The organism is Sporolactobacillus sp. THM19-2 (genome assembly GCF_004153195.1).
GTDB lineage: Bacteria > Bacillota > Bacilli > Bacillales > Sporolactobacillaceae > Sporolactobacillus.
In genome coordinates this window covers 1-115343 of sequence record NZ_SEMC01000003.1, presented here as the reverse complement: position 1 = coordinate 115343, position 115343 = coordinate 1, and the positions used below count along the sequence as shown (strand labels likewise).

Sequence of the window (115343 nt, the reverse complement as noted above, 5' to 3'; positions counted from 1 at the left end):
ACACCTGTTGACACCGTAATTGCTGATGAGTTCAAGGAAACTGCTAACGTTGATACGGTTGATATCGACAAGATTCCTGACGGATGGCTCGGCGTTGATATCGGACCGAAGACGGTTGCCCTCTATGCGGACGCCATCAAAAAATCGAAACTCGTGGTCTGGAACGGACCGATGGGCGTCTTTGAAATGGATCCGTTCGCAAAAGGTACCGAAGCAGTGGCCAAGGCCCTCGCTGAAGCTACCGACGCAACGACGATCATCGGCGGCGGAGATTCTGCTGCAGCTGTTGAAAAGTTCCATCTCGCCGATAAGATGAGCCATATCTCGACAGGCGGCGGGGCATCCCTTGAGCTGATGGAAGGCAAAGTACTTCCTGGCGTTGCTGCTCTGGATGACGCTGAATAATACGATAACCGCAAGAAAGGATGAGTGTCTGTTATGTCACGGAAACCGATTATTGCCGGCAACTGGAAGATGAACAAGACAGTAAAAGAAGCACATGCATTTGTTGAAGCGGTCAAGGATAAGGTTCCATCACCGGACCTCGTTGATTCCGTTGTTGCTGCGCCTTTTATTGCACTTGACCGGATCGTTGCCGATGCGAAAGGCTCTGATCTGAAGATCGGAGCAGAGAATGTACACTTTGAAAATTCCGGTGCCTTTACCGGAGAAGTCAGCCCGGTTATGCTGGAAGATCTGGGTGTTGACTACGTGATCATCGGTCACTCTGAACGCAGAGCTTACTTTGCTGAAACCGATGAAACAGTAAATAAAAAGGTGCTTGCCTCACTGGCTCATCATCTTCTCCCTATCTTCTGTGTCGGTGAATCGCTCGACGAACGCGAAGGCGGAAGATGGCAGGCTGTGATTAAAAAGCAGGTAACAAAGGCATTCGAAGGCGTGCCTGCCGACCAGGCACCGAGTGTTGTTGTTGCTTACGAACCGATCTGGGCAATCGGCACCGGAAAATCCGCGTCTGCAGAAGACGCTAATGAAGTTTGTCACTTCATCCGTGCCACGATTGCCGGATTGTACGGCGAAGCCACTGCTGAGGAAGTACGGATCCAGTACGGCGGCAGTGTAAAACCGGCGAACATCGCCAGTTTCCTGAATCAGTCGGATATCGACGGGGCACTGGTCGGCGGTGCCAGCCTGCAGCCTGAATCATTCCTTGCTCTGCTTGAAGGAGCAAAGGGCTGATTCTGCAAAATTGAAAGTGAATGGAACATAAGCTGTATATCTGAATCTGTGCTTTGTCCGGACATTGTGCGGATTCGGACAGCGGCTGATGATTATAGAAATATGAGGAGAGATGAACAGATGTCTCAGATTACTGATGTTTATGCCCGTGAAGTCCTCGACTCTCGTGGCAATCCGACGGTTGAAGTAGAACTTTACACGGACCTCGGCGGTTTTGGCCGCGCACTCGTGCCGAGCGGTGCCTCAACCGGCGAACACGAAGCCGTTGAACTTCGCGACGGAGACAAAAACCGTTTTGGCGGTAAAGGTGTCCTGAAGGCTGTAAAAAATGTTAACGACGTTATTGCTCCTAAGGTTGTCGGTATGGAAGTTTCCGAACAGGTAGCCCTCGACCAGGCGATGATTGATCTCGATGGTACGGAAAATAAGGGTAAACTGGGTGCCAATGCGATTCTTGGTGTTTCTCTTGCCGCAGCAAATGCAGCTGCCGATGAACTCGGTATTCCGCTGTATCGCTATCTTGGCGGTGTCAATGCGAAAGTGTTGCCGACCCCGATGATGAACATCCTCAATGGTGGCAAGCACGCAGACAACAGTGTTGACTTCCAGGAATTTATGATTATGCCTGTTGGTGCTGAGACGCTGAAAGAAGCTGTTCGGATTGGTGCAGAAGTTTACCACGCACTGAAATCCGTTCTGGCTGCTAAGGGCCACATGACCGCTGTCGGTGATGAAGGCGGTTTTGCTCCGAACCTGAAGAACAATGAAGAAGTGCTTGAAACGATCGTCGAAGCTATTAGAAAAGCCGGCTACAAACCGGGCGATGATGTGAAACTTGCCATTGACCCGGCTTCGTCCGAACTGTATGAAAATGGCAAGTACAACTTCAAGGGTGAAGGCGTCGTCAGAACAACTGATGAAATGATTCAATACTACGCTGACCTCGTTGAGAAATTCCCGATCGTCTCAATCGAAGACGGCCTGGATGAAAACGACTGGGAAGGCTGGCAGAAACTGACCAAAGCACTCGGTCACAAGGTACAGCTTGTCGGCGATGATCTGTTCGTCACCAACACCGACTACCTGAAGAAAGGTATCGACCTTGGTGTGGCTAACTCGATCCTGATTAAAGTCAACCAGATTGGTACATTGACGGAAACACTGAATGCGATCGAAATGGCTCAGAAGGCCGGTTACACGGCTGTTGTTTCACACCGGTCAGGTGAAACGGAAGACACTTCGATAGCCGATATCGTTGTGGCTACAAACGCCGGTGAAATTAAAACCGGTTCTCTCGCCAGAACAGACCGTATTGCGAAATACAACCAGCTCATCAGAATTGAGGACGGACTCAACGGTGCCGCTCAGTATCTCGGCAACGATTCCTTCTACAATATCAAATAAGGATGAGCAGAATTTGTAAAAAACGGGCTTCGCATATTGCGGAGTCCGTTTTTTTGCGAAAAAAGGTTCAGAAAGACTGCGTCTCTGGTGGCTCCTGTAGCCCAACAGTCGGCAGGTTTTTCTTTACAGAATGGTTGTTCACCTGTCTCTTTCATGTTATTCTCACAATATAGATCGGAAAACAGAGGATGATTTTATTGGCCGAGAATAAAAAGGCAAATATGCGGCATTTACATATTGAAGACTTTAAATTTCCCTTTCAAATCAGCATTGAAAATCTTCATCAGACGGAAATGATTCATCCTCATACTCATGCTTTTTCCGAAGTCATTTATTTTGCGGAAGGCAGAGGCATACATAATTACAACGGTTCCATTTCAGACGTTGCACGGGGAGATGTCTTCATTATCCAGCCCGGGAAAGTGCATGCGTATCGTGTTCAATCTCAAGGTTTCCTTCGCGTCTGCCGGATCATGTTTCATCAGAAGCTGCTTAGCCGGGAATGGTCGTCACTGAATCATGCGACACCATTTATTGACCCTTATTTCATCGATCCTCATTACAGCAGCAACGAGTCATTTCCATCTCATATTTCTTTAAATCCCGAGGAACAGATAGAATTTACTGTACTCATAGACCGGATGATGGCCGAGTACAACCAGAAACCCTGGGCTTATCATTGTATGGTTCGCATGCTGTTGACGGAAATGTTTCTATATTTGGGCAGGTGGTCAGAAAAAAAAGGGAAGGAAAATCACTCTGCCGGAAACACGAAGAACATCATCAAAGATCTAACACTCTTTATCAGACAGCATTATAAACTGAATCTGACTCTGGGGCAGATCGCTGAAATGTGTGGGATGAGTCAGTCTGCATTCACAGCCCGGTTTAAGAAGGTAACCGGACGGACGTTTATCGACTATCGAAATAGAATCAGAATTAATGCGGCAAAGGATATACTGGGTACTTCTGACAAAAAAATTATTGAGGTGGCCCATGATGTCGGGTTCGATGACATCAGCCATTTTAACCGGACATTTAAAAAATGTGCAGGAATTACCCCGAAAGCATACCGAAACAGAATAACTCCCGGTTGCAGATGACGGGCAGCCAAACGATGCTCTCCTCATTACCTTGAGGTGGGAGTCTACCTGCAGGATGAATGAGAACTATTATCATCATCCACACTATTGACCACGAATGCCTGATTTGTGGCAAATGCGCAAAAAAAAGCGTCAGATATGCAAAGTCACAGCGCCTGAGAAAAACTATGATTATCCCTGCAAGACAGATAAAAAATAAAAAAGCTATTCTGTTTATCTGAGGGGGAGAGATCATGAGTCCTAATTTGTTTAATACGTTGCATTTCCTTGTTTTGCATTTTCCTATTGCTCTGCTGATTCTCAGTTTTGTCCTTGATCTGATCGCAGCAATCTGGAAGAGAAGTAAAGCGCACGACCTGTTGCACAAAGCAGGATTCCTCACTTTGCTGTTTGGTACATTTATGTCGATCATTACTGTACTGTCCGGATTTATTGCTGCACAGATGCTTGGCGTCGGTGCACCAATCATTGTCCACGCATCAAAAGCCGTTTTCGTGACCAGCTATGCCATTTTTCTCAGTTTTATCCGCTGCTATTTTGTTTGGAAACTGAAGAAAGACATTAGTGATCATATTTTCTATCTTGTCGCTGCTTTTGCCGGGATTCTGCTGGTATTCACACAATTCAAGGTTTATCGCTTCTCGCATTTTGCTCTGCTCCAGTTTACGGTGCCATTGATCATTTCCGGATTTATTGCCGATATAATTGCCATGGTCGGAAGAAATAAGAACTATGCGGAGGATTTCAAAAGAATGGGGTATTACTTCCTGATTCTCGGCACGGTGGCCATCATCGGTACGGTCATTTCGGGTTACATGCGTGCAGCTGCCATGCCAACACTGAATCCGCCAAGAGTTTATGACGAGACGGCATTACAGGCACATGAACTGTTTGGCCTGATCACGATGGGTTTCTTTATTCTGCTCAGTGCGGTCCGTTCCGTTTTCTTTTTCAAAGCTGACCGGGCAAAAATTATTCTGAAAGGGCAGGGCATCTATGTAGTTGCCCTCATTGCCGGCATCGCCATCATTTCCTGGGCATCGCACCTGGGTGGGGAGGTTCATCTTTTCCCGGCGCTTTTCAAATAATTTTGTGAAACCTGGCTGTGAGAAAGTCTGTATCATGGACTTTCTTTTTTTCATTCCTGTGGCCCAACAGTCGGCAGGTTTTTCCATAGCTTCTCTCCACAATTCTGTCACTTATCTGAGGCTATATAAAAAAGAAAAACAAAATGTCTGTGATATAAGTCATAGATATTTGAATTATATTTGTCTATTATTAATCCGATCAGTAACATTGATCACATACTTTGAAAAAGATTTTTAAAATTTCTGACAGGAATATGTATTAAAAACGGGACAGGGGGAGGCAGCGGTATGACGTCAGGGGAACCAACCATTTATGAAAGCGTTTTACAAAAAGGCTATTCACGACGTACCTTTTTAAAAATATGCGCAGCTCTTGCAGCGACGATGGGACTGGAATTCTCGAAAACCGATAAAGTCGTACATGCTTTGGAGAACAAGAAACGTATTCCGGTGATCTGGCTGCAGATGCAGGATTGCACCGGTTGTTCGGAATCATTTATCAGGTCATCTTATCCAAAAGTTGAGAGTGTTATATTCAACATGATTTCTCTGGAATATATGGAACTGCTGACCGCAGCAGCCGGGTTTCAGACTGAGGCGGCAGAACAGAACGTATTGAAAAAAAACAAGGGTGAATATGTGCTGGTCGTTGAAGGAAGTGTACCGGAACAGGCCGGTTATCTGACTATCGGCGGCCGATCGGGTGAAGATCTGCTCCGGGAAGCGGCGGAAAATGCAAAAGCCGTACTGGCATTTGGTACGTGTGCATCCTGGGGCGGCATTGCCAAAGCCAAACCGAATCCGACAGGTGCCCGGCCGATTTCTGCCGTTCTCAGCGGCATTCCGATTATTCGTGTCCCCGGGTGCCCGCCGATTGCAGAAGTCATGACCGGTGTGCTGGCACATATCGTGACGTTTGATCAATTGCCGGAAACGGATTCACTCGGTCGTCCGAAAGCCTTTTACCGTCATCGGATCCATGATAAATGCAACCGCAGGGCTTACTTTGACGCCGGACTGTTTGCCGAGTCGTTTGACGATCCGAATCTCAAAGCCGGATATTGTCTGTATAAATTAGGGTGCAAGGGTCCGACGACATATAATGCCTGCGCGGAACTGCGCTGGAACGGCGGCGTCAGTTATCCGATTCAGTCAGGCAACCCATGTATCGGCTGTTCCGAAGCTGATTTCTGGGATAATGGACCGTTTTACACGCGTCACGCCAAAATACCGCTGACTCAAACGACAATCAATCCGGAAAAATGGGGTGCTGCGCTGACCGGTGCTGCTGTTGTCGGCGTGGGTGCTCATGCGGGCATTACGGCCGCAGTAAAGCACCATCAGAAGAAGTCAGAAAATAAAGGTGATCAGAATGAGTAAACGAGTCGTTGTCGATCCGGTCACCCGGATCGAAGGACATCTGAGGATTGAAGCAGATGTTCAGAATGGAAAGATCACCGATGCATTCAGTTCCGGAACAGCCATTCGCGGGATTGAACTGGTGGTCCGAAACAGGGATCCGCGCGATGTCTGGGGCTATGTCCAGCGAATCTGCGGTGTCTGTACGTCGTCACACGCACTGGCAAGCATTCGCGCTGTGGAAGATGCACTGGACATCCGCGTGCCGAAGAATGCCAGCCTGATCAGAAATATCATGAACGGCACCCTCAACCTGCATGATCACGTGGTCCATTTCTACCACCTGCACGCTTTTGACTGGGTGGATGCGCTAAGCATTCTGAAAGCAGATCCGAAAGAGACAAGCCGGATTGCTCAGTCCATTTCCGCCTGGCCGAATTCCTCACCCGGCTATTTTAAGAGTGTTCAGGATAAAATCAAAAAAGTGGCTGACAGCGGACAACTGGGTGTTTTCGCCAATGGCTACTGGGGGCACCCCGCCTATAAGTTGCCTCCGGAGGTCAATCTGCTGGCTGTCGCTCACTATCTGGAAGCTCTGGACTGGCAGAAGGAGATCGTGAAGATCCAGACGATTCTGGGCGGGAAGAACCCGCACCCGCACTATCTGGTCGGCGGTATGGCGACGCCGCTTGACATCAATATGGATAACGGAATTCATTCAGAACGTCTGCAGCAGATCGATCAGCTGATCACGCAGGCCGATCAGTTCATTCATCAGGTTTACCTGCCTGATCTTTTGGCTATCGGTTCTTATTATAAAGACTGGGGCAGTGCTGAAATCGGCGGCGGGCTGCGGAACTATCTGTGCTACGGTGATTTTTCAACAGGGGACATCCGTGATACCCGGCTGTACCGCGTGCCGAGAGGAATCATCATGAACGGAAACATGAACGACATTCAGGATGTCGATCTGCACGATCCGAAGCAGATTACCGAAGGAATCGATCATGCCTGGTACACCTACGGCGGATCGCAAACCGGAAGCCGGCATCCGTGGAAAGGGTCGACCGAGCTGAATTATACAGGCCCGAAGCCGCCGTATGAGCACCTGAACACGAATGAGAAGTACAGCTGGATCAAGGCGCCGCGCTGGAGAGGGCAGCCGATGGAAACCGGTCCGCTTGCCCGGATGATCGTCGGCTATGCGGCAGATAAAGGGGATTACAGACCGATTGTTGATGACACGTTAAAAAAACTGGGCCTTCCGCTTACTGCCCTGCACTCCGCACTTGGACGCACGGTGGCCAGAGGTCTCGACGCCGGCATGATCGTCGGATGGATGCGTGAGGATTTCAACAGTTTGATTCAGAATATTAAAAATGGAGACCAGACCACGTTCGATAAGACGAAGTGGGAACCGAAGTCCTGGCCGAAGCATGCTTTTGGTGCCGGGACCAGCGAGGCACCGCGTGGCGCGCTCGGTCACTGGATTGAGATTGAAAATGGTAAAACGAAAAATTATCAGGCCGTTGTCCCAACGACATGGAACGCCTCACCCCGGGACAGTCAGGGGAATATCGGCGCCTATGAATCATCGCTTAAAGGCGTGCCGGTTGCTGATCTGAAACAGCCGCTGGAGATCCTGCGCGTCGTTCATTCCTTCGATCCCTGTCTCGCCTGCGCCGTTCATCTGACCGATACGGAAAGCCGGACGTTGACTTCCGTCCATGTGGAGTAAGGGGGTAGCGTGATGAGAACACTTACGGAGACAAAACCGGCGCTCCGCCGCAAACATGCCGAAGAAAATCTGAGAGCAAAGATCAGTGAACGCCGCTCTGCGCAGCTGCGTGAACAACATTCTGTTTATGTATGGGAACTTCCGATCCGGATCTTTCACTGGGTCAATGCAGCGTCAATCATGATTCTGATGCTTACCGGCATTTACATTGGTCACCCGTTCATCACGCCGGCTTCAAACGGCGAAGCCTATTATGATTATCTGATGGGCTGGGTGCGGATCATTCATTTTATCACAGCTTTTGTTTTCACGGCTAACCTGATTTTCCGCGCGTACTGGACCTTTAAGGGCAATCATTATGCCAAATCGCAGATTCTGCAGAAAAGTTTCTGGACCGGTCTGATTGAAACGCTCAAGGGATACCTTTTTCTGCCGAACCACAAGAAGCACTACATCGGCCATAATCCGCTTGCTCAGCTCAGTTACTGGATTTTTATCGGGCTTGGTTCCGTGATCATGGTTTTTACCGGCTACTATATGCTGTTTCAGCCGCAGCCGGATGCGTGGTATGCGAAAGCGTTTGACTGGGTGGTTTTCCTCTTCGGAGGGTCCGATTTCACGGTCCGTTCATGGCACCATCTGGTCGCCTGGGCCTTTATGATTTTTATTGTCATCCATGTCTATATGGCGTTCCGTGAGGACTGGCTGAGTAAAAACGGGACGATGTCTTCGATTTTTTCCGGGTATAAATTTGAACCGGCCCGCAGAGCGGAAGAACGTCAGAAAGGCGCGGCCGACGCAGCTCCATCATCTCTGGATGGGGTAAAAAAAATCACCGTGCTCGGTATTGGCAACACGCTGCACTCAGATGAAGGGACAGGGATTCATGTGCTGAACAGACTCCGGACGGCGCTTCAGGATGTGCCGAATCTGGAACTGGTCGACGGGTCAACGGAAGGCATGCAGCTGCTCGGACCGGTTGAAGACACCGATCAGCTGATTATCATTGATGCCATTAATGCCGGGGAAGAGCCGGGGACCCTGATTACCCTGAATAAAAATCAGATTCCCTCCTTTTCCGGAATCAAGATGTCCGTTCATCAGATCGGTTTTCAGGAAGTGGTATCGGCGGCTCAGCTCCGTGACCGACTGCCGGAGAAAATGGTTATGTTCGGTATTCAGCCCGCGTCATTAAAATTGGGAACAGAGTTGAGCAAAACGGTGGAACAGCTGCTTCCGGAACTGATTGAAAGAATAAAAAAACAGATCAGAGACTGGCGTGAGGGCCAATGAATCGCCGTTCATTTCTAAAAGAACTCGCCGGCAGCCTGACAGAGACGGCGAAGCAAATCGCCTCCCCGTTTATTGATGAAGATGTAAGGAAAATCACTCAGGCTGCCGATCTGCTTCAGGACATGCACTGGTATCGGCTCGACAGGGTGCCGGACGGGTACAGCGAGTCATTTCGTGCCGGGCAGGCTGTCTGTCTGTATAAAGCAGGTGAAAAAATCACGGCCTGCCGGAAGATCTGTCCGGATTGCCGGGGTATGCTGCAATGGATCGCCCCGCTTCAGCGGCTGACCTGCCTGTCCTGCGACCAATTTTATACGTTTGCGAAACAGGAAGGTTCCCTTCACCCTGAATTTATTCAATTGAAGCATGAAGGGGATCAGGTATGGGCGGCACTTCCCAATAAAGGGGCGGGGGACCATGCATGAAATGGGTCTGATGGCCGACGCTCTGGAAGCTGTTGCCGCGGATGCTGAAAAACGGGGCATGTCCTCAGTTGAGAAAATTTCCCTGATTGTCGGTGATCTGAGCAATGTACTTCCCGACGCCCTGCGTTTTGCTTTTGACGCGTTCCGCAGAACGGGAGAGGTCCCGCTGCTGGATCCGTCGGCGTCCCTGACCATTATCCGCGAGCGGGGGCGGGCACGCTGCGCCGTCTGCCATACGGAATATGAACCGGATGAGCTGATTGCCACCTGTCCGAAATGCGGCATGCCTTTCGGTGTCCTGCTTGAAGGAGAAACGTTTAAAATTCAATCATACGAGGGGAGCTGAGGTTATGAAAATCACGTTGGACAAGAATGTCATGGACAGCAATGATCATGCAGCGTCCTATAACCGGGATTTGTTCCGGAGGACAGGGACGCTTGTGATCAATATGATGAGTTCGCCGGGTGCCGGGAAGACAGCCATACTGGAAAAAACGGTGTCCGCTCTTGCAGGTGAATTTCGGATTGCAGTAATTGAGGGCGATATCGCGACAGAGCGTGATGCAGAACGGATCCGCAGAAACGGGGTGAAGGCCGTTCAGATTGCAACAGAAGGAGAATGTCACCTTGATCCGAGAATGGTGGCAAAAGTCCTTCCTGAGATCGATCTGGATACGACCGACATTCTCTTCATCGAAAACGTCGGAAATCTGGTCTGCCCCTCTGAATTCGATCTCGGTCAGAACTACCGGATTGTCGTGCTCAGTACCCCGGAGGGCAATGATAAAATGACAAAATATCCCCTGATGTTTCATGTCACTGATCTGGCATTGATTAACAAGATCGACCTGTTACCCTATCTGTCCTTTGATCTGGATCAGGCAAAAAAGGATCTGAGAGGCATTAATCCCCATTCCCGTCTGATGCCGCTCTCAGCCAGAAGCGGAGAAGGTTTTGATGTATGGCTCAACTGGATCAGAAAAGCTTATCAGGATGGCGTGAAGGACTGAGCATCACCGTCCGCGGACGTGTACAGGGAGTCGGATTCCGTCCGTTTGTTTATCGCCTGTCACAGGCGCTTGATCTAAAAGGGACGGTTCAGAATAATATGGACGGTGTTCATATTCTCTGGGAGGGGAAAGAGGAGGCGATTCGGACCGGTCTGGACCGGCTGATTGATGAAAAACCGGCAATGGCGCGGATTGATCACGTGGAAACAGTGAAGACCGCCCTTTCCGGTGCGTCCTGTTTTACGATCATTCCGAGTGACCGCAGTGGCTGTTCGTCGCTGATCATTCCGGTCGACTCGGCGGTGTGCGATGACTGTCTGCGTGAGATGCGCGATCCGGCAAACCGGCGTTACCACTATCCGTTTATTAACTGCACGCAATGTGGTCCGCGGTACACCATTATTGATGCGCTCCCTTACGACCGGACATATACCTCGATGAAAAACTTCATCATGTGCCGGCCCTGCGCCGATGAATATCATCATCCGGCCGACAGGAGATATCATGCACAGCCCATTGCCTGCGCCTCCTGCGGACCGCATCTATCCCTGCTGGATCCGGATGGGCGCGCGATCAGCGAACGGGAGCAGGCGCTTCGCGTGGCTGTTCGCCAGCTCGAAGAGGGAAAGATCGTTGCCATCAAGGGGATTGGCGGTTATCACCTGGCCTGTGATGCAGCGAATGAAACGGCTGTTGCCCGGCTGAGAAAGCGCAAGGGAAGGCCGGACAAACCGCTGGCGGTTATGGTTCCCACGGTTGAGGCGGCCGGGAAGATGGCCGCAGTATCCGATACAGAAGCCGCAGTCCTGCGCTCGCCGGAAGCGCCGATCGTCCTGCTCGGGAAAAAGGACAGTCCGTCACTTCCGATTGCGCGTGGCATCGCTCCAGGCATCCGGACTGTGGGCATCATGCTGCCGTACACGCCGCTTCATCACCTGCTGTTTGACATGGGCCGGTATTCCTGTCTGGTGATGACGAGTGCGAATCATTCGGGCCTTCCGATCCTGTACGAGGACGGGCAGGTGCTCTCCGGACTGAAAGGGATCGCCGAGGCCATTCTGACGCATAACCGTCCGATACAGAACGCCATTGACGACTCGGTGGTCCGGGCAGACGGAAAAGCCCCTTTCTTTTTACGACGGGCGAGAGGGTATGCCCCGGAGCCTGTCGCTGCCCCAGGCGATGTGAGCGGGATCGTTGCGCTTGGCAGTCAGCTGAATAATACATTCGCTCTTGGCTGCGGCCATCAGATTTTTATCAGCCCGCATCTGGGAGACTTATCGTCTGATCAAAGTATCAGACATTATGAACGGACGCTCAGACGATTTATCGCATGGACAGGGAGCCGAATCGAGACGGTTGCTGCAGATCTCCATCCTCTCTACAGCACCAGAGAAACAGCTGCCGGACTGGGTCAGCCGGTCACCGAAGTCCAGCATCATCATGCGCATCTTGTTTCGTGTATGGCAGACAATCATCTGGATGGCTCCTGCCTCGGGATTATCCTTGACGGGACGGGATACGGAGAAGATGGTGCGATATGGGGCTTTGAAGTGCTGTATGGCGGGGCAGCCGGGTTCCGGCGGCTCGCTCACTTGCGCTATACGCCGCTTCCGGGTGGTGACAGGGCGGTCATTGAGCCCTGGCGCAACGCTGCCGCGATGCTGATCAGCCTGCATGGCGATGAAGGCATGCAGCTGGCGGAACGCCTGTTTCCCGAGAAAAAGCAGCTGCTTCCGGTCATTCAGCGTATGACAGAAAGGAAAGTGAACAGCCCGTCAGCCGGTACCTGCGGCCGATTATTTGATGCCGTGAGCGCAATACTCGGCGTCTGCCGGCGATCCACATATGAAGGAGAGGCGGCTGTTCTACTTTCAGAGCTCGCGGAAAGCGGGAAGAGGGCGCAATCTTATCCGTTTACAATCAGAGAGCAGGATCACATGCTGGTGATTGATCCGGCCGAGATGCTGCAGGAAATTGCCGTAGATCATCTCAGGGGCGCAGCTTCCGAAGCGATCAGTCAGCGCTTCCATGAAACGGTAAAAGTGGCCTGCTGCACGGTTCTGAATCAGATCCACCGCGCTCACCCGGAATATGGCCGGCGTGTCGTTTTGTCCGGAGGGAGTTTTAACAATCCGTATCTGTCAGAACAGATGGATCAGACGCTGTGCCGGTTCGGTTTCACTGTATTCAGGCATCAGCATGTCCCCTGCGGAGATGGAGGCCTGAGCCTCGGGCAACTGATGATTGCGAGGGCGCGCAGATCGTCCGCTGTCAGGTGAAAAATAATTTTGCAGAATCATGATGACCGTAAGAGAGATGAAATTAAGAGAGATTAAATGAGGAGAGTGATTCCGGTGTGTGTAGGCGTTCCGGCAAAAGTTATTGAAAAGAAAGATTATACGGCGCTTGTTGATGTGATGGGCACGCGAATGGAAGTCGGTATTCTGTTTGTCCCTGAAGTTCAGACAGGTGAATATGTGATTGTTCACGCCGGTCAGGGGATGTCCATCGTTGATCGTGATTTTGCCAGGGCAAGCATCAATGAGTGGGAGAAGATGGCCCATGCAAACGTTATTTGAACCGGCGGATCCGCAAGTTGCAAAAGAACTGGCGGAAAAAGTCAACCGTCTGGCAGATCGATGCCGGGAAAAGACCGGTGAGCTGCCGGCCTTTATGGAAGTCTGCGGGTCACACACGATGGCGCTCGCGCGAACAGGGGTTAAACTGATTTTAAAGGGACATGTCCGGATGATCTCAGGGCCGGGCTGTCCGGTCTGCGTCACTGACCAGAAGCAAATTGATGCGATGATTGAACTCGCCGAGTCTGAGGAGCGGATTGTCTGTACGTTTGGCGATATGATGCGCGTCCCCGGATCGAAACGAAGTCTTCTCAGTGCAAAAACCGAAGGGCGCGACGTCCGCATTGTTTATTCACCACTGGATGCGGTGCGGATCGCTGAAGAAAACCCGGATAAGGAAGTTGTTTTTCTCGGTGTCGGATTTGAAACCACCGTACCTGTCCTGGCGGCTGCCCTGCAGCTGGCAAACGAGAAACAGGTCGCAAATTTCTCGATGTGGACTCAGGCAAAGCTTGTCCAGCCGGTACTGCGTACGCTGCTTTCTGTAAAGAAGGTCAAAATCAATGGCTTTTTGCTGCCCGGCCATGTATCGATCGTGCTCGGCGCGAAAGCCTATCAGTTCCTTGTGGATGACTATCGGATGCCCGGGGTCATCAGCGGTTTTGAGCCTGTTGAGATGCTGAGCGCCATTTATCAGCTGCTTCAGATGACGCTGGAGGGGCGACCGGCTATTCTGAACAATTATAAAAGTGTCGTTCGTACTGACGGGAATGAAGCGGCCCGGAATATGATGTTCAGATATTTTGAACCGGCAGACGCGGCGTGGCGCGGAATGGGGATCATTCCGCAAAGCGGACTGGCTATTCGCCGGGAATACAGCCGGTTTGATGCGAAAAAGAAATTTCATATCCATGTCGGTCAGCCGAAGAAAACGCGCTGCCGGTGCGGGGACATGATCTGCGGACTCGCCGCGCCCGATGAATGCATCCTGTTTGGTAAAGCCTGTACGCCCCTTCATCCTGTCGGCCCCTGCATGGTATCGACAGAAGGCAGCTGCGCGGCACATTACGCCTATTTGAGAGAGGAAGGATGACTCCTTATGGATCGTAAAGTTACTTTAGCTCACGGAGATGGCGGGGAACTGGCTCATAAACTGATCCAGCAGATTTTTGTCTCCGCCTTTGGTAATGAGACGGCTTCACATTTTGATTCTGCCTTTCTCTCAGTCGGGAGCGGGGAAATCGCCGTGACCACAGACAGCTTTGTTGTTCATCCCCTGTTCTTTCCCGGCGGGGATATCGGGAAACTCGCCGTATCAGGAACGGTTAATGACCTGAGTGTCGCGGGGGCGAGCCCCCTCTTTCTGACAGCCGGATTTATTATTGAGGAAGGCTTCCCGCTGTCTGATCTGCGTACCATCGTCCGTTCACTGGCGCGCGAAGCGGAACAGGCCGGTGTGCATGTCGTTGCGGGGGATACCAAGGTTGTTGAAAAAGGAGGAACTGACGGCCTCTATATTAATACAACGGGTATCGGTCTGAAGAGAAAAGAGACCGGGATCGCCCCTGAACGCATGGAGGCAGGTGATGCGGTGATTCTCAGCGGTACCGCGGGAGATCACGGCATCGCGATCCTTGCCGCCAGAGGCGAGCTGGGTCTGATCACCGATCTCAAAAGTGACTGCGCACCGCTCAACCAGATGATTGACCGCCTGTTTCAGGACGGTATTGATATCAAAATGATGCGGGATCCGACGCGCGGTGGTGTGGCCACCACACTCGTTGAGATTGCCGAAGACTTCGGTGCGCAGATTGAACTTACCGAATCCCGGATTCCGATCAGAAATGAAGTAAAAGGCGCGTGTGATATTCTCGGTTTTGATCCACTGTACCTGGCTAACGAAGGAAAAGTCCTCCTGATTGTTGCAGATAAGGACCGGGGTCGTGCACTCGAGGTCCTGCATGCCACTCCGGAAGGGTCACAGGCAACGCTCATCGGGAAAGTAACCGGCAGGGGTCATGGTCAATTAGTTCTTGAAACGCCGCTCGGGAGTAAACGGCGGTTGCATCGCTTGTCCGGCATGATGCTGCCGCGGATCTGCTAAATTAGAAAAGAGGTGCCTGCTATGTTTCAATCAATCGGTATTCCCGGTCTGATCCTGATTTTAGTGATTGCTCTTGTCATTTTCGGTCCGTCCAAGCTCCCTGAAATTGGGAAAGCATTCGGTAAAACGCTCAGGGAATTCAAGAAGGAAACCAACAATCTCGTTGATGATGAATCCCATGAATCCCCGCAGAAAGTTCGCAAGGAAAAGAACCATACAGATGACGGTAAAAATGCGTGAAGAATCCAGGTGCGGGTATGACGGGAAAAAATATGAGTCTGCTGAATCATCTAAATGAACTGCGCAGAAGGCTGATCGCCGTTTTCGTCGTCTTCATCCTCAGTGCTGCCGTCATGCTTTTTTTCACGAAACGGCTGTACCTGTGGCTGATTCGTGACCTGCATGTCGACGGCCAGCTGGCCGTGCTCAGTCCGGCAGATATTGTCACGGTGTATTTCATGATTGCCGGCGTTGCGGCAATTGCTGTGACCATCCCTTTTGCCGCCTGGCAGCTCTGGCTTTTCGTTGCGCCTGCACTGACCCGGAAAGAACGGCGGATTGCGCTCTCTTACATTCCGGCCCTTTTTCTGCTTTTCCTGGGTGGGATTGCATTTGGCTATTTCATTGTGTTCCCAAACATTTTTCACTTTCTGATGTCAATGAATGATGGCATGTTCCAGCTGGTCTTTACGGCTGAACGCTATTTTCGCTTCATGATGCAGGTCGTCCTGCCGTTTGGGCTGATTTTTGAACTTCCGGTGATCGTCGTTTTCCTGACGAATCTCGGGATTCTGAATCCGGTCCGAATGAGAAAAATGAGAAAAATCTCCTATTTTGTCCTGATTATTCTGGGGGTTGCTCTGTCCCCACCGGATTTTGTTTCGGATACGGTGATGTCTGTACCGCTTCTTCTCCTTTATGAAATATGTGTGACCCTGTCCGCGATCACCTGGCGCAGGAAGCTGAAAAGAAGAGCGCAATCAGAAGGGGAGCTTTCGGCAGCTGCGGAACAGACTCATGAACATAACCTCTGAAAAAGTTGCGATGCCCCGTCCCGTATGGTACATTAAATCTATTGAGAAGGGTACGTTTATTTGAAGATAGGAGCGTTATTTCATGCATACATTTTTAATGATCGTGATGCTTGTTTCCGCATTGATTATGGTTGTCCTGATTCTGATGCAGAGAAGTCGTGGCGACGGATTATCAGAGGCGATTACAGGCGGAGCAGAACAATTATTCAGTAAACAGAAAGCAAGAGGCATTGAAGTTGGCCTGAGCCGCCTGACCATCTTTTTTTCTGTTCTCTTTTTTCTCTGCGCGTTCCTGCTTGGTTACTATTTTTGAATTTCATGCTGAGTGACGAACCGGAAGGGTGGCTGAACAACAGCAGCTGTCGCTCCGGTTTTTTATACCTCTGTTCCGGGAATACCCGATCTCTTAGACCAAACAGTGAATATAGCGTATAATAAATGAATAGAAAAGGGAAGAACTGCCAGTTATCTGATTCAACAATTGATGACTGTTTAACGGGGGGATGACGGAAACATGAAGGTGAGGCCGCCAAAACCGTTTCTGTTTGAAGGCGGTGCCCGTGCCGTTTTACTTCTGCATGCATTTACAGGCAACTCGGCAGATGTCCGGCAGCTGGGCAGATATCTCAATAAACGGGGATACACCTGTTACGGGCCGCACTATTCAGGACATGCCGTACCTCCTGAGGAACTCGTTCGGACAACTGCTGCGGACTGGTGGCATGATGTGCAGGAAGCTTACCGGTACATGATGCGGCTCGGATATCAGGAACTTGCGGTATGCGGTTTGTCCCTGGGAGGGGTATTTTCTCTGAGATGTGGATACACTTTTCCAGTAAAGGGACTGATTCCGATGTGCGCTCCGATCCGGTCCGGTGCACAGGAACGGATTCATGCAGGTGTTCTTCGCTATGCTGAGAATTATATGGCCATGCAGGGGAAAAATAAGCAGGAAATTGCCGCGGATATGGCGGATATTCGGAAGAAAATTCCGGCCATGCTTACAGGACTCAGCCGGATGATTGACGAGACACGGCATCATCTGCCACAGATCCGGGTGCCCGTTTTTATTGTTCAGGCACGGCAGGATGAAATGATTAATACGGATGATGCACAGAAGATGTATGACGCACTGCAATCGGAAAGAAAAACATTGAAATGGTATGAACAGGCAACACACGTAATAACGCTGGGAGCAGAAAAAATGCAGTTAAACCAGGATGTCTATGCGTTTCTCGAAAGCCTGGACTGGTCTGTTTCCTGAGGACAGGGAGGTTTATTTATGGCAGAAGAACGCATTCAGAAAATCCTTGATTACATGAGGGATAAAACGTACCGTCCAATGACCCTTCAGGAGCTTGAAACAGCTTTTGGAGAGGATCAGGCGGATCAATTGCCGGAGTTTGTCAGGACACTGACTGAGATGGAAAAACAGGGGCTGGTCATCCGAACACGTTCGGAACGGTACGGGCTTCCTGAAAAAATGAATCTGATGAAAGGCCGCGTACAGGCCCATGCCAAAGGGTTTGCATTTATTATCCCTGAGGATGACAGAATGGATGACGTATTTGTCAGCCCGAACGATATGGGCGGCGCGATGAACGGAGATACTGTCATCGTTCGTGTATCATACAAGCAGTCAGATCGTGGTGACCGGGCAGAAGGGACAATCATCCGTGTTCTTGAGCGTGCCGTGAAGCAGGTTGTCGGAACGTTTAATGCCGGCAGACACTTCGGCTTTGTGATTCCGGATGATAACCGCATTACAAGTGATATATTCATCCCTGAACATGCGGAACATGGGGCGATGGAAGGGCACAAAGTGGTTGCCGAGATTACGAAATATCCTGAAGGCAGGAAAAATGCTGAAGGCATGATTACCCAGATCCTGGGACATAAAAATGATCCGGGCGTCGATATTCTCTCCATTATCTATAAGCACGGCCTTCCGCTTGAATATCCTCCCGAAGTGCTTGCCCAGGCAGAAGCGATACCGGATGAAATCACGGATCAGGATCGCAGGGGCCGCCGAGATCTGCGCAATAAAACGATTGTGACGATTGATGGTGAGGACTCCAAGGACCTTGACGATGCGGTCAATGTCATCAGACTGGATAATGGCAATTATCAGCTGGGTGTACATATCGCCGATGTCAGCTACTATGTAACGGAAGGATCACCAATGGATGCAGAAGCCTATGAACGCGGAACAAGTGTGTACCTTGTCGACCGGGTGATCCCGATGATTCCGCACCGGCTCTCGAACGGGATATGCAGTCTGAATCCTCATGTGGACAGACTGGCCATCAGTTGTGTCATGGAAATCACGCCAAAGGGCGAGGTTGTCGGACATGAGATTTTCCCGAGTGTAATTCGCTCCACAGAACGGATGACCTATACCAATGTCCGCAAGATCCTGAGAAGAGAAGACGATGCGGTCCTTGAACGTTATCATAATCTGATCCCGTTTTTTGACCTGATGGAAGAACTGGCTGAGATTCTCGAGAAACACCGCAAGGAACGTGGTGCTATTGACTTTGACTTTACAGAGGCAAAAATTATTGTTGATGAGCAGGGCAAACCGACTGATGTCGTGGTTCGTGAACGCACGGAAGCGGAGCGCCTGATTGAATCCTTTATGCTCGCTGCCAATGAGACAGTGGCGGAGCATTTTGAAAAGCTGCATCTTCCCTTTTTATATCGGGTACACGAAGAACCGAGCCCGGATAAGCTCGAGAAGTTTTTCGATTTCGTTGTAAACTTCGGTTATGTGGTCAAAGGCTCGAAAGATCATGTTCATCCTCGTACGCTTCAGTCCCTGCTGGAAAAAGTCAAGGGACAGCCTGAAGAAACGTTGATCAGTACGGTGATGCTGCGATCAATGGCAAAAGCAAAATATGATGATAAATGTCTCGGACATTTCGGCCTGTCGACGGAGTATTATACCCATTTTACTTCTCCAATCCGCCGCTATCCCGACCTCACCGTGCACAGACTGATTCGCAAATATCTGTTTGAAGGGCATACCGATGGAAAGACGCAGGCAGTCTGGAAAGAGCAGCTTCCGGACATCGCTCAGCGCACATCCGCCTGCGAACAGCGTGCAGTTGAGGCGGAACGCGATACCGATGATCTGAAAAAGGCTGAATTCATGCAGGATAAGGTCGGGCAGACCTTTGACGGCGTGGTCAGCGGGGTCACCAACTTCGGTCTTTTTGTTGAACTGCCGAATACGATTGAAGGTCTGGTTCATATCAGCTACCTGACGGATGATTACTACCGTTACAGTGAAGAAAATATGGCTTTGATCGGTGAACGGACAGGTCATCTGTATCGAATTGGCGACGAGATCCGGGTCCGCGTGCTTGATGTGAATCTTGACGAGAGTGCTGTGGACTTTGAAGTTGAGGGTATGAAACCGCAGAAACCACGTGTGCGTAAATCCCGCCCAACGATCATTCAGGGAAATCGCAATGGCAAAGATGACAAAGGGAAGAGACGCTTCGGAGGAAAACCGGGCGGCAAAGCTTCAGATCATCGCGGATCCGGACACAGAGGCGGGTACGACAGTAAAAATCGACCCTATGCAAAAAATAAAGGAAGAAGTAAATGACAGAACGAGACAAGAGAACTCCGGGCGGGGTTCTTTTTTCAATTTTTCGGGTTAATGTAAAAAAATACAGCCTGAGAATCTGATATAATGAGGACGCCGGTTCCCTGAACAGAAAAGGGGAGTCCGGCCGCCAGTCTGCTCCACACCACAATACACAGCAGGCAAATTGGGAGGCATTTATGATTAAACTTATTGCGATGGATATGGACGGAACTCTGCTCAACAGTCACAACGAGATCGGCTGGGAGAATCTGAAGGCCATGCGCTATGCCCGGTCAAAAGGTGTATCGCTAACCATTGCATCAGGAAGAGCACCCTTCGATGTGATGAATCTCCTGAAAGAAGCGGATATCGAAGCGCATGTCATTGGTGGTAACGGTTCCACGCTCCATACGCTCGACGGAAAATTGTTAGGTGCCGATTTTCTGGACACAAAAGAAGCGCTTGAGATTGTCGGCGATCTGACAGCGAAGAAGTATTTTGTCAGTGTCAGTACGGAACATGGTATTTACCATCCGGAAAACGGGGAGCTGTGGCTTCGTCAGGAACTTGAACGGCTTCATAAGCCTGATGAGCGTGGAGAAGGCTATCAGCGTTCCGCAAAGCAGACCTATCACAGAAATTACAGCAGCCCGAAAGATATTGAGGCGAGCGGAGAGGGGATCTATAAACTACTTGTTTTTTCATTTGATGATCAGAAACTGAGCAGGGCCCGGGAAAAATATGAAGCAAAACATAAATACGCCATCGTTTCAAGTGGCAGCGGGAACTTTGAAATCATGGCCCGTAACGTATCCAAAGGAAATGCCCTGTATCATCTGGCGTCCTATCTTGATATACCTCTGAGCGAGGTCATGGCGATTGGCGACAACTATAATGATCTGTCGATGTTTGCCGTCGCCGGTATCTCCGTTGCCATGGGGAATGCAGATCAGGAAATTAAGGATCGATGTAATCGCGTGACACTGACCTGTGCGGAAGATGGCGTGGCCCACGCTATCTATCATGAACTGGGAAAAAAGTAAGGGCACAGGGACAGGGAGGACACGTATGAAAAAGTTTATCAGCTATGCCGGCCTGTTTGCTGCCAGCCTGATCATACAATGGCTTTGGTTTACCTATATGATGCCGCGTCCGGATAAAAGCCTGATGGATATGCTCCTTGCTTCCATCGTTTTCATTGTCATCCTGATGCTTCTTGATCTGGCTCAGCACAGACGGATGAAATAAGCAGGAAGACAGTCCGGCTTGCCGGCTGCTGCCCGCGTAGCTTATAATGAAATGATGGATAAGTCAGGCAGGTGTTCACAGTGACAAAAAAGGAAAGCCGTGTACTCGCTCAGAATCGCCGGGCAAGACATGATTATTTTATTGAGCAGACGGTCGAAGCAGGGATCGTCCTGCAGGGAACGGAAATTAAATCCATTCGTCGGGGAAAGGTCAGTATTCAGGATGCCTTTGCCAGAGTTGAAGGCGAAGAAGCCTATCTTTACAATATGAATATCAGCATGTATGAACAGGGAAACAGATATAACCATGATCCGCTGAGAACACGTAAACTGCTGATGCATCGAAAAGAAATTGCCAGGTTTGGTGCAGAAGCGGATAAGACAGGTTATGCCCTGATCCCACTTAAAATTTATGTAAAGAACGGATTTGCCAAAGTACTGATTGGATTAGGACGAGGCAAAAAGATGTATGATAAACGTGAAACCATGAAGAAAAAAACGGCTGAGCGTGAAATGGCCAGAGCTTTCAGAGGCAGGCAGAAAATGTAATTTGATTTTTTGCAGTTTTACTGATATACTATGTCCTGTCATCAAAGTTATGGCTGATTTATTCGCACGCCCGTTTTACCAAACGGGGACGTTACGGATTCGACAGGGGCAGGTTGAGTTTAAGCGGCGAGCCGAGGGGGTCGGCCTCGTAAAAACGCCAAAGCCATAACTGGCAAAAAGAACGAAAACCTCGCTTTAGCTGCGTAAGTAGCTTTTGCGGTTCCTCCCTCCATCGCCCACGTGGTAGGGTCAGGGACTCACTCTAGTGGGATACGCCGGACGCCCGCATCCTGAGGGCCAGGGAAGAGATTAATCGGGATAGTTCCGCGAAAGCCTGTCGGTGGGCCGACGCGCGGGCGAATTGCTAATATACCGACTACGCTCGTAGAAACTTAAATGGCGATGTTTCTGGACGTGGGTTCGACTCCCACCGTCTCCATATTTACAATTATATGGAATCTGGAAAGAGCCCGAAAACGTTGATTTATCAACGCTTTCGGGCTCTTTCTTTTGGCCATTTCGATCGTTTAATGAAAACATCCCAGAACTTCCCAAATTCGTAAACCATTTTTGCCCCGTGTGTATATTTTTACAGTGCGGAAGCATAATAAGCCCCTCCTTTCAGAGAGTAGATTTTAAAAAATGACGGTTAGTTATCCTCTGTCTGATTCCACTCAGGACAGAGTCAGTTGCGTCAGTTGTAAAATTATTGGAATATTAAATATATTGCGAATATCGAATGGATGTTAAAAAGTTTCTTTTCTTGACTGCTGTCAATTTTATATCCTTCGTTTCCGCTTATCCTTGAATTATAAAAGGAGGGAGAGGCAATATGAAATTCCAGAAATGGTTACAGAAACATAATACACACATCACCTGGTTGACCGGTGCTTTGATTGTACTTGGCTTTTTAAGTAAAGGACTTTTCCATTGGGAAACAGGTTATAATGTGACATTTATCGCGGCTACAATTATCGGCTTCTTACCAGTTTTGATTCATGCCTGGCAGGCCCTGAAAGTGAAGGTCATCAGTATCGAATTGTTAGTCAGTATCGCTGTGATCGGTGCCCTTTTTATTGGTGAATATAACGAATCAGCGATCGTTGTCTTTCTGTTTCTGTTCGGGAGTTATCTGGAGCAGAAAACCTTGCAGAAAACGCGCAACTCAATTAAAACCCTGACCGAAATGGCCCCGACGAAAGCCTGGGTTTACCAAAAGAATGGTCAGGCGCAGGAAACGGATATTGATGAAGTGAATGAGGGTGATGAGCTCTTAGTGAAGACGGGAGCCCAGGTTCCGGTGGATGGGGTGATCACCTCAGGTCACGGCTATCTGAATGAAGCCAGTGTCACGGGCGAATCCAAGGTTGTTGATAAGCCGGTGGGCGCGACCGTTTTTGCCGGGACGATCTTAGACAACGGAACACTGCGAATGAAGGCAACCCGTGTGGGTGAGGATACCACATTCGGTAAGATCATTGAATTGGTTGAAGAAGCTCAGGATACAAAATCACATGCAGAAAAGTTTATTGATCATTTTTCCCGTTATTATACGCCGGCCGTTCTATTATTGGGACTGATTGTCTGGGCGTTCACGCAGGACATCCGGCTGGCCATCACAATCTTAGTCCTGGGCTGCCCGGGAGCCTTAGTGATTGGTGCTCCGGTGTCCAATGTCGCCGGTATCGGTAATGGCGCAAAAAGCGGCGTTCTGATCAAAGGCGGCGAGATCATGAATACGTTCAGTAAGGTGGATACGTTAGTCTTTGACAAAACGGGCACGCTGACGAAGGGGCAGACTGAGCTCGTTGAAATGCATGCCGTGCCTGGTCAGCAACATGGATTAGCCTATACAGCTGCTATTGAAAAGGAATCCGATCACCCACTTGGCAAGGCGATCCTGGCCTATGCCAAGGCGCATGACATGGATTACAGTCATCTGAAGGTGACTCAGACCCAGGTGGTCAAGGGTAAAGGAATCAGGGCGGTTGTAGAGAATCAGAACGTTCTGGTTGGTAATCGTAACCTGCTGACTGAAGCCGGGGTGCAACTGCACCCTGAGCAGGAACGAAAATTAGCTGAGATGGAAGAGAAAGGAATATCCACTGTTTTAGTTGCGATCGATCAAGAGCCCGCGCTTATGCTGGGTATTGCCGATACGCCAAGAGACGGCGTTAAATCCGCTTTAGCCGCTTTAAAAACAATGGGCATCAAAAAAATGGTGATGCTGACGGGTGACAATGCGCGGACCGCCCAGGCGATTGGCCAGCAACTGGGTATTGATGAAGTTCATGCAGAGTTATTGCCGGAAGATAAAGTGGGTTATGTAGAAAAGCTGAAGCAGGCGGGCCATCATGTCGCTTTCATCGGGGATGGCGTCAATGACAGCCCGTCCCTTGCCTCGGCACATATCGGCATTGCCATGGGCAGCGGGACCGATGTTGCAGTGGAAACCTCAGATATTGTTTTAATGAAATCCAGATTTTCTGAGCTTGTCCATGCTTATGGATTAACGAAGAAAACAGTAAGAAATATGAAAGAAAATATTGTGATTGCCATTGCTACCGTTGCGTTCTTATTAGTCGGTCTGATTCTTGGTTACATTTATATGGCGAGCGGCATGTTCGTCCATGAACTCAGCATTTTAGTAGTCATCATGAACGGGATGCGTTTGTTAAGATACCACACGAAGCAGGCTGCATAACACTTTGCTCTTTATTTCTAAAAGTTGATAACTGTCAATTTATTAATGAACGAGCCGCATTAAACTGAACATGTAAACAAAAGAAAGGGGAATTCAAGATGAAAAAAGTGATTTTACAATTAGAGGGACTGACTTGTCCGTCATGTCTGCAAAAAATTGAATCAGGCCTTGCACATCAGGAAGGCATTCTAAAGTCGAAAGTCCTGTTTAATTCCAGCAAGGTGAAGACAGAGATCGATCCAGATAAGATCTCAGCCAAAGAAGTGGCGCAGATCGTGTCGAAACTTGGCTATGAAGTCAAATCGGTCAAAGAAAAAGAAGCTTAAGGATTTACAAATTCAGAGGAGGAACGCGTATGTCAATCGATACATTATATGAAGCAGAAGTAGCCCAGACGGAGAAAGATCACCATATCCCGACTGCCGGAGCGATGACCGGCCATATTTTAGCCAATCTGAAGATTCATCAGGAGAAGCTGGCTCAGGCTGTTTATTATGCCAGAGGACCCGAAAGGCCCTTTTTAAAAAAGTCCTTCAGCCAGGCCATTCAAACTGAAAACAGGTTATTTGATGGACTTGCACAATTGTTGTTAGATGAAGACGAAGTGATTCCGACAACAACTGAGGAATTCAGCCGTTACAGCATGTTGGAGGAACATGGGAAATTCAAGTATCTCTCGGCTAAAGAATGGCTTTCATCTGCAGTCAAAGACTTTGATACGCAAAATCTGTTTATCACGCGTGCTATAAAATTAGCTGAGAAAGAGGATAAACCGGCCCTTCAGGCGTTTCTGGTGCAGCAATTAAGCTGGAATAATCGTCAGATCCGTGAATTACAGGCTTACCTGGGTCATGCGCCTCGAGAGGGCTTAGAAGAAGAAGAAGAGGATGACGACTAAGAAATGGAGGTCTGAAAATAAAGAAGCGCGGCCGTTTGATTCCGGTGCCCGTGTTCTATTTTAAGAAAATAAAAAAGAGAGCGCCTCTCTGGAAGAACTAAAAATTGTTTTGTCAGATCGTCCCATCAGCCTTTCCCTGATGGGATTTTTTTGTTACCTGCGACTTGTCAGAAGGCAATTTTTGCTTTATGCTTTTTAGGCATTTAAAAAAATACACGCTAATCGACGCGAACAGGCAGGATGATCCGGTCTGTCACGTAATTGTCATTTTTTAAGCAGCAAAACGGGTGAGGAGCCTGCGGCAGGAAGGTTAAGGATTTGTATGCTGCTGCCGGTTGTCTGGTAAAATTGAGATGTAAACATGATGTTGAAATTGATAATCGTTATCAATAGAATGAATAGAGAGCAGAATGTGAATTAGCTGAGGATACAATGAATGGCTCCTGAATCTTTAAAAAGAAAGAAGGAATTAATGTGATTCTTTATACGCGAACCGGTGACGAGGGGAAAACCGCGATTATCGGCGGTCGAGTAGATAAAGACGATCTGCACGTCGAAACCATTGGTACAATTGATGAAGCCAATTGTTTTGTGGGTCAGGCTGTCGCACAACTTGATCCCGGGCGTTTTCATGATTTACTTACCGATTTGAAGAAAATTCAAAATGAGCTGTTTGATTGCGGTGGCGATCTGGCATCGGTCACGAAACATCGTAAAAAACATGTGAATCAGGAAATGATTGATTATCTGGAGAAACGGATCGATCGGCTGATTGATGAAGCTCCGGATATTGAACAGTTCATTTTACCGGGAGGTTCAGTGCCAGCCGCCTCGCTGCACCTGGCGCGCGCGGTAACCAGACGGGCAGAGCGCTGTGCGGTTAAACTGGTGAAGGTGGATCAGAAACAATCCTTATTACCCTTACACTATTTGAACCGGCTTTCCGATTACTTTTTTGCTGCTGCCCGTGTTGTTAATTATCGGCTGAATAAACAAGAGGATTTGTATGGACGCAGTGCGCCGGTTTTTCGCGGGGGCAGAAGAAAGCAAAATCGAATGCCGGGAGAGCAGGAGGGCAGATGAGAAACCGTGGATTGGGCTTTGAACGGAAATTTGTGAACGAAACACACAGCCAGGGGAGAAAAGGAAACATCTGTCACATGGGTCAGGCCCGACCAGATCAAGGAAAAACAGGCTATTAAGGCACGCCGGGTATGGGCAATATTCTGTCGGTGCCATCTCTGAGCGGGTCGCAGGGACAGATCTTATTCTTGAAAACAGGACGTATTACCCATAGAATGTTTAGAGGAGAGAGTGAATCCATTCAGGAGCCGGGACGTCCTGTTCCATCGATAAATTGTCCTGCTTTTCGGGTCTTTCTAAATTTATTTCCGATAGAGTCGATACAGAATATAGAAGAAGCTGGTATACGATGATGACAAAATACAGAACTGGTATTGGAGAAAGCAGCAGTAAAATTATTCTGATTGGTGAACATTCGGTGGTCTACGGGCAACCGGCAATCGCCATGCCCGTACCCGTCGTGCGTGCAGTGACCCGGACCATGCACTGCCCCGGACCGCTGAGGCTGGAGTGTGCCTTCCATCATGGGATTTTGAGCAACGGTGATGACAACATTGCCGGACTCAAAAAGATGATTCCGGCCGTTCTGCGTGCTTTAAAACAACCTGAAGGGGGTCTTATGATTTCCATCAAAAGCCGCATACCGGAAGAGCGGGGCATGGGTTCGAGTGCAGCTGTGGCCATATCGGTTGTCCGCAGCCTGTTTCATTATTTTAATACGCCGCTTGACCGGCACAGACTCCTCAGTCTCGTCGAAATTTCTGAAAAATGCTGTCATGGAAATCCGAGCGGTATTGATGCGGCTGCAGCCAGTAGTGCACATCCGATTTTCTTTATGAAGGAAAAGGGAACAGAATGGATCCACAATACGCTGCATGCCACTCTGGTGATTGCCGATACCGGTTTAAAGGGGCAGACCCTTCACGCGGTTGCCAGCCTGAAAAAGCGATTGAAGCAAAGCGTACATCTCCAGGGAAAAATAGAACAGTTAGGTGTGCTGACTTCACTGGCAAGAAAAACACTGGAAACAGCTAAAGAGGAAGCGCTGGGACCAATCCTGCTCGATGCCCATCTGATTCTCAGAGAACTTGGCGTCAGCCATGCCACTCTGGATCATCTGGTTGATACTGCCATGGCTAATGGAGCGATGGGAGCAAAGCTGACCGGCGGCGGCTGCGGCGGCTGCATCATCGCACTGGTTAAAGATGCAGAAAGGGCGTCGCATCTGGCGAAAAAGTTAGTGAGTGCAGGCGCGCACAATACATGGATTCAGCCGTTTCAGGATGGATATATTCCAGTCAGAACCTGAATCCATGCCCGGCGTGGCATGGGAAGGGGAGTGAATGCTGTGGATGCTGCACGAGCCTATACGAATATTGCTTTGATCAAGTATTGGGGAAAGAGGGATGAGCAGCTGATTTTACCGATGAACAGCAGCTTATCGCTGACTCTTGATACGTTTTACACGGAAACAGGCGTTGAACCGCTAAAAGCGCTGCACGAAGATGAAGTTGTCATGGATGGCGTGCTTCTGAGCGGCGCTTCTGCTGAAAAAGTCAGACGTTTTATGCATCTGATTCGTGAAAAATCGGGAAGTCACCTGTTCGCACGCATTGTCACCAGAAATCATGTTCCGGTTGCTGCCGGCTTTGCTTCTTCAGCTTCCGGTTTTGCAGCGCTTGCGGCCGCAGCCGCCCGCGCGTATGGGATGGACTGCTCCCCCGCCGCCCTGTCACGGCTTGCCCGCCGCGGTTCGGGATCAGCTTCGCGTTCGATTTACGGCGGTTTTGTGAAATGGCTGAAGGGAACGGATGATGCAAGTTCTTATGCACTGCCGGTGGATCCGGCCAGATGGCCCATTCGCGTCCTGTCGGTTGTTGTGAATGGAAAAGCGAAAAGGATCTCCAGTCGTGCGGGGATGAAGCGAACAGTTGAGACCTCACCTTTTTATCCTGTCTGGGTTCGGCAGTCTGAAAAGGACCTTGCCGGAATAGAGCCGGCGATTCGGGCACATGATTTTGAATCTCTTGGCAAAATAGCGGAAGCCAATGCGCTCAGGATGCATGCGGCCATGCTGGCGGCCGATCCGCCTTTTACGTACTGGGAAGAAGGCACCCTGACCGTGATGCGGCGCGCCGCATATCTGCGCAGCCAGGGGGTGCCGTGCTATTTCACGATTGATGCCGGACCGAATGTCAAACTGTTTTGCCTGCAGCCCGATGTTAACCGGATTCGCGAAGATCTGTCCAGGTTCTTCCCCTCTGAGGCGCTCATCGTGACCAGACCGGGTCCAGGTGTTGCGTATCTGGATCATCCGGTTCAGTAAAGGAGACAGATTTAATTGCCCTTCATACAATGTGCACCTGGAAAACTTTATATAGCAGGAGAATATGCGGTCGTTGAACCGGGTTATCCTGCGATCATTGTTGCCGTCGATAAGTACGTGACGGTACAAATTGAACATAACGAAACAACCGGGCGGATCCAATGGGCTGACGCAGCGCTGGTTCTGAGACGCAATGGCGCCAGTCACTGGATTACTGAAGGAGACGCCCGTCCCTTTCGCTTTGTATTATCGGCGATTGAATGGACGGAGCAATACATACAGTCGCTGGGGAAAATGCCTGATACCTATCAAATAACGATCAGCAGTGATTTGACAAGAAAAGATGGGAAAAAATATGGACTGGGTTCCAGCGCTGCCGTAACAGTCGCCTGTGTGAAGGCCATCCTTGCTTTTTATGAAGTAAAAATGGACCGGGAAACCGTCTTTAAACTGTCGGCCATCGCCCATCTTCACATTCAGGGGAACGGGTCCTGCGGAGATATTGCTGCCAGTGTTTACGGCGGCTGGATTGCGTATACATCATTTGATCACCGATGGCTGGCGCAGATGATTCGTTCAGGAGCAGACTGGCTTGGATTGCTTCATACAGACTGGCCCATGTTATCGATACGCTCACTCGCGCTTCCGCCGGATCTGCGATTGCTGGTCGGCTGGACGGGGAAACCGGCATCAACATTCAAACTCGTTGATCGGGTGGAAAAAGCAAGGCGGACGAGGGAGCAGGGTTACCGGCACTTTTTAAATCAAAGCAAGGCCTGTGTAGAAAAGATGATTGGCGGTTTTCTCAAACAGCATGCGCCGGCCATATTAGAGGGGATCCGGGAAAATCGAAGGATTCTGGCCCAATTATCGAGGCTTTGCGGCGTGTTAATTGAAACCGACAGACTGCACCAGCTCTGCAGGATTGCTGAAAACCATCAGGGCGCAGCGAAAACGTCCGGTGCCGGCGGAGGAGATTGCGGCATCGCGCTTGCTCATCGAAAAGTCGATAAAGAAGCGCTCTTTGCCGAATGGAAAAAGCATGGCATCCTGCCGTTAGATCTGCATGTAGCGAAGAAAGTATTCTAAAAGGGAAAAGGGTAATGTGATGGAGTCACGTAAAGATCAGCATGTCCGACTATTTCAGGAAACCTACCGGAAACACGAGAACGATTTTGATTCTGTAAAATTTATTCATGATGCTTTGCCGGAAATGAGCCTTAATCAGATTGACTGTACCACGGAACTGCCGTTTACTTCATGGCCGCATGCCTTTTTTATCAATGGGATGACCGGAGGAAGCGAGAAAACTAAAAAAATCAATGAAAGCCTGTCACGGGCAGCCGCAGCAACAGGGATAGCAGTTGCCTCCGGCTCACAGAAGGCGGCTTTAAAGGATCCGGAATTACGCGGTACATTTCGCGTGCTGCGCCGCGTCAATCCGGATGGATTTATCTTTGCCAATATAGGTGCTGAGCTGGATGCAGAACAGGCGAAAAGAGCCGTCGATATGCTGGAAGCAAACGCGCTGCAGATCCACTTAAATGCACCTCAGGAAATTGTCATGCCGGAAGGAGACCGGGATTTTTCATCATGGCTGAAAAATCTGGAGAAAATCGTCCGTTCGGTTGATGTACCGGTTGTCGTCAAAGAGGTTGGATTCGGGATGAGCAGGGCAACGTTTCGGAAATTGGTGAATGCAGGCGTGGATGTGATCGATGTTGCCGGCAGAGGCGGTGTTAATTTTATTTCCATTGAGAATCGCCGCCGGAACCGGGCGCGATACGATTATCTGGAGAATTGGGGTCAGTCGACAGTCATTTCCATGCTTGAAGCGCAGTCTTATCTTGATCAGACTACTTTTTTTGCATCAGGCGGGGTGCGTCATCCTCTTGACATCCTTAAAGCGCTCGCACTGGGCGCCCGTGCAGTTGGCATCTCAGGTACGTTTCTCCATACCGCTCTGGCGGAGGGAGCGGATGGACTGATCAGACAGATTGAAGAATGGAAAGAACAGCTGACTCAAATGATGCTGCTGCTCGGCTGCCCGGATGTGGCCTCTCTTCGCAGAAAAGACCTGATCCTGAGTGGTTCTCCACTGGAGTGGGCACGGCTTCGGGGACCAAATCCGGAAAAGCTTGCCAGACGTTCATCCGTAAGTGATTAGTCGGACAGCCATCCATGACGGTTCTAAGTATATAGTGAGTATACCACCGCGCCCTGAAAAGACGTGGCCTGTGAGTCAAAGCCGGACGCTAATTTTCTTTAATAATCTTATTCAGCATAGCAAGTACACTCCCGGCATAACCCAGACCAAATTTATTCAGATGAACCATCAGATAATACAGCTGATAAAACGCCAGACGTTTTTCATATCCTTCATCAAACGGACAGGACGCCGCATAAGCCCGGTAAAATTCAGAAGTAAAACCGCCAAAGACCGTTGTCACGCCAATATCCAGCTCTCGATCGCCGTAAAGGGCTGCCGGATCAATTAATGCAGGGGACCCGTCTGCTGTAAACATATAGTTCCCGCCCCATAAATCACCATGCAGCAAGACGGGCTGACTCGGATGTCGTGCCAGTTCGGAGACGATGCGAGCACGACTTTCTTTATATAATCTTTCTTCCTGTCCGGTCCACAGGCCTTTCTTTTGCAGCGCTGAAGCAAGTACGTCCAGACGCCGGGTGACGAACAGCTCCGTCCATGAATCTGTCCAATCATTATTGAATGAAATGCTTGTACCCGAATAGGGGTAATCAAAGCCAAATTTGCCGTTCGGGCTTCTATGTTGGTGAAGATGGGCAACCAGTTTTCCTAAATCAGACTGGCTTCCGGTTCCACGCTCAAGGTAATTGAGCAGGAGATAGGCATCACCGTGGATCTGTCCGCTCTTAATGACCTGTGGAGCCTGAACACCTGCTTCTTTAAATGCTTTTAATCCGGCAATCTCACTATCGTAAAAGCTTTGCGGATGATTTGGCTGAACCAGAAGAAAATAGCTTTCCCTGCCGGTATCGACACGGTAAGCCTGATTCACATCACCACCGCCAATACGTGTTACCGACCGGATATCCTTAAGCAGCAACTTGCTTATCCAGTTAGGGTCCATTTTACATCCTCCTCGTCATGAAAAGGTCTATCCCTATATTATAAACCTTAGTGATGCATCCGGGTCTGTTCACCTGCTTTTTTCCAACCAAATGAGTGGTCATTCACTTCACTTTTCTTTATGCCAGACACATATGGGTTGCCTTTGACAAAGAAACGGAATGGCCAGCAGGTGCCACTTCCCCGGCGGCTGATCCCTTTACGGGCGGAAACGCCGATTTCTTCCGGTTCCCTTTCTGCAGACAGATCTATGTACAGAGGGGCGTCCCCCATATGTTTCCTGTTTAACGATTTGTCGTGGATGCCCAGTGCTTCCATGAATTTACCCGGACCATTTGTGAGCTCAAAGCCATGCTTTTTTCGGTTCTTTTCCATCAGATCCCTGCCGTCCAATGGCTCAATGGCACGAATCAGTATCCCCTGGGGAACTTCTTTCTTCTGCACGGCAATGTCCAGCATGGCCCGTCCGTGCAGCAAATAAATATAAATCGTACCGGGCGGCCCGTACAGTGCTTCGTTCGCCGGTGTACGTCGTCCTTTATAGGCGTGCGCTGCTGAATCTTTTTGCCCCAGATAGGCTTCTGCTTCAACGATATATCCGCTCATGATCCCCCCAGGGTGCTCATAAACGAGCCGTTTTCCCAGAACGGAGCGGGCAATATCGGGAGTCGACTGCTGACTGAAAAAATCGCTGAGTTGTCGCTTCCTGTTCATCCTGTATCACCTGCCGCTGTGTTTTTAACGTTTATATGGCCCGAGGAATACTGCACAGCTGATCCTTATCTTTTTAAAAGATGCCGAATGGAGAAAATGGGATGATACAGCAGCATCCAAGGTCCGGAGAAACGCATGACTTCTTTGATTTTTTTTCGATAAACCGGACTGTAGCAATGGACTTTACAATTGGAGCAGGCACTTTTATTTTCTCCAAAGCGGCAATAGGAAAGTCGTTTTAATGCATAATTATTTAAATCGCGACACGAATCACACAGTTCTTTCTGATGGTGTTTTTTTCTGCAGAAAATCTCGATCATTTTGGTAACGGTTTCTTTTTCTTTGCGGATTACGGGGCCGTTATTTAATGCTCTTTTTCCCATTTCTTTAGCCTTCCTTCTCAAACGTCGATCAGGGTTCTGCCAAGCCCTATTTTACAAGTTATATCACGCTATGGGTATGACAGGGATCAAGGCGCAGGAAAAAACCGGGAATTTCTCTTTGCTCAGGGCATCCCGGTTTTTTACTGCTTTACTGTCAAATCATTGTCATCAGGACAGGAATTTCAACCAGGCTGAGAAGCGTGGTTTCTGTCACCATCACTGCTGCGTAGTCCGAATCGGCATGGTAAAGTTCGGAGACGACCGGCGCATTGGTCATCACCGGCATCGCTGACTGCAGGATAAAGACCTGTTTCATCAATAGCGGCATCGGTGCCGGCAGGACGAGCAGGGTCATCAAGACAGGTGCAGCAATGAATCGTCCGACCAGGACACCAATATTATCCCTGTTCAGGCTTAATTTGTTCAGTCCGGCCTGATGAATGGCGAAACCGATGAAGAGCATCGACAGAGGAATGGTCAGACCTCCGATATAATTCAGATCCGACATAAGGAATTTCGGCAGCCGAATATTCAGCAGGATCAGGATCACGCCGACAATAAAACCCATCAGAGGCGGTGAGAAGATTTTACTTAACGTTTGTTTCAGACTCAGGCGTGAAGAGCTGTCCCCGTCTCTTTGAATCAGATAAACACCCAGAGTCCAGAAAAAAGTAGTATTGGCCATATAATAAACAAGGACATAGGGCAGACTATCATCACCAAACAGCGCCATATTAACCGGCAAACCGATGAAAACGGTATTCGAATTACAGAACATCGATTTAAACAGACCGCTGTGACTATTCGGGACGGCAAACAGTTTGACGGCTAAAAAAGAAAGGGCAAACAGGATAAACATGGACAAAAACGGAAAAAACAGGTCAGGCAGCAATACCATTAATTCCTTACTGGTAAAATCGGCGGTAATGGTACTGATCATATAAGCCGGCAGGGCGATCTGAGTGACCAGTCGCGCCATTAATTTACCGGTTTTCCGATCAAACCAGCCACGGTCGGTTAATACGTAGCCGATACTGATCATGACAAGGATCACAAGAACCCCCTGGATCCCCTGAAAAAACGTTCCCAAGATAAAGGCCTCCATCACTGTGCGACAAGTCATAAATCGTCATAAAATTTACTTATTAATTAGTATCAACGAGCATACAACAATGCTAGAATTATAGTCAAATGTTCATAGGGTCATAAAAAATATTTATATCAGTGAGGACAGATGAATTTACAGGATTTGAGATATTTCCAGCGGCTGGTCCAGGAACGGAGTTTTACCAAGGTAGCGGAATTTTATCATGTCAGTCAGCCGACCATCACTCTATCCCTTAAAAGGATGGAGAAAGAATTTCAGACCAGACTGGTCGAGCGGAACCATAACCATAATGAACTGCAGATTACGGAAAGCGGAAGGCAGCTTTACCATCATGTTGAGCCCATGCTGAATGAGTGGCGGCTCGCCCATCAGGAGATTTACGCGCTTAACCGGCAGATCATTCGATTTGGGATGTCGCCGACGATCAGTGCCCGTTTTTTTCCAGGTATGACTAATCAGTTATTAAAGTCCGGGCTGCTGAATCACCTGTACACGTACGAAGCCGGTTCCCGGGAACTTCTGCACGCCGTCCTGGAAGGGAAAATTGACATTGGGCTGATTGGCAGTGTCACACCGCCAGTGGATGAGCAGTTAATAGAGGAAAGTCTGAAAGTGGTTCCATTTAAAATCGTCGCGGGTCCGGGCAGCCCGCTCGCGGCCTGCCGTTCGGTCAGTTTTCGTGAAGTCGGTGATTTCCCGTTTGTTGTTCTGGACAACCATTATGCCAATCCGGTCGCTTTTACGCATATTTCCCGCCAGGCGGGTGTTTCACCGAAAATCATCTATCGCACCAGCAATATCGACACACTGAAAAGGATCGTCAGCGGTGGCATGGCCATCAGTTATATTGCAGATTTGTCCATTCTGCCCGGGGATCCGATTGTCAGCATCCCCCTGACAGATCAGGACCAGCCGGTTCTGACCGTGATGATGGTTTACCGGAAAACGCTGGAGCTGACCGAACGTGTGAATAAATTTATGGATATTGTCCGAAAATACGAATAACCGGCACATTCACCTGTTTCCGGGCAGAACCGGAATTTTTTTCCGCTTGTGCCCATTCGTGTTATGATAGGGATAGATTCTATAAAAATCAGGTGATAACAGTGAAACAGGGGACAACGATTATTACGCTTGACAATGGCTACCATCTCTGGACACATACGCGGGGAACCGGCAATATACACCTGCTGTGCCTGCACGGTGGGCCGGGGGGCACCCATGAATACTACGAGAACTTTGCGGAGAAACTTGCCGGGCAGGGGCTGGATATTCAGGTCCATATGTATGATCAGCTTGGTTCTTTTTATTCTGATCAGCCGGATTACTCTGATCCGGAGACGGCCGGGAAATATCTGACGTATGATTATTTTCTGGGAGAAGTTGATGAGGTCCGCAGAAAACTGGGGCTTGATCATTTCTATCTGATTGGTCAGAGCTGGGGCGGACTGCTGGTTCAGCTGTACGCTTTGAAATACGGGCAGCACCTGAAAGGCGCTATTATTTCTTCCATGACCGATAATATTGATGAGTATGTCGCACATATTAATCAGATCCGGGAAAAAGAATTGTCCCCTGATGCGGTGGCCTTTATGAAAAAGTGTGAGGCTGAGAATCATTACGATAATGACCGCTACCAGGGATATGTTGATCAATTAAATAAAGGCTATGTCGACCGGAAACACCCGAAGGCCATTTCCCATTTGATCAGTACGATGGCGACTCCGGTCTATAATGACTTCCAGGGAGATAACGAATTTGTTGTGACAGGAAAGCTGAAAGAATGGGACGTGCGGGATCAGCTGAAAAACATCCAGGTGCCGACGCTCCTTACATTCGGTGAACACGAGACGATGCCACTTGCGGCAGCCAGGCGTATGGCTGAAAGCATCCCTCACGCACGGCTGGCCACAACTCCGGAAGGCGGTCATCACCATATGATCGACAACGCCCCGGTCTATTTTGATCATCTGGCTACTTTTATCAGGGATGTCGAGAGCGGGAATTTTAAAGATTGAAAAGAGGAGAAGCATCCGGCGCAGGTTCGGATGCTTCGATTTCGTATTTATTGACGGAAGAATCCGTCAGATTATTTTCGCAGACTGATTAATAGCAGAATGCGGTGCCGACGATAATCAGCAGAATGAAGAGAACAACGAGCAGCGCAAAACCATTGCCGTGTCCAATACCTCCGACATTATCATAAGGAGCTCCCACACAGAACACCTCCTCATCCATCAGATAGTCCATTGTATGAAAGAGGGCCCGCTCCGGCATGGGCAAAAGTCGTAGGGACAAAAGCAAAAAAGAAGGAGGATTTCCTCCTTCTTTTTCATGGTGACCGGTTAACGGGAAGATGAAATACCGGAAAGGGCAGCTTCGGCTTCATCCCGGTAGTGATCCCTGTCAGCCAGATCGCCAAGTGCGACATAACCAATCAATTTTCCCTGATCGACCACAGGAAGCCGGCGAATCTGATGCTCAGACATCAGGCGCGATGCCTCGTGGATATCCATATCAGGTGTTCCTGAAATCAGATGATCACGCGTCATGCACTTTTCCACATGGACCTGATCGCCATCTTTTCCACGTGCTGTGGAGCGAAGCGTCATATCGCGGTCTGTAATCACTCCCAAAAGAGTGTGATCGTTATCGACAACCGGAATCGAACCGATATGGTGATGGCTCATCAGTTCAGCAGCTTCTTTCAGTGTCTGACCCGGTCGACAGCAGATGACGTCATGAGACATAATATCCTTCAGTGTGTGTGTCAATCTCATCAATCCCCTTTCGCTAAATAATTTGCCCTAATAACGGGAATACATGACTGCGAAAAAGAGGGATTTTTTGCTATAGAGCTTCCCCGGATCTTCAGACCAGGTTTAAAAAAAGGCCGGCGCAGAAGGCGATGAGAAACAGGATCAATGCCAGAATGTCGTTTCTGTTCAGCTTCAGAACGGTCAGACGCGTCCGCTGACTGCCTCCGTGATAGCATCTGCTCTCGATGGCATTGGTCAGCTCGAAAGCGCGGCGGAAGGAAGACATAAACAGCGGCAGGATGATCGGAGCATACGATTGAATCCGGTGGATAAGGTGGCCGCTTCCGATTTCGGCACCCCGGGCTTTCTGCGCATCGGTAATCCGTTCGATTTCATCAGCCAGTGTCGGAATAAAGCGCAGCGAAAGCGTGACGATCATAGCCAGATCATCGACTCTGAGATGCAGTTTCCTTAAAGGACGCAGCATTTGCTCCAGGCCCGCTGCCAGGGCATTCAGCGAAGTGGTATAGGTGATCAGTGAACTGCCGGCAATCATGGCGGTCAGCCGGATCATGAGCGACAGGCCGACAAACAGCCCCTCACGTGAAATGTGTATAAAATAAAAAGATAAAAGCGGTTCGCCCCTGACATAAAACAGGTTCATCAGTGCTGTAAAAATGATGACAGGAATCAATGGACGGATGCCTGTGAAAACCTGCCTGATCGATACGCCTGAGAGGCCGATCAGGACGGCAAGAACAGTGACCATGAAACCCAGGCTTGCCGGGCTTCGCGAAATGAAGACCATAATAATGAAAAGAAAGGTCAGGGTTATTTTCACTCTGGGATCCAGGCGGTGCATCAGTGAATGACCCGGAATATACTGCCCTGCAGTGATGTCACGCGTCACAGGCTGTCACTCCCTCTGAACAGCTTAAGAATTTCAGCTTCCGCCTGACTGACGGTCAATGCTGCCGTATTCACAGGATAACCGGCTTGATTCAAGAGATGCAGGAGTTTTGTTACCGGGGGAATATCCAGTCCCAGTGATTCGAGGCGATCAGCCTGTGAAAAAATAACAGCTGGCGCGCCGGACATGACCAGACTTCCCTGATCGATAACGATGACTTGATCTACGCGTTCAGCGATATCTTCCATACTGTGCGAGACCAGAATGACGGCACTTCCGGTTTGCTTCCTGTAGGACTCAAGGCGATCCAGAATTTCTTTCCTTCCTGCAGGATCAAGCCCGGCCGTCGGTTCATCCAGAATAAGAACCTGCGGGCGCATGGCGATCACACCGGCAATGGCGATTCGCCGCATTTCACCACCGGATAACCGGAACGGATTTCGTTCAAGATAAGAGGCATCCAGGCCGACAAAGTTCAGGGCATTCAGCACTCGGCTTTGCGTTTCCCGATCGCTGAGACCCATGTTTTTCGGACCGTACATGATCTCTTTCTGGACGGTGTCCTCAAAGATCTGTGTTTCCGGATATTGGAAAACAAGGCCGATACGGAACCGGACAGAGCGGATTTGATGAGGGGTACGCCAGATATCTTCGCCGTCTACCCGTACCTGTCCGCTCTCCGGACGTAAAAGTCCGTTCATCTGTTTGATCAAGGTTGATTTTCCAGAGCCTGTGTGGCCGATGATACCTATGTATGCGCCGGCAGAAACCGACAGGGAAATATCCGACAGTGCCTGTTTTTCAAAAGGCGTGCCGGATCCATATCGATAGGAGACATTCCTGAGTTCAATGATCGGCATGACTTTCCTCCAGACTGGCGATCAGTGATGTCGCGCATTCATCGACACTTGTTATTTTTTCAGGTATGGAGATGCCGTGGCGGCGTAAATGACTGCACAGTTCCACGATCTGGGGAACATCAAGCTTCACATGCCGGAGCTGCTCAGGCTGTGTCAGGATTTCCTGCGGTTTCCCCTCACGATAAACCTTGCCCGCATCAAGCAGGATCAGTCGATCCGCAAGAGCTGCTTCTTCCATATTGTGCGTGATCAGTATGATCGTGATCCCGTAGTCGCGGTTGAGCCTTCTGATGGTATTCATGACATCCCGGCGCCCTTTGGGATCCAGCATCGATGTTGGTTCATCCAGGACAATACATTTTGGACGCATGGCCAGGATGCCGGCTATCGCAATACGCTGTTTCTGACCTCCCGAGAGCTTAAAGGGGGTGTGCAGACGATAATCGAACATACCTGTCGCCTTGAGGGCTTCATCCACGCGTCTGCGGATTTCTGAGCGCTCCATACCAAGATTTTCAGGAGCAAATGCGACATCTTCTTCAACGATAGTCGAGATGATCTGATTGTCCGGGTTCTGAAAAATTAAACCCACGGTCTGCCTGATGGCCTGTTTCTTCTCCTCATCCCTTGTATCCATGCCGTCGATGAGAACTTCTCCCGAGGAGGGCTGCAGGAGTCCGTTCAGATGCCTGGCCAGAGTGGATTTCCCGCATCCGTTCGGACCAAGAACGGCCACGAATTCACCGGCCGCCACATCAAGGCTGATTCCATTCAGAATCCACGGCCTGCCGTTGTGGTGGTGCAGATATTGAAAATGTAAATTTCTGACCTCGATCAGGTGTCCCATGGTATGCCTCCCATTTCCTGAAAAAGTGAACCGCCAATCAGTGGGGAAGTCCTTCAACCCCACTGATTGTTCGTTGAACCCATCGGGCTGCTGCGGACAGTGATTCCCCACCCGGGCTGTTTGTTTATCCATTATAAATGAAAAAGTCCGGACAGATGTTCATTGCCCGAACTTATCATACAAATTCCCTCAGACTTTGGAAACCCCTTTATTTGAATCGAAAATTTCGAGTCCCTTTTTCAGCGGGAAGTAAAGGATGGTGACAATAATGACAGTCGAGACCGCATTGATGGAAGTAGCCAGTTGGCTCGTGATTGAAGCAATCACTGCGGGTCCGAATGCACTTCCTGATAACAGGGCAAGAATAACATGATAAATAAATTCCAGAATGATTTTCGATGCCCCGGCAATAATCGCCACAAAGAGGATATGAAGCACGGTATCGCGACGTCCGAAAAGGCGAAAAGCCCCGGTTACAATTGCTGCAATAATCAGCGCCATGAGTGCTGTAACCGGTGACGTTGAAGCGTATCCGTTCAGAAGATCAAACAGACCCAAACCGATTGCGCCGGCAATGCCTCCGCGTGTACCGCCTAAAAGCAGTGCGGAAAGAACGACCAGTGAATTACCGAAATGAATGAACGGAGCGCCTATCGCAGCCGGGAGCGGGATGCGAAACAGGGAAATACCCAGATAGGTGATTGCGGCGAACAGTGCAACAAGCACGATGTCACTTACGCCAAAACCGTTTTTTGTCCGACTCATAATGATGTCCTCCTCAAAAAAAGTAAAATAAGTAATAATTCCTATAAATATACAAGGGATAATGGATAAGAATTGCGCTTATTTTACACTCAATGGTCCGTTCTGTCAAACAGACTCAGGCAGAAATGAGGACAGGTCTATTCGATTCTGATAAAATACGCTATGTAAGATGAAAGGAGCTGTTTCAGTTGTCTGATAAAAAGGTACTGATGATTACGAAAAGGGTCTGCCCATACTGTGAGCGGGCAAAGGTTGTACTGAATAAAGGACTCGAAGGCAAATATAATGATCGGATAGAATTTTTTGTACGGGAAGATGATGAAAAGCGTTTCTCTGATCTGAGAGAAAAGTATCATTTTCTAACTGTTCCGACGTTCATTGATAAAAAAACAGGCGATGTTCTGAGCGATTCTAAGCCTGAAACCATTACCGCCTTTATGAAAAAGGCGTTTGGTGAGTGAGCGGAGTAACAGGTACGGGCGGATAAGCATCCGTCTTTTTTTTAGCTTTTTTTCAGGATTTAACGATAGGATCACGAGGATCACGAGCTCATTGCGATGTGGGGAACCCCTTGTGTCGTTAAGGGTTCAGAAATTATTTTCTTCCAAAGTAGAAGGCAAATTTTCGTACGGTCAAAAGTTAGGGACGATTTACCCCAATATGAAAAATACTGGGGAAGGTGACCTGGGTTCCGCTCTTATCGGTTGTGGGGATCAGGTGAAGCGCCTGATCAGATGAATAGGCGGAAAACTTTCGCTTATTTAGAAAATAAAATGAAAAATAAGCTAACATAGACGGAGAGCTTCCGCCTATTGCTTTGAAAAGCTGGAAAATAGAGCTTTTTGTTTGGCATAATCGGATAGTTTCCGCTTATATCCCCCCCGAAAAGAATGCCGTTCTGCCCCTAACCGGAAAATTTCCGCTTATTTTACTTTTTGCTCTCAGGACAAAACATCCTATTTAAAAGAAAGTGAGGTGAAGGCCCTCACAAGTTGGGAGATGGCCTGTGGCTACTTTGAAAGGGATCGCAATACGTCAGGAAGGCAAACCTTTGACAATCCGGAAAAGTTGCGCCACTTATGTTGGCGTGATGAAAAAAATCAACATCGAAAAAGCTCACCACATAAATCCCTTTTCTAATGCCTCCATTTCAGTTATGATAGGAAGAGATCTTTCATTTCATTTAAGGAGATATCCGCATGGATGCTGTATCCTGGGTGATCGATGTATTTCTTCACATTGATCAGTTTTTACTTCAGATCGTAAGTCAGTATGGAGTCTGGACTTACGGCATACTTTTCGTCGTAATTTTCATTGAAACCGGTCTCGTCATTTGCCCGTTCCTCCCCGGTGATTCACTGCTGTTTGCCGCGGGGGCGATTGCAGCCAACAGCAGTTCCGGTCTGAATCTGTTCTTACTGATCGTTCTGATTATTGTTGCTGCGGTCCTGGGCGATACAGTCAACTACTGGATCGGACGTGAACTGGGGCAGGCACTGGAACGACATCATCTTTTTCATCGGTTGATTAATGAAGAAAAGATGGAAAAGGCAAGACAGTTTTTTAATAAATATGGCGGATTTGCTGTTTTTCTGGGCCGGTTTATTCCGTTTATCCGAACATTCATCCCTTTCATTGCCGGCGGCAGCCGGATGCATTACCCGTTTTTCTTCTTCTACAATGTTCTGGGCGGAACGGTATGGACACTGGTCGGACTTCTTGCCGGGTACTTCTTCGGACGGATTCCATTTATCAGTGAACATTTCTCCATTATCATGCTGCTGATTATTTTCATTTCTGTGATACCCATTCTGCTGGTCTGGGTGAGCAATACGTTCCGTAACAAAACCGAAAACTGATTGAAAAAGGCAGGGTTCCTGTGGCGGGTGCCTGCTTTTTTAGTTATGATCATGAAATTTGCACTGATGAAACATGAGTGAAATAATAGAAGGGATGAGTCTAATACAAGGAGATCTTTTGTATGGCTAAAAAGTCAAAAGTCGTCATGGAGAAAAAACGGGAAGCGATCGTTGCGAAGTATGCAAAACGGAGAAGGGAATTGAAGAAAGCGGGAAATTATGAAGCCATTCGCAAATTACCCCGTGATTCATCACCGACGCGTTTGCACAATCGCTGTGAATTGACTGGAAGGCCACGCGGCTATCTGAGAAAATTCCATATGTCTCGAATTGCTTTTCGTGAATACGCACATAAGGGTCAGATCCCGGGTGTCAGGAAATCCAGCTGGTAATTCCCGGGTAAAATGAAAACCGACAGGTCAGAGACTTTCTGACCTGTCGGTTCATTCTGTACGGGTGAAATCATAAGCCAAGGAATCCTCTGGCAAACAGAGCCGCAGCGGCCGCTCCAAGAAATGGGGCGATACCTGGTACAATGATGCCGTATTGCCAGTCATTGTCTGCTTTACCGCCGGGGATCGGCAGGATAGCATGAGCGATTCGCGGTCCCATGTCACGGGCCAGATTCATGGCGAAGCCCGTCGGTCCGCCCATACCCATACCGATGGCCCAGACAAGCAGTCCGACCGCAATGGGAACCACCCCGGGTGTTTTGACTCCGGAGATGGCAAGAATGGCTGTAATAAATATGAACGTATCAATAAATTCGACAAAGAAATTACGAGGCAGATTGCGTACATTGGGGTTTGTTGAAAAGATATTTCTGATTTTCACTCGATCAATAGTGACAGATGCTTTGAACTGATCAGCATAAGCAATATAGACCACAATAGAACCGAAAATACCGCCAAGGACTTCAGCGATGCTCAGCGGAATTACCTGGGCCCACGTAATGTTGCCGAGGATGGCCTGCGCGAGAACCATCGCCGGGTTAATGCAGACCTCCCCGAAAATAAATAAGGATATGGTGATCCCGAATCCCCAGGTTGTGATCGCAAAAAGATGTCCGGACCCCTGGTATTTCGACGTGTTGAGGACTTCGCAGCAATGGACGCCGACACCGAAGACAATCATCAGCGCTGTACCGAGAAATTCCGCGACTAATTGATGCATGTTCAACATTTCCCCCTGAATCATCATTTCTGTTTTTTATACCTGAATGAGTATATCGGGAGAAAAACAGGCTGTCTTTTCCGATTTACAGGAGATTGTTATCCAGTTTTCAGAGTATCCGTTTCCAAATTGCAAATTTCCCGACTTATTCAGAGATTACATTTAAATTCCGGCGCCACAGGAGAAAAAGATGCCCGGACGACTGGAACGAGCGGCTCAGATGTAACAACATCGTCACAAAACGTGGCTCCATTTTCTGATATACTCCTCGTTGTGAGCATCTAAGATGTACCGGGAGGACCTGTTACGTGCACGACATCTCATTTCATTTCGCATCGCTTGATTCTCGAGTCACTTGTCTGAATCAATCCTGCTTTACACTGATGCTGCCTGTTCACGGGTGCATCAGCATGGTCACATCAGCAGGAAATAAAAGAATCAGCGGTACGCAGATTTGTCTGCTTCCAATTCATCATGCCTGTACCTTCTGTGCAGACGGATCGAACGAGAGCCTGGTCATCGAAATTGATGAAATCTACGCGGTTCACTACTTTAAATCCAGATATACGGAGTGTGAGGGGGATGTTCTGGAGATGGACACCGTACTGCGTTCGGTGAAAGAGCTGTTGATCCGTGAAGTACTTCAACATCACCGGGATGAGTCCTTACTTCTTCTCAATTATCTGCTCCACAAGATTACCGAGAGACCGGTAACGCCTTCAATCCTTTTTATTCATGAACATTATGCTGAAAAAATTGACATCAAAGCTTTAGCTGCGATGGAACATTATACCCCTTCTTATTATTGTGACTGGTTTAAGCGGAAAATCGGAATGACCCCCCTTGCGTATATTCATTTTTTACGTATTCACAGAGCAAAAGAAATGCTTCATGACTCAAAGATGAGTGTACTGGACATCTCATACCAGGTCGGCTATGAGTATAATGCCTCTTTTACAAAAATGTTTAAAAAGTACGAACGAAAATCACCATCCGAATATCGGGCAGCCCTGCATCTCTCGTAAAGCTGTTCAGACAGGATATTCAGATGGTGTGACATGAATGGACAGCAAACACTCAGCCGGAGGTTACCTCCGGCTGATATATTTTCTAGCCGGCTGAAATGGCGTGTAGACCGGCTGATATATTTTCTAGCCGGCTGAAATGACGTGTAGACCGGCTGATATATTTTCTAGCCGGCTGAAATCAACTGGAAATCGGCTGATATATTTTCTAGCCGGCTGAAATGACGTGGAGACCGGCTGATATATTTTCTAGCCGGCTGAAATGACGTGGAAACCGGCTGATATATTTTCCGCCCGGCTGAAATGACGTGGAAACCGGCTGATATATTTTCTAGCCCGCTGAAATGACGTGGAAACCGGCTGATATATTTTCTAGCCGGCTGAAATGACGTGGAAACCCGCTGATATATTTTCTAGCCGGCTGAAATGACGTGGAGACTGGCTGATATATTTTCTAGCCGGCTGAAATGGCGTGGAAATCGGCTGATATATTTTCTAGCCGGCTGAAATGACGTGTAGCCCGCTGAAATAAGTCGTAGCCCGGCTGAAATCACATGTCGACCCGGCTGATAAATCTTGAATTATGGCGATAAATTTCCAGAGGGTCTGATCAAACACTTCCAGACAGATCTTCCAGCACTCCGGCGGCATGTGTGAACCCCTGCTTTTTTGATTGATGCCTTTCTTCAGCCGAAGCCTGCAGATCTGTGCCTTTCCGGGCTGACCACGCCACTTGTATGAATGCCTCAGAGAACAGGGGAGAGTAGGCGCGAGACCGATTCTTTGAATTTAATCAGTGCTGAGCGTTTCTTATAATCTTCCAACGTTAATTCCCGTGACAATCGCATATCCCGCTTGAAGATATCAGCCAGTTTTCGCGCCGTCTGCTCATGATAAATAAAAGCATTAACCTCAAAATTAAGACTGAAACTGCGAAAATCGAGATTGGATGTACCCACCGTTGCCAGCCGTTCATCTGCGATCATAGACTTGGCATGGAGAAATCCGTTTTGATACAGGTACACGCGTGCGCCTGCTTCAAGCAGCTGTCCGACATTGGAAAGAGTCGCCCAGTAGACGAAGGGATGATCCGGTTTGTTCGGAATCATGATCCGGACATCCACCTGTGAAAGCGAGGCAATAGAAATAGCGGTCAAGAGACTCTCATCAGGAATCAGATAAGGGGTTTGAATATAGACGGTCTGTTTGGCCGACAGGATCATTTTAATAAACCCGTTTTTTATCTGCTCCCATTTTTTATCCGGTCCGCTTGATACAATCTGAATCCCGACTTCTCCGTAATGCTTCCTGTTATTAATCTTATAATATTGCTGAAAAGGGACCTGTTCGCCTGACGCCTGATTCCAGTCCAGGAGAAAGCGTGATTGAATACTGTTCACTGCTTCACCCATAATACGCAGATGCGTGTCACGCCAGTAACCGTATTTGGCACTCAGCCCCAAATACTCATCGCCGACGTTAAAACCGCCGAGATAGCCGATTTCTCCGTCTATGATGACTAATTTTCGGTGGTTGCGATAATTAATTCGCAGGTTTAACAGCGGAAGACGCCCGGGGAAGAACGTCTGAAACTTGCCTCCCGCACGAGTCAGCCTCCGGACCAGCTTCTTTGAGAGGTGGCGTGATCCCTCATCATCAACGAGCAGACGGACGATCACGCCTTCTTCGGCTTTCTGCACCAGTGTATCGATCATTTCATTACCGAGAAAATCGCTGCGGAAAATATAATACTCAATATGAATATGGTATTTTGCCGCTCGAATATCCTGAAGCAGCTGTCTGAACTTCTCTTCTCCGTCTGTGTAGAGGGTCATGCTGTTGTTCAGCGTGAGCGGTGCTTCATCATTATTCAGATTCATATAAATCAGTCCGTGATAATCTCTGAGAACAGGTTGGGTAAATGGCGGGTCGTTATTAATGATCGCCAGCATTTGCTTTTTTACCAGCTCACGGGTACGCAAGTGCACGTTATGGTCCCATTTAAAAATCTTACGGCGGCTGAGGTTCTGCCCGAAAACCAGATAAAAAATAAAGCCGACAATCGGCATGAAGTTAAGAATCATCAGCCATGCCCAGGTGGAACTGATGCTTTTTCTTTCCAGAAAGACAACTGTTGCTCCCAGAAAAATATTAGATAAAATAATGACGCCCAGTAGTATAGTCGTAATGGTCATTCAAACACACATCCTTTACCCCGCGCCAGCAGGCGTTTAAATTATATAACAAAAACAGACAGCCCTGCCAGCATCTGCATGATAGCAGGGGAGGTTTTTCATTTCACTGCTGCCCGTCATCGTGAAAATCAGGGTATCCTGCCAGTGTCTGCGTTGATTCGTTGATTCTGCACACGCTATAATAGAGTAAGCGAAAGGTCCTGAGACCGGTGGCGAAAGTTGATAAAGGTGTGATCACGTACTGTGCTAAAAAAACATTCAAAATTGATATTCTGGACAATTGAACTGCTTGCACTTGCTCTGTTGATTTTTGTTCTGACAAAAATTTCCTTCATTTTCGTACCGATTGTTACGCTGATCACGACACTTTTCTTTCCGATCATCGTCGCCGGTTTTTTATTTTTTCTGCTCAGTCCACTTGTCAATCTGATTCAGCATTATAAAATCCCCCGAGGACTGGCGATCCTATTGATCTACATCCTTCTGGCCGGCTTAATCGTGCTGCTTGTGGTGTCCGTCGGTCCTCCGCTCGGCAATCAGGTCAAGTCTCTGTTTGCACAGATCCCGGATTATATCAGAAACTGGCAAACAGGGATCGAGCATCTGGCGGATACGCGCGGCTTCAAATGGCTGATTCATCAGGATTATTATTCAATAGATAACATCCAGAAAAATTTTGCTGAAATGATTCAGGATTACTCAAAAAACGCAAGCTCCGGTATCTCCACCTTTTTTAATGTTCTGGTCAATATTACATTAACGGTGGTGACTGTACCTTTTATTCTATTCTACATGCTGAAAGATGGGGACAGGCTGCCACATGCCGTCACACGTTTTTTCCCCTCTCAGTATCATCACGAAGTCACAAAGATTTTGCAAGATCTGAGTACAACTCTTTCATCGTACATTCACGGCCTGATTATCGTTGCATCTTTTGTAGGCATCAGCTCAAGCCTCGGATTTTCGATCATCGGTCTGCCCTACAGCCTGCTCCTGGGGCTTGTTGTCGGTATAACGAACATCATTCCTTATCTTGGCCCAATACTCGGCGCGACACCGGCGATCATTATCGCACTGATGGATTCGCCGACAAAAGCACTGCTTGTTCTCGCGGTCATTGTGACCGTGCAGCAGATGGATAGTCATCTTATTTCTCCGCTTGTCATGGGGAAAAGACTGCAGACGCATCCGCTGACGATTATTTTTCTTCTCCTGGTTTCGGGGAAATGGCTCGGCCCCATCGGGATGATTCTTGCGGTACCCACCTATGCGATGATCAAAACGATTGTGATGCACGCCGTCAGGCTATTCCGTCTGAGAAAGAAGAGTAAGGATGACAGTTTAATTGATAAGTAATCCGTCAGTCGATCACTTTCCCGATTTTACGGGTCAGGCTGATAAACTGGTGCATGGCGGGATTACTGTTGGTCTTGCGTCTGGCCAGTGAAAGAACAGCATGGAGTTTAATCCCTGCAATTTCCCGATAGACGACATCAAGATTGAACAGCTTTTCGGCACCGGCGGGTACGACACCAATACCGATCCCGGCTGAGACCAGTCCGACGACCATTTGATATTCCGTTGCTTCCTGGACGATGTTTGGGGAAAAGGGGACATCACGGAACAGCGATAGAAATTCATCATACAGACCGGGCCAGATTTCACGGCTGACCAGGATGAAGGACTGATCACGTAAATCTTCGATATGTAATTTCTTTTTTTCAGCAAGCGGATGATTTTTCGGGAGGGCCAGGGCGGCAAAACCCTGCTTCACAGGCTCTGCTTCAATCAGTGATGAACTGATCGGAGGGTGAAGCAAACCGATATCGATCCGGTTGCCGATCAGTGCGCTGATCTGGTCGGGAGTGGAAAGCTCATGAAGAACCACTGCCACGTCCGGGAAGTTCTTTCGATATTCGCGAATAAATCGGGGAAGAATATCATAAGTAGCCGAACCGACGAATCCGATGACCAGGCGACCAAACTCCCCCCGCTGTGCACGCTGCGCGGTACTGACCGCCTGCTCAGCCTGAGCGAGCACCTGCCGGGCTTCCGGGAGGAAAAATTCTCCGGCCGTTGTCAGTTCCACATGTCTTTTGTTTCGCTTAAACAGGGTAACACCAATCTCTTCCTCAAATTGCTGAATCTGTTTGCTGAGTGGCGGCTGGGTCATACGCAGCCGTTCAGCAGCCCGGCCAAAATGCAGTTCCTCAGCCACTGTGATGAAATAAATAAATTGACGGAGTTCCATCCGTATTGCCGCTCCCTTTCGTGAATCCTGTAAGTAGTTTCATTATAATTGTTGCCGTTTTCATTTTCAATTAATATATATTATATATTACAACGAAAAGAATAATATATTTCACAACAATGAACATGCCATGTAAAATGATAGTAAATACTAAACAGAGTAGTTATTGATCTGAAAAAGGCGGGATCTGCGCTCTTTTCAGATGAGTTAAGGGAGTGAGAATCAATGAGCCGTATTGAGAAAAAGCAGAAAAAGACACGGACAACAGGTGCAGAGCTGGTCGTTGATTGTCTGATCAGACAGGGTGTTCAGTATGTGTTTGGTATTCCCGGTGCAAAAATTGATGCAGTGTTCGATGTGTTACAGGATCGCGGTCCGGAACTGATTGTCTGCCGCCATGAGCAGAACGCCGCATTCATGGCAGCCGCTGTGGGGCGCATCACGTGTAAGCCGGGGGTCTGCCTTGTCACTTCAGGACCCGGTGCCTCAAATCTTGCGACCGGAATCGCTACGGCGAACGTTGAGAATGATCCGGTTGTCGCGCTTGTGGGGGCAGTACCGCGGGCGGATCGGCTGAAAAGAACTCATCAGTCAATGGACAACGCCGGACTGTTTCATCCGATTTCAAAATTCAGCGCTGAAGTTGTCGATCCGAAGAATGTCGCCGAAGTAGTGACAAATGCCTTTCGTGCTGCCGAATCCACAGCGGCAGGGGCAAGTGTCGTCAGTTTCCCTCAGGATGTCATGCAGGCGGAAACGGATGTCACCGCGCTCGGGCCACTAAAGACCCCTGAACTCGGGACGGCTTCTGATGCGGCGGTTGATGCAGCCGTTGATGCTTTGAAAAATGCGAAGATGCCTGTGATTCTGGCAGGCATGCGTGCCAACCGTTATTCTGTCGTATCCGCCGTCCGTTCACTCCTGAGAAAGATCTCCTTACCCGTCGTTGAAACATTTCAGGCGGCGGGACTGATTCCACGCGACATGGAGGAACATTTCTTTGGACGTATCGGACTCTTCCGTAACCAGCCGGGAGACCTGATTCTGGAGAAGGCAGATGTGGTGCTGACGATCGGATACGATGCTGTAGAATATGATCCAAAATTCTGGAACCATTCAGGTCACCGGAAGATCATCCATCTGGATGAGATACGTGCCGATATTGACCACTTTTATCAGCCGTCTATAGAGCTGATCGGGGATATACCGGGGACGGTAAAAGAAATTGAAAAGAAACTGACACACCTCAGTATCGCACCGGAAAATCTGAATGATCTGGAGCAGATGAGATTGCGCCTGGACGCTTACGATGAACCGCCGGAAAACCTGGCGAGTCATCTGGTTCATCCGCTGCAGCTGATTCATACCCTGCGCCGTCTGATCAGTGATGAGACAACAGTGACCTGCGACGTTGGATCCCATTATATCTGGATGGCCAGACATTTCCGTTCTTATGAACCCAAAACGCTGCTGTTCAGTAATGGGATGCAGACCCTTGGCGTGGCACTTCCATGGGCCATGGCAGCAAGCCTGATTCATCATAAGGCAAAAACGATCTCGATGTCGGGAGACGGTGGTTTTCTGTTCTCGGCGATGGAGCTTGAAACGGCGGTGCGGCTGAAACTGCCGATCGTCCATATTGTCTGGCGGGACGGTGCGTATGATATGGTTGCCTTCCAACAGAAGATGAAATATAACCGGACTTCAGGTGTGGATTTCGGAAAAATTGATGTGGTGGCTTATGCGGAAGCATTTGGTGCAATCGGGATGCGCGTAGACAAACCGGATGATCTGGAATCCGTCCTTCGTAAAGCGCTTGATATTCAGGACGTACCGGTGATCATTGATGTTCCGGTCGATTACAGTGATAATATTGCACTTGGAAAGAGTTTGATTCCAAATCAGCTGAATTGATCTGGAGTCATGCACTCGAAATGCAGTGACCATTTTTTGTAAAGGAGATTTTAATTGTGACAAGTGAAGGAAACAAAGAAACCGGAGAAGTTTTTCAGCTTTCTACAATGACATCGCTGCTCGCAGGTGTTTATGAAGGAGCTATGAACTATAATCAAATTAAGGAACACGGTGACTTTGGTATTGGAACATTTGAACATCTCGACGGTGAAATGATCGGCTTTGACAATAAATTTTATCGATTGCGTGGTGACGGGACAGCTACGCCGCTGAAACCGGAGGACAAGACGCCTTTCTGCTCGCTGACTCACTTCCGTCCGCAAATCAAAAAAAATTTCGATAAGCCTTTAAATAAAGCAGAATTTGAGCAGGAACTGCACCGGCTGGTACCGAGTGATAATCTGTTCTATGCCTACCGGATTGACGGTGTGTTCAGGGAAGTACGGACACGGACCGTCGCTTATCAGGAGAAGCCGGTGCCGATGACAGAAGCGGTAAAAACCCAGCCTGTTTTTGATTTTGAAAACAGAAAGGGGACGATTGTCGGGTTCTGGACGCCTGCTTTCGCCCAGGGCATAGCCGTTGCGGGTTATCATTTTCATTTCATCGACGAAGAGAAACAGGGGGGAGGACATGTGCTTGATTATGTCCTTGACCATGGCACGTTGCTGATTGATCAGAAGACGCATCAGAGTCTGTATACCCCTGATACCGAATCCTTCCTTAAAACCGACCTGTCAAGAAATGATCTTGAAAAAGAAATTCAGGTGACTGAGGGCTGAGTCGGCCCGCAAACAGAACGATGATGCATTTAAACCCGGTAACACCGGGCTTTTTTATACCTTGAACGGTCAAACGCCAGATGTCGCACCAGATGAAAAAAGGGGTTTACCTCCTCAGACCTGTGCGAGGGCCGGTGCCAGATGATTCTTTTCCTGCTTCACATTTAGTATAATTCTATATAGATCCATCATCCTGATCATTCGGAGGAAAAAAGTGTGAATAACCATGATATCACCTGTGATTGAAGGGCAGGACTTGCCGGATGTCCGGATGAGCCTGATCCCGGGGAAACGGTGATTGCAAAAAGCGGGTGACGATTTTTGGTGAGAGCTGGCTCTTTTGACCTGCTTGACGGCAGAGAATCACTCCCGTGCCGATGGGTGAAAACGATTCAGTTGAGATCTCTTCCGGATCATGTAAGAATGGATACAGGGCAAAATATTGAATACCAATTTTTACTGGAGTGGCTAAAAAAGTGGGAAACAGAGAAAAGGTATCAGGAAACGGATCAGACAGGAAGAGTTTTAAACTTGTATTCTGGCTCTTTGTTGCTAAAATCGCACTCATTCTGCTACTGGCCGGCTTTGCAGTCTGGCTGATTTATGTGGTGAAGCAGGCGGTGACAGGGGACAACTCAGGTCTTCACTTCAAACATATTACAGGCAGTGGCTACACGCAGAACGGAAAGCTCTGGGTCGCATCCGACTCGGGCCTTGCCGGTTACCATGACGGGAAATGGAGCAGGAGTTCTGAGAACAAAACGAAAGGGACCTTTTTCCTTCCGGTGGATAACGGTTATTTCCGAATCACTGGAAAAACGATTGAATACATAGCGGATGGAAAGGTCATTACAAAGAATGAGTTGCCTGCAGGGCTCGGTAAGGGAGTCTGGGCTGCCGGTTACAAGTCGCACGCAATCAGTCACCTGAGCCGAGATCAGTTGTCCATCTCCGTAGATTCAGGAAACTCCTGGGAGGACCAACAGCTGGAAGGGATCAAAGGAAATCCGCAGCAACTGGCGATTGACCCGGGGAACGACAGAAATTTTGCTGTAGCAACAGATCGGGGACTTTATCTGACTTCGGATGGCGGAAAGACGGGTATTGCTATGCTGAAAGGTGAGAACGTCACCAGTGTGTCATACGGATTTAACAGCCGCCAGACACTGCTTGCGGGTACTTCAGGGGATGAAACGGCGCTCTACAGCATCATTCCCGATGAGGATAAGGCGATTCATCTGGATATCGGCTCGGTTGAGAGCGACCGGCTAATTCAAATAAAGCAGAATCCCGTACGTCATCAGGAGGCCGTTCTGATCACAGCAGGTGGAAATATTTATATGACGGAAAACGGGGGTCAAAACTGGGTCATTATCGCTCAAAACGGCCGTGCTTTATCTCTCCACTGAGCGACGGACAGGACGGCAGCAATTTCTGACACTTTTCTGAGCCCTTCAGACCACTCCGGGACGGACAACGATGACTGAAGCAAGACATGAAGTGCAGTGTTCAAAATGAGTGATGGGATTGGTGAACAGGGGAAAATGATAAAAACAATTTTATTTGATGTCGACGGGGTTTTCCTGAGTGAAGAACGCTACTTTGACGCTTCGGCGCTGACGGTCAGGGAGCTGCTGCTAAGTGATCATTATCTTGGACTCGGCAGGGCGCATGGGTTCAAGACAAGGTACAGCGACCGTGAAATTGCTGACATTCGCGCGAACATTTTTCTAAACGATGATGTATTAAACTTTATGAAATCCAGAGGCATGAATGCAAACTGGGATATGATTTACGTCACTTTTTCCGTGCAGCTGATTCACTTAACAGCACAGTTGCCGGAAGATGCACGCGAGGAGGCGAAAAAGTGGTTTCAGAAACCGATCGACAGGGCGTCACTCGATCAGTTCAGAACGCTTTTCCGGAAATATCCGGTTCAGCCTGATTTCTCTCAGTTTATGACTGATTTTGCCGATACAGAGGTAACCCGTCAGGGCATCATCCTCTATCTGAATCAGATCGCCGGGAAACGTCTGGGACTGGAAACGGACATTTTCAGGCCGAAAAGTGCGTTATGGCATATCGGGGAACATGCTTCCCAGGAATGGTATATTGGTGATGATCATGTACTTGCCGCAACAGGTATGCCTTCCGTACAGACAGGGAAAGAGGGCTTCATGAATGAAGAACGGACACTGGCAGATCCGGCGCGGATACGCCGGTTGTTCAGCCGGCTCTCTGATAGCGGAGTGAAGATCGGTATTGCAACCGGACGACCGCATCTTGAGACCTTCAGACCCTTTGGTTATCTGCACTGGCTGGAACTGCTCGATGAGAATCACATAGCGACAGCCGATGACGTCCTTATGGCAGAAAAAAAATACGATGCAGCCCCGCTTGCCAAGCCGCATCCCTTTACCTATCTGCTCGCCCGCTATGGAAAGGACAGCGATGTGAAAGCACTGACGGCAAGGAAACCGGAAAAACTTGCAGACGGGAAGGACACGTTAATCGTCGGGGACTCTCTTGCCGATCTCTTCTGCGCCCGTCAGCTGGGCTGCCGCTTCGCCGGTGTTCTGACTGGTCTCTCCGGTCAAAAAGCAAAGCCGGAACTTGAAGCGCACGGTGCAGATTACATTCTTGATTCCATAGCCGATATGGAAGATCTTGTTTTTGAAAAGCTGAATAAATAAGCCGTTTTGTTAAGAAAACTCAGCGAAGTGGAGCCTCCGGCGGCTGAGCCGATCGAGATTTATCCCTGCCACCGGGGATTTTGTTTTTCTGAACCTTTTTTCCTTAAAAGTTATATGCCGTTTAAAAGTACAGAAAAAACCCCCTCCGGATGTCGAAGGGGATTTTTTCTAGTTCTGTAAAATTGTCCGGCGGGAACGAGAAATCAGAACCTGATCAGTCATTTTCCGGAACGTCAATTTCCGCGAACTGAACATCATCCAGATCCGGAAGGGAGAGGATTTCCTTTCTGATTTCCCCGGAAACGGGCTTATCTACAGTGAGGATCATCACCGCTTTCCCGCCAACCGCCTGCCGGCCGACATACATGCTGCCGATATTGATATGATCTTTGCCGAGCAGTGATCCAACATTGCCAATCATGCCGGGCACGTCATTATGGGTGATGTAGAGAGAATATTTTTCAGGCTCCATATCCAGACGATAACCGTTAATGGAAACAATACGGCCGCCGAATCCCGGCAGATAGGTGCAGGCGATGGTCGCCCTTTCACCGTCATGTTCGATTTCGAGTTCAATAAAATTAGTGAACCCTTTATGCGCCGCATTCTTCTGTACATTGTAAGAAAGACTGTGTGCCTTCAGTACCTGCATGACATTAACGATGTTGATTGATGTATCCAGATAAAATGAGAGCAGAGCCTTAATGATTTGTCTGGTCAGGAGTCCGGTATCTTCCAGAAAAAGTTCGCCATAATAATTGATCGTAATTTTTTTGGGCGCTTTTTTGAAAATCTGCATCAATAGCTCAGCCATCTGTTCGCTTAATGTCAGGTAGGGCTTGATTTTCTGCTGAACGGCAGCAGAGATATGCGGAAGATTCAGTGCATGCTGGACACTTCCCGTTTCAAAAATTCCGACAATCTCTTCACTGACCGACTGGGCTACCTTCTCCTGAGCTTCGGCAGTTGAGGCGCCAAGATGCGGCGTCACGATAATCTTGGGATTTTGCGTGAGCCCTGTATTTTCCGGGGGTTCATGCGTGAAAACATCAATGGCGGCTCCCGCCACCTGGCCGCTGTTTACGGCATCCACAAGCGCCTGTTCATCGATGATACCGCCGCGGGCGCAGTTAATGAACCGAACGCCCTTTTTGGTTTTCGCCATAAAGCCGGCATCAATCAGACCTCGAGTCTCAGCAGTCAGCGGCGTATGTACCGTAATAAAATCCGCCTGCGCCGCAATCGTGTCCAGATCGGCTTTAGTGACCCCCGTTTTTTTTGCCCGGTCTTCAGTGAGGAACGGATCATAGGCGAGTATGTTCATCCGGAAGGCTTTTGCCCGTTTCGCCACTTCTGTCCCGATGCGTCCCATGCCTACAACGCCGAGCGTTTTCTGGTACAGTTCTACACCCTTAAACCGTTTGCGGTCCCATGTTCCCGAAGAAAGGGAACCGTACGCCTGCGGGATGTTCCTGGCAAGTGCAAGCATCATGGCCAGGGTATGTTCCGTTGCGGCAATCGTGTTACCGGCCGGAGCATTGATCACGATTACCCCTTTTTCCGTAGCTGCATCGATATCGATATTATCTACACCGACACCGGCGCGGGCAATCACCTTCAGATGATCGGCTGCCTGAATGATCTCGCGTGTCACCTGTGTCTGACTGCGGACAATCAGGGCATCATAACCGCTGATTGCATGGACCAGTTCCTCCCGGGGCAGTCCCGGACGCTGATCAACCTGGACGTCTGGATGGTTAAGCAGCGCTTTTAATCCTGTTTCATTTATTGGATCGGTAACGATAACTTTATACATGCTGGATCCACACCTTCTCTGCTTTTTTCGTTGCCACACCAAGCCGTGGTTCCTGACCCAGTTTTGCAAGTGTCAGTTCAAGAGCGCTCAGCACTTTAAGCACATCAAAGGGTGTGCAGTACCCCATATGCCCGATTCTGAAAATCTTTCCTTTGAGTTTCTTCTGACCGCCGGCTATGGTGATCGAAAAATCTTTTTTCAATGCTTTCTGAATGTCTGGTGCAGGAATGTCTTCCGGCTGAACCGCGGTGACGGTCGGAGAGGCATCTTCATCGCTTGTCAGAAGCGGCAGACCCAGCCCGCGGATGCCGGCACGCATCATGTCCCGGAGCAGGGTATGACGCTCGACGACATGATTCCAGCCTTCTTCTTCAATCATCGTGCAGACTTCACGGGCTCCGGCAATCAGCGAAACAGCCGGGGTGAAGGGTGTGGATTTCTGCTCTTCATAGGCTTTTACGTACCGGTTCAGGTCAAGATAAAATCTTCTTTCAGGGCAGGCCTTAATGGCCTCAAGGCCCCGGTCGCTGAAGGAAACAAAAGCCAGCCCCGGCGGCAGCATCAAGGCTTTCTGTGAACTTGTGACGAGCAGGTCAATCTGATCGGCTTCCATATCTACCGGAACCGCACCGATACAGCTGACGCCGTCGACGATAAAGAGAGCGTCTGTTTTTTTACGGACCACCTTGCCCAGTTCATGAATGGGATTCAGCACACCCGTTGACGTCTCATTGAAGGTGGCAAATACGGCTTTTACAGGTGTTCCCGACAGTTTGTCGAGGAAAGCTGCCAGTTCATCCGGAGAACAGGATTTGCCCCATTCAATATTCAGCCGGTGCGTATGAACGCCGTAGTTTTCAGCGATTGTCGCGAATCGGTCACCGAAGGATCCGGCCACAATCACCACAGCGTGTTCGCCCGCGGCAACCGTATTGACAACGGCGGCTTCAAGTGCCGAAGTACCGCTGCTTGTCAGGGCGAGTACCGGGTGTTTCGTACCAAAAACCGGCATCAGTTTAGTGGCCACTTCTTCAATGAGAACGGAAAAATCCGGACTGCGGTGGCCAATCATCGGTCGGGCCATTGCTGCATTTACTCGATTGGGTATGGGAGTCGGACCCGGTGTGAACAAATACGTTTGATCAAGAAACAGGTTGCTCATCATTTAACTCATCCCTTCTCTTCTCTGTTTTTTGTTGCTCAGGTTCTGCCCGCCATGTCTGTTGATTCTCGATCCGGCCGGTATCCCGAATCAGCCAGTATATAGCATGAACATTGCCCTTAGAGTATAAAAACGCCCCCCGCAGTGTGCATAAACTCACTGCGAGGGGCGTGATTATCGCTGTGCCACCCTCATTTACCGTCTGCATTGCAAACGGCCTTCCTTACGCTATAACGGTCAGATTTTTCTACCGGACCAGCCTACTGAAACATTCAGCCGATCAGTTCCGAAGGGCTAAAGCTGAAGAAACATACACCGGTTTCCAGCGCTCCCGGCTCTCTGTCTGTACCTTTCCAAAGCCTGTTATCTTCTTCATCACTGTTATTTTAATTGTGTACAAATTGTAACAGCATTTTGGCAGTTTGTAAAGAAAAATATTTTCAAAAATGTTTACCGGGTTTCACAAACTGGGTTCGGACAGGGTTTCATTCATCGCCTGTTCAAGGACGGGCAGCAGGCCCTTCATATCATTCATTTTTCCAATCGTGATTCGGACCCCGTCTTCAAAGGCCTGAATCAGATAACCGTTTCGTTTGCAGATCTCCTGTACGGCTTTGGCATGCCCCGTTTTTACAAAGATAAAATTCGCCTGGGAAGGAAAATAAGGGATCTCTTTCCTGTCCAGAAAAGCGTATGTCATATCGAGAACTTCTCTGTTCTTTCGTACGCAGGCCTCTTTAAAGGCCTGATCCTGGAGGGCGGCGAAGGCTGCGATCTGGCTTAGCCGCGGATTGTTAAACGGTGGCCTGACTTTTTCTATTTCTTCAATCACGCGACGCCGGCCAATGGCATAGCCGATTCGGAAGGAGGCAAGACCGTATGATTTTGAAAAGGTGCGCAGGACAAGTACGTTTTCCTGATCATTTATCCATTCAAGTGACCGGGGAAAATCTTCTGCAACGACAAAATCGATATAGGCTTCATCCAGGACGATGAGCACATCGCCCGGTACGCGCTTCACGAAGGCGTAAAGTTCTCTGCCGGTGACATAGGTGCCCGTCGGATTATTCGGGTTACAGATCCAGACGACTCTGGTGGTCTGATCAATCACGTCGAGCATGCCCTGAAGGTCGTGCCTGCCTTCCCTGTTGCAGGGGATCTTGCGCGTTTGTGCCCCTTCAATCTGCGCATGGCAGTAATATTCGTAGAACGTCGGCCATGCCATGACGATACTGTCTCCGGGAGCAAGAAAAGCCCTGCTGACCAGCACAATAATTTCATCCAGCCCCAGTCCGAACAGCAACTGGTTTTCATTAATGTTGAGCCGCTTCGCCAGGTCCTGCCTCAAAGCGCTGTCCTGGCAGTCCGGATACAGCTCAGGGAGAAGGGCTGCCTGAGCGATAGCCCGGGCTACCTCAGGTGAAGATCCATAAACATTTTCGTTGGCGTCGAGTTTGACGAGATGATCCAGGCCATATGCTTTTTTTATCTCATCAGGAGACGGCCCCGGGTCATAAGCCCGCAGATGAGCGAGATTTTTTTTAAACATGTCAGACACTCCCTGTTAATCATTTAACCGATATGATATATGTATGATGATTGCCCTTTTTTGGGTAAAGGTGCCGTTTTCGGAAAATGTGCAGAATGGCCACCTTCATGATTCAATTTAAACACGCCGGTTCTGCTATGTAAAGAGACCTGACATAAGGGTGAATGAAGTTATTGGACGAGCCCATTGACTTGAATGACATTTTTTTATAATCTGTGTTCATACTGATTTTATCGCGGCAGAAGCGGGAGGGACGGCAAGTGACGGCAGATCGTCTGAGGCAATTACGCAGGGAGATTGATACTATTGACAGAGAACTGATCGGATTACTGAATCAGCGGGCCCGTGTTGTTCGGGAGGTGGGCAAAGAAAAAAAGGCAGCAGGGACCGCCTACACCGATTCGCTGCGTGAAAAGGAAATACTGAACCGGATTGCAGTGGAAAACAGAGGCCCGTTTCCTACCGCCTCTCTGCAAAAACTGTTTGGTGAAATCTTTGAAATCAGCAAGCATCTTGAAAAGAAAAGCGATTCAGATTAAATATTTTGTTTAATTTCAGCAAACGTTTACAGAAAATTATTTTCAAATGTAAGCGTTTGATGTACAATAAAGATATGATATAAATAGGGAGGGGAAGAATGATGACACAGCAACAATGCCTGATTCGCATTCAGTCGGCATACCCGCACCTGAGCGAAAAGGAGAAAAGGATTGCCGATTATATTCTGAATGATCCGGAAGAGACGGTGCACAGCAGTATTAATCAGGTGTCGGCGAGAATTAAAGTAGCTGACGCGACGGTCTTCCGTTTCTGCAGGAGGCTGGAATTCAAGGGATTCCAGGAAATGAAAATTGTTCTGGCGGCAGACATCGCCAAAAGCCGCCATCTTGAACAGGAAAAGGTTAGATTTGACGGCGACGAGGAGATGCTGCTTGCCGATCATGTCTTCAGAGATAATATCCGCACGCTTGAGAACACGTTTCAGATCCTGAACAGCGATCATTTTAAGCAGGCGGTAAGCATCCTGTCCGGTGCCAGGCGTATTGCCTTCTTTGGCAGCAGCGGTTCGGCGATGATGGCTCAGGAAGCCCACCGTAAATTTGTCCGGGCGGGCATGATGACTTTTGCTCCGTCGGATAATGAGTTTCAGATGCTTTCGGCTTCTCAGCTGGGTGAACGTGATGCGGCCGTGTTTATCTCGTATTCAGCGTCCGATAAGCACTTGCTTCAGGTTGCCAGAACGGCAAAGTCAAAGATGAGCCCGACAATCGGTCTGACCGGATTTATGAAGTCCGCACTCAGTGATCTGATGGATGTGTCTCTTCACACGGTGTCTGTATCTGCCGACTACAGATCAGAATCTTATGTCGCCCGGGCGGCACAATTAACACTGATCGATGCCCTTTTTGTTAACGTAATGCGACGTGTCAGGAAAGACCGCCATAATGAACAGGAACGTGTTGTTCTCCAGAGTTAGAGTGTTTATAAATAATTGGATTGGAAACGTTTGCAATGGTCGGAGCGTCTAGTGGGAGTGGACAACGAGATAGACAACATATAAGATGCCCAGTAAACATGCAAAGAAAAAGATAAATCCCCAGCCAATTTTTACTTTCATAAGAAAACTCCCTTCTCTGTCTTATTATTGGCAGAAGAGGGAGTTTTATGTGTCCGGGCCGGGTCTGTTACTGATCTTCTGTGCGTGGCACCGCTTCGGTCACCTTGGAGACAGCCCCTTCTGAAACGGGGTGCAGGGTGACACAGATGTCATTCGGGAAAGCTGTCTGCAGTTTTTCCTTTATGGCAGAACTTTTTCCCTGAGGGGCCAGACACATCACGGTCGGACCGGCTCCGCTCAGGAAAGTGCCGAATGCACCGGCTGACTTCGCAAGAGAAGAAATCCCCTCGAGGTCGGGAATCAGTTTCGCGCGGTACGGTTGATGAAAATGATCACTCTCCATCATCTGACCGGCCAGTTTGCCGTTATGACTCAAGAGAGCGCAGATCAGTACATTAGCCACACTGCTGCCTTCTATAGCCTGATGGAAGGGAAGGACATCAGGCAGGACATGACGGGCATCACTGGTTTTCAGTTCAAAATCAGGAATCAGTGTGACAAAATCAAAATCAGGCACGGGCAATTTAACCGAATGGACAGCCGCAGTCGATTGGGTGGATATCACAAGCCCCCCGTACAGAGAGGCTGTGACATTATCCGGATGGCCTTCGGTGCGGCAGGCGAGCCATGATTTTTCTTCTATGCTGAGCTTCAGGTCAAGCAGAAAGTCAGCCAGTTCAATCCCGGAAATAATTGCTGCACCACTGCTTCCCAGACCACGTGCAAGGGGAATATCACTGTGCACGGTGATTTCATAGGGAGGAAGAGATGCCTGGAAGTGTTCTGCAAGTTTTTTCGCTGTCCTGTAAATCAGATTTTCTGCAACAGGAGGATGAAAGTCAGGCTGATCCACATAGTTGAACTGCCATCGGTCTGCCTGCCGGGCATCCAGCACAAGATAACGATTGACGGCCATACCGATTGAATCAAAACCTGGTCCGAGATTGGACGTACTGCCCGGAACTTTGATCTGGAAAGCGGGAGGATGTATCATTTTGCCACCTGCCGGAGTGAATCGACGACCGCGGATTTTTCCGCACCGATCTCAGTCGGTTCAATAGTCAGCGTGTCCATAGCGGTAGCGGGATCCTTTAGTCCGTTTCCGGTCAGAATGCAGACAATTTTTGATCCCTTTTTGATTTTACCTGCGCTGATATGCTTGATCAGTCCGGCGATCGAAGCACAGGAAGCCGGCTCGGCAAATACACCTTCCGTCCGGGCTATCCGCTTATAAGCTTCCAGAATCTGCATGTCAGTCACATAATCAATCTCACCATGGGATTCTTTTTCAGCAGCGACGGCCAGTTTCCAGCTGGCCGGATTGCCGATACGGATGGCAGTCGCGATCGTCTCGGGATGCTCGATCACCTTGTTCTTTACGATGGCGGCAGCTCCTTCTGCCTCAAAACCGTGGATCTCCGGAGGGGCAATCTGCCGCTTGTCGCGCAGTTCCTTAAATCCTTTCCAGTAAGCAGAGATATTGCCCGCATTGCCTACCGGGATGCAAAGAACATCCGGGGCTGTACCGCCCAGCTGTTCAACAATTTCGTAGGCACCTGTTTTCTGCCCTTCAAGACGATAAGGATTGATTGAATTCACAATTTTATATTCAGAGTGAGCCCCGGTATACCGGACGATGTCAAGCGCCTGATCAAAATTGCCATCGACTTCAAAAATACGGGCACCGTACATGACCGACTGGGCCAGTTTCCCGAGCGCAATTTTTCCCTTTGGAATCACAATGATGCAGTCCATACCTGCGCGGGCACTGTATGCAGCAGCTGAAGCAGATGTATTTCCTGTTGATGCGCAGATGACTCCTTTAGCCCCTTCTTCTTTTGCTTTAGCAACGGCAAGAAACATCCCGCGGTCTTTAAAACTTCCGGTCGGGTTCAGCCCTTCGAACTTCACACTGATCTCACATTCCAGCTGTTCTGATAGTTTGTCCAGCGGAATCAGGGGTGTATTCCCCTCCAGTAAGGTCAGCCGTGGTGTCTTCTCTGTCACAGGCAGGACATCTTTGTATTTTTCCATAAGCCCCTTCCAGACCATTTGCTTATCCCCTCTCAACGCCAAAGTATTTTATGTTTAACACAACATCCAGACTTTTTAATTTTTCAAAAGATTTTTCGAAAAGTAACTTGCCGGTTTTATGGGTGATAATGGAAACCTCTGCTGCCTGATCACCGGCAATGGGTTCCTGATACAGCTTTTCAAGACTGATATGCTGTTCTTTAAATAAGTCGGTCAGCTTTGAAAAAGAGCCGGGCTCGTCCTTAATATGCAGCCTGACAAAAAACTGGCTTTCCATCTGACTTTCTTTTCGGGCATGCATTTCTTTCTTAGGCAGGAAAATATGTTTTCCTGTTACGCCCAGACGGATGTTTCGCACGATGGACATCAGGTCCGAGATCACGGAGACTGCAGTCGGGCCTTCACCTGCGCCGGGCCCGTAATACATCGTTTCACCAAGTGCTTCACTGTATACGTAGATCGCATTATTTTCGTTATCTACAGACGAAAGCGGATGATCATCCGGTAACAGTGTCGGTGCAACCCGTACATCAATTTCATCATTGCTGACTTCTGATATACCGACGAGTTTGATTGTATAGCCCAGTTTATGGGCATAAATAATATCCTCACGCGTGACATTGGTAATGCCGTCAATCCGCACATCATCCATCGTCACTGGAATGGAGTAGGCGAGGTGGCTGAGGATGACCATTTTTCTTGCGGCATCCAGACCTTCAACATCCGATGTGGGATCTGCTTCGGCAAAACCGAGTGCCTGAGCGGATGAAAGGGCCTTTTCGTAAGACAGCCCGTCATGACTCATTTTACTCAGTATATAATTGGTCGTTCCGTTGACAATACCAATCATTTTCCGGATCCGGTCGGCCCCCAGACTGTCCGTCAGGGTTTTGAGAATGGGGATACCTCCTGCCACACTGGCTTCGTAATAGAGGTCGCAATCCCTTTCCCTGGCTGACATGAGGAGTTCCTCACCATAAGTGGCCATCAGGTCTTTGTTAGCTGTAATCACATTTTTTCCGGCATGGAGTGCGCGCAGAATATAGCGATAGGCTCTGTCTACTCCACCGATCAGCTCAATAACGATATCAATTTCCGGATCATCCAGTATATCTGAAATATCGGTTGTCAGCTTGCGATTGTCAATAAGCACCTTTCTGGGTCTGTTTTTATTGCGGACCAGAACTTTTTTTAAATCAATTCTGCAACCGGTTCTCTTCTTCAGTCTTTCCTGATCCCTGGTCAACAGTCGGACAACACCGGTGCCTACTGTACCGAAACCAAGCAGCCCCACAGTTACTTTTTCCAATCCCATCACTCCCCGTAACACTTGCGATTATCCGGTCATCCCCGCGCTTTTCGCTGATTTCCGGGTGGCGGAAAGCGCTTTTTGTCTATATATATCTTGCATTATAACCCGAAGCTAAAGAGACAACAAGATTCACTTAATGGCAAAATCATTTTAAAATCCGTATGCCTGTCGTGTTAAGGCGTGTCATACCGAAAAAATGGGTTTAAAAATAGTTTAGCACACTGCCGCAGGAAAAAGGAAGGCCCGGACCACATCTGTTTTCCGGCAGGGGATGGTGACTTACGGACCCGGGAGAGGGAGCGTGCCTTGTTACGACCTGAAGCCATCCGAAAACAGGAGCTCACGGATCTTCGCGCATGCTCTTCATGGCGGTTTCAATCAGACGGCAGGCTTCCTTCTGAAAATCAGGACGGATCCGGAGTTTCGATGGATCAAACCGGGTAAAAGCAGGCGTCTGTTTTTTTATCTGTTTTCCGAATACAGAGAGCATCCTCTGATATTCAAAATCATCATTGACAGGCAGAACAGCAGAGATTTTCTGCACCTTTTTTGATTTATCGAGCTCGGAGATCCGGTAAATGATGACGGCTGCAATATGTTCACAGGGCAGCTCTCCGCCGCAGCTGCAATGGAAAGTTCTTTTGTCCATGTACCGGGGGAGGGGGCCGGCAGGATCACTGCGGGCTGCATCCCATCTGATATCGACCTGGCAAAATTCCGAATGACGGTCTTCAACATTGGCGTGGATCGATGTCTGTGAAGCATGGTAGTCCCATACACGGTTACGGCGGCAAAAATCATAACCTCTGCTGAATTTTGTACGGTCTATTGTCCCGGAAAAATGGATCAGCCAGTCAGCCAGCTGAGGATCATGTATCGAAATGAGCCCCTTCACTTTACATCACGCCTTCTCTTAATCGAATCAGATCGAAAATTTCACTGTCACTCAGTTCGGTCACCCAGCCTTCTCCTTTATTAAGGATCTGCTGCTGAAGTGTCTTTTTCTGTTCAATCAGCTGGTCGATCCTTTCCTCAAGTGTTCCGCTGCAGATTAATTTATACACCTGTACATTATGTTTCTGGCCGATACGGTAAGCTCTGTCTGTCGCCTGTTCTTCGACGGCCGGATTCCACCAGCGGTCATAGTGAATGACGTAACTTGCGGCTGTCAGATTAATCCCGACACCACCGGCTTTCAGGGACAGGATAAAACAGGCAGGGCCTTGGGTATCTTCCTGGAATTTGCGGATGAACTGTTCCCGCTTTCTGGCCGAAAGAGATCCATGAAGGAAAGAGATATCAGCGTCCGGATATCTTTTTTTCGTTTCATGGAGCAATTTTTCTCCCATCCCGACATATTGGGTGAAAACGAGGACTTTTTTCCCGCGGCTGAACAACGGATCCAAAAGATCATAAAAGAGTGCGAGTTTTCCCGATGCTTTTTTACCGCCCTCTCCACTCATAATCAGGGCCGGGTCATCACAGACCTGTTTCAGCCGGGTCAGCGCGGACAGGATCAGTCCTTTTCTCTGAATACCGCCGGCAGATCTGACTTTCTGTTCCAGCCGATTGACAATAGACTGATAAAGAGAAGCCTGATCTTTACTGAGATAACAGGTTTTTTTGGTTTCAAATTTATCAGGAAGATCACGAATGATCCGTTTGTCCGTTTTTTCCCGGCGCAGAATAAACGGCTGAATAATCCGGGTCAGATCTGCTGCCCGCGTGCGGCTGTTCTTTTTCTCTACCGGACGGATAAACTGTCTGCGGAACCGTTCCAGCGTACCGAGATAGCCGGGATTCAAAAAATCCATGATGGACCAGAGTTCTTCAAGCCTGTTCTCAATCGGCGTGCCGGTCAAAGCCAGTCTGTGCGCGCATCGTATGGTTCTCAGGGCACGTGTTTTCTGTGCGTGCGGGTTTTTGATCGCCTGAGCCTCGTCAAGGATCGCGCTGCGCCAGACGATCTGCTCAAACCAGGAGGCCTCTTTGGTGTAAATCGTATAACTGGTTACGACGACATCGGCCTGTCTGATCCGCTGCATCAGCCGATCACCGTGAAGTCGGGCGGATCCATGGTGTATATAAATGTCGAGCCCGGGTGAAAAAGTGTTAAATTCGTGTTTCCAGTTCGCAACAAGCGAGGTCGGACAGATAATCAGGGACGGGGTATCCGGTGCTTCCTTTGAAGGAAGCTGACGGCAATAATCGAGATAGGCAATGGCCTGAACCGTTTTTCCCAGCCCCATATCATCTGCCAGACAACCGCCGACATGTCTCCGTCGCAGGTTGACGAGCCAGGTATATCCCTTTTTCTGGTAGGGACGGAGCTCGCCTGTAAATCCTGACGGAACAGGAACGGTACGTGAGGGCTTTTTCAGGATATTTTTCAAATAATTTTCCAGATCGGCTGTCATGCGTATGTGGGTGAGCCGGTTCCGCTTTCTGCGCGTTACCGCTTCCAGACGCAGAGCTGCTGCGACATCAGGCCGGTTTTCAAACAACTCCATGGCGTCGCTGATTTCCTGAAAGGCCTTCTCCATTTTGAGTCTGGGCAGGTGAATCCACTTGTTGCCATGGCGGATGAAGGACTGATTGGCTTTCACAAGCTGTCTGAACGTTTCAGCTGACAGCTGAAGATCGCCTATGGAAATCCGCCAGTCGTAACTGATTAATGAGGCAAGACTGAACAGTGATCCATCCTGTCCGGGCGCTGAATGAATACTCAGATCAACAGATACTGTGTCGGGGCTGTCACTGATTTTCAGATCTGCCGGGAAAAGCAGCCTGACAGCATACGTCTCAAGTGTACCCTTCTGCTGATAAAGTTCGGAGATGTCGGGAGAACTGAGGTATCCGCGACCCGAACCTTCAAACAGCTGCATCACTTTTTCGGGAACTGCATCGCTCAGTTGTTTCAGCTGCTTATCCAGCCATTTTTTGCCTGCCAGTGCGATGGTATTCCGAAATGCCTCCAGTGGTTTTTCGAGTCGTTCTCCGTCCTGGGTACCGAACACGTGGACATCATAAGCCCAAAGCGTATTGGCTGAAAATGGATCTTCCGGATGGTCCGGTTCGAGTGAGACAGTCAGCCTGTCTGGGAGAAAGTTTTCCTTATTCTGCTTCTTTTTAAAATTGATCAGTGCAGCTATCCATTTACGGGACTCTTTTCCGGCTGCCGGCTCCACCCATTCGGCAACTTCGAGTTCCAGAAGATTCAGTTTTTCAATCTGATCCGGATCAGCTGTTGTGATCCACGGTTTTTCCGAAAAATTGAAGGGAAAAGATCTTTCCAGTCGTCCGGTCAGGTGATCAGGACCCTTCATTTCAGAAGCGGCAGTATGATGCCGGATAAGGGCATTCATCCAGTAAATGACAATGAGATAGAGCCATTGCTGCACGCGTTCATCCTGCAGGTCGGCAATTTCGAAGGACAGATGGGGAAGCCGGCTGAGCCAGTCAGAAAAAAGCCCGCTCTGAAGAAGGGGGCCCGGGACAGGCAACCAGGTGCAGAAGTAGCTGCGGGTTCGGTCTGCATCTTCCAGGTGATACATATACGGATAGAACTGGCCCTGATCAATGATCAGTGATACAGCTTCGGCGATATGACCGAACCATTGCATGGTCTGGCCGGGTGCTATATCCGAAACCCGTTCTGCCGGGCACAGATGACGGATCATCCGGTAAACGCTTTCCATTGTTGACAGAGCGCCGGACACCGGATACGTACGGTCGGTGCTGATAAAGGACGCCTGAGCCGGGACCAGATGGTAAGGCGACCCTGCCTTCAGCCATTCGGGTCCAGCTTCTTCCGCTTCACCGGTTCCCGGAAACGGCAGCGGATGACCGTTTTCATCTGTCAGCCAGAGAAAAAAATTCTGCTCTTTTTCAATCTGAGGGATGAAAGTCAATTGCAGGTAACACTTCACGTACAATAATCTCCTTTTCACTTCGGAACAACCTTAAGATGCAGCTGTCGGGCAATTCCCGAACCGGCAACGTCATAAATGATCTATCCTTTAAGTTTAACATATCCCATGTTTCAATGATACAGACCCTTAAAGGGGAAGTTCAGCCGGATAAGACGTGCTGCTATGATTCTGCTACCCTTAACGGGGAATTCCTGATATGATAGAGGAGAAGGACGACGTGAGAGAATCAGAATAATGGCAGCGCTAACATTTTATGGACTGCCCCTGGGGGCGAAACGATAAGATGCAGTCAGATCACTGGTCTTTTATGGATTCAGGCAGGCAGACCCCGGCCTATAATATGGCCCTTGATGAATATCTTCTGAATCGCGGAGCAGGCGGCAGAAAAAAGCCGGTTCTCCGGTTTTACGGATGGGATCCGCCCGGCCTTTCCATCGGCTATTTTCAGAAAACAAAAGGAAGAATCAGCAGCGAGGGAATCCGGCGTCACGGAATCAAACTGGTTCGCCGGCTGACAGGCGGGCAGGCTGTACTTCATCATCATGAACTGACTTACAGTGTCCTGATACCGGAGGATGATCCGGATATGCCGGGAAGTGTTGTCGGTGCCTATCGACTGATTTCAGAGGGATTGCTCAAAGGGTTCAGCCATCTTGGCCTCCACGCAGAACTTGCCATACCTGAAAAGAAAAAAAGCCACAGTCATTCACCCGTCTGCTTTGAAGAGGCGTCATGGTATGAACTTGTTGTTGAAGGCAGAAAAGCAGCAGGAAGTGCTCAGACGCGGCAGAAAGGGATGATTCTTCAGCATGGATCTATCCCGATTGATATCGACAGGGAAGAACTCTTCGATTGTTTCATCTACCCGAACAATCGGGTCCGCGACCGCGCCAGGCAGGCTTTTCTGCACAAAGCCGTGACGATCGATGAGATTGCCCGCCGGAGAATCACTCTGGATGAGGTGAAACAGGCTTTTTATCAAGGGTTTGAGCAGGGCCTTGGCATAAAACTGGAGACAGAAGGCATCACACGGGCGGAAGAAGAACAGGTTCGGATACTTGCACGGACAAAATATGAGACGGATGCCTGGAACTGGAAAAGATAAATCATCCGGAAGGGGAGAACTTCAATGGAGAAACATAGAGAATTTCTGAGAAAACCGGACTGGCTGAAGATCAGACTGAATACAAACCAGGATTTTCGCGGAATCAGGACATTAGTGCGACAGGAGAGGCTGCATACGGTCTGCGAAGAAGCGAAATGTCCCAACATCCACGAATGCTGGGCTTCAAGACGAACCGCAACTTTTATGATTCTTGGTGATATCTGTACCCGCGGGTGCAGGTTTTGTGCCGTTAAGACAGGACGGCCGACAGAACTTGACCTCAGAGAACCGGAGCGCGTTGCCGATTCAGTGAAAAGAATGAAACTTCGTCATGTCGTCATTACTGCAGTTGCCCGTGATGATCTGAATGATGGCGGTGCCGGTGTTTTTGCCGAGACGGTCCGGGCCATCCGGAGAAAAGTGCCATACTGTACCATTGAGGTTCTTCCTTCCGATATGAAGGGTGACGATGCAAGTATCGAGACCCTGATGGATGCGAAGCCTGATATTTTTGACCATAATGTAGAAACCGTTCGCAGATTAACCAAAAGAGTCCGGGCGATCGCAACTTATGACCGATCGCTTGCCGTTCTGCGCCGGGTCAAGGAACTGAGCCCGAATACACCTACTAAATCCAGTATTATGCTGGGTCTTGGTGAAACAAAGGAAGAAATACTGCAGGTTATGGACGATTTACTGGCCAACCATGTCGACATTATGGTTATCGGTCAGTATCTTCAGCCAACGAGAAAACATCTGGACGTTGTGCGTTATTACAGTCCGGAAGAATTTAATGAGCTGAGAGAAATTGCCCTTTCCAAAGGCTTTCGTCATTGTGTGTCGGGACCGCTCGCGCGTACCTCCTATCATGCTGATGAACAGGTGGGCGAAGAGTCACGCAGGAGGCATGACCGGTTGATTGCTGAGGAAGAAGAGTCCGGTCAGTAAAGACAAAGACGGCCTGACACATAGGAAGCGGGCATCCGGTCTTCAAACCGGATGCCCGCTTTATATCATCACATGTATTACTGCCCAAAACGATACAACCGTTCATAGAACTGATCTGTAAAACTGGAGAACAGCTGTTCTGACGGGGCGAGTTCCCGGTCCCGCGGCCGGATGACTCCGACCGTTCGGGATATTCTTGGCGCTTCAATCGCAGCGGTTGTAATCTCAGGAGACAGATTATAGGCTACCGAGTTCTGCGGCATTAACGCAATACCGAAATTAGCAGCAACGAGTCCCTTAATCGTATCCATATCTTCTCCTTCAAAGACAATGTTCGGCTTAAATCCTGCCTGCGCGCAGGCCTCGCGGAACAATTCCTGAAGGGACAGCCGGCTCCGGAACGTAATAAACCGTTCGTCTTTCAGCTGGGATAAGGATACCGGGCCGCGCCCTGCAAAAAGGTGATGCTTCGGCAGCAAAAGTACCAGTCGTTCGCTGTAAAGAATTTTGCTTGAAACACTGTCAATATCTTTCGGGACGGGGGAGGCAAAGGCGAGATCAATCCGCCCCTGTTCAATCATCCGGATCAGGTAGGGAACCGTCCCCTGATGCAACTGAAAACTAATGCCCGGATGGGCTTTTCTAAAGTTTTGCAGGATGACAGGCAGCGTATGAACGGAAAGGCTTGTCGAGATCCCGAGAGGAATCGTGCCTGTTTCCGGATTAAGATGCTCCCTGATTTTTTGTCTGGCTTTATTCAGTTCTATTAATCCCCGCTCTGCATGTTCCAGAAAGATTTTCCCGGCCGGTGTCAACTGGATATTTCGGCCTTTTCGTGTGAACAGGGCGATACCAAGTTCTTCTTCGAGTACCGCAATCTGCCTGCTGACTGCTGACTGGGCAACGTGCAGGGATTCGGCGGCTTTAGTCATATGTTCACGTTTTGCTGCTTCGATAAAATATTCAATTTGCCGCAATTCCATGTATCCCGACTCCATTCATATCAATATGAGATTGATATATTCTTAATTATATATTGTAAAGATTGATATATAAAGTGTAAAATATAATCAACATACTTTTCGGAATAAAATGATAAGAGACAGAAAAGCATTTTCTGAAAAGTGGAACAGATAGATGCAGATATACGAGTGATGATGGCATACAGAAGGAAGGATGAGGTTAATGCTGCCAACAAGTCAAACAGGAGAAAAGGTTACGGAAGGCCTGTACCGTCCTGAATTTGAACATGATTCATGTGGTATTGGTCTGTATGCGGATATAAAAGGACGGGCGACAAATGATGTGGTCAGGACAGCACTTAAAATGCTCACTCGTCTTGATCACCGGGCGGGTAAAGCTGCTGATGGAAAAACAGGTGACGGGGCTGGCATTCTTGTACAGATTCCGGATCGTTTTTTTCAGGAAGTGTGCACGTTTTCTCTTCCTGAAGCCGGGCATTATGGCGTCGGCATGTTTTTCCTTCCTCAGGACCGTTCAAGCCGGCTTGTGGCCATAGGAAAGATCAAGGCATGTATTTCCGCACGCAACATGCGACTTTATGGAGAACGCGATGTTCCGGTATCTGAAAATGAAATCACGCCGCTTGCCCGCAGTAAAGCGCCGTTTATGATGCAGATGTTTATCGGGACGGCATCTCACGATTCAGGGCAGGCTCTGGACATCAAATTGTATCTGTTAAGAAAAGCGATCGAAGAGAAGCTGAAAGGTGAAATCTATGTCGCAAGTCTTTCCAGCCAGACACTGGTCTATAAAGGTATGCTTCGTGCAAAAGAAGTGGCCGCTTATTATACGGATTTACAGGATGAGCGTTTTATTTCGTCACTCGCTTTAGTGCATTCCCGCTACAGTACAAATACGTTCCCAAGCTGGGAGAGGGCACACCCGAACCGTATGATTGTTCATAATGGCGAAATCAATACCATCCGCGGGAATATAAGCTGGTTTAATGCCATGGCTAAACGGCTGTCGGGCGGAAGACTGCCTCAGATTATTGATCCGGAAGGCAGTGACTCAGCCATTTTTGATAATGTGCTGGAATTTCTGACGTTCCACGGATTCTCGCTGCCGCATGCCATTATGATGATGGTGCCGGAACCGTGGGAAGGGGATTCGGAACTTCCGGATTATCTGCGTCAGTTCTACGAATTTCACAGCCGGCTGATGGAACCGTGGGATGGTCCCATGGCGCTCGGCTTTTGTAACGGTAAACAGATTGGTGCTGTTCTGGACCGTAACGGTCTGCGCCCCGCCCGCTACTATATTACAAATGATGACAAGGTTGTGTTCTCCTCCGAGGTGGGTGTGGCTGATCTGGATCCGGCAAACATTCGTGAAAGATGTCACCTGAAGCCTGGACAGCTGCTGCTCATTGACACGGAGAAAGGAAGAATTATTCCGAGCGACGAGCTCAAAAAAGAGATCAGCCTTTCTGAAAATTATCAGGAATTATTGAAAAAGACGGTTATTGAATTAAAAGGAGGAGCAGCAGAACCGGAGAAACTCCCCGGCAGCGTGCGCCTTTATCAGCAGAAAGTGCAGGGGTATACGTATGAAGATGTAACTAAAGCGATACAGCCGATGGCAGAACAGGGAAAGGAACCCACCGGTTCGATGGGAAACGACACGCCGCTTGCTGTTCTTTCCAATAAACCGCAGCTCTTATTTGATTATTTTAAGCAATGGTTCTCCCAGGTGACGAATCCGCCAATTGATGCGATCCGGGAGGCATGGGTCATGTCGAAGATCACCTGGCTTGGCCCTCATGTCGGACTTCTTGATCCGACGCATCACCTGACCAGACAAATTCGGCTGGAGCATCCGATACTGGATCGCCGCACGTTCCGCGCTGTAACCCGTCAGGGGCTCAAGTCGGCGACGATTGACACACTCTTTACGGCAGACAAAGGGGAGAAGGGCCTTTCCGATGCGCTGGATCAGGTGATTTTACAGGCTGATCAGCTGATCCATGAAGGGGTTTCCCTGTTGATTCTCTCTGACCGAAAAATTGATGAACATCACTTGCCGATCCCTTCGCTGCTGGCAGTCAGTGCCCTGCATCATCATTTGATTGATAAGGGGACCCGGCCGGAGGTCAGTCTGATTGTTGATTCCGGAGAGCCGCGCGACAGCCACCAGGTGGCTTTACTGCTGGGTTACGGAGCAGACGCCATTCATCCGTATCTGGCCATTGAAACGGTCTGTGCGCTGAGAACGGCCGGACATCTGACTATGGATGAGGAAACGGCCGAAAAGAATTATATAGCCGCACTTGTCGGCGGCCTTGTGAAAATCATGTCCAAGGTAGGTATTTCATCTATACAGAGTTACAGGGGTGCTCAGACATTTGAAGCGCTCGGTCTTTCAGATAAACTGATTCAAAAATATTTTAAAGGTACCGTTTCCCAGATCGGCGGTATCGGACTCGACGAGATCGCTGAGGAAACGATTTTACGGCACAGAAAAGCCACTGATGAACTCAGGGAAGGAAGACTCAGATCACTCGATGCCGGCAGTACGCTGCAATGGCGCAGGGGCGGTGAGCAGCATAAAATTGAACCGCTCATTATTCATATGCTTCAGCAGGCGACAAGACGAAATGATTATAAATTATATAAAGATTATGCGGAAATGGTTGACAATGCCCCATTCTCAACTATTCGCAGCCTGCTGACTTTCGAAAGAGACAGAGAACCGATTCCTGTCGATGAGGTCGAACCCGTTGAAAACCTGTTCAGACGATTTAAAACAGGGGCTATGTCCTATGGATCAATCAGCAAAGAAGCACATGAAGCCATGGCCATAGCCATGAACCGGATTGGCGGAAAGAGCAACAGCGGTGAAGGCGGCGAAAATCCCGAACGATTCACCCCTGACGCAAAGGGTAACTGGCGCAGGAGTGCCATTAAACAGGTGGCCTCGGCACGTTTTGGCGTAACAAGCTACTATCTTTCGGAAGCATCAGAACTCCAGATCAAGATGGCACAGGGTGCAAAACCGGGCGAGGGCGGTCAGCTCCCTGCCGGTAAAGTGTACCCCTGGATTGCACATACAAGAAGAGCAACGCCCGGTGTGGCCCTGATTTCACCCCCGCCTCACCATGACATTTATTCTATTGAGGATCTGGCGCAGCTGATTTATGATCTGAAATCCAGTAATCCAAAAGCGAGAATAAGTGTGAAACTGGTCGCCAAAGGCGGGGTCGGAACAATCGCTGCCGGTGTTGCGAAAGGAAAAGCCGACGTGATTCTGATCAGCGGCCATGACGGCGGGACAGGTGCCGCGTCCAAAACATCGATTAAGCATGCCGGACTTCCGTGGGAAATCGGCCTGGCCGAAGCCCATCAGACATTGATGAAGAACGGGCTTCGCGACCGTGTCAGACTGGAAACGGATGGAAAACTGATGACAGGCCGCGATGTATTGATTGCTGCCTGCCTGGGTGCTGAAGAGTTCGGCTTTGCGACAGCTCCGCTTGTTGTGCTCGGGTGTCTGATGATGCGCCATTGTCATCTGGACACCTGTCCTGTCGGCATTGCGACTCAGAATCCTGAACTGCGCAAAAATTTTTCCGGCAGTCCGGATTACATTGTCAACTTTATGACTTTCATCGCTCAGGATCTCCGCGAACAGCTTGCTGATCTGGGTTATCGCTCACTGGATGAGGTGATCGGTCAGGCGCACCTGCTGCGGATTAAAAAAGAAGTGCATAATCACTGGAAAGCAAAGCATCTTGATCTTTCGGATCTTCTCTATCAGGCCGAAAGCGATGTCTCCAAACGGCATTTTGCGCGGGCTCAGGATCATCATATGGAACGTCGTTTCGATGAACGTCATCTGATATCTACATGCCTGTCGACGATTGAAAATAAACATCCGATTCATCTGTCCTATAAGATCAGAAATGCAGATCGGACGGTGGGCACTACCCTGGGGTATGTGATTTCCAAGTCTACAGCCGGTCGCGGTTTACCCGAGGATACCATCAATCTTCAGTTTGCCGGAAGTGCCGGCCAGAGCTTTGCCTCGTTTATTCCCAAAGGGGTCACGATGTCACTTATCGGCGACGCCAACGATTATGTAGGAAAAGGTCTCTCCGGTGGTAAAGTGATCATCAGGTCTGAAGAAGTGGCCGGTGTGAATACCGACGCTCAGGCGATGATGGGGAACGTTGCCTTTTTTGGTGCCACGGATGGAGAAGCCTATATCCGTGGTACTGCCGGTGGCCGGTTCTGTGTCCGCAACAGTGGGGCACAGGCGGTGGTCGAAGGAGTCGGTGAGAACGGATGCGAATATATGACAGGCGGAAACGTGATCATTCTCGGTGCAATAGGACGGAATTTTGCTGCCGGAATGTCCGGCGGAGTGGCTTATATCCTTTCTGAACAGCCCGAAGATCAGCTGGTTCATCATATTAATCAGGCGCTCGTCAATATCGAACGAGTGACGGAGAAAGATGAGCAGATGAAGGTATACGAACTGATGAAAAATCATCTCGCTTATACCGGCAGCCCGAAAGCAAAGGCTGCGCTTGATCACTGGAGTGAGACACTTGAGCGGCTGGTCAAGATCATCCCGCGCGATTATGAAACCATGCTGGCACAGATTAGTCGATTGGAGTCGGAAGGCCTGTCTCAGAAGCAGGCTCAGGAACAGGCTTTTTATTTAAAGAAGAGTGGAAAGCTGACGGCCGGCTATGTCAAATACCAGCCGGTATAATAAGTGATTATCGGGAAAATCCGGAAAGGATGAAGAGTGACTATGGGACAACTGATGGGTTTCCTGAATATAGAGAAGAAGAATCAGAAAGAACGTTTACCGCTTGAGCGGGTTCATGACTGGAATGAATACCGGCTGACCATGTCAGAAGGAGATGTCAGAAATCAGGCTGCCCGCTGTATGGATTGTGGGACACCCTACTGTCAGTTGGGTACTGTTCTGAACAGAGGAACAAGCGGCTGTCCGATTCACAACTTGATTCCGGAGTGGAACGATCTTGTCTATCATGGACTCTGGAAAGAAGCTTACGAACGTCTGACGAAAACAAATAATTTTCCGGAATTTACGGCAAGAGCCTGCCCGGCACCGTGTGAAGGCTCATGTACGGCAGGTTTTGTCAGTGAGCCGGTTTCCATTAAATCTATTGAACGGGCCATTATCGACCGGGCATTTGAAGAAGGATGGGTTACGCCGCATCCGCCCAGACGCAGAACAAATAAGAAAATAGCTGTCATCGGATCGGGCCCGGCGGGACTTGCCTGTGCCGATCAGCTCAACAAGATCGGCCACAGGGTCACGGTATTTGAACGTTCAGACCGCCCGGGCGGTCTCCTGATGTACGGTATTCCCAGCATGAAAATTGAAAAGGATATTGTCGATCGACGGATCAGTCTGCTTAAGAAGGAAGGGATAACGTTCCGGACAGGTGTGGATGTCGGCAGGGACATCACGCCGTCAGAACTTCGGGACGATTATGACGCCGTTGTGCTTTGCACGGGTGCGGGAAAGCACCGGGATGTGTCGATTGAAGGACGGAATCTCGATGGCATTAATCCGGCGATGGTTTATCTGACAGCAAGTAATCGCCATTTACTCTATGGCGAACCGCTAAAAGCGGATTTAAATGCAAAAGGAAAACGCGTCATCGTGATCGGCGGCGGTGATACAGGGGAAGACTGTGTCGCAACAGCTTTGCGTCAGGGATGCACCAGTGTCGTGCAGTTCGGAAAGCATGGCAGACTCCCGGACGAGCGGCAGAAAGATAATCCCTGGCCGGAACATCCGAATGTCTTCTCACTGGATTATGCTTACGAAGAAGCTGACCAGCTGCTCGGCAGGGATCCGCGTGCATACTATATAAAGACAAACAAGTTTATTGGTGATGAGCAGAATCATGTCAAACAGCTGGTTACCGGATTATTTAAGTCAGATCAGTCAGATGAGACAGAGCGGATCTGGGATGCCGACATCGTGTTGATCGCGATCGGCTTCATTGGTGCGGAAGACCGGCTGATCGATGATTTTCAGGTTGATAAAGATCCGTCGGGTCGTGTGGTCCAGGCAGATGCAGAAAGTTATATGACCAGCCGGGAAGGCGTATTTGCAGCAGGTGATGTGCGCCGGGGTGCTTCCCTTATTGTATGGGCAATCGAAGAGGGGCGCCGGGTTGCTGCGGCTGTCGATCTTTATCTGGACAAAAAATATGCACTGATGAAATGAATGAGACAGGAAAATAAAGATCATGTATGATTATCCTGAACATCTGCAAAATGTTCGGGGTTTTTCTTTGTCTTTAGTGTCTTATCCAGGTGACAGGAGTAAACCTGAGACCGGAGTATCCTGTGTTTTTTTGTAAAGATCGGTCAGGACGGTTAAGTTCTTTGTTCTTTTACTTTATAATAAAGACAGAAATATGCCGTTTCATGAAGAAAACCCTGCCGGCCGGCCGCCTCTGGCACCGGCTGAGGCAGGGTTCGCTGACACGATCATCCAAAGAATTTTTACGGATAAGAAAAGACAGGGCTTGTGAAAATGGGGTGAAGACGACGGGAAGACACAGACTCTTTGCGTCCATAACAGTAGGATTACAGGTGATCGACCTGAAAATTGCCGATATGACGAGTCTTAAGGTACTCGAAGATGTCAGTGCCGATGTCACAATCGGTGCCGATATCTATAATCACGACATGATTGCTTTCCGTACGGTGGATCAGGCCTGCCGGGCGCTTGCCGGGTTTGTCCGGATTATGAAAGATTATGGCGTGGATGAATACAGAGCAGTTGCCGCAAGTTCTGTTCAGGAGGCAGCAAATGCCGCCTATGTCAAAGAACAGATCCGGATTAAGACAGGACTTAATCTTGAATGGCTGTCAAATGCGGAAGAACGCTATCTGCATAATCAGGCGGTTTCATATAAAACAGAAGGATTCAGTAAACTGATTGAGGAAGGGACCATGCTGATTGACATCGGCTCCGGGAGTATGCAATTGACCGTCTATAATAACGGGCAATTTATTTTTTCCAGAAACATCAAACTGGGACCGCTCCGTATCCGCGAAATGCTTGGCAATCTTGAAGGCCAGACGGGTAATTATGTAGATATCATGGAAGATTATATTATGAGCAAGATTAACGGGTATCAGCAGTTTGCACCGAAGAATGTCCGTTACGAACATTTTGTTCTTGTCGGAACGGATCTCCTCGCATTTAAAAGAGCATTTTTGAAAACAAGCAGCGATAAAATCAACAGAGAACGTTTTAATGAACTCTATCGCCATATTTTGAATATGCCGGTTCAGGTTCTTGCCCGGCAATACCGGGTACCTTATGACTCTGCCAATCAGCTTCTTCCTTCTGCCATGATACTGAAAATCATGCTGGAGATGACCGGCGCAAAGAGTATTCTGCTTTCTGAAGCAGATCTGGCAGACGGGCTCCTGATCCATAATGAACTGGAACATAACAAAAGGAGATTTAATCATTCTTTCACAGAGGATATTATCGGGTCAGCACGCAATATTGCGGCAAGATATAATTGTGATGCGCAGCATATTGCTACGGTCGAGAAGTTTGCGCTGCATTTATTTGATCGTCTGAAGCCGCTTCACGGGCTGGATAAAAGGTGCCGTCTTTTGCTGCAGTTGGCAGCGATTCTCCAGGATGCCGGAAGCTTCATCGATATGAATGCGCATTATATTCATTCTTACTACATCATCCAATCATCGGAAATCATTGGCGTATCAGACAGAGAACGGGATATTATTGCCTGTATTGCACGTTATCACAGTGTAGAAACTCCGGTGAAAGGGTCTGCAGCATTCAGTATACTTGATCCGGACAGCAGACTGATTGTAGCCAAGCTTGCCGCTATTCTGCGTCTTGCGGATGCCCTTGATGACAGCCGCCAGCAGAAGGTCCGACGTATCACGGTTTCTCTTAAACACGACCAGGTGGTTATTACTGCGGCAGCCGAAGATGACTTATCCCTTGAGCATTTGACATTTGGGGAAAAATCTGGATATTTTGAAGAAGTTTACGGATTGAAACCGATATTAAAAGGATGAGGGGATTCAATCATGGATCAATACGGGAAAACAGAATATTTTACAAATCGTGAATTAAGCTGGCTGCAATTTAATGAGCGTGTACTGGAAGAGTCGCGTGATAAAGATAACCCGTTGTTTGAACGCGTCAAATTTCTTTCGATCACGGCCAGTAATCTGGATGAATTTTTCATGGTTCGCGTGGCCTCACTCAGTGACATGGTTAACGTCGGTTATGAAAAGGCGGATCCCGCCGGTCTGAAACCGGACAGGCAGCTTTCACTGATCAGTGAAGCGGCACACAAAATGATTGGACAGCAGTACACCACTTATAACCGCATCCTGAAAAAACTGCTGAGTGAGCAGAACATCCGGATCTATGAGCTTGCGGAACTCAGTGAAAAACAGCTCGATTATACAGATCACTATTTCAGCCGGGAAGTATACCCTGTATTAACGCCGATGGCGGTGGATTCTTCGCGCCCTTTCCCGCTTATTTTAAATAAAAGCATCAACATTGCCGCATTGATCCATAAAAAAGGGAGCGGCACCAGACACCTTGAATTTGTGACCGTTCAGGTACCCAATGTCCTTTCCCGTGTGATCCGGGTTCCGGATGAGGCGGGCCGCGTCAGTTTTGTCCTGCTTGAAAATGTCATTCGCCGTCACCTGGGAGACTTATTTATTGGCTATGATATTGATGAAACGTCATGCTATCGGGTGATGCGTGATATGGATCTGGAAGTCGATGAGGAAGATACGGAAGACCTCCTGAAAGAAATTGAGAAACAGCTTCGTCTTCGACAGCGCGGTAACGTGATTCACCTGGATGTCGAAGCCGGGATCAGTGATCGATTGATTCATAAACTGATCAATCGTCTTTCGGTGAGTGCCGACAACGTCTATCGCGTCAATGGACCGATTGATCTGACTTTTCTCTCGAAGATGATTGATACACTTGATGATAACGAGAATCTGCGTTTTCCGGTTCATCACCCGTTCGTTCATTATGAACTGATGGAACATTCTATTTTCGATACCATGCGAAAACATGATATCTTTCTGCACCATCCTTATGATTCATTCGAACCGGTGATTGAGCTGATCAGGCAGGCGTCCAGCGATAAAAGTGTACTTGCGATAAAAATGACCCTTTACCGTGTATCCGGAAATTCACCGATTATCCGTTATCTCGAAAAAGCGGCGGAAAACGGGAAACAGGTCACCGTTCTGGTTGAGCTCAAAGCACGGTTTGATGAAGAAAACAACATCAACTGGGCACAAAAGCTGGAGAAAACCGGATGCCATGTCATATACGGGCTTGTCGGGCTGAAAACGCATTGTAAGATGGCTCTGATTGTCCGACGGGAGACAAACGGTATCAAGCGTTACATGCATTTTGGAACGGGTAATTACAATGATATTACTGCAAAGTTTTATACGGATATGGGTCTGCTTACAAGTAATGAGCAGATGGGTATTGATGCCTCGAATGTTTTCAATATGCTGTCCGGTTACTCTGAGCCGCCTTATTTTCACAAACTGGTCATGGCGCCGCTCTGGCTGAGAAACACGTTACTTGATCTGATCGAACGCGAGACGGAAAACGCGCGGGCGGGGAAACCGGCCTTCATCCATGCAAAAATGAATTCTCTTTCCGATGACGGGATGATAAAGGCACTCTATAAAGCATCTGCAGCAGGCGTAAAGATTAAACTGATTGTCCGCGGAATTTGCTGCCTCAGGACGGGGATACCCGGAATCAGTGAGCATATCGAGGTTCATTCCATCGTCGGGCGCTATCTGGAGCACAGCCGGATATATATTTTTGGAAATGGCGGAGAAGAGAAAGTTTTTCTGGCCAGTGCAGATCTGATGCCGCGTAATCTGAACAGACGCGTTGAACTGATGTTCCCGATAGAAGATGAAAAGATACGGGCACAGATTATTGAGATTTTCCGGATAATGATGAACGATAATGTGAAAACCCGGGTGCTTGGCCGTGACGGAAAATACAGAAAGAAGGACCGGAGAGGGAAAACAGCAATGAATGCACAGGAGTATTTTGCACGTGAAGCGGAGAAGCGTTCCATCACCCGCCATAAGTCCATCCATGAACAGCGTACCTTTACGCCGATCGTCGGAAAAGAGGATCCGGAGGAGCAGAAATAATGCGCTCCGCTTATCTCCCGTGTTTCCCTGGTTCGCCTGCCAGAACAAGAGCTGACTGCTTGCCACTTACTATATATTGTGGTAAATTAATGATTACAGGCTATATGTAGTACTATCCGAGTAAAATGAACATAATTTGGAAAACAGTCTGAACAGGCTTTTTTCTTTTTTCAGGGGGGATTCCGGTGCTCATATTATATGAAAGTATGACCGGAAATGTCAGACGTTTTTTAAGTAAAACGGGGCTTTCATTTCAGCCCATCAGTCAAACAGATACAGTCGATCAGCCGTTCATCCTGGTGACCAACACCATTGGGTTCGGCGATGCCCCTGAGTGCGTCAAACATTTTCTGGCGCGAAACGGGCGTTATCTGAGGGCAGTAGCAGCGAGCGGCAATCGGAACTGGGGCAGAAATTTTGCCCATGCCGCTGATGTAATTGCAGAGACCTGCCATGTCCCGGTATTATACAAATTTGAGCTGGGCGGAACAGCAGAAGACGTTGTGAATTTTCGGGAAAGGGTGAGGGCATTTGTTGAACGAAGCGACCAGGCAGAAGTCATACATTGAGCTGAATAATGAGGTGCTCACACGTGGAAAAGAGGGCTTCTATCAGCTGGAAAAAGATCAGGAGGCTATTCAGGCTTTTTTGGAAGAAGTACGTGCAAAGACCGTCCGGTTCGACAGTATTTTAGACCGGCTGCATAACCTGGTTGATCATCATTACTATTATGATGTATTCAGTGAGTATGATGAAAGGGCAATAGAATCCCTGCACCGGATGGCGGCGGATTATCACTTCACATTTAAGTCCTTTATGGCTGCAAGTAAATTTTATCGTGACTATGCGATGAAAACCAATGATAAATCTCACTATCTGGAAAACTATGATGAACGCGTGTCTATTGTCTCACTCTTTCTTGCACATGGTGATTTTGATAAAGCGCTGCGGCTGATGCATGCCATGATGGAGCAACGTTACCAGCCGGCGACTCCGACTTTCCTGAATGCAGGCAAAGCCAGACGCGGTGAAATGGTGTCCTGCTTTCTGATTGAAGCCGATGATTCTCTGAATTCAATCAACTACATAGAAAGTACATCCCAGCAGCTGTCGAAAATTGGCGGAGGGGTGGCTCTTAATCTTTCGAAAATACGCGCCCGCGGTGAAGCGATTAAAGGCGTTGAAGGGGTGGCAAAGGGTGTTGTGCCGGTTGCACGGAAACTGCAGCTTGGTTTTTCCTATGCCGATCAGCTCGGCCAGAGACCGGGTGCCGGTGCCGCTTATCTGAATATTTTCCACTGGGATGCACCAGAATTTCTGGATACTAAGAAGGAGAATGCGGACGAAGATATTCGGCTGTCAACGCTCTCCATCGGACTGATCGTACCGGGAAAATTTTTCGAACTGGCTGAAGAGGGAAAGCCCTTCTTCATGTTCGCTCCTTATACCGTTTATAAAGCTTATGGCAAACACCTGGATGATATGAACATGGATGAAATGTATGATCAGCTGGTTGCTGATCCGTCGGTGAAAAAGAAGAGTGCCGATGCACGTGAATTTCTCAATCTGATTGCCCAGATGCAGATGCAGTCCGGCTATCCCTATATTTTTTATAAGGACAACGCCAATAAAAATCATCCGCTGCACCGGCTCGGAAATATCAAAATGTCTAATTTATGTACAGAAATTTTCCAGCTGCAGGAAACGTCAACAATCAATGATTATGATGTACCTGATCTGATCCGCCGTGATGTCTCATGTATTCTGGGTTCACTTAATATCGTCAACGTGATGGAAAGCGGCAAAATCCGTGATTCTGTTCATGCGGGCATCGAGGCACTGACCCAGGTCAGCGATATGACCCATATTGCCAATGCCCCCGGAGTACGCCTTGCAAATCAGGAACTGCATTCCGTCGGCCTGGGTGCAATGAATCTGAATGGTTACCTTGCAAAGAACCAGATCGCCTATGAATCGGAAGAAGCCCGGGATTTCGCTCGTACCTTTTTCTCGCTGGTCAATTATTATTCGATTGAAAAATCGATGCTGATTGCCCGGGAGCGCGGGGAAACATTTAAGGGGTTTGAAAAGTCCGACTATGCGGATGGCTCTTACTTCAAAAAGTACGAACAGGAGTATTTTGGTCCACGGACAGAACGTGCAGCCGAACTGTTTCAGGCGATTCACATTCCAACAACGGAAGAATGGGCGCATCTGAAAGAAAAGGTGATGAAATTCGGGTTATATAATGCCTATCGTCTTGCGATCGCACCGACACAGTCCATCAGTTATGTTCAGAATGCAACCAGTTCGGTCATGCCTGTTGTCAATGTCATTGAGCGTCGCAAATACGGTAACAGCGAAACCATCTATCCCATGCCCTTCCTGTCCCCGCAGACGATGTGGTACTATAAATCGGCGTATCAGACGAATCAGTACCGGGTCATTGATATGATTGCCGAAATCCAGCGACATGTGGATCAGGGCGTGTCGACCATTCTGTATGTTGACAGCATGACCAGCACGAGACAGCTGGCACGGCTTTATGTCTATGCCCATAAAAAAGGATTGAAATCACTGTATTACACGCGGACACAGCTGCTGTCGCCGGAAGAATGCACAGCCTGCGCCGTATGATACGATCAAGCATGTAAGGACGGTTGGAAAATGAAAGCTATAAACTGGAACAACAGTGATAACCAGATTGCAAAGATATACTGGAAGCAAAATATCAATCAGTTCTGGACAGAAGAGGCCTTCAAGGTTTCACGGGATCTGCCCGACTGGGGCCGGATGACTGAGGCAGAACGGCGTACCTATGTCGAAGTCCTGTCCGGGCTGACAGGGCTTGATCGTGAACAGGGGGATAACGGCATGCCCCTGATCTCGATTCATCATGATAATATGCATGAGCAGGCTGTGTTTGCCTGGATGGGGATGATGGAACATATCCATGCAAAATCTTATTCCCATATTTTTTCAACGCTCATACCATCGAAGAAAACCAATTATTATCTGGGTGAATGGGTAGATCGGCAGCCGGAACTTCAGGCAAAGTATCAGGCGATTGCCTTCTGGTATAACCAGCTTTATGATCGGCGGGAAAATGTGACGCCGTTTAAACGGTATATGGCCATGACCGCATCCGTTTTCCTTGAAAGCTTTTCCTTTTACAGTGGCTTCTTCTATCCGGTTTACCTGTCCGGACAGGGGCGGATGATTGCCAGCGGTGAGATCATCCGGAAAATCATTCAGGATGAATCGATTCACGGGAGTTTTACCGGAATGGTCGCCCAGAGGCTTTACCAGGAGGATCTGTCGGACAGTGAAAGAGTGAAGGCGGATCATGAATCTTTTAAACTCCTTGACCATTTGCTTGATATCGAGAAGAGATACACGCAAAAGATCTATGCGGATGTCGGTCTGGTGAAAGAAGTGAACGATTACGTCCTGTATAATGCCAACCGGGCACTGCAGAATCTGGGCCGGGACGATAAATACGAACATGATCCGGTCAGCCAGATTGTGCTGAACGGGATTGATACCGGTACGATCAATCATGATTTCTTCTCAACAAAAGGAGATTATGTTGTTCCGCTGAATATCGAACCCTTAACTGACGACGATTTTAAATTTGATAATGTGTAACTCCTGACAGCCTGTGATCCTCTTCGCAGGCTGTTTTTTCGAAAGAAGGACTGATGTTTCGGAGCGCTGCGAATGATATAATAAGAGTACAGATGACGGAGAGGCGGGAGGGGATTTTTTGATTCCAAAATTCATGAGAAAAACACTAATTGGAATAGTCGCTGTACTGACATTTGGCGCCATTGTCCCCACTTTTCCGGCGAATTATCTTGATAAACAAAGTGATAAGCAAAATATCCAGAGCACGAAAGGTCAGAAAACAGATCTTCCAGCTTATGTAGAGACGCAGGAAGCAAGCAGGAGAACAGGCTGGAGTGCCGCAGTTCCTGACGATGAGCCGGTGGAGAAACTGATCAGTGCCTTTTCGTCCTATGCGCTTCTGGAAGTCAGGTATCAGGGCCTGCATAAATTTGGTCGGCGGATCACAGAGAAAATGGGTTATCAGTATGCTACTGAAGTGGCTCCTGCATTTGCAGCCGTCATACGGGAGCTAAGTCGCGGCCATGATTCAGAGTGGGTCCGCAGTCTTGCCGTAACGCACTCTGCTGCACCGGGACTGGGTGAACGAATTTTGCACATTTACAATACGGATTCCGGAAAAAATGTACTCAAACTGCACGTCCGCCGGGACCACCCGCCGCTTGACGGTTACTGGTTTGATTTTCATTATCATTCTGCGCGGGATGGTTTTCAGGCACATCATGAATTGAAGAAAATATACTGGGGGAAAAATATACCACCTAAATGGCGGGCATAGCCGTCAAACAGCCGGGCTGATGGAGTTCCGGCTGAATGTATAGATAAAAAAATCAGTTCTCTGGCAGCTTACCGGTATGTTCGGAACCGGATCTCTGGTAAGGGTCGAACCCCAGTTCAGCAACAACCTGCGTCATGAGGCGGTAGCCGGCCGGATTGGGATGCAAATGATCGAAACTGAGCAGATAAGGCTCATAGCCGGTGAAAGCCTGATAGATATCCGCCGTGCGGACAAAAGGAAAGCGTTCGAGAGCAGACAGGCCCTGATTGTACTGTTCAATCCAGAGGCTCGAGCCGGGGACATGAAATAAAGGGTTGTAAAGGTTAAGGACCCGGATCATGAGAGGTCCGGTCTGATGAATATCCAGAATAGCTGACAGGATTCGTTCCATTTGATCCAGACATTTGCGGACTGCTGTCCTCGCTATGCTGTCATCACCGGTTTTCAGCCAGGCTCTTCCGGCGCGAAGGAGATCGTTCCCGCCTCCTGTGATTGTGAGAAATCCAGCCTGTCGGACGGCTTCGGAAACGTCCGGATGAGCCAGACTGCGAAGAATGTCTGCTGTCGTTGCACCATTTTTTGCAAACACTTTCAGCCTGACAGGGAGCCGGAAGCGGTCTTTCAAAATACGGTGATATTGCCTGACAAAATCAGGATAAAATAAAGTTGATCCCACGCCCACGGTAAGAGAATCGCCGAGGGCTACATATAGCGGGTTACTCATCGTCATAACCTCCGCGAAGTCAAGCTTCTTTTTTCATACTATTCAGCAGCGCCCGCAACGTTACCTTACCGATTTGAAATAACAGGCAGCGCCGGATACATGGTCCGGCGCTGCCTGTTATAGTTTATGATTAATGAATTAAAATAACGGATTGAAAATTATTCTCCAATAAATTCCTGAGTCCAGTACGTGCCGTATGATCCACCTTCAACAAAGCCGACACCAATTGTTGTAAAATTAGCGTTGAGAATATTTGCACGGTGTCCCGGGCTGTTCATCCAGCCCTGAACGACTTCTTCCGGGGTTTTTTGACCGGCTGCAATATTTTCTCCGGCTGCTCTATAGTTGATTCCGTATTTTTTCATCATATCAAAAGGAGATCCGTAGGTCGGTGACTGGTGGTCAAAGTAATTCCTGTCTCGCATATCCTGCGATTTGGCACGTGCCATTTTGGCCAGCTGGGCATTTCCCGATTTCAGCGGCGCCAGTCCGGCTTTTGTACGTTCCTGATTCGTCAGTTCAACGACTTTCTTTTCAAATGCATTCATCTGACTCGTTGATTGCTGATGATCGGAAGGTTCAGGACTTTTGTCCGGTGCCGGTTTTTCCGGAGTTGCGGGTTTTTCCGGGGCTGCCGGCTTTGCCGCTGCCTCAGGCTTTTGTGGTTGAGCTGCCTGTCCCGGGTTTTTCTGCGGCTGATCTGTCTTTTGACCGATATCCACCACGATCGGCTGATTTTTCAGATGAGAAAGATCAACCTGAATGCCGAACTTTTTCAGCAGTTCATTGACGTCGGGCAACTGATTGTCCTTCAACTTCCACGGATTTAAAAGATCAGTCGCAGCGACTTTGAGCTGGACATTATTTGGAAGAGATGCAGCTTCTGCGTGTCCCCCTGAAACGAATGGCAAGGCAAGCGACCCAGCAAGAGTTAAAGCAAGAATTTTTTTGAACATGTTTTGTAACTCCCTCCTTGGTCAATAGGTTTCGAGATTATGAGACTTTCGGAGGGGTACAAAAGAAATTGCATGATGTTACCAGTTAAATGGAAAAACCGGCCTGCGCGTCAAGATATGCTATTTCCCGGGAAATCCACGGGTTTAGCCAGGCCTGAGGCGCCGGCTGAACCCGAGTTGCATCCATAGATTGTGATCCTTCCTCTATGTAAAAAAAGGCACTGCTCCATTCAGGAAACAGTGCTGTAAATTCATTCGATTAAGAAAGGATTAGAAAAACCGGATTTCTGGCGCATCGGCAACTTGCCAGAGCAGTCTTTTTTTCAGCCCCTTCTTATTTGGGAAACTGCTGCCGGGCATACTGGTTGAACTGTTGCTGTGTCTGCTGCATTTTCTGAGGTTCCTGAGATTCAAATTTATACCATCCCTTGTTAAACATCAGATTGTACAGATCGCGCTGATGGTCGCAGGTGGCATCAAAAACAGATTTAATATCCTGATAAAGCGCCTGATGACTCGCTTCCTGCATGGCATGTACATAGGAAATGCCCATATATTTTTCCGACAGGAGCAGATCATTTAAATAATCCCTGTCATTCATCTGCGGCGTTTTCGGAACCTGGGATTCCGTATTCTGAATCGGTGTCGACTGTGCGGGCTGCTTCATCATTTCGAAATCCCTCCCGTAACAGGGGCCTGTATGTGTTTACCCAGGTGATTCAGGATATCCTGATAATGGCGCTGATGAAGCTGACAGGTTCGATTCATCGCCTGCATCACATCCTGATCCTGACACATAGAAGCGTAGGCGTGTGCTTTCTTGATGAGATCCAGGTTCCATGAAAGCATGTCTTCAATATACAAATGATCTTTTGTGGACAGGATGTCCGGCGGCTGTGGAAAGTTCGTCTGAGCCTGCCCGCCCTGCTGCTGCATGTTCATGTGTGTTTCACACTCCTCTGTTAATTAAATTAATGGTGACGGTGCTCAGGTGTATTATGTCCCTGCGTGCGGAAATCATTTGGCTTTCTTTTTATTTTCTACAGGAAACAACAGTCACATGCCTTTAGATGATCTTATGAAATAGGCTATACTATAAGAAACAGGCCCGTTCAGCCTGCCTGTTATTTTTCACTCAGGTGTCCTTTTCCGCGGGCGATCCGTGCCTTTCCTCGCCCGGTATATTCGCTGCGGGGGCTCACCAGGTTGCTGGTGCCGCCGGAGTGTCGCACCTGCCACTGATCCATTAAGGGCAAAACAGGCAGCGCGGACAAAGCCGGTAAAAAGAATAAGCGAAGGGGTGGTGAAGCACGTTGCTGACGATGTATGGTTATCCGACCTGCGGGACATGTAAAAAGGCGAGAAAATGGTTAAACGACCACGATATCAACTACAGCGAGATACAGATTGCTGAGCATCCGCCTGCAAAGAATGAACTCAGAAGTCTCTACCGAAAATCAGGACTGCCTCTGAAGAAATTTTTTAACACAAGTGGCAGACATTATCGGGACCAGGATATAAAGACAAAGATCAGAACCGAACCTGAAGAAAAATGGCTGGAATGGCTTTCTGCTGACGGCATGCTGATCAAACGCCCGATTATAACCGACGGGGAACATGTTACGGTTGGCTTTAATCCGCAGCAGTTCGAAGCCATCTGGGGCAAAGTCATGAGGGAAAATTAAAGGGCATCACAGAGAAATTACGATATAATGGTATTGAAAAAAAATAAAAAGACACAGTGCGGTCAGCCGCTTAACTGAAACGGAGGCATCATAATGAGTATTCCTGAAGATTTGCTTTACTCGAAAGATCATGAATGGGTGAAAAAAGAACCAGACGGCAAAGTCCGAATCGGAATCACGGAGTACGCTCAGAAGGAATTAGGTGATATTGTTTTTGTCGAATTACCGGAGACAGGCCATGAATTAAAAAAAGGAGACTCGTTCGGCAGTGTTGAATCGGTGAAAACCGTCTCGGAACTTTATGCACCTGTTGGCGGGACCGTATCAGACACAAACAGTGATCTTGAGGATTCTCCCGAATTTGTTAACGAATCACCCTATGAGAAGGCCTGGATGATTGAGCTTGAATCGGTGGACTCAGGTGCTTTCAATCAGTTACTTGACGCAGCGGCTTATGAGAAACTGATCGGCGAAAAAGGCTGAGATCAGACTCCCTCTCCATCTGGTAAAAATATCATGTTTTTTAACAGCCCTTGTCATCTGATTGTTACCATAATGTCGCTTCCCCTGCGGTAGCTGTCATGGTATAAAAGAGACAAGGGTATTTTACTGATTCTGACAGGATACGATGCCCTTCGACTGAAAATATGGCACAGATTCTGACATTAACAAAAATTTTTGACAATACTCACCAGAACTGTATTGACGTGATATGTTTAAATCAAGATCAATTGACCAGAAAAAAGCGAGAGGTGGAATCGTGATGAGCGCCGGCCAGATTGCTATAGGTGGAGCGTACAATTTTCCGCTTGAAACCAATATTTTTAAAGCACAGCAGGGCGATGAGACCCTGAGAAATAAAATTATCGAATCTTACCAGCCTTTTATTAAAAAGGTTGTTTCTAAAGTATGCAATCGTTTTATTGATCAGACCATGGATGAATTCAGTGTCGGAATGGTCGCTTTTAATGAAGCCATAAACCAGTATAAAAAGGGACAGGGCAGCAAATTCCTGACCTTTGCCGATATGGTTATTCGGCGCAGAATTATTGATTTCATTCGTAAGGAATCAAGACAAATGCGTAATATCTACCTGGATCAGGCGCAGCATGATGATGAAAACAATATGGAAGAAAGCTATGTTGAGCAGCAGGCAGCCATTGATTTTTATGAAGAAAAATGCCGAATCAGTGAGCGCACAGAACAGATTGACAGTTACAGAAAACTGCTGCTTGAATACGGGATCACCTTCGATGTCCTGAGCAGGCACTGTCCGAAACATGCCGATGCCCGTGAGAACGCCAAGATTTCAGCGAAAATTCTTGTAGAACACAAGGAGCTTGTTCAGTTTTTGCGTAAGAAAAAGCAGCTGCCGATAAAAGATTTACTGCAATTTGTTTCATGCAGCCGCAAAACCATTGAAAGGAATCGAAAGTATATAATAGCATTAGCGCTGATCTATATCGGCGGATTCAATGCACTAAAGTCATATATTGAACCGGAGTACTCAGAGGTTCATTGACGTAAGAAGGGCGGGGAGGAAACTGAACAATCGTGGAGTTCTTGTCTCCAAACAGGGACGCCGGGCTGTCATTCTGACAAATGATGGTGATTTTGAATCGGTCAGACTGAGGCGCACCGCCACATTGTCAGTCGGGGAAACGGTTTTATCCGCTCACCTTGCTCATTCATTTCATCTTGGCAGTTATTTTCTTATACCTGTACTGGCTCTTGGATTTTCCATGTTCTGCTTTGCACCTTTATCGCATAGTACCTTCCAGCCGGACCGGCCTGTTGCCGCCTATGTCAGCTTTGATGTTGCATCCGATATTGAAGCGAGTGTCGATCCGGACATGCGCATTATTTCCGTTCAGGCCCTGGATGGGAATGCTAAAGCGATACTTCCGGATCCGGATGCATTCCGGAATATGTCTTTCAGTGCCTTTACGTCACATTTGTTCGAGAGGCTCAACGCGCGGGGACAGTTAACCGGACAGACCCTGTGTCTGATTACTACCGCGTTTACCAATCAGATCACGCGGTCAGAGCGAGATCATTTTAACAGAAAATTATTCGAAGCATACACGGCAGGAACGGCCCGGACGGCCATACGAAGCGGATCGGCGTCAAAGTGGCAGATCGCATCGATGGCCGGACGGCAGAATGCCAGACAGGCGGGACTGTCGATGGGCAAATACCTGTTGTATCTTAAGGCTAATGCGTTTCACAGGGTGCTGTCACTGGATCAGGCGCGACAGCTTTCTGCGTTACGTCTTGAACAGCTGCTTTCTTCCTCCAGACCGGTCTGGTATCCATTTATCAGGGAGCTGACGGGAAAATTTCAGAACGGTGAAAACCAGGCTGCGAAAGCAACTTTTCATTATATTAAAGAAAATTCACTGTTCAGAAATCCCTTTAACAGTCTGGAGAAGAAAGAGCCTGCTGAAGATCTGAGCGGTATGCGTCTCGGTGAACCGCGGTCAGTTGCGTTGACTCATGCCCTGCGTCAACGTCTGGAAGCCTGATGAAAAACATAATCATGGATTCTGATGTTCAGGCAGGGGCGGCAGGCTGAAGTGCATTATTTGAAGATCAATCTGTTTCCGGATAAAGGAGACAGGTTATTTTTTTGGCAAAATTTTTAACTGAAGAACTGATTTCCAGTGGGCAAGCCGTTGTTCTTATTTTCCGGGCAGATCCTTATGCTGTTTTCTGTAAAAAATTGTCTGATCTGATAAATGTTCTTATAGCTGTCTTATCCTGCATCAAATATTAAACAACTGTAATGAAGACGTATCGCTTCTGTTAACAGCATGTAACTGCCATGAAAAATCTGGGGACTATGATTAACCTTGTTGAAAAGCTTAACACACATGTACATATAAGCGACGCGTGATTTTTGAAATACGAGCAGGAGGTTATCCGAAAATGAAGAAAAAAGGAATCATATCAGCAACGCTTATCGGCGGACTGGTTGTAGCAGGAACGGGTGCCGGAGGAGTAGATCAGGCAAAGGCAGCTCCTTCGGGAAATGCAGTAGTCAATTTGGCCAGACAGGGTATCGGTCAGCAATATAAATGGGGAGCTAACGACTGCTCCGGCTTTACGATGAAAGTCTTTGCCCGTTTAGGGGTGAATCTGCCTCACAGTTCTGCGGGGCAGGCAGCGTACGGTGCTTATGTCAGCAGAGATAACCTTCAGCCGGGGGATCTCGTCTTCTTTAACACCAATAATAAAGGAATTTCTCATGTGGGGATCTATGTGGGCAATAACCAGATGATCAGTGCTGAAAATGAAGAAACAGGTGTCCGTCAGACGCAAATTTTTGATGGCGGTGCATCCAGCTACTGGGAACCCAAATATGTGACCGCCAGACGGATTTCTGAAAGCACCCCACCCGCTCAGAAAGCGAAAAAATCTGTACGTCCTGCAGTAAGACAGGCCGCACCGGCTTCGAACACGACTCAGAAAGCCACAAGCAACAATCAGGCGACGCCGTCTGGAACCTATAAAATTCAGGACGGGGATACGCTGTCAGGAATCAGTCAGAAGACAGATGTATCGGTGTCTCAGCTGAAAGCACTGAACGGGCTGAACTCGAATCAGATTAGATCCGGCCAAGTACTCCGGCTGAAGGGCAATCCGATTTCGCCATCCAAAGCTCCTTCAAAGGTTTCTGCAGCAAAACCGGCTAAAGCTTCTGCAGCAAAACCGACAACAGCTTCTGCAGCGGAACCGGCTAAAGTTCCTGCAGCAAAACCGAAAGCACAGACGGTAAAGTCAGGAGTTAAGGAAGCGGCGCAGCCTGCACAGTCGGCAGAACGTCCTGCCGCTGCTCAATCAGATAAAGTGTCCGGCGGAACTTATTTCGTCCGGACGGGTGACAGCCTGTGGGCGATTTCAAGACATCACGGAATCAGCGTATCCGAAATTAAACTGAACAATCATTTGAAGTCGGATGTGATTTATCCGGGTCAAAAGCTTAATTTCAATGTGCAGAATAAAGGCCAGACGCATAATCAGGCAAATAAAACATACGCGATTAAGCGCGGGGATACCCTGTGGGATATTGCAAGAGCGCATGGCACGACAGTCAGCAAGCTGATGAAAGAAAATCATCTGCATTCTTCTCTGATTTTCGCAGGTGATCAATTAAAGTTGCCGAAAAAATAATTAAAAATTTCATAATGATCATAAACGCCGGGCAGGAGGAAAATCTTGCCTGGTGTTTTTTTGAATCGTCGATTTGACAACTTTCAGCCACCATGTTAAGTTAAATTTACGCATAAGAATAGAAGAATAGGTAATCACTCTTATCAAGAGCGGCGGAGGGACTGGCCCGATGATGCCCGGCAACCCCTGTTTTCTGTTTATTCGGAAGACAGGAAGGTGCTAATTCCTGCAGAAATGCAAGTTTCTGGCAGATGAGAGAGGCAGCGGGCTCCTCTTTCATTGAGGAGTTTTTTGTTTACCTTCATGAAGCGTGAAAGGGAGGAGATACAGGTTTCGGATTTTCCGGAATATCCGGCTAAGCGTATAGAAAAGGTTTTGAAAGTGAGGAAATGGTGTTGATTGAGCTTCAAGATGTGAAAAAGGTTTACCAGACTGATGCCGGACCGGTTGAAGCTTTGTCTGACGTCAGCCTGAGCATCCGCCGGGGTGAGATATTCGGCGTCATCGGCTACAGCGGTGCCGGTAAGAGTACGCTGATCCGGCTGATTAATATGCTGGAGAAGCCGACATCCGGTCAGGTGGAAGTGGACGGGCGTGTGCTGTCTGATTTATCAGATAAACAATTGAGGAGGGAAAGACAGCAGATTGGAATGATTTTTCAACACTTTAATCTGCTGTGGTCCCGCACGGTTGCTGAAAATATTGCTTTCCCGCTTGAACTGTCCCATCTTCCTAAAACTAAAAGGAAGGAGCGGGTGTCGGAACTGATTCGGCTCGTCGGGCTTTCCGGACGTGACTCGTCCTATCCGTCACAGCTGAGCGGAGGCCAGAAGCAGCGTGTGGGCATTGCCCGGGCTCTTGCCAGTAACCCCAAAGTGCTGCTCTGTGATGAGGCGACGTCCGCACTGGATCCGAAAACAACAGAGGACATTCTCCGCCTGCTCAGCGAAATTAATAAGAAACTGGGAATCACGATTGTGATCATTACCCATGAGATGCATGTCATTCATCAGATCTGTGATCGTGTTGCTGTCCTTGATCGGGGAATCATTGTCGAAGAAGGTTCCGTTCATGATGTTTTTCTGCATCCACAGAAGGAGATCACAAGATCGTTTGTCGGCCGGACAGACGAATCGCTGACTGAAAAGGAGCGAATCAGCTCGTTTCAGAAGCATCATCCGGGAGGGACCATTATCCGCATCACATTCAGGGAAGGGGACAGCCAGAAACCGCTGTCGACGATTTTATTCCGGAATCCGGCTCTTGAGGTGGCTGTCATTGAAGGCGATCTGTCATCGGTGAATGGCGGTTCAGAAGGGCTTCTTCTATTAAATCTGACCGGTGCGGAAACCGATATAAAAGCTTCCATTGAGAAGCTCCGGGCAGGGCATTTGGAAGTTGAGGTGATTTCCCGATGAACGGTTTCTTATCAAGTATCGACTGGCCGGGAATGTGGCTGGCTACCGAACAAACGCTTTATATGACTCTGGTTTCCGGTGTCCTGACTTTTGTTATTGGTCTGATTCTCGGCCTGATTCTTTTCCTGACGGCAAAAGGCGGGCTTTATGAGCAGCTGTTTGTTTACCGGATTGTTGCGGCAGTTGTCAATGTCTTTCGATCGATTCCATTTATCATCTTAATTATCTTGCTGATTCCGTTCACTGTTCTGATTGTCCGGACGATGATCGGCGCAACAGCAGCTCTTCCTGCGATTATCATCGGGACAGCCCCGTTTTACGGGCGCCTTGTAGAGATCAGTCTCCGGGAAGTAGATAAAGGGGTCATTGAAGCCGCTCAGGCGATGGGAGCTTCCCGCCTGCAGATCATTGTTAAAGTCCTGCTTCCTGAAGCCTGGCCGTCGCTGATCTCCGGCATGACCGTCACGCTGATTGCCTTAATCAGTAATACCGCGATGGCGGGCGTTGTCGGCGCAGGCGGACTGGGCACCATTGCATACAATGACGGTTTTCAGGCGAATAATAATCAAATTACCTTTGTCGCGACAGTCATTATTCTGATTATTGTTTTTATTATTCAGTTTATCGGTGACCGTATCACCCGGCATGTTGATAAGAGATAAACAGACAGATCATAAATGATGGATTTTTAAATGAAGAGCACATCTGAACTATTGGAGGACTGCAACATGAAAAGGAAAATTTTATCATTAATACTGGCCTTATCCGTTATTCTGGCGCTTGCTGCCTGCGGAAACGGAGGCAGTGCGCAAAGCGGTACAAAAGGAGAAACAACACTGACGGTCGGCGCGACGGCTGTACCGCATGCAGAAATACTTAAAAAGGCGGCTCCGCTGCTTAAGAAAAAGAACATCAACCTGAAAGTGAAAGTATTCCAGGATTATGTGCTGCCGAACAAAGCACTTGCTGCCGGACAGCTTGATGCAAATTACTTCCAGCACATCCCGTACCTGGATTTATATAATAAAGAACATCATACGGATCTGGTCAACGCCGGAAAAATCCACATTGAACCCTTCGGTATTTATTCAAGTAAATTTAAGTCTGTTGATGATGTTAAAGATGGCGCAACCGTCCAGATCAGCAACAATAAAGCCGAACAGGGTCGTATCCTGATGCTGCTTGAATCAAAGGGATTGTTAAAAATAAAACCGGGCGTTGACAAAATGGCGGCGACATTGAAGGATATTGAGAACAAAAAACATCTGAAATTCCTTCAGCCGATTGATCCGGCTCTGCTGCCGAAAGCTTATCAGCACAATGCAGCTGATCTGTTTGCTATTAATACGAATTTTGCTCTGCAGGCGAAACTTAATCCGGAAAAGGATGCCCTGATTCTTGAGGGGGGAGAATCACCTTATGCCAATGTTGTCGCTGTGCGCAAGGGTGATGAAAAGAAAAAGGCGATTAAAGAACTTGTCTCTGTGCTTCAGTCGAAGGAGATTCAGGACTATATCAAAACAAAATATAAAGGGGCTGTACTGCCGGTCTCTGATTAACCTGAGGGTGGTTTTAAAAATCTGTTTCCGCCAACTGTCCGGAAACGGATTTTTATTTTTATTCTGAGTCATGCTAAACCCGTTCATCCATTTTTCTTGAGTAAAATCAGCGTTATAATGAAGAGAAAGGTTTATACAGATTTTTCACGTATTTTCCTGAGGGCTTTAGTTGCTATCTGATTACATGTGATATAAGATGATAATGAGAATAGACTGAGAATTTATTTCAGTGAGCTTTCAGATCACACGTCATTAACTATTGGAGGTTATGGTATGACAGTACCAGAATTAAAAATAAAAAATCTTCATGTATCAGTAGAAGGAAAGCCGATTGTCAAAGGCTTTGATCTGGATATTAAAGGCGGAGAAATTCACGCCCTGATGGGGCCGAACGGAACAGGAAAGTCAACGGTTGCTTCTGCTGTGATGGGGCATCCAAAGTATGAAGTCACAGCAGGCAGTGTCGAACTTAATGGAAAAAATCTCCTTGATATGTCTGTTGACGAACGGGCCCGTGCCGGATTGTTCCTTGCCATGCAGTATCCCAGAGAAGTCAGTGGTGTAACCAATGCAGACTTTATGAGAACCGCTATCAATGGCCGCCGCGGTGAGGGTAATGAAGTACCTCTGATGAAGTTCATCAAAAAGCTTGATAAAAAGATGGACCTTCTTGAAATGGACCATAAATTTGCGGAACGTTACGTCAACGAGGGCTTTTCCGGTGGCGAAAAGAAAAGAAATGAAATTCTGCAGCTGCTTATGCTTGAACCGAAGTTTGCGATTTTGGATGAGATTGACTCCGGACTGGATATTGATGCCCTGAAGTGGGTTTCCAAGGGCGTTAATTCCATGCGTTCAGAAAATTTTGGCTGTCTGATCATTACTCATTATCAGCGCCTTCTCAATTACATCAAACCGGATAAGGTCCATGTGATGATGAATGGGCATATTGTAAAAACCGGCGGACCGGATCTTGCCCTGAAGCTTGAGGACGAAGGTTATGACGGACTTAAAGCTGAACTTGGCATCAAAGACGACGAGACAGTAGAGGCATAATAGAAATGCAGGGAGTCAGGAGGGAGAACATGTCGACGCAATTGATGAGTCTTCCGTTTGACGCGGAAGAAATCAGTCTCTTTTCAAAAAAAAGAAATGAACCTGAATGGTTTTTAAATAGACGTCTAGAGGGGCTACGTTTTGCAGAGCAACTGCCACTGCCGAAAACGGAAAAAACAAGAATCACGGACTGGAACTTTACGAATTTTAATTATGACATCCAGGAAAATACGGTGACGGAAAAATCACAGCTTCCGGAAGAGGTTGTCAAACTGATTGGTGAAGAGGAAAAAAGCGGGAATGTTCTGATTCACCATAACAACAGGCCTGTCATCCGCAGGCTGTCTGCAGAACTTAAGCAAAAAGGGGTTATTTTCACAGACCTGGCCACCGCAATGCATAAATACGGTGACCTGGTACAAAAATATTATTTTAAGACCACCCCGGCAGACAAACATAAACTTACAGCGCTGAATGCGGCTTTAGTGAACGGAGGGTCATTCCTTTATGTTCCAAAAAACGTTATCATTGAGGAACCGCTGCAGACCGTCTATTATCAGGACGCGCCCTCATCGGGACTCATTGCTCACTCACTGATTATTGCTGAAGAGAGCAGTTCAGTCACCTATATTGAAAGTTACCTTTCAAGTGAATCCACAGGAGACAGTGTGGCCAACCTGGTCAACGAAGTCTCTGTCGGTACGAATGCCCAGGTCAAATATGGGGCCGTTGACAACCTTACAGGGGGCGTGGTTTCCTATATCAACAGACAGGGAAATGTGGAAAGGGACGGGAGTCTCCAGTGGGCACTCGGCCAGATGAACGACGGGAATACCGTCTCGGAAAATGCAACCAATCTGCAGGGTGACGGATCTTCCGGTGACACGAAAGCCGTCAGTGTCGGAAGCGGATCGCAAAAACAGAACTTTGATAATTACATCCGCCATGTCGGTAAAGAAACGGTCAGCCGGCTGCTCGTTCGGGGCGCTCAGAAAGATGCTTCCAACTCGATTTTCAATGCGCGGACGAAAATTGAACACGGCGCTTCCAAGGCTGACGGGGAACAGACCCAGCGCGTGCTGATGCTGAGTGATAAAGCACGTGGCGATGCCAACCCGATTCTCCTGATCGACGAGTATGACGTCATTGCCGGCCACGCGGCTTCAGTTGGCCGTGTCGATCCGGACCAGCTTTATTATTTGATGAGTCGCGGAATTAAAAGAGAAACGGCTGAAAAGCTGATTGTTGAAGGTTTCCTCGAACCGGTCGTTGATCTGCTCCCTATCGAGGGCGTACGCAAACAGCTGTCCGGGCTGATTGAAAGGAAGGTGGGATGATGCTGGACGTACAAACCATCCGAAAAGATTTTCCGATCCTTGGCCGTGAAGTAAACGGCCATCCGCTGGTCTACCTGGATAACGCAGCGACTTCTCAAAAGCCCAATTCGGTTATTCAGAAGCTGGTTGACTATTATCAAAATTATAATTCGAATGTTCACCGCGGTGTCCATACACTTGGTACCCTGGCCACAGAGCAATTTGAAGAGGCAAGGGAGAAAATCCGCCGATTTATTCACGCAAAGAGTACGAAGGAAATTATATATACAAGGGGGACGACAGATTCCCTTAATATTGTGGCCTATGGCTATGGAAGAGTGAATCTGACAGCCGGTGATGAAATTGTTATTTCCCCGATGGAGCATCATGCCAATCTGATCCCGTGGCAGCAGGTTGCCCAGGTGACCGGTGCTGAATTGAAATACTTTCCGATGAAACCGGATGGTATGCTGGATCTGGATGATGTCCGGAAAACCATAACCGACAAGACTAAAATTGTGGCTTGCACGGAAGTCTCCAATGTCCTTGGTACAGTCAATCCTGTGAAGGAAATTGCGGCGATCGCTCATGAAAAAGGGGCCATCATGGTCGTTGACGGGGCACAGAGCACGCCTCACATGCCTGTTGATGTTCAGGATATGGATGCCGATTTCTTTGCTTTTTCCGGACATAAAATGCTTGGCCCGACAGGTATTGGTGTTCTTTATGGCAGGCAGGAGCTTCTTGAAGCTATGGAACCTGTTCAGACCGGAGGAGAAATGATTGATGAAGTGGATTTCCACAGTGCAACCTGGGCAGAACTCCCATGGAAGCTGGAAGCGGGGACACCGCATATCAGTGGTGCGATTGGTCTTGGTGCAGCTGTAGATTATCTGGAAAATATCGGTATGGAAGCCATTAATCGATATGAAACGGAACTTGCTGATGCGGCTTATGAAAAACTCAAAGAGCTGGATGGTGTGACCGTATACGGGCCGAAGCACCGCGCCGGTCTGGTCTCCTTTAATATTGATGGAATACATCCGCATGATGTCTCAACAGCACTGGATGCAGATGGCATCGCTGTTCGGGCGGGGCATCATTGTGCTCAGCCGCTCATGCGCTGGCTGAAATGTGAATCAACGGTCAGAGCCAGCTTTTATTTCTACAATTCACTTGATGAGATTGAAACGCTGGCGAAAGGAATTAAGGATGCAAAGGAGTTCTTCGGACATGTCATTTAACCATCTGGACCAGTTATACCGGTCGGTCATCATGGATCATTATAAACGTCCGCACAACCACGGGATGATTGACGATCCGGGCTGGATTACAGTCAGTATGAACAACCCTTCCTGCGGAGATAAAATTCATCTTTCTTTGAAACTGGACGGAGATAAGATTGTTGATGTCAGGCATAACGGAAGCGGATGTGCCATCAGTCAGTCTTCCGCATCAATGATGACCGATGTGATTAAGGGTAAGAGTATAAAAGACGCACATGAATTGTCATATGATTTTTCCGAGCTGGTTCAGGGCAGGGAGCACGATGACAATCTCGACCTTGGTGATGCAGAATCCCTGCAGGGTGTCTCTCAGTATCCCGCACGGATTAAATGTGCGACCCTCCCATGGAAGGCTATGGAGAAAGGGCTCCGAGAAGCCGCAGGAGAACATGCGGATCAATAATTCGACTATTATGTGAACTATGATAAAATAGAGATAACGACTTGGAAAATAAACAGGGACTGTATGAATAAATAACGGATAAGAAAAGGAGGATTCCAGATGGCGACACAGCAGCAAGTACCGGAAATAGACGAATATAAGTATGGTTTCAGGGAAAAAGATGTTTCGGTGTTCCGTACGAAACGTGGGCTGACAGAAGACGTTGTCCGCGAAATATCCAGGAAGAAGAACGAGCCGGAATGGATGCTGGAATATCGGCTGAAGGGTCTGCGTCATTTCTATAAAAGACCGATGCCGCAGTGGGGTGCCGATCTCTCGGCTATGAACTTCGACGACCTGACTTATTACGTAAAACCCGTACAGAATCAGGGGCGGACCTGGGACGAAGTGCCGGGTGAGATCAAAGACACCTTTGATAAACTGGGCATCCCGGAAGCCGAACGTAAATACCTGGCCGGTGTTTCCGCACAGTATGAATCCGAAGTGGTTTATCACAGCATGAAGAAGGATCTCGAAAAAGAAGGGATTATCTTCATGGATACGGATTCGGCCCTGAAGAAACACGAAAAACTGTTCCGTGAATACTTCGGGAGGGTAATCTCCTACGCGGATAATAAATTCTCCGCACTTAATGCAGCCTGCTGGTCAGGTGGATCTTTTGTTTATGTTCCGAAAGGCGTGGTCTGCAAGACACCGCTTCAGGCGTATTTCCGGATTAATTCGGAAAGTATGGGCCAGTTCGAGCGGACGCTGATTATTGTTGATGAAGGAGCCTCCGTCCATTATGTGGAAGGATGCACCGCACCAGTATACTCCAGCAGCTCGCTCCACAGCGGGATTGTTGAAATTTATGTCCGTAAAAATGCCTATTGTCGCTACACCACCATTCAGAACTGGGCGAACAATGTGTATAATCTGGTTACGCAGCGGGCGATCTGTGAAGATCATGCCACGATGGAATGGGTAGACGGCAATATTGGTTCCTGTGTGACAATGAAATACCCGTCTGTCGTTCTTAAAGGGGAAGGCGCCCGTGGGAGTACCCTGACGATTGCCATCGGCGGAAAGGGACAGAACCAGGATTCCGGTTCCAAGATGATTCACCTGGCGCCGAACACGTCGTCGACGATCATATCAAAATCGATCGCCAGGAACGGTGGCAACGTGACTTATCGTGGAAAAGTTCATTTCAGCCCGAAGGCGAAAAATTCACGTGGTCATGTTGAATGTGACACATTAATCATGGATGACAAGTCGACATCTGATACGGTTCCCTATAATGAAGTGCTGAACAGCGACATTTCACTGGAACATGAAGCAAAAGTATCGAAAGTTTCTGAAGAACAGCTTTTCTACCTGATGAGCCGCGGCCTGTCAGAAGAAGAAGCGACAGAAATGATCGTGATGGGCTTTATTGAACCGTTTACCAAGGAACTTCCGATGGAATATGCAGTCGAAATGAACAGACTGATCAAGTATAATATGGCAGGTTCTATCGGCTGATTTAAAAATAAAACAGGTGACAGGATAGATTTAAGCCTTTCGGTCTGATCGCAGGACCGGCAGGCTTTTTCATTTTTCCGGAACACATACAGAACGGGACGGCAGCAGGATCAGGTGAAAAGACGGTTATCTGCATAATTGCACAGGGCCTCTTTTTAGCGATACAATATACCTTGGATTCAATTGTTCGTATACTCGTGGGAGGGCTCTTTTTGATTTCACTCCATTTTTTTCATACAAACGATTTACACAGCCATTTTGATCATTGGGGGAGCCTCATCAGTTATCTGAACCATGAGAGGACACGGCTCCGGGCGGAAGGTCAGCCTTATCTGACTCTCGATCTGGGCGATCATATGGATCGTTTTCATCCCATGACAGAAGGTCTGCTCGGAAAAGGTAACGTGAAATTACTCAACGATGCAAAATATGATTATATTACGATTGGCAATAATGAAGGTATTACATTTACTAAAGATATACTGAACACGGTTTATGATGATCGTCACTTTGAGGTGATTCTTGCCAATCTTTATCATACAAACGGCAGGCGGCCTGAATGGTGCAGACCCTATGTGATCTGCGATATGCAAGGGGTAAAGGTCGGACTGATTGGACTGACCGCAGCTTTTCCAAAATTCTACAGATTGCTTGACTGGGACATACGTGATCCCTTTACTGAATTGAAACCGCTGGTCAGGAAACTCAGACCGCAAACGGATCTGATTGTGCTCATGTCCCACGTCGGCCTCCCGTTTGACGAACGGGTAGCAGAAGAAATCAGCGGCATTGACGTGATCATCGGAGCACACACGCATCATGCCCTCGAACGTGGAAAACAGGTTGATTCAACATTAATTGCACAGGCTGGAAAATATGGCCACTATGCCGGTCACGTGGTTGTTGAATATGATGAAAAAGCGCACCGCGTCCTTCATAAGGGAGCAGATCTGGTCACTCTGCGGGAAAAACCTGATCCTGAAGCTGTTGAGGAAGTCCGCAGATTAACCGGGGAAGGTGTGGCTCATATGCAGCAGAAGATTGTCTGGCTGGACCATGCCCTGCCGGTTGACTGGTTCAGAGATACGGAGATCACGCGAATGATGGCGTCCGCACTGAGAAAATGGTGCCATGCGGAGGTTGGACTCGTCAATGCCGGCGTGATCCTTGATGGTCTTCCTGCGGGACCGGTCACCTGGTTTGATGTGCATCGTATTTGTCCGCATCCGATTAATCCCTGCCGGGTTGAGGTGACGGGCCAGGAGATCGAGGAAATGATCCGCATCGGTTTAAAAAGGGATTTTCAGGCCTATGAACTGAAAGGATTCGGTTTCCGCGGAAAAGTACTGGGTAAACTGGTCTTCAGTCATCTGACTTACGATACCCGGCTTAAGGAAGGCAGACTGGATCCCTGTGATATCCGGATTAAAGGCATTCCGCTTGAGAAGGAGAAACGATACAGTCTGGGTACGATTGACGTCTTTACGATGGGACACTTTCTCCCACCGATTGTCAAGGCGAAGCAGCGCTTTTATCTGCCGGAAACCTTGCGTGATCTGCTGGCGTGGCGTCTGAAAGAAATCAATTAGGGTTACCTGTCACCTGACCGCCCAAATTTCCATAAGATGTAACAGGAAAGGAGGCGGCAGAATGATCGATCTGAAACCGTTATGTATTGATGGTAAATTTTATCGCGCTGTATCCGTTGAACTGCCGAAAACCAGTCTGCTGGCCATTGCGTCGGACAAAAGTTATATCATGTGCGGAGCGCTTGATGTCGGACTGTTGAACAGCAGACTGGCTGATCGCGGCATTATTGCCGGCAAGGCGACAGGCGTCCGGACACTTGAAGAATTACTGAATGCGCCGCTTGCCGAGGTGACCCTGGAAGCAGAAAAGTATGGCATCAGGCCGGGTATGATCGGTCGTGAGGCCCTTTTAAAAATGCCTTAACCATGATTTTCAGACAAACACAGATCAGAATCCATGATCCGGGTCCGGCTTGTTCAGAATGGATGATGAAAAACAGAAAAAGACTTTTAACCCCCCTTTATTTTGCATATAGATGAGATAAAGGGGGACAGTCATGTTTAAACCGAATAGACGATACCGTAAGCGGATGATGCCGATCAGGCGTGTCTTTATCCTGACCTTAATGCTGTTTATTATCATGACGTCGGCAGGTATCTGGACGGTAAATGAACAGATGAAACCCGCTCTTATATCTATTGCTGAGACGCAGGCAGAGCAGCTTGCCAACTATGCCATTAATTACGGGATTGGAGAAAGTGTCCTGACAAATGCTTCAGGACCTCGGGATCCGAATGAGATGCCGGATATTGATTTTACAAAACTGATTGTTGCGAATCGGAATAACCAGGAAGAAATCAGTGATTACAGTCTGGATCCAGCGGAAGCGAATCGGATTAAGGGTGTGATAACCAACCGTATTCTCTGGTTTATCAGATCCGCCGAGAAGGGGAAAATTACACTCACCAATGGACCGGGTGAGGATCTTAAATATCTGAAGAACAATCACACCGAAGGGATCGTCGCAGACATCCCGCTTGGTCAGATTCTCAATAATGCGCTCATCAGTAATTATGGTCCAAGGGTACCTGTTGAGATGGACGTAGTCAGCAATATATCCACTGATTTGCGCTGGGATTTCAAGAACATTGGCATTAACAATATCGTCTATACGATTTATCTTGATGTGAAAGTGAAAGTCGATGTCATTGTCCCTTTCGCACTGAAGACGAAAATGATTTCGCAGCATATTCCGCTCGGATCCAATGTACTTCCCAGAAACGTCCCTTATTTTTACGGCGCTGGTGGAGTAACTCCGTCAGTGCCGGTTGATCCGCCCGGACAGTCCGGCCGGGGAGCCGTGAAAACAGGCGAGTAACAGCTGTTTTTAGTGCATGGCTTTCTTTTTCGCCCGTTCTTCTCTTTCCCATACACGCAGGACGGGATAAGGATCAACAGAAAATTCCGTCTTTCCGTTATCAAGGTACAGGCCATAGTGAAGGTGCGGAGGAAATTTACCCATGGTGCCGGGCGGACCGTAACCGGAACTGCCGACATAACCGATCTCCTGTCCGGGTTCAACAATATGGCCTTTTTGTAGATGTGGGGCGTAGCCTTTCAAATGGGCAAAATAATGGTAATTTCCCCGGATATCTCTGATGCCAATCCGCCAGCCGCCATATTTGTTCCACCCGATCATCTCAATGATCCCGTAACCCGTTGCCCGTACCGGTGTGCCGTAATCGGCAAACAGGTCTGTCCCTTCATGGATCCGCAGACCGCCCCACCCGCGCCGGGAGCCCCAGGTTGACTGATAATCGTAATGGGCGGCAAGGGAAAGAGGGAAAGCATGTGCAGATAAATCCAGGGTGTTATAATGCGAATAAAGTCTGCTGAAGCCATCGATCATTTCAACAGCTTTCCCGCGCCGGAAAAACTTCCATGCGGCAATCCGGTTGTTGTCCTGACCCGGACCTTCGGAAGCCATCCGTTGGGTAAAAGCAAACAGGCGGTCTTCGGGGTTTTCACGGTCAGACTTTCCGTCACCATTGCCGTCCAGTCCTGATCCTCCGAAGAAAGCAATGGACAGGGGATTCTGATCCTCTTCATTCGGGTTGGCAAGTCCCGCCCATTCCTTTTTACTGAAATGAAGGGCGATAAGCGGTTCTGGAGTCTGTTTTGGCGTGCTCATCCGTGCATATTGATCGCAGCCTGCAAGAAATTCCCAAGGGACGCCGGTCAGTGCTGAGGTTTTCAGATAAAGGGCCTTTCTTTCCCGTAAGGATTCATCGGCAGATTCTTCTTTACCCGCGGCTGTTTCAATCAGTAACGCAGACAGAATCAAAAAGCAACATGTCATGTGTGTCAGAAGCTTCATTTACGGTCCTTATCCTTTCTATAAGCGTTATGTGTCAGACGGCAAACATACTTTGTTCAGAATCGATCTGTTATAATAGAGGCAGAAACTGATCTGCACTGCATCGGAAACCGGAAAGGAAGGGAAAATCAGTGACGAATCCTGTAGTTTCCATCGATCACAGCCATTATGAGGTCGTTGAAAACGTCCGCAACGGCTGGAATGAAGAAGCGTTTATCAGCCGTTACAGTGAAATTTTAAATAAATTCGACTACATCGTCGGGGACTGGGGATATAATCAGCTCCGACTTCGCGGCTTCTATGATGACCATAACCATAAATCTTCGTTTGATACGAAGATCAGTACGCTGGTGGATTATCTTGTTGAATCCTGCAGTTTTGGGTGTGCCTACTTTGTACTGAAAAAGATATCTAAAAAAGCAAAGCTTCATTAACCGTATTGTGTGTTAAAAATCGATTTCTCATTAAATAACATACAGGATGTAATAAAAAGAGGGGACAGACATGTACTTTGTAGATCGTCGCAAAATAAAGGAAATACTGGATTATCTTGACCGGCTGCTCGGTCTTTTTGAAAAGGGACAATGGAATACGGACATCAATCAGCTGGCCCTCGAACGGATCACACAGAATGTGATTGAGTCGATGATTGACGTGGGAAATCAGATGATTGACGGATTTATCATGCGTGATCCCGGGGGATATGAAGATGTGATCGACATTCTGGAAGATGAGTCGGTCCTTCCTCATGAAGAAGCAGAGCCGATAAGAAACGTTGTTGGGCTTAGAAAGATGCTGGTTCAGCATTATACAGCTGTCAATCACGACCGGCTGAAACAGACTCTGAGTGACGCTATTAGTCCGTTAAAACATTTTTCCGGCCGTATCTCGGATTATATTGAAAAAGAACTTGGACCGGTATCCGCATTTTCACCGGATCAGCCGGGGAATAATAAATAAGACACGATTCTGGAGGAACATGATGGGAAAGACTTACGACGCATTTTTACTTGATCTGGACGGAACGGTTTATCGGGGCAAAGAGGAGATTCCCGAAGCCGTTACTTTTGTGAAAGAATTAAAACGAAGAGGGCTCAGATATCTGTTTGTCACAAATAATTCAACACGGACAAAGGAAACCGTTGCCGGACAGCTGCAGGGCTTCGGTATCCCCTGTACGGCAAATGATGTGCTAACGACCAGCATGGCAACCGCACGGTACATAAAAAAACAGAAAGCAGATGCATCTGTTTATTATATTGGTGAGGCTGGCCTGAAGCAAGCTATGGATCAGGAACGTCTGCACTATCAGGAAGATCATCCGGATTTTGTCGCTTTTGGCATGGACAGGCAGATTACGTATGAAAAATATACTAAAGCCTGTCTCGCTGTGCGTGCCGGTGCCCGTTTTGTTTCGACCAATCCGGATGTTGCCCTGCCAAATGAACGCGGGCTGGTTCCGGGGAACGGGTCACTGACTTCAGTGATCCGTGTATCGACCGGCGTTTCACCCATATATATTGGCAAGCCCGAATCGATTATCGTTGAGCAGGCACTGGAGAAAACGGGCACAACAAAGGAAAGAACGCTGATGATTGGTGATAATTATGACACCGACATTATGGCAGGTATTCGTGCGGGGCTGGATACGCTGATCGTTCTCACCGGTGTAACAAGTCCTGATGCATTGAAAAAGAAGAAGATTCAACCGACATACACGCTTCGTTCATTAAGTGAATGGAAGTTCTGATTAAGGAACAGCCTGAAAAACCGGGGCTGTTTTTTTCATACTCACACTGATCTGGTGCATAGAATGAGGGTAAGAACGTTGGCGGAGGATAACATGGAAAGCAAATTTCAGACGTTTAGTGAAAAGAGGGATACAATGGATCAGGCTTCCGGACGTTTCTTTTTCCAGCCGCTTGATCATTTTTTCCATAAGAATATTGAAGCCCTCGCGACCATGTCTGAACAGCTTTACGAAAACGGGATGCCGGTCTGCCGGATGATCCGGAGTCATGAAGGACAGCTCGTCGTGACAGACGGCGGCGTCCAGGGCGTTCTCATGCAGGCTCCGGAAACCGAACCCGCAGGAGCTGTTTCGGAAGGGACTGCACTGGCTTCATTTCAGCTTTTCACAACAGGTATTGACCCGCTGGCGTTTCCTGAGTCGCCGATGTACAGCAGAACGGCCGGCATGATTCAAAGTATCGATACACTTATGGAAAAATACCGGCAAATTGACAGTAAATCCCCGCAAACGGCCTTCGAAAAGCTGTTCTATGAAAATTTCCCCTATTTCTCAGGATGCGCAGAAAATGCGATCCAGCTTTTGACGGATCTCTCAATTGATAGTCGTGGACGGGAACCCGCCGTCATCGCCCACTATCGTTATACGGGTCGTTCCACGCAGATTCTCGAAAATCCCGCTTTGTGGGTGATCGACGGACCTTCACGTGATGTTGCAGAATGGCTCCGCCTGCATGCATGGAATCGCGGAGGAAAGGCATTTGAATTAGAGGTAGACACTTTTCTTACGGATTATGAAGCGATGTATCCGCTTGATCCATCTCACGCAGTCCGCACATTCGCCCGTCTGCTTTTCCCACTTTCCTATATCGAATGCTGTGAACGGTACTTTTGGGGACCAGGTGATCAGGACCATCAGTGGTTTTGCGAGATGATCCGGTTAAATGAAGAAAAGATTGCGGATTATGAATACCTGCTGAAACGGCTTGCCAGACGGTATGCAGGTATTCGTGTCCCGGAATGGATAACCGGGGAAATGACCGGATGATGAAAAACCGCCTGTATCATCAGGCGGTTAACGACTTAGAAAACCTGTTCAAGCTCTCTGACGCCGGGGACATTATCTATTAAAGCACGTTCAATGCCTGCTTTCAGTGTAAGGGTTGAACTGGGGCAGTTTTCACAGGCACCCAAGAGACGCACGCGAACGATTCCATCTTCAACATCCAGAAGCTCGACGTCACCGCCGTCCCGAATCAGAAAAGGACGCAGTTTATCCAGCACTTCCCTGACCTGATCGTATATTGGAAACACTCCTTTCCCTTTCCATCTGCTCTCATTATACCGTCATTCCAGTGAAAAATCTATTTTCAGATCAGGTGCCGCAAGATTCGTCTGAAACGGTATGATATATTTATACAGTAAGAATCGATAAAAATTTTATGGATGAGAACCCGGACTTGCCCGTCGGCAGGTTTCTCTCTATGATGATACAGAAAAAAGGTGAGGTGAACGCGTCTGGAAATGACAGTCTACGGAGCGGATGCGGTCTGCGCCAGCTGCGCGCAGGTACCGCCCGCCAAAGCAACCGCTGAATGGCTTGAGGCAGCGCTGACGCGAAAATACGGGGACCGCATCACAGTAAGATACGTTGATATTAATCAGCCGAAGACCGGGCAGGATCGCCTGTTCTGCGATAAAATAAAGGCTGACGAATATTTCTATCCGCTGCTGGTTGCGGGAGAAACGATACTTGGTGAGGGTTTTATTTCCCTCAGGCCGGTTCAGCAGTATATTGAGCGGCAGGAATGAATGATGCGGCAGGCGAAGAGTTGGTGAAAGCCGGTGACATTAACGTCCTGTCGTGTTACAATTAAAAATCAAAAGCACGAGTCCGACCGGGCTTACGGGAGATGGAGTATGAATGCTGGATTTTCACCACAGCTGGCCGTATGAACGTGTCATGAAAGATATTTATTTTGAGGAATGCCCGTTTTGTCATGCTTCATCTGTATTAATTCCAATTAAAGAAGAAGCGGTTAATCGGGCGTTTGAGGGGATAAAAACTCACGTCGTCATGCCCTGCTGTCACAATAAAATAGTTATTGAAAAAATGGACAGGGATTACATCTGGTCCAGGGAACCACTTAGATAACACGAGCCGGGAAGTGGAAGTATGGGAAAAACATATCCATTTACAAAAATGCATGGACTTGGGAATTGTTATATTTATCTGGACGGAATAGCCAATCATCTGGATATTCCCTCACCTGCAGAGCTGTCAGTTAAAGTATCCGACCCATTCAGGGGAATCGGTTCAGACGGGATGATCTTAATTCTCCCGTCTGAACAGGCCGATGTCTGTATGCGCATCTTTAATAAAGACGGTTCTGAAGCGAGAAACTGCGGCAATGGGTTAAGATGCGTAGCGAGGTATGTTTATGAGCAGGGTTATGTACCGACCAGACGTTTCACAATAGAGACCCTGTCCGGTAATAAGCGGGCAGAAGTTCATCTCAGGGACGGCAGGGTGGATCAGGTGACCGTGGATATGGGCGTACCGATCCTCGAACGCAGCCGGATCCCTGTTGCCGGCGGGAATGGAAGCCAGATGGTCATTCGTGAACCCCTGCGGGTGAACCATAAGGATTATACGTTTACAGCCGTATCCATGGGTAATCCCCATGCCCTGTTTTTTGTCAACGATGTGGACGCGGCACCGATTCATCAGCTCGGCCGGCTGCTCGCAGACACTTACCCGTTATTTCCGGAGGGTGTTAATGTCGGTTTTGTTCACCCCCTGTCTGATCATGAACTGGATTATCGCGTCTGGGAACGCGGGTCAGGGATCACACAGGCATGTGGCACCGGTGCCTGTGCCTCTGTTGTTGCTTCCATTCTTGAGTCAAGAATAGAGAAGGATACACCGGTGACCGTACACCTGGCGGGTGGACCCCTTTCTATAGAATGGCGGTCTTCTGACGATCATGTGTTTATGACCGGAAGTGCTGAAGTGATTTGTAAGGGTATATATTATGAATTGTGATTAATGTCACTGCAAGGTATAATGAAATAAAAAGAAGGAGTTGATCAGATGAACATTACACTCACTGAAGCAGCAAACTTCCGCGTGAAAGAAATGCTGAAGGAACAGCCGGGAGAGAATCTATTTCTTCGGGTAGGTGTCGGTGGCGGAGGATGTTCCGGGCTGACATATGGCATGGGCTTTGATGATAAAATGATCGATGGTGATCAGGCACTTGAAGATCGGGGACTGAAAGTGGTTGTTGATAAAAACAGTGCCGCCCTGCTTAACGGTGTTACGATTGATTTTAAACAAAATCTTTCCGGCGGTGGATTTACGATCGATAATCCGAATGCCATTTCCACATGCGGATGCGGTAACTCGTTTAAAACGAGTGACAATGCCGGCAAACCAGCAAAACAGTGCGATTGCTGATAATCTAAGCGAATAACAGGGGCTGGACAGAGTAAAACTGTTCGGTCTTTTTTTTAAGATGTTTTTCTCCCCAGGTACCTGCTTTCAGCCAGCGATGGATAAGCCTCAGCGCCCGGTGCCCTCACTGCGACGTCTCTTCTGGAGCGTGCTCCCGCAGAAGTCATACCTCTTTCGCTCTAAGCAAGATAACAATAACACAGTCAGAATACCTGAGATGCTGTCAGTACGCGCGACCTGACCGTGAAACAGTTTTTTTTCGGATATTTTTCTTGAAATGTTAACAAAAAAGACATAATATTGATGTGAAGAAAAAATATCAGTGATTGTGATAAATTACACAAACAGGATAAAACATAAAAAGGTGGCATTGGATCATGAGCAATCCCAGGATATTAATCATCGGCGCCGGTTACGGCGGAATGATCACAACCGTTAATCTGGCCAAGGAACTGAGTCCGGATGACGCAGATATAACATTAGTGAATAAGCATAACTATCATTACCAGACCACATGGCTGCACGAAGCAGCAGCCGGTACGATTCATCATGACCGGACGAGAATGCTGATCAAAAACGTGATCAACACCAATCGAGTGCATTTCGTTCAGGACAGCGTGGTTAAGATAGATAAGGATAATAAAAAAGTAATTTTGAAAAACGGAGAACTCAGCTATGACTACCTCGTGGTCGGACTTGGCTTTGAGTCCAATACCTTTGGCATTAAGGGACTGAGTGAACATGCCTTCTCGATTCGCAGCGTCAATACAGCGAGAAAAATCCGCGAACACATTGAATACAAATTCGCCAGCTATAATAACGATCCGGATGCAAAAGACAGTGACCTGACCCTGGTTGTCGGCGGTGCCGGATTGAGCGGTGTTGAATTCCTGGGTGAACTGGTTGACCGTATTCCCGGCCTGTGCAGGGAATATGACATTGATCAGAATAAAGTCAAAATCATTGACGTGGAAGGTATGCCAATGGTTTTGCCGCCATTCGAACGTGATCTGGCAGAATATGCACAGAGGTATCTGGAAAGCAAGGGCGTTATCTTTAAACTGGGGACCTTCATAAAGGAGGCTACGCCGGACGGTGTCCTTGTTCAAAAAAAAGATGCAGAAAAAATGGAAGAGATTAAAGCAGGAACAGTCGTCTGGACCGGCGGTGTAAAAGCCAGCCATATTCCGGCAGATTCCGGCTTTAAAACAAACCGTGGGAAAATCCCGGTTACAGATGATCTTCGTGCACCAGATGACGATCATGTCTTTGCTGTCGGAGATGTTGCCGTTGTCTTTCCTGCTGAAGGTAAGCGTCCTTATCCGCCGACAGCGCAGATTGCTGTTCAGGAGGGGGAGCTTGTCGCCAGAAACCTGAAACATCTGATTAAAGGTGAACCAACAGAAAAGTTTGTTTATAAGAAGAGAGGTACCGTGGCATCGCTTGGCAACCATCAGGGAATCGGTGTTGTTTATGATAAAAAGCTGAAGGGAAAACCGGCGGCTGCCATGAAAAAAGTGATTGATGACCGCTATCTGCTTGAACTCGGCGGAGTGGGTCTGATGCTGAGAAAAGGAAAATTAAACTTTCTCTGATTTTATTTTAGTATGAAAAAAAACAGCCCGGTTGCTATGCAGCCGGGCTGTTTCTGTAAACAAGAGTCATTCCTTTTTGATCAGCAACCATATCTTCATTATTTTCTCTGCTTCATCCGGATGCTCTGTCAGGTATCGGAAAAAATCCATCAATCCGTGAACATGCTTTGCTTTTTGAATAAATCTGCTGTCTTCTCTGGTCAGATAGGGAACATCAGATTCTCTGACTGATGACGTGCGTCCAAGCAGATAATCGGTGGTAACGTTCAGGTAATCGGCAATTTGGACCAGCATATCCGGATCGGGTTTTCGGGCGCCGGATTCATAGCGGTTCAACTGGACATTTGAAATATTCAGCTGATCAGCCATCTCCCTCTGCGACAAATTCTTTTCATCGCGGAGGAATCGAATCCTGATTCCGAGCGTGTTCGCCATTGAAACGGTCCTCCAATCCGGGATGATCAAACGTTTTTTTCCAGATACAAAAAAGTTTATCACGTAACTTTTAAATAGAATCGAAAATTGCCAATTGGGTAATATGAACCGTGTTACCAGAACCATTTATGGTATAATGAATAGAAAAAATTACCGTAAAGGTAAATTCGGGGAGATGGAGAAGGATGCTTACTGTAGATCTGAAGAAGCTCAGGGAGAGGCGCAAGAGGTGTATGACACTCGAACAAATGTCGGAAAAGCTGGGCTATCAAAGCCCGAACGGTTACTTTTATCTGGAATCCGGGCGAAGCAAAATTACGGCGGAAATGCTGGCAAAAGTCGCGACTATTCTGGAAATACCCATTCAGGAATTATTTACCGAAAGCACAGATTATCCAAAGAAATAACATCCTTGTTATGAAGCGTTTCCAACTCTTTGAAATTTTCCGCTTGAATGATAGACTGAATACGGGAATAATAAAGTAAGGTCGGCGTGAAGCCGGTACCTGATGGAATCCCATCTAGGTACAGACGAAAGGGGATTATTATGTGCGGGTTTTGCGGTTATATTTCAAAGAGTAATGATTTAACACCGGGACAGCACGATCAGAATGCGATGACCGCACGGACAGAAGTGATTAACCACCGGGGTCCTGACGATGCTGGCTATTTCACGGATGATCAGGTCCAGCTTGCTTTCCGCAGATTGAGTATTATTGATCTTTCCGGAGGGCATCAGCCGCTCCCTTATGATAATGAACGTTTTTATATCATTTTTAACGGTGAAATTTATAACTATGTGGAATTAAGAAATGAACTCATTGAAAAAGGATATACCTTCCGGACAACATCGGATACGGAAGTTATTGCAGCCCTCTATGCGGATCGCGGCGAACAATGTGTCGATTTTCTTCGCGGCATGTTTGCTTTTATGATCTGGGACAGGCAGGAGAAAACACTGTTTGCGGCACGGGATCATTTCGGCATCAAACCTTTTTATTATATGGAGAAAGACCATGGCATCTTTTTTGCTTCCGAGGAGAAGAGTCTTTTAATCGATGAAAAACCGGATCCGGTTGCCAGAGAAGCCCTGCAATACTACCTGACATTTCAGTTTGTTCCTGAACCTTATACCCTGCAGAAGAACATTCGAAGTCTTGAACCCGGACATTATCTGATCAAGAAGAACGGCGGCCCACTTGAAAACAAGACGTTCTGGACACCTTCCTTTGCACCTGTTGCACAGACCCTGGATGAGGCAAAGAAAAAAATTCAGGATGTTCTGATCGATTCAGTAAAAATGCACATGAGAAGTGATGTTCCTGTCGGGGCATTTCTTTCAAGTGGTATTGATTCAACGAGTATCGTGGCGCTTGCCAGACGCTTCAATAAGCATATTGAGACATTTACCGTCGGATTTGCCAGTAAGGGGTACAATGAGATCGATATTGCCAGGGATTCAGCAGAGAAACTCGGTGTTGAAAACTATGCGCTGGAAATTACGCCTGAGATGTGCATGAAGGAACTGCCGAGAATTGTCTGGCATATGGACGATCCGGTTGCAGATCCGGCAGCCATTCCCAATTATTTTGTGGCACGGGAAGCAAGAAAACATGTCAAAGTGGTGCTTTCCGGCGAAGGATCAGATGAACTTTTCGGAGGCTATAATATTTATCGTGAGCCGATTTCACTCAGGTGGTTTGACGCCGTTCCGAAGCCCGGGAAAGAACTGCTTCATGCGCTGGCTTCCAGGTTACCTGAAGGCATAAAAGGGAAAAGCTTCCTTCTGAGGGGAACGACTCCGCTGTCCGAACGTTATGTCGGTAATGCCTTCATATTTAATGAGGATGAAAAGAAGTATGTTTTGAAGACCTTTTCCGATCAGACCCCGTTTACAGATATTACTGATCCTGTTTATCAACAGGCAGCGGGCGACTCAAAGCTGGATCAGATGCAGTTGATTGATATTGAAACATGGCTGCGCGGGGATATACTGGTGGTTGCTGACCGGATGACGATGGCCCATTCGCTGGAACTCCGCGTTCCCTTCCTTGATAAAGCCGTATTTGAAGTAGCAAGAACACTTCCGGATTCACTCAAGACAGGAGACGGAACGACGAAGTATGCTTTTCGTGAAGCTATGCGCGGAATTGTACCTGATTCCATCCTTTTCCGTAAAAAGCTCGGATTTCCGGTACCCATCCGTATCTGGCTTAAAAATGAGATGTATGACTGGGCAAGAAAAATCATTCAGGAAAGTGGCACTGAACGCTATATCAACAAGTCTTATGTGCTGAAATTACTTGAAGATCATCGAGCGGGCAGACAGGATAACAGCCGTAAAATCTGGACTGTTCTGATGTTCATGCTGTGGCACCAGATTTATATTGAAAAAACGCTGCACGTCGACCCGCGTCCGGTTCATTAATCTTGATTTTGCTGAAATAGAAAAAGATCCCGTTCAGGGATCTTTTTAATACGATATCAGAAAAACCAGGCTCCGGCCTTTGCTGTATGCTACATACCGGCCGGCTTTTCTTCAGGTTTTTTACCGGGTTTCTGTTTCCCGTCTGTGCTCCAGTTCCTCACTGGGTTTGAATAGCAGAGTCAGACAATAAAGAGCGCAAAGCCCGACAATGCCGTAGATGATCCGTGCCAGCGCTGTATTTGCGCCGCCGAAGATCGCTGCAATAAGATCAAATTGAAAGAAGCCGATCAGGCCCCAGTTGATGCCTCCGATAACGAGAATTGCGAGACAGGTTCTCTGTAAACCGCTCATCTTGTTCCCTCCTCGTATATTAGTAGTAAGAGCTCAATCCAAGAGAATTTCCAGTTGGATCCGGATACCTGGAATGACTCCTGGATTCCTATAGGATTTGTTTCAAAGCCTTTCGGCTTCCCTGTCCATTTAAGA

At 48.2% G+C, this 115343-nt stretch carries 111 protein-coding genes, 1 other RNA gene, 1 pseudogene and 1 riboswitch (1 of these 114 running past the window's edge); of the genes and pseudogenes, 83 read left to right on the top strand and 30 right to left on the bottom strand.

Annotation, left to right across the window (positions count from 1 at the left end; all coding sequences use genetic code 11):
- The 33 genes and pseudogenes from EWH91_RS04010 to fni form a co-directional block, all read left to right on the top strand.
- Positions 1-405, top strand: the 3' portion of a protein-coding gene (locus tag EWH91_RS04010; protein ID WP_129928733.1) for a phosphoglycerate kinase. 783 nt of this gene lie to the left of the window's left edge; only the last 405 of its 1188 coding nucleotides appear in the window; its start codon lies beyond the left edge, outside the window; it ends in the stop codon at positions 403-405.
- Positions 406-438: 33 nt separating this feature from the next.
- Positions 439-1200, top strand: coding sequence for a triose-phosphate isomerase (gene tpiA / locus EWH91_RS04005; protein ID WP_129928732.1), 762 nt, complete (start codon positions 439-441; stop codon positions 1198-1200).
- A gap of 120 nt (positions 1201-1320) precedes the next feature.
- Positions 1321-2604, top strand: coding sequence for a phosphopyruvate hydratase (eno, locus tag EWH91_RS04000; RefSeq protein WP_129928731.1), 1284 nt, complete (start codon positions 1321-1323; stop codon positions 2602-2604).
- Positions 2605-2801: 197 nt separating this feature from the next.
- Entirely contained in the window at positions 2802-3707 is a 906-nt protein-coding gene (locus tag EWH91_RS03995) for an AraC family transcriptional regulator (RefSeq protein WP_240697249.1), read from the top strand.
- A gap of 233 nt (positions 3708-3940) precedes the next feature.
- On the top strand, positions 3941-4795 hold the full coding sequence (locus tag EWH91_RS03990) for a DUF2231 domain-containing protein (RefSeq protein WP_240697248.1): 855 nt from the start codon (positions 3941-3943) through the stop codon (positions 4793-4795).
- Between the two features lie 288 nt (positions 4796-5083).
- The gene (locus EWH91_RS03985) at positions 5084-6175 is read left to right on the top strand and encodes a hydrogenase small subunit (protein ID WP_129928729.1); all 1092 of its coding nucleotides are present in this window, start codon (positions 5084-5086) and stop codon (positions 6173-6175) included.
- Positions 6168-7892: a nickel-dependent hydrogenase large subunit gene (locus EWH91_RS03980; protein WP_129928728.1), complete on the top strand. Its 1725-nt coding sequence runs from the start codon at positions 6168-6170 to the stop codon at positions 7890-7892. The genes EWH91_RS03985 and EWH91_RS03980 overlap by 8 nt, the downstream gene beginning before the upstream one ends.
- Positions 7893-7904: 12 nt before the next feature.
- A pseudogene (cybH, locus tag EWH91_RS14710) lies at positions 7905-8648 on the top strand (Ni/Fe-hydrogenase, b-type cytochrome subunit); the annotation flags it as partial.
- Between the two features lie 81 nt (positions 8649-8729).
- Positions 8730-9185, top strand: a complete 456-nt coding sequence (locus EWH91_RS14705; protein ID WP_326407522.1) for a HyaD/HybD family hydrogenase maturation endopeptidase — start codon at positions 8730-8732, stop codon at positions 9183-9185.
- Entirely contained in the window at positions 9182-9610 is a 429-nt protein-coding gene (locus tag EWH91_RS03970) for a Rieske (2Fe-2S) protein (RefSeq protein WP_129928726.1), read from the top strand. The genes EWH91_RS14705 and EWH91_RS03970 overlap by 4 nt, the downstream gene beginning before the upstream one ends.
- A complete protein-coding gene (locus EWH91_RS03965) occupies positions 9603-9956 on the top strand; it encodes a hydrogenase maturation nickel metallochaperone HypA/HybF (protein WP_129928725.1) in 354 nt (117 codons plus the stop codon). The genes EWH91_RS03970 and EWH91_RS03965 overlap by 8 nt, the downstream gene beginning before the upstream one ends.
- Before the next feature lie 4 nt (positions 9957-9960).
- Complete coding sequence (gene hypB, locus EWH91_RS03960) at positions 9961-10620, top strand: hydrogenase nickel incorporation protein HypB (RefSeq protein ID WP_129928724.1); 660 nt, start codon at positions 9961-9963, stop codon at positions 10618-10620.
- The gene (gene hypF, locus EWH91_RS03955) at positions 10572-12902 is read left to right on the top strand and encodes a carbamoyltransferase HypF (RefSeq protein ID WP_129928723.1); all 2331 of its coding nucleotides are present in this window, start codon (positions 10572-10574) and stop codon (positions 12900-12902) included. Before hypB ends, hypF begins: the two co-directional genes overlap by 49 nt.
- Before the next feature lie 75 nt (positions 12903-12977).
- Positions 12978-13202 (top strand): HypC/HybG/HupF family hydrogenase formation chaperone, encoded by a 225-nt coding sequence (locus EWH91_RS03950; protein ID WP_129928843.1) that lies wholly within the window; start codon positions 12978-12980, stop codon positions 13200-13202.
- On the top strand, positions 13186-14295 hold the full coding sequence (gene hypD, locus EWH91_RS03945; RefSeq protein WP_129928722.1) for a hydrogenase formation protein HypD: 1110 nt from the start codon (positions 13186-13188) through the stop codon (positions 14293-14295). The genes EWH91_RS03950 and hypD overlap by 17 nt, the downstream gene beginning before the upstream one ends.
- 6 nt (positions 14296-14301) lie before the next feature.
- Positions 14302-15306: a hydrogenase expression/formation protein HypE gene (gene hypE / locus EWH91_RS03940; RefSeq protein ID WP_129928721.1), complete on the top strand. Its 1005-nt coding sequence runs from the start codon at positions 14302-14304 to the stop codon at positions 15304-15306.
- 21 nt (positions 15307-15327) lie between these two features.
- Positions 15328-15546: a twin-arginine translocase TatA/TatE family subunit gene (locus EWH91_RS03935; RefSeq protein WP_129928720.1), complete on the top strand. Its 219-nt coding sequence runs from the start codon at positions 15328-15330 to the stop codon at positions 15544-15546.
- 17 nt (positions 15547-15563) lie between these two features.
- Entirely contained in the window at positions 15564-16340 is a 777-nt protein-coding gene (tatC, locus tag EWH91_RS03930) for a twin-arginine translocase subunit TatC (RefSeq protein ID WP_129928719.1), read from the top strand.
- An 82-nt stretch (positions 16341-16422) separates the two neighbouring features.
- Positions 16423-16653, top strand: a complete 231-nt coding sequence (secG, locus tag EWH91_RS03925) for a preprotein translocase subunit SecG (RefSeq protein WP_129928718.1) — start codon at positions 16423-16425, stop codon at positions 16651-16653.
- 201 nt (positions 16654-16854) lie between these two features.
- On the top strand, positions 16855-17604 hold the full coding sequence (locus EWH91_RS03920; protein ID WP_129928717.1) for an alpha/beta hydrolase: 750 nt from the start codon (positions 16855-16857) through the stop codon (positions 17602-17604).
- Positions 17605-17622: 18 nt separating this feature from the next.
- The gene (gene rnr / locus EWH91_RS03915) at positions 17623-19953 is read left to right on the top strand and encodes a ribonuclease R (RefSeq protein WP_129928716.1); all 2331 of its coding nucleotides are present in this window, start codon (positions 17623-17625) and stop codon (positions 19951-19953) included.
- Positions 19954-20132: 179 nt separating this feature from the next.
- Positions 20133-20978, top strand: coding sequence for a Cof-type HAD-IIB family hydrolase (locus EWH91_RS03910; RefSeq protein ID WP_129928715.1), 846 nt, complete (start codon positions 20133-20135; stop codon positions 20976-20978).
- Positions 20979-21003: 25 nt separating this feature from the next.
- The gene (locus tag EWH91_RS03905) at positions 21004-21183 is read left to right on the top strand and encodes a hypothetical protein (protein ID WP_129928714.1); all 180 of its coding nucleotides are present in this window, start codon (positions 21004-21006) and stop codon (positions 21181-21183) included.
- A gap of 80 nt (positions 21184-21263) precedes the next feature.
- Entirely contained in the window at positions 21264-21731 is a 468-nt protein-coding gene (smpB, locus tag EWH91_RS03900; protein ID WP_129928713.1) for an SsrA-binding protein SmpB, read from the top strand.
- Between the two features lie 84 nt (positions 21732-21815).
- Positions 21816-22173, top strand: a transfer-messenger RNA (tmRNA) gene (gene ssrA, locus EWH91_RS03895).
- Positions 22174-22563: 390 nt separating this feature from the next.
- Positions 22564-24435, top strand: a complete 1872-nt coding sequence (locus tag EWH91_RS03890) for a heavy metal translocating P-type ATPase (RefSeq protein WP_129928712.1) — start codon at positions 22564-22566, stop codon at positions 24433-24435.
- A gap of 98 nt (positions 24436-24533) precedes the next feature.
- Positions 24534-24761 carry a heavy-metal-associated domain-containing protein gene (locus tag EWH91_RS03885; RefSeq protein ID WP_129928711.1) on the top strand — a complete coding sequence of 76 codons (228 nt, stop codon included), beginning with the start codon at positions 24534-24536 and terminating at the stop codon, positions 24759-24761.
- A gap of 29 nt (positions 24762-24790) precedes the next feature.
- Positions 24791-25333 (top strand): ferritin-like domain-containing protein, encoded by a 543-nt coding sequence (locus tag EWH91_RS03880; RefSeq protein ID WP_129928710.1) that lies wholly within the window; start codon positions 24791-24793, stop codon positions 25331-25333.
- A 474-nt stretch (positions 25334-25807) separates the two neighbouring features.
- Positions 25808-26416 carry a cob(I)yrinic acid a,c-diamide adenosyltransferase gene (locus tag EWH91_RS03875; protein WP_129928709.1) on the top strand — a complete coding sequence of 203 codons (609 nt, stop codon included), beginning with the start codon at positions 25808-25810 and terminating at the stop codon, positions 26414-26416.
- A 352-nt stretch (positions 26417-26768) separates the two neighbouring features.
- The gene (mvk, locus tag EWH91_RS03870; protein ID WP_129928708.1) at positions 26769-27725 is read left to right on the top strand and encodes a mevalonate kinase; all 957 of its coding nucleotides are present in this window, start codon (positions 26769-26771) and stop codon (positions 27723-27725) included.
- A 39-nt stretch (positions 27726-27764) separates the two neighbouring features.
- A complete protein-coding gene (gene mvaD, locus EWH91_RS03865; RefSeq protein ID WP_240697246.1) occupies positions 27765-28742 on the top strand; it encodes a diphosphomevalonate decarboxylase in 978 nt (325 codons plus the stop codon).
- 15 nt (positions 28743-28757) lie between these two features.
- Positions 28758-29831, top strand: coding sequence for a phosphomevalonate kinase (locus EWH91_RS14435; RefSeq protein ID WP_206184275.1), 1074 nt, complete (start codon positions 28758-28760; stop codon positions 29829-29831).
- A 19-nt stretch (positions 29832-29850) separates the two neighbouring features.
- A complete protein-coding gene (fni, locus tag EWH91_RS14430) occupies positions 29851-30909 on the top strand; it encodes a type 2 isopentenyl-diphosphate Delta-isomerase (protein WP_165364231.1) in 1059 nt (352 codons plus the stop codon).
- 88 nt (positions 30910-30997) lie between these two features.
- Here the strand turns inward: fni and EWH91_RS03855 are convergent, their stop codons facing one another.
- From EWH91_RS03855 to EWH91_RS03840, 4 genes are all read right to left on the bottom strand, one after another.
- Positions 30998-31855: a fructosamine kinase family protein gene (locus EWH91_RS03855; protein ID WP_129928706.1), complete on the bottom strand. Its 858-nt coding sequence runs from the start codon at positions 31853-31855 to the stop codon at positions 30998-31000.
- Between the two features lie 47 nt (positions 31856-31902).
- Positions 31903-32568 (bottom strand): DNA-3-methyladenine glycosylase, encoded by a 666-nt coding sequence (locus EWH91_RS03850; RefSeq protein ID WP_129928705.1) that lies wholly within the window; start codon positions 32566-32568, stop codon positions 31903-31905.
- Positions 32569-32633: 65 nt separating this feature from the next.
- Positions 32634-32951 (bottom strand): nitrous oxide-stimulated promoter family protein, encoded by a 318-nt coding sequence (locus tag EWH91_RS03845; protein WP_129928704.1) that lies wholly within the window; start codon positions 32949-32951, stop codon positions 32634-32636.
- A gap of 154 nt (positions 32952-33105) precedes the next feature.
- Positions 33106-34041: an AEC family transporter gene (locus tag EWH91_RS03840; RefSeq protein WP_240697245.1), complete on the bottom strand. Its 936-nt coding sequence runs from the start codon at positions 34039-34041 to the stop codon at positions 33106-33108.
- Positions 34042-34185: 144 nt separating this feature from the next.
- Between EWH91_RS03840 and EWH91_RS03835 the strand changes: the two genes are divergently transcribed.
- Positions 34186-35064 carry a LysR family transcriptional regulator gene (locus EWH91_RS03835; RefSeq protein ID WP_129928702.1) on the top strand — a complete coding sequence of 293 codons (879 nt, stop codon included), beginning with the start codon at positions 34186-34188 and terminating at the stop codon, positions 35062-35064.
- A 101-nt stretch (positions 35065-35165) separates the two neighbouring features.
- Complete coding sequence (locus tag EWH91_RS03830) at positions 35166-36077, top strand: proline-specific peptidase family protein (RefSeq protein ID WP_129928701.1); 912 nt, start codon at positions 35166-35168, stop codon at positions 36075-36077.
- Between the two features lie 88 nt (positions 36078-36165).
- Here EWH91_RS03830 and EWH91_RS14700 read toward each other — a convergent pair whose 3' ends face one another.
- From EWH91_RS14700 to EWH91_RS03800, 6 genes are all read right to left on the bottom strand, one after another.
- Positions 36166-36246, bottom strand: coding sequence for a YjcZ family sporulation protein (locus EWH91_RS14700; protein WP_240697254.1), 81 nt, complete (start codon positions 36244-36246; stop codon positions 36166-36168).
- Between the two features lie 158 nt (positions 36247-36404).
- Positions 36405-36809, bottom strand: coding sequence for a CBS domain-containing protein (locus EWH91_RS03820; protein WP_206184280.1), 405 nt, complete (start codon positions 36807-36809; stop codon positions 36405-36407).
- Between the two features lie 121 nt (positions 36810-36930).
- The gene (locus tag EWH91_RS03815) at positions 36931-37728 is read right to left on the bottom strand and encodes an energy-coupling factor transporter transmembrane component T family protein (protein WP_129928699.1); all 798 of its coding nucleotides are present in this window, start codon (positions 37726-37728) and stop codon (positions 36931-36933) included.
- Positions 37725-38588: an energy-coupling factor transporter ATPase gene (locus EWH91_RS03810; RefSeq protein ID WP_129928698.1), complete on the bottom strand. Its 864-nt coding sequence runs from the start codon at positions 38586-38588 to the stop codon at positions 37725-37727. Before EWH91_RS03810 ends, EWH91_RS03815 begins: the two co-directional genes overlap by 4 nt.
- Positions 38575-39435: an energy-coupling factor transporter ATPase gene (locus tag EWH91_RS03805; RefSeq protein WP_129928697.1), complete on the bottom strand. Its 861-nt coding sequence runs from the start codon at positions 39433-39435 to the stop codon at positions 38575-38577. The genes EWH91_RS03810 and EWH91_RS03805 overlap by 14 nt, the downstream gene beginning before the upstream one ends.
- A gap of 189 nt (positions 39436-39624) precedes the next feature.
- Positions 39625-40200: an ECF transporter S component gene (locus EWH91_RS03800; RefSeq protein ID WP_129928696.1), complete on the bottom strand. Its 576-nt coding sequence runs from the start codon at positions 40198-40200 to the stop codon at positions 39625-39627.
- Between the two features lie 188 nt (positions 40201-40388).
- Between EWH91_RS03800 and EWH91_RS03795 the strand changes: the two genes are divergently transcribed.
- The 3 genes from EWH91_RS03795 (at position 40389) to rpsN (ending at position 42451) form a co-directional block, all read left to right on the top strand.
- On the top strand, positions 40389-40661 hold the full coding sequence (locus EWH91_RS03795) for a glutaredoxin family protein (RefSeq protein WP_129928695.1): 273 nt from the start codon (positions 40389-40391) through the stop codon (positions 40659-40661).
- Positions 40662-41399: 738 nt separating this feature from the next.
- Entirely contained in the window at positions 41400-42059 is a 660-nt protein-coding gene (locus EWH91_RS03790) for a VTT domain-containing protein (RefSeq protein WP_129928694.1), read from the top strand.
- Positions 42060-42181: 122 nt separating this feature from the next.
- On the top strand, positions 42182-42451 hold the full coding sequence (gene rpsN / locus EWH91_RS03785; protein ID WP_129928693.1) for a 30S ribosomal protein S14: 270 nt from the start codon (positions 42182-42184) through the stop codon (positions 42449-42451).
- 70 nt (positions 42452-42521) lie between these two features.
- On the opposite strand, the gene larD is transcribed toward rpsN, so the two are convergent.
- Entirely contained in the window at positions 42522-43232 is a 711-nt protein-coding gene (larD, locus tag EWH91_RS03780; RefSeq protein ID WP_129928692.1) for a D/L-lactic acid transporter LarD, read from the bottom strand.
- A gap of 308 nt (positions 43233-43540) precedes the next feature.
- Between larD and EWH91_RS03775 the strand changes: the two genes are divergently transcribed.
- Positions 43541-44257 carry a helix-turn-helix domain-containing protein gene (locus EWH91_RS03775; RefSeq protein WP_129928691.1) on the top strand — a complete coding sequence of 239 codons (717 nt, stop codon included), beginning with the start codon at positions 43541-43543 and terminating at the stop codon, positions 44255-44257.
- 746 nt (positions 44258-45003) lie between these two features.
- Here EWH91_RS03775 and cls read toward each other — a convergent pair.
- Positions 45004-46452, bottom strand: coding sequence for a cardiolipin synthase (gene cls, locus EWH91_RS03770; RefSeq protein ID WP_129928690.1), 1449 nt, complete (start codon positions 46450-46452; stop codon positions 45004-45006).
- Positions 46453-46695: 243 nt separating this feature from the next.
- Between cls and EWH91_RS03765 the strand changes: the two genes are divergently transcribed.
- Complete coding sequence (locus tag EWH91_RS03765) at positions 46696-47808, top strand: AI-2E family transporter (protein ID WP_129928689.1); 1113 nt, start codon at positions 46696-46698, stop codon at positions 47806-47808.
- A gap of 4 nt (positions 47809-47812) precedes the next feature.
- On the opposite strand, the gene alsR is transcribed toward EWH91_RS03765, so the two are convergent.
- The gene (gene alsR / locus EWH91_RS03760) at positions 47813-48703 is read right to left on the bottom strand and encodes an acetoin biosynthesis transcriptional regulator AlsR (RefSeq protein WP_129928688.1); all 891 of its coding nucleotides are present in this window, start codon (positions 48701-48703) and stop codon (positions 47813-47815) included.
- Between the two features lie 225 nt (positions 48704-48928).
- Here alsR and alsS point away from each other — a divergent pair, with 225 nt between their 5' ends.
- The 4 genes from alsS (at position 48929) to EWH91_RS03740 (ending at position 54092) form a co-directional block, all read left to right on the top strand.
- Positions 48929-50617 (top strand): acetolactate synthase AlsS, encoded by a 1689-nt coding sequence (gene alsS / locus EWH91_RS03755; RefSeq protein WP_129928687.1) that lies wholly within the window; start codon positions 48929-48931, stop codon positions 50615-50617.
- A 47-nt stretch (positions 50618-50664) separates the two neighbouring features.
- Positions 50665-51399: an acetolactate decarboxylase gene (budA, locus tag EWH91_RS03750; RefSeq protein ID WP_483315820.1), complete on the top strand. Its 735-nt coding sequence runs from the start codon at positions 50665-50667 to the stop codon at positions 51397-51399.
- A 476-nt stretch (positions 51400-51875) separates the two neighbouring features.
- Entirely contained in the window at positions 51876-52808 is a 933-nt protein-coding gene (locus EWH91_RS03745) for a beta propeller repeat protein (protein WP_129928685.1), read from the top strand.
- Positions 52809-52913: 105 nt separating this feature from the next.
- On the top strand, positions 52914-54092 hold the full coding sequence (locus EWH91_RS03740) for an HAD family hydrolase (protein WP_326407516.1): 1179 nt from the start codon (positions 52914-52916) through the stop codon (positions 54090-54092).
- 214 nt (positions 54093-54306) lie between these two features.
- Here EWH91_RS03740 and serA read toward each other — a convergent pair whose 3' ends face one another.
- The 3 genes from serA to hisC all read right to left on the bottom strand — a co-directional run bounded on the left by serA (position 54307) and on the right by hisC (position 58619).
- Positions 54307-55908, bottom strand: coding sequence for a phosphoglycerate dehydrogenase (serA, locus tag EWH91_RS03735; protein WP_129928684.1), 1602 nt, complete (start codon positions 55906-55908; stop codon positions 54307-54309).
- Positions 55901-57070, bottom strand: coding sequence for a pyridoxal-phosphate-dependent aminotransferase family protein (locus tag EWH91_RS03730; RefSeq protein WP_129928683.1), 1170 nt, complete (start codon positions 57068-57070; stop codon positions 55901-55903). The genes serA and EWH91_RS03730 overlap by 8 nt, the downstream gene beginning before the upstream one ends.
- Positions 57071-57530: 460 nt before the next feature.
- Positions 57531-58619, bottom strand: a complete 1089-nt coding sequence (gene hisC / locus EWH91_RS03725) for a histidinol-phosphate transaminase (protein ID WP_129928682.1) — start codon at positions 58617-58619, stop codon at positions 57531-57533.
- Between the two features lie 260 nt (positions 58620-58879).
- Here hisC and EWH91_RS03720 point away from each other — a divergent pair, with 260 nt between their 5' ends.
- Positions 58880-59158 carry a chorismate mutase gene (locus tag EWH91_RS03720; protein WP_165364230.1) on the top strand — a complete coding sequence of 93 codons (279 nt, stop codon included), beginning with the start codon at positions 58880-58882 and terminating at the stop codon, positions 59156-59158.
- Positions 59159-59259: 101 nt separating this feature from the next.
- Positions 59260-60096: a MurR/RpiR family transcriptional regulator gene (locus tag EWH91_RS03715; protein WP_129928680.1), complete on the top strand. Its 837-nt coding sequence runs from the start codon at positions 59260-59262 to the stop codon at positions 60094-60096.
- Between the two features lie 208 nt (positions 60097-60304).
- Here the strand turns inward: EWH91_RS03715 and thrB are convergent, their stop codons facing one another.
- From thrB to EWH91_RS03690, 5 genes are all read right to left on the bottom strand, one after another.
- Positions 60305-61231: a homoserine kinase gene (thrB, locus tag EWH91_RS03710; RefSeq protein ID WP_129928679.1), complete on the bottom strand. Its 927-nt coding sequence runs from the start codon at positions 61229-61231 to the stop codon at positions 60305-60307.
- Positions 61228-62289 carry a threonine synthase gene (gene thrC, locus EWH91_RS03705; RefSeq protein ID WP_129928678.1) on the bottom strand — a complete coding sequence of 354 codons (1062 nt, stop codon included), beginning with the start codon at positions 62287-62289 and terminating at the stop codon, positions 61228-61230. Before thrC ends, thrB begins: the two co-directional genes overlap by 4 nt.
- Before the next feature lie 4 nt (positions 62290-62293).
- Positions 62294-63580 carry a homoserine dehydrogenase gene (locus tag EWH91_RS03700; protein WP_129928677.1) on the bottom strand — a complete coding sequence of 429 codons (1287 nt, stop codon included), beginning with the start codon at positions 63578-63580 and terminating at the stop codon, positions 62294-62296.
- A gap of 343 nt (positions 63581-63923) precedes the next feature.
- Positions 63924-64478 (bottom strand): SWIM zinc finger family protein, encoded by a 555-nt coding sequence (locus EWH91_RS03695; protein WP_129928676.1) that lies wholly within the window; start codon positions 64476-64478, stop codon positions 63924-63926.
- Position 64479: 1 nt separating this feature from the next.
- Complete coding sequence (locus EWH91_RS03690; RefSeq protein ID WP_129928675.1) at positions 64480-67512, bottom strand: DEAD/DEAH box helicase; 3033 nt, start codon at positions 67510-67512, stop codon at positions 64480-64482.
- Positions 67513-67798: 286 nt separating this feature from the next.
- Between EWH91_RS03690 and EWH91_RS03685 the strand changes: the two genes are divergently transcribed.
- On the top strand, positions 67799-68620 hold the full coding sequence (locus tag EWH91_RS03685) for a lipoate--protein ligase family protein (RefSeq protein ID WP_129928674.1): 822 nt from the start codon (positions 67799-67801) through the stop codon (positions 68618-68620).
- A gap of 24 nt (positions 68621-68644) precedes the next feature.
- Positions 68645-69568 (top strand): lipoyl synthase, encoded by a 924-nt coding sequence (gene lipA, locus EWH91_RS03680; protein ID WP_129928673.1) that lies wholly within the window; start codon positions 68645-68647, stop codon positions 69566-69568.
- A 77-nt stretch (positions 69569-69645) separates the two neighbouring features.
- Here lipA and gltC read toward each other — a convergent pair whose 3' ends face one another.
- The gene (gene gltC / locus EWH91_RS03675; protein ID WP_129928672.1) at positions 69646-70551 is read right to left on the bottom strand and encodes a glutamate biosynthesis transcriptional regulator GltC; all 906 of its coding nucleotides are present in this window, start codon (positions 70549-70551) and stop codon (positions 69646-69648) included.
- Positions 70552-70753: 202 nt separating this feature from the next.
- Between gltC and gltB the strand changes: the two genes are divergently transcribed.
- The 8 genes from gltB to EWH91_RS03635 all read left to right on the top strand — a co-directional run bounded on the left by gltB (position 70754) and on the right by EWH91_RS03635 (position 85207).
- Positions 70754-75307 (top strand): glutamate synthase large subunit, encoded by a 4554-nt coding sequence (gene gltB / locus EWH91_RS03670; protein ID WP_129928671.1) that lies wholly within the window; start codon positions 70754-70756, stop codon positions 75305-75307.
- A 42-nt stretch (positions 75308-75349) separates the two neighbouring features.
- On the top strand, positions 75350-76807 hold the full coding sequence (locus EWH91_RS03665) for a glutamate synthase subunit beta (protein ID WP_129928670.1): 1458 nt from the start codon (positions 75350-75352) through the stop codon (positions 76805-76807).
- Between the two features lie 203 nt (positions 76808-77010).
- Complete coding sequence (locus EWH91_RS03660; protein ID WP_129928669.1) at positions 77011-78651, top strand: Ppx/GppA phosphatase family protein; 1641 nt, start codon at positions 77011-77013, stop codon at positions 78649-78651.
- Positions 78652-78663: 12 nt separating this feature from the next.
- On the top strand, positions 78664-80802 hold the full coding sequence (locus EWH91_RS03655; RefSeq protein ID WP_129928668.1) for an RNA degradosome polyphosphate kinase: 2139 nt from the start codon (positions 78664-78666) through the stop codon (positions 80800-80802).
- 185 nt (positions 80803-80987) lie between these two features.
- Positions 80988-81371: a class Ib ribonucleoside-diphosphate reductase assembly flavoprotein NrdI gene (gene nrdI, locus EWH91_RS03650; RefSeq protein ID WP_129928667.1), complete on the top strand. Its 384-nt coding sequence runs from the start codon at positions 80988-80990 to the stop codon at positions 81369-81371.
- Entirely contained in the window at positions 81334-83439 is a 2106-nt protein-coding gene (gene nrdE, locus EWH91_RS03645; RefSeq protein WP_129928666.1) for a class 1b ribonucleoside-diphosphate reductase subunit alpha, read from the top strand. Before nrdI ends, nrdE begins: the two co-directional genes overlap by 38 nt.
- 30 nt (positions 83440-83469) lie before the next feature.
- Complete coding sequence (gene nrdF, locus EWH91_RS03640) at positions 83470-84450, top strand: class 1b ribonucleoside-diphosphate reductase subunit beta (protein WP_129928665.1); 981 nt, start codon at positions 83470-83472, stop codon at positions 84448-84450.
- A 118-nt stretch (positions 84451-84568) separates the two neighbouring features.
- On the top strand, positions 84569-85207 hold the full coding sequence (locus EWH91_RS03635) for a YpjP family protein (protein WP_129928664.1): 639 nt from the start codon (positions 84569-84571) through the stop codon (positions 85205-85207).
- A gap of 52 nt (positions 85208-85259) precedes the next feature.
- On the opposite strand, the gene EWH91_RS03630 is transcribed toward EWH91_RS03635, so the two are convergent.
- The 4 genes from EWH91_RS03630 to EWH91_RS03615 all read right to left on the bottom strand — a co-directional run bounded on the left by EWH91_RS03630 (position 85260) and on the right by EWH91_RS03615 (position 87829).
- The gene (locus EWH91_RS03630) at positions 85260-85931 is read right to left on the bottom strand and encodes a GDSL-type esterase/lipase family protein (protein WP_240697244.1); all 672 of its coding nucleotides are present in this window, start codon (positions 85929-85931) and stop codon (positions 85260-85262) included.
- A gap of 158 nt (positions 85932-86089) precedes the next feature.
- Positions 86090-86887, bottom strand: a complete 798-nt coding sequence (locus EWH91_RS03625; RefSeq protein ID WP_129928662.1) for a CAP domain-containing protein — start codon at positions 86885-86887, stop codon at positions 86090-86092.
- A 334-nt stretch (positions 86888-87221) separates the two neighbouring features.
- Positions 87222-87557: a spore coat protein gene (locus EWH91_RS03620; RefSeq protein ID WP_129928661.1), complete on the bottom strand. Its 336-nt coding sequence runs from the start codon at positions 87555-87557 to the stop codon at positions 87222-87224.
- Complete coding sequence (locus EWH91_RS03615; RefSeq protein WP_206184274.1) at positions 87554-87829, bottom strand: hypothetical protein; 276 nt, start codon at positions 87827-87829, stop codon at positions 87554-87556. The genes EWH91_RS03620 and EWH91_RS03615 overlap by 4 nt, the downstream gene beginning before the upstream one ends.
- A 380-nt stretch (positions 87830-88209) precedes the next feature.
- Here EWH91_RS03615 and EWH91_RS03610 point away from each other — a divergent pair, with 380 nt between their 5' ends.
- From EWH91_RS03610 to yunB, 16 genes are all read left to right on the top strand, one after another.
- Positions 88210-88572 carry an arsenate reductase family protein gene (locus tag EWH91_RS03610; RefSeq protein ID WP_129928839.1) on the top strand — a complete coding sequence of 121 codons (363 nt, stop codon included), beginning with the start codon at positions 88210-88212 and terminating at the stop codon, positions 88570-88572.
- Between the two features lie 93 nt (positions 88573-88665).
- Positions 88666-89055 (top strand): glycine cleavage system protein GcvH, encoded by a 390-nt coding sequence (gcvH, locus tag EWH91_RS03605; RefSeq protein ID WP_129928660.1) that lies wholly within the window; start codon positions 88666-88668, stop codon positions 89053-89055.
- 280 nt (positions 89056-89335) lie between these two features.
- Positions 89336-90094 (top strand): RNA polymerase sigma-I factor, encoded by a 759-nt coding sequence (gene sigI, locus EWH91_RS03600; protein WP_129928659.1) that lies wholly within the window; start codon positions 89336-89338, stop codon positions 90092-90094.
- Positions 90066-91097 carry an anti-sigma factor domain-containing protein gene (locus tag EWH91_RS03595; RefSeq protein WP_129928658.1) on the top strand — a complete coding sequence of 344 codons (1032 nt, stop codon included), beginning with the start codon at positions 90066-90068 and terminating at the stop codon, positions 91095-91097. Before sigI ends, EWH91_RS03595 begins: the two co-directional genes overlap by 29 nt.
- Before the next feature lie 403 nt (positions 91098-91500).
- Positions 91501-92745, top strand: a complete 1245-nt coding sequence (locus EWH91_RS03590; RefSeq protein WP_129928657.1) for a LysM peptidoglycan-binding domain-containing protein — start codon at positions 91501-91503, stop codon at positions 92743-92745.
- A 137-nt stretch (positions 92746-92882) separates the two neighbouring features.
- Positions 92883-93003: riboswitch (SAM riboswitch) on the top strand.
- Positions 93004-93140: 137 nt separating this feature from the next.
- A complete protein-coding gene (locus tag EWH91_RS03585) occupies positions 93141-94163 on the top strand; it encodes a methionine ABC transporter ATP-binding protein (protein ID WP_129928656.1) in 1023 nt (340 codons plus the stop codon).
- Positions 94160-94825, top strand: a complete 666-nt coding sequence (locus tag EWH91_RS03580; RefSeq protein ID WP_129928655.1) for a methionine ABC transporter permease — start codon at positions 94160-94162, stop codon at positions 94823-94825. Before EWH91_RS03585 ends, EWH91_RS03580 begins: the two co-directional genes overlap by 4 nt.
- A gap of 66 nt (positions 94826-94891) precedes the next feature.
- The gene (locus EWH91_RS03575) at positions 94892-95722 is read left to right on the top strand and encodes a MetQ/NlpA family ABC transporter substrate-binding protein (protein ID WP_129928654.1); all 831 of its coding nucleotides are present in this window, start codon (positions 94892-94894) and stop codon (positions 95720-95722) included.
- 273 nt (positions 95723-95995) lie between these two features.
- Complete coding sequence (gene sufC / locus EWH91_RS03570) at positions 95996-96778, top strand: Fe-S cluster assembly ATPase SufC (protein WP_129928653.1); 783 nt, start codon at positions 95996-95998, stop codon at positions 96776-96778.
- Between the two features lie 29 nt (positions 96779-96807).
- Positions 96808-98115: a Fe-S cluster assembly protein SufD gene (gene sufD, locus EWH91_RS03565; protein WP_129928652.1), complete on the top strand. Its 1308-nt coding sequence runs from the start codon at positions 96808-96810 to the stop codon at positions 98113-98115.
- 2 nt (positions 98116-98117) lie between these two features.
- Positions 98118-99338, top strand: a complete 1221-nt coding sequence (locus tag EWH91_RS03560; protein ID WP_206184279.1) for a cysteine desulfurase — start codon at positions 98118-98120, stop codon at positions 99336-99338.
- Positions 99328-99783 carry a Fe-S cluster assembly sulfur transfer protein SufU gene (gene sufU / locus EWH91_RS03555; protein WP_129928650.1) on the top strand — a complete coding sequence of 152 codons (456 nt, stop codon included), beginning with the start codon at positions 99328-99330 and terminating at the stop codon, positions 99781-99783. The genes EWH91_RS03560 and sufU overlap by 11 nt, the downstream gene beginning before the upstream one ends.
- Positions 99784-99882: 99 nt before the next feature.
- The gene (gene sufB / locus EWH91_RS03550) at positions 99883-101286 is read left to right on the top strand and encodes a Fe-S cluster assembly protein SufB (protein WP_129928649.1); all 1404 of its coding nucleotides are present in this window, start codon (positions 99883-99885) and stop codon (positions 101284-101286) included.
- A gap of 212 nt (positions 101287-101498) precedes the next feature.
- Positions 101499-102875 carry a bifunctional metallophosphatase/5'-nucleotidase gene (locus EWH91_RS03545; RefSeq protein WP_129928648.1) on the top strand — a complete coding sequence of 459 codons (1377 nt, stop codon included), beginning with the start codon at positions 101499-101501 and terminating at the stop codon, positions 102873-102875.
- A gap of 61 nt (positions 102876-102936) precedes the next feature.
- Positions 102937-103239, top strand: coding sequence for a YunC family protein (locus EWH91_RS03540; protein WP_129928647.1), 303 nt, complete (start codon positions 102937-102939; stop codon positions 103237-103239).
- 133 nt (positions 103240-103372) lie between these two features.
- Positions 103373-104194 (top strand): sporulation protein YunB, encoded by an 822-nt coding sequence (gene yunB, locus EWH91_RS03535; protein WP_129928646.1) that lies wholly within the window; start codon positions 103373-103375, stop codon positions 104192-104194.
- Between the two features lie 9 nt (positions 104195-104203).
- On the opposite strand, the gene EWH91_RS03530 is transcribed toward yunB, so the two are convergent.
- Entirely contained in the window at positions 104204-105193 is a 990-nt protein-coding gene (locus EWH91_RS03530) for a M23 family metallopeptidase (RefSeq protein ID WP_129928645.1), read from the bottom strand.
- 131 nt (positions 105194-105324) lie between these two features.
- On the opposite strand from EWH91_RS03530, the gene EWH91_RS03525 reads away from it, so the two are divergent.
- The 4 genes from EWH91_RS03525 to EWH91_RS03510 all read left to right on the top strand — a co-directional run bounded on the left by EWH91_RS03525 (position 105325) and on the right by EWH91_RS03510 (position 107990).
- The gene (locus EWH91_RS03525) at positions 105325-105627 is read left to right on the top strand and encodes a YutD family protein (RefSeq protein WP_129928644.1); all 303 of its coding nucleotides are present in this window, start codon (positions 105325-105327) and stop codon (positions 105625-105627) included.
- 70 nt (positions 105628-105697) lie between these two features.
- Positions 105698-106153, top strand: a complete 456-nt coding sequence (gene hepT, locus EWH91_RS03520; protein WP_129928643.1) for a type VII toxin-antitoxin system HepT family RNase toxin — start codon at positions 105698-105700, stop codon at positions 106151-106153.
- A gap of 22 nt (positions 106154-106175) precedes the next feature.
- Positions 106176-106943 carry a TIGR01457 family HAD-type hydrolase gene (locus EWH91_RS03515; protein ID WP_129928642.1) on the top strand — a complete coding sequence of 256 codons (768 nt, stop codon included), beginning with the start codon at positions 106176-106178 and terminating at the stop codon, positions 106941-106943.
- Positions 106944-107036: 93 nt separating this feature from the next.
- Positions 107037-107990 (top strand): spore coat protein YutH, encoded by a 954-nt coding sequence (locus EWH91_RS03510; RefSeq protein WP_129928641.1) that lies wholly within the window; start codon positions 107037-107039, stop codon positions 107988-107990.
- A gap of 35 nt (positions 107991-108025) precedes the next feature.
- Here EWH91_RS03510 and EWH91_RS03505 read toward each other — a convergent pair whose 3' ends face one another.
- Positions 108026-108247, bottom strand: coding sequence for a NifU family protein (locus EWH91_RS03505; protein ID WP_129928838.1), 222 nt, complete (start codon positions 108245-108247; stop codon positions 108026-108028).
- Between the two features lie 219 nt (positions 108248-108466).
- On the opposite strand from EWH91_RS03505, the gene EWH91_RS03500 reads away from it, so the two are divergent.
- The 5 genes from EWH91_RS03500 (at position 108467) to EWH91_RS03480 (ending at position 111994) form a co-directional block, all read left to right on the top strand.
- Entirely contained in the window at positions 108467-108754 is a 288-nt protein-coding gene (locus tag EWH91_RS03500) for a DUF1462 family protein (protein WP_240697243.1), read from the top strand.
- Positions 108755-108866: 112 nt separating this feature from the next.
- Positions 108867-109097: a hypothetical protein gene (locus EWH91_RS03495; protein WP_129928639.1), complete on the top strand. Its 231-nt coding sequence runs from the start codon at positions 108867-108869 to the stop codon at positions 109095-109097.
- Between the two features lie 21 nt (positions 109098-109118).
- Positions 109119-109988 (top strand): diaminopimelate epimerase, encoded by an 870-nt coding sequence (gene dapF / locus EWH91_RS03490; protein ID WP_129928638.1) that lies wholly within the window; start codon positions 109119-109121, stop codon positions 109986-109988.
- A 48-nt stretch (positions 109989-110036) separates the two neighbouring features.
- A complete protein-coding gene (locus EWH91_RS03485) occupies positions 110037-110402 on the top strand; it encodes a HesB/IscA family protein (RefSeq protein ID WP_129928637.1) in 366 nt (121 codons plus the stop codon).
- 374 nt (positions 110403-110776) lie between these two features.
- Positions 110777-111994 (top strand): NAD(P)/FAD-dependent oxidoreductase, encoded by a 1218-nt coding sequence (locus EWH91_RS03480; protein ID WP_129928636.1) that lies wholly within the window; start codon positions 110777-110779, stop codon positions 111992-111994.
- Positions 111995-112060: 66 nt separating this feature from the next.
- On the opposite strand, the gene EWH91_RS03475 is transcribed toward EWH91_RS03480, so the two are convergent.
- Positions 112061-112429, bottom strand: coding sequence for a helix-turn-helix domain-containing protein (locus tag EWH91_RS03475; RefSeq protein WP_165364229.1), 369 nt, complete (start codon positions 112427-112429; stop codon positions 112061-112063).
- A 185-nt stretch (positions 112430-112614) separates the two neighbouring features.
- On the opposite strand from EWH91_RS03475, the gene EWH91_RS03470 reads away from it, so the two are divergent.
- Positions 112615-112836 carry a helix-turn-helix domain-containing protein gene (locus EWH91_RS03470; RefSeq protein ID WP_129928634.1) on the top strand — a complete coding sequence of 74 codons (222 nt, stop codon included), beginning with the start codon at positions 112615-112617 and terminating at the stop codon, positions 112834-112836.
- Between the two features lie 140 nt (positions 112837-112976).
- Positions 112977-114857, top strand: a complete 1881-nt coding sequence (asnB, locus tag EWH91_RS03465) for an asparagine synthase (glutamine-hydrolyzing) (protein WP_129928633.1) — start codon at positions 112977-112979, stop codon at positions 114855-114857.
- Between the two features lie 120 nt (positions 114858-114977).
- On the opposite strand, the gene EWH91_RS03460 is transcribed toward asnB, so the two are convergent.
- Complete coding sequence (locus EWH91_RS03460) at positions 114978-115208, bottom strand: DUF378 domain-containing protein (RefSeq protein ID WP_129928632.1); 231 nt, start codon at positions 115206-115208, stop codon at positions 114978-114980.
- Positions 115209-115343: the final 135 nt, after the last annotated feature.

Excerpts from the sequence above, each read along its gene's own strand:
- tpiA (WP_129928732.1), top strand. The coding sequence starts at position 439 with ATGTCACGGAAACCGATTATTGCCGGCAACTGGAAGATGAACAAGACA.
- eno (WP_129928731.1), top strand. The coding sequence starts at position 1,321 with ATGTCTCAGATTACTGATGTTTATGCCCGTGAAGTCCTCGACTCTCGT.
- EWH91_RS03990 (WP_240697248.1), top strand. The coding sequence starts at position 3,941 with ATGAGTCCTAATTTGTTTAATACGTTGCATTTCCTTGTTTTGCATTTT.
- EWH91_RS03985 (WP_129928729.1), top strand. The coding sequence starts at position 5,084 with ATGACGTCAGGGGAACCAACCATTTATGAAAGCGTTTTACAAAAAGGC.
- EWH91_RS03980 (WP_129928728.1), top strand. The coding sequence starts at position 6,168 with ATGAGTAAACGAGTCGTTGTCGATCCGGTCACCCGGATCGAAGGACAT.
- EWH91_RS03970 (WP_129928726.1), top strand. The coding sequence starts at position 9,182 with ATGAATCGCCGTTCATTTCTAAAAGAACTCGCCGGCAGCCTGACAGAG.
- EWH91_RS03965 (WP_129928725.1), top strand. The coding sequence starts at position 9,603 with ATGCATGAAATGGGTCTGATGGCCGACGCTCTGGAAGCTGTTGCCGCG.
- hypB (WP_129928724.1), top strand. The coding sequence starts at position 9,961 with ATGAAAATCACGTTGGACAAGAATGTCATGGACAGCAATGATCATGCA.
- hypF (WP_129928723.1), top strand. The coding sequence starts at position 10,572 with ATGGCTCAACTGGATCAGAAAAGCTTATCAGGATGGCGTGAAGGACTG.
- hypD (WP_129928722.1), top strand. The coding sequence starts at position 13,186 with ATGCAAACGTTATTTGAACCGGCGGATCCGCAAGTTGCAAAAGAACTG.
- hypE (WP_129928721.1), top strand. The coding sequence starts at position 14,302 with ATGGATCGTAAAGTTACTTTAGCTCACGGAGATGGCGGGGAACTGGCT.
- EWH91_RS03935 (WP_129928720.1), top strand. The coding sequence starts at position 15,328 with ATGTTTCAATCAATCGGTATTCCCGGTCTGATCCTGATTTTAGTGATT.
- tatC (WP_129928719.1), top strand. The coding sequence starts at position 15,564 with ATGACGGGAAAAAATATGAGTCTGCTGAATCATCTAAATGAACTGCGC.
- secG (WP_129928718.1), top strand. The coding sequence starts at position 16,423 with ATGCATACATTTTTAATGATCGTGATGCTTGTTTCCGCATTGATTATG.
- EWH91_RS03920 (WP_129928717.1), top strand. The coding sequence starts at position 16,855 with ATGAAGGTGAGGCCGCCAAAACCGTTTCTGTTTGAAGGCGGTGCCCGT.
- rnr (WP_129928716.1), top strand. The coding sequence starts at position 17,623 with ATGGCAGAAGAACGCATTCAGAAAATCCTTGATTACATGAGGGATAAA.
- EWH91_RS03910 (WP_129928715.1), top strand. The coding sequence starts at position 20,133 with ATGATTAAACTTATTGCGATGGATATGGACGGAACTCTGCTCAACAGT.
- EWH91_RS03905 (WP_129928714.1), top strand. The coding sequence starts at position 21,004 with ATGAAAAAGTTTATCAGCTATGCCGGCCTGTTTGCTGCCAGCCTGATC.
- EWH91_RS03890 (WP_129928712.1), top strand. The coding sequence starts at position 22,564 with ATGAAATTCCAGAAATGGTTACAGAAACATAATACACACATCACCTGG.
- EWH91_RS03885 (WP_129928711.1), top strand. The coding sequence starts at position 24,534 with ATGAAAAAAGTGATTTTACAATTAGAGGGACTGACTTGTCCGTCATGT.
- EWH91_RS03880 (WP_129928710.1), top strand. The coding sequence starts at position 24,791 with ATGTCAATCGATACATTATATGAAGCAGAAGTAGCCCAGACGGAGAAA.
- mvk (WP_129928708.1), top strand. The coding sequence starts at position 26,769 with ATGACAAAATACAGAACTGGTATTGGAGAAAGCAGCAGTAAAATTATT.
- fni (WP_165364231.1), top strand. The coding sequence starts at position 29,851 with ATGGAGTCACGTAAAGATCAGCATGTCCGACTATTTCAGGAAACCTAC.
- EWH91_RS03855 (WP_129928706.1), bottom strand. The coding sequence starts at position 31,855 with ATGGACCCTAACTGGATAAGCAAGTTGCTGCTTAAGGATATCCGGTCG.
- EWH91_RS03850 (WP_129928705.1), bottom strand. The coding sequence starts at position 32,568 with ATGAACAGGAAGCGACAACTCAGCGATTTTTTCAGTCAGCAGTCGACT.
- EWH91_RS03845 (WP_129928704.1), bottom strand. The coding sequence starts at position 32,951 with ATGGGAAAAAGAGCATTAAATAACGGCCCCGTAATCCGCAAAGAAAAA.
- EWH91_RS03835 (WP_129928702.1), top strand. The coding sequence starts at position 34,186 with ATGAATTTACAGGATTTGAGATATTTCCAGCGGCTGGTCCAGGAACGG.
- EWH91_RS03820 (WP_206184280.1), bottom strand. The coding sequence starts at position 36,809 with ATGTCTCATGACGTCATCTGCTGTCGACCGGGTCAGACACTGAAAGAA.
- EWH91_RS03810 (WP_129928698.1), bottom strand. The coding sequence starts at position 38,588 with ATGCCGATCATTGAACTCAGGAATGTCTCCTATCGATATGGATCCGGC.
- EWH91_RS03805 (WP_129928697.1), bottom strand. The coding sequence starts at position 39,435 with ATGGGACACCTGATCGAGGTCAGAAATTTACATTTTCAATATCTGCAC.
- EWH91_RS03800 (WP_129928696.1), bottom strand. The coding sequence starts at position 40,200 with ATGAGTCGGACAAAAAACGGTTTTGGCGTAAGTGACATCGTGCTTGTT.
- EWH91_RS03790 (WP_129928694.1), top strand. The coding sequence starts at position 41,400 with ATGGATGCTGTATCCTGGGTGATCGATGTATTTCTTCACATTGATCAG.
- rpsN (WP_129928693.1), top strand. The coding sequence starts at position 42,182 with ATGGCTAAAAAGTCAAAAGTCGTCATGGAGAAAAAACGGGAAGCGATC.
- larD (WP_129928692.1), bottom strand. The coding sequence starts at position 43,232 with ATGCATCAATTAGTCGCGGAATTTCTCGGTACAGCGCTGATGATTGTC.
- cls (WP_129928690.1), bottom strand. The coding sequence starts at position 46,452 with ATGACCATTACGACTATACTACTGGGCGTCATTATTTTATCTAATATT.
- alsR (WP_129928688.1), bottom strand. The coding sequence starts at position 48,703 with ATGGAACTCCGTCAATTTATTTATTTCATCACAGTGGCTGAGGAACTG.
- alsS (WP_129928687.1), top strand. The coding sequence starts at position 48,929 with ATGAGCCGTATTGAGAAAAAGCAGAAAAAGACACGGACAACAGGTGCA.
- EWH91_RS03740 (WP_326407516.1), top strand. The coding sequence starts at position 52,914 with ATGAGTGATGGGATTGGTGAACAGGGGAAAATGATAAAAACAATTTTA.
- serA (WP_129928684.1), bottom strand. The coding sequence starts at position 55,908 with ATGTATAAAGTTATCGTTACCGATCCAATAAATGAAACAGGATTAAAA.
- EWH91_RS03730 (WP_129928683.1), bottom strand. The coding sequence starts at position 57,070 with ATGAGCAACCTGTTTCTTGATCAAACGTATTTGTTCACACCGGGTCCG.
- hisC (WP_129928682.1), bottom strand. The coding sequence starts at position 58,619 with ATGTTTAAAAAAAATCTCGCTCATCTGCGGGCTTATGACCCGGGGCCG.
- EWH91_RS03715 (WP_129928680.1), top strand. The coding sequence starts at position 59,260 with ATGACACAGCAACAATGCCTGATTCGCATTCAGTCGGCATACCCGCAC.
- thrB (WP_129928679.1), bottom strand. The coding sequence starts at position 61,231 with ATGATACATCCTCCCGCTTTCCAGATCAAAGTTCCGGGCAGTACGTCC.
- thrC (WP_129928678.1), bottom strand. The coding sequence starts at position 62,289 with ATGGTCTGGAAGGGGCTTATGGAAAAATACAAAGATGTCCTGCCTGTG.
- EWH91_RS03685 (WP_129928674.1), top strand. The coding sequence starts at position 67,799 with ATGCAGTCAGATCACTGGTCTTTTATGGATTCAGGCAGGCAGACCCCG.
- lipA (WP_129928673.1), top strand. The coding sequence starts at position 68,645 with ATGGAGAAACATAGAGAATTTCTGAGAAAACCGGACTGGCTGAAGATC.
- gltC (WP_129928672.1), bottom strand. The coding sequence starts at position 70,551 with ATGGAATTGCGGCAAATTGAATATTTTATCGAAGCAGCAAAACGTGAA.
- gltB (WP_129928671.1), top strand. The coding sequence starts at position 70,754 with ATGCTGCCAACAAGTCAAACAGGAGAAAAGGTTACGGAAGGCCTGTAC.
- EWH91_RS03665 (WP_129928670.1), top strand. The coding sequence starts at position 75,350 with ATGGGACAACTGATGGGTTTCCTGAATATAGAGAAGAAGAATCAGAAA.
- EWH91_RS03660 (WP_129928669.1), top strand. The coding sequence starts at position 77,011 with ATGAAGAAAACCCTGCCGGCCGGCCGCCTCTGGCACCGGCTGAGGCAG.
- EWH91_RS03655 (WP_129928668.1), top strand. The coding sequence starts at position 78,664 with ATGGATCAATACGGGAAAACAGAATATTTTACAAATCGTGAATTAAGC.
- nrdF (WP_129928665.1), top strand. The coding sequence starts at position 83,470 with ATGAAAGCTATAAACTGGAACAACAGTGATAACCAGATTGCAAAGATA.
- EWH91_RS03630 (WP_240697244.1), bottom strand. The coding sequence starts at position 85,931 with ATGAGTAACCCGCTATATGTAGCCCTCGGCGATTCTCTTACCGTGGGC.
- EWH91_RS03625 (WP_129928662.1), bottom strand. The coding sequence starts at position 86,887 with ATGTTCAAAAAAATTCTTGCTTTAACTCTTGCTGGGTCGCTTGCCTTG.
- EWH91_RS03620 (WP_129928661.1), bottom strand. The coding sequence starts at position 87,557 with ATGATGAAGCAGCCCGCACAGTCGACACCGATTCAGAATACGGAATCC.
- EWH91_RS03615 (WP_206184274.1), bottom strand. The coding sequence starts at position 87,829 with ATGAACATGCAGCAGCAGGGCGGGCAGGCTCAGACGAACTTTCCACAG.
- EWH91_RS03610 (WP_129928839.1), top strand. The coding sequence starts at position 88,210 with ATGTATGGTTATCCGACCTGCGGGACATGTAAAAAGGCGAGAAAATGG.
- gcvH (WP_129928660.1), top strand. The coding sequence starts at position 88,666 with ATGAGTATTCCTGAAGATTTGCTTTACTCGAAAGATCATGAATGGGTG.
- sigI (WP_129928659.1), top strand. The coding sequence starts at position 89,336 with ATGAGCGCCGGCCAGATTGCTATAGGTGGAGCGTACAATTTTCCGCTT.
- EWH91_RS03590 (WP_129928657.1), top strand. The coding sequence starts at position 91,501 with ATGAAGAAAAAAGGAATCATATCAGCAACGCTTATCGGCGGACTGGTT.
- EWH91_RS03580 (WP_129928655.1), top strand. The coding sequence starts at position 94,160 with ATGAACGGTTTCTTATCAAGTATCGACTGGCCGGGAATGTGGCTGGCT.
- EWH91_RS03575 (WP_129928654.1), top strand. The coding sequence starts at position 94,892 with ATGAAAAGGAAAATTTTATCATTAATACTGGCCTTATCCGTTATTCTG.
- sufC (WP_129928653.1), top strand. The coding sequence starts at position 95,996 with ATGACAGTACCAGAATTAAAAATAAAAAATCTTCATGTATCAGTAGAA.
- sufD (WP_129928652.1), top strand. The coding sequence starts at position 96,808 with ATGTCGACGCAATTGATGAGTCTTCCGTTTGACGCGGAAGAAATCAGT.
- sufU (WP_129928650.1), top strand. The coding sequence starts at position 99,328 with ATGTCATTTAACCATCTGGACCAGTTATACCGGTCGGTCATCATGGAT.
- sufB (WP_129928649.1), top strand. The coding sequence starts at position 99,883 with ATGGCGACACAGCAGCAAGTACCGGAAATAGACGAATATAAGTATGGT.
- EWH91_RS03540 (WP_129928647.1), top strand. The coding sequence starts at position 102,937 with ATGATCGATCTGAAACCGTTATGTATTGATGGTAAATTTTATCGCGCT.
- yunB (WP_129928646.1), top strand. The coding sequence starts at position 103,373 with ATGTTTAAACCGAATAGACGATACCGTAAGCGGATGATGCCGATCAGG.
- EWH91_RS03530 (WP_129928645.1), bottom strand. The coding sequence starts at position 105,193 with ATGAAGCTTCTGACACACATGACATGTTGCTTTTTGATTCTGTCTGCG.
- hepT (WP_129928643.1), top strand. The coding sequence starts at position 105,698 with ATGTACTTTGTAGATCGTCGCAAAATAAAGGAAATACTGGATTATCTT.
- EWH91_RS03515 (WP_129928642.1), top strand. The coding sequence starts at position 106,176 with ATGGGAAAGACTTACGACGCATTTTTACTTGATCTGGACGGAACGGTT.
- EWH91_RS03510 (WP_129928641.1), top strand. The coding sequence starts at position 107,037 with ATGGAAAGCAAATTTCAGACGTTTAGTGAAAAGAGGGATACAATGGAT.
- EWH91_RS03500 (WP_240697243.1), top strand. The coding sequence starts at position 108,467 with ATGACAGTCTACGGAGCGGATGCGGTCTGCGCCAGCTGCGCGCAGGTA.
- EWH91_RS03495 (WP_129928639.1), top strand. The coding sequence starts at position 108,867 with ATGCTGGATTTTCACCACAGCTGGCCGTATGAACGTGTCATGAAAGAT.
- dapF (WP_129928638.1), top strand. The coding sequence starts at position 109,119 with ATGGGAAAAACATATCCATTTACAAAAATGCATGGACTTGGGAATTGT.
- EWH91_RS03485 (WP_129928637.1), top strand. The coding sequence starts at position 110,037 with ATGAACATTACACTCACTGAAGCAGCAAACTTCCGCGTGAAAGAAATG.
- EWH91_RS03480 (WP_129928636.1), top strand. The coding sequence starts at position 110,777 with ATGAGCAATCCCAGGATATTAATCATCGGCGCCGGTTACGGCGGAATG.
- EWH91_RS03475 (WP_165364229.1), bottom strand. The coding sequence starts at position 112,429 with ATGGCGAACACGCTCGGAATCAGGATTCGATTCCTCCGCGATGAAAAG.
- EWH91_RS03470 (WP_129928634.1), top strand. The coding sequence starts at position 112,615 with ATGCTTACTGTAGATCTGAAGAAGCTCAGGGAGAGGCGCAAGAGGTGT.
- asnB (WP_129928633.1), top strand. The coding sequence starts at position 112,977 with ATGTGCGGGTTTTGCGGTTATATTTCAAAGAGTAATGATTTAACACCG.
- EWH91_RS03460 (WP_129928632.1), bottom strand. The coding sequence starts at position 115,208 with ATGAGCGGTTTACAGAGAACCTGTCTCGCAATTCTCGTTATCGGAGGC.